This window comes from Burkholderia sp. AU16741, assembly GCF_002223345.1.
GTDB lineage: Bacteria > Pseudomonadota > Gammaproteobacteria > Burkholderiales > Burkholderiaceae > Burkholderia > Burkholderia sola.
Window position 1 is genome coordinate 680183 of the sequence record NZ_NKEZ01000005.1, and the last position, 80743, is coordinate 760925.

At 64.5% G+C, this 80743-nt stretch carries 62 protein-coding genes, 2 tRNA genes, 2 rRNA genes and 3 pseudogenes; 33 read left to right on the top strand and 36 right to left on the bottom strand.

The genetic code is table 11. The features are described from left to right. Positions 1-91 precede the first annotated feature (91 nt). The 4 genes from mreC (at position 92) to rodA (ending at position 5218) form a co-directional block, all read left to right on the top strand. The gene (gene mreC, locus CFB89_RS16365; protein WP_089468741.1) at positions 92-1168 is read left to right on the top strand and encodes a rod shape-determining protein MreC; all 1077 of its coding nucleotides are present in this window, start codon (positions 92-94) and stop codon (positions 1166-1168) included. Then, a complete protein-coding gene (gene mreD / locus CFB89_RS16370) occupies positions 1165-1677 on the top strand; it encodes a rod shape-determining protein MreD (protein WP_089468742.1) in 513 nt (170 codons plus the stop codon). The genes mreC and mreD overlap by 4 nt, the downstream gene beginning before the upstream one ends. A 101-nt stretch (positions 1678-1778) precedes the next feature. Then, entirely contained in the window at positions 1779-4058 is a 2280-nt protein-coding gene (gene mrdA / locus CFB89_RS16375; protein ID WP_089468743.1) for a penicillin-binding protein 2, read from the top strand. Positions 4059-4069: 11 nt separating this feature from the next. Beyond that, positions 4070-5218 (top strand): rod shape-determining protein RodA, encoded by a 1149-nt coding sequence (gene rodA / locus CFB89_RS16380; protein WP_089468744.1) that lies wholly within the window; start codon positions 4070-4072, stop codon positions 5216-5218. Between the two features lie 66 nt (positions 5219-5284). Here the strand turns inward: rodA and CFB89_RS16385 are convergent, their stop codons facing one another. The 14 genes from CFB89_RS16385 to def all read right to left on the bottom strand — a co-directional run bounded on the left by CFB89_RS16385 (position 5285) and on the right by def (position 18116). Then, positions 5285-6037, bottom strand: a complete 753-nt coding sequence (locus CFB89_RS16385; protein WP_089468745.1) for a tetratricopeptide repeat protein — start codon at positions 6035-6037, stop codon at positions 5285-5287. Next, positions 6034-6819: an HpcH/HpaI aldolase/citrate lyase family protein gene (locus CFB89_RS16390; RefSeq protein ID WP_089468746.1), complete on the bottom strand. Its 786-nt coding sequence runs from the start codon at positions 6817-6819 to the stop codon at positions 6034-6036. Before CFB89_RS16390 ends, CFB89_RS16385 begins: the two co-directional genes overlap by 4 nt. 332 nt (positions 6820-7151) lie before the next feature. Beyond that, positions 7152-7604, bottom strand: a complete 453-nt coding sequence (gene queD / locus CFB89_RS16395) for a 6-carboxytetrahydropterin synthase QueD (RefSeq protein ID WP_006477472.1) — start codon at positions 7602-7604, stop codon at positions 7152-7154. An 18-nt stretch (positions 7605-7622) separates the two neighbouring features. Continuing rightward, positions 7623-8255, bottom strand: coding sequence for a 7-carboxy-7-deazaguanine synthase (queE, locus tag CFB89_RS16400; protein ID WP_050011126.1), 633 nt, complete (start codon positions 8253-8255; stop codon positions 7623-7625). Between the two features lie 75 nt (positions 8256-8330). Further along, the gene (gene queC, locus CFB89_RS16405) at positions 8331-9065 is read right to left on the bottom strand and encodes a 7-cyano-7-deazaguanine synthase QueC (protein ID WP_006495384.1); all 735 of its coding nucleotides are present in this window, start codon (positions 9063-9065) and stop codon (positions 8331-8333) included. A 347-nt stretch (positions 9066-9412) separates the two neighbouring features. After that, a tRNA-Phe gene (locus CFB89_RS16410) sits at positions 9413-9488 on the bottom strand. 60 nt (positions 9489-9548) lie between these two features. Further along, the gene (esaR, locus tag CFB89_RS16415; protein WP_089468747.1) at positions 9549-10250 is read right to left on the bottom strand and encodes a response regulator transcription factor EsaR; all 702 of its coding nucleotides are present in this window, start codon (positions 10248-10250) and stop codon (positions 9549-9551) included. Next, positions 10251-12665 carry a sensor histidine kinase EsaS gene (gene esaS, locus CFB89_RS16420; RefSeq protein ID WP_089468748.1) on the bottom strand — a complete coding sequence of 805 codons (2415 nt, stop codon included), beginning with the start codon at positions 12663-12665 and terminating at the stop codon, positions 10251-10253. Next, positions 12655-13245, bottom strand: coding sequence for a DUF4390 domain-containing protein (locus tag CFB89_RS16425; RefSeq protein WP_089468749.1), 591 nt, complete (start codon positions 13243-13245; stop codon positions 12655-12657). Before CFB89_RS16425 ends, esaS begins: the two co-directional genes overlap by 11 nt. Then, the gene (gene rsmB, locus CFB89_RS16430) at positions 13242-14633 is read right to left on the bottom strand and encodes a 16S rRNA (cytosine(967)-C(5))-methyltransferase RsmB (RefSeq protein WP_089468811.1); all 1392 of its coding nucleotides are present in this window, start codon (positions 14631-14633) and stop codon (positions 13242-13244) included. Before rsmB ends, CFB89_RS16425 begins: the two co-directional genes overlap by 4 nt. Positions 14634-14865: 232 nt before the next feature. Beyond that, on the bottom strand, positions 14866-15723 hold the full coding sequence (htpX, locus tag CFB89_RS16435; protein WP_011546484.1) for a zinc metalloprotease HtpX: 858 nt from the start codon (positions 15721-15723) through the stop codon (positions 14866-14868). A gap of 100 nt (positions 15724-15823) precedes the next feature. After that, positions 15824-16465, bottom strand: coding sequence for a LysE family translocator (locus tag CFB89_RS16440; protein ID WP_089468750.1), 642 nt, complete (start codon positions 16463-16465; stop codon positions 15824-15826). Between the two features lie 120 nt (positions 16466-16585). Then, entirely contained in the window at positions 16586-17578 is a 993-nt protein-coding gene (gene fmt, locus CFB89_RS16445; protein WP_089468751.1) for a methionyl-tRNA formyltransferase, read from the bottom strand. A 34-nt stretch (positions 17579-17612) separates the two neighbouring features. Beyond that, complete coding sequence (gene def / locus CFB89_RS16450) at positions 17613-18116, bottom strand: peptide deformylase (RefSeq protein ID WP_006485794.1); 504 nt, start codon at positions 18114-18116, stop codon at positions 17613-17615. A gap of 185 nt (positions 18117-18301) precedes the next feature. Here def and dprA point away from each other — a divergent pair, with 185 nt between their 5' ends. The 3 genes from dprA (at position 18302) to CFB89_RS16465 (ending at position 22822) form a co-directional block, all read left to right on the top strand. After that, positions 18302-19615: a DNA-processing protein DprA gene (dprA, locus tag CFB89_RS16455; RefSeq protein WP_256979682.1), complete on the top strand. Its 1314-nt coding sequence runs from the start codon at positions 18302-18304 to the stop codon at positions 19613-19615. 36 nt (positions 19616-19651) lie between these two features. Beyond that, positions 19652-20032, top strand: coding sequence for a thioredoxin family protein (locus CFB89_RS16460; protein WP_050011119.1), 381 nt, complete (start codon positions 19652-19654; stop codon positions 20030-20032). Between the two features lie 192 nt (positions 20033-20224). Continuing rightward, on the top strand, positions 20225-22822 hold the full coding sequence (locus CFB89_RS16465) for a DNA topoisomerase III (protein WP_089468753.1): 2598 nt from the start codon (positions 20225-20227) through the stop codon (positions 22820-22822). 123 nt (positions 22823-22945) lie between these two features. Here the strand turns inward: CFB89_RS16465 and CFB89_RS16470 are convergent, their stop codons facing one another. Beyond that, positions 22946-23995, bottom strand: coding sequence for a LysR family transcriptional regulator (locus CFB89_RS16470; RefSeq protein ID WP_089468754.1), 1050 nt, complete (start codon positions 23993-23995; stop codon positions 22946-22948). Positions 23996-24420: 425 nt separating this feature from the next. Between CFB89_RS16470 and CFB89_RS16475 the strand changes: the two genes are divergently transcribed. After that, positions 24421-25434: a D-2-hydroxyacid dehydrogenase family protein gene (locus CFB89_RS16475; RefSeq protein WP_089468755.1), complete on the top strand. Its 1014-nt coding sequence runs from the start codon at positions 24421-24423 to the stop codon at positions 25432-25434. 51 nt (positions 25435-25485) lie between these two features. Here the strand turns inward: CFB89_RS16475 and CFB89_RS16480 are convergent, their stop codons facing one another. Both CFB89_RS16480 and CFB89_RS16485 read right to left on the bottom strand, forming a co-directional pair. Next, positions 25486-26352, bottom strand: a complete 867-nt coding sequence (locus tag CFB89_RS16480; RefSeq protein ID WP_089468756.1) for a patatin-like phospholipase family protein — start codon at positions 26350-26352, stop codon at positions 25486-25488. Between the two features lie 8 nt (positions 26353-26360). Beyond that, positions 26361-26765 (bottom strand): PaaI family thioesterase, encoded by a 405-nt coding sequence (locus CFB89_RS16485; protein WP_089468757.1) that lies wholly within the window; start codon positions 26763-26765, stop codon positions 26361-26363. A gap of 190 nt (positions 26766-26955) precedes the next feature. Here CFB89_RS16485 and CFB89_RS16490 point away from each other — a divergent pair. The 7 genes and pseudogenes from CFB89_RS16490 to CFB89_RS16515 all read left to right on the top strand — a co-directional run bounded on the left by CFB89_RS16490 (position 26956) and on the right by CFB89_RS16515 (position 34205). After that, positions 26956-27031: transfer RNA gene (locus CFB89_RS16490), tRNA-Lys, on the top strand. Positions 27032-27181: 150 nt separating this feature from the next. Next, positions 27182-27955: a TIGR04255 family protein gene (locus CFB89_RS16495; protein ID WP_089468758.1), complete on the top strand. Its 774-nt coding sequence runs from the start codon at positions 27182-27184 to the stop codon at positions 27953-27955. A 169-nt stretch (positions 27956-28124) separates the two neighbouring features. Next, positions 28125-28523: a hypothetical protein gene (locus tag CFB89_RS16500; protein WP_144030118.1), complete on the top strand. Its 399-nt coding sequence runs from the start codon at positions 28125-28127 to the stop codon at positions 28521-28523. Between the two features lie 992 nt (positions 28524-29515). Next, positions 29516-30250, top strand: coding sequence for a hypothetical protein (locus CFB89_RS16505; RefSeq protein WP_089468759.1), 735 nt, complete (start codon positions 29516-29518; stop codon positions 30248-30250). A 425-nt stretch (positions 30251-30675) separates the two neighbouring features. Beyond that, a complete protein-coding gene (locus tag CFB89_RS34290) occupies positions 30676-32367 on the top strand; it encodes a hypothetical protein (protein ID WP_144030119.1) in 1692 nt (563 codons plus the stop codon). 94 nt (positions 32368-32461) lie between these two features. Then, positions 32462-32691: pseudogene (locus tag CFB89_RS35350) on the top strand (IS5/IS1182 family transposase); the annotation flags it as partial. A gap of 614 nt (positions 32692-33305) precedes the next feature. Further along, positions 33306-34205, top strand: coding sequence for a DUF3592 domain-containing protein (locus tag CFB89_RS16515; protein ID WP_373559864.1), 900 nt, complete (start codon positions 33306-33308; stop codon positions 34203-34205). Between the two features lie 36 nt (positions 34206-34241). Here the strand turns inward: CFB89_RS16515 and CFB89_RS16520 are convergent, their stop codons facing one another. Further along, positions 34242-34856 carry a CGNR zinc finger domain-containing protein gene (locus tag CFB89_RS16520; RefSeq protein ID WP_089468762.1) on the bottom strand — a complete coding sequence of 205 codons (615 nt, stop codon included), beginning with the start codon at positions 34854-34856 and terminating at the stop codon, positions 34242-34244. Between the two features lie 82 nt (positions 34857-34938). On the opposite strand from CFB89_RS16520, the gene CFB89_RS16525 reads away from it, so the two are divergent. After that, positions 34939-35754, top strand: a complete 816-nt coding sequence (locus CFB89_RS16525) for an alpha/beta fold hydrolase (RefSeq protein ID WP_089468763.1) — start codon at positions 34939-34941, stop codon at positions 35752-35754. Between the two features lie 30 nt (positions 35755-35784). On the opposite strand, the pseudogene CFB89_RS16530 reads toward CFB89_RS16525, so the two are convergent. The 3 genes and pseudogenes from CFB89_RS16530 to phnA all read right to left on the bottom strand — a co-directional run. After that, a pseudogene (locus tag CFB89_RS16530) lies at positions 35785-36075 on the bottom strand (amino acid ABC transporter ATP-binding protein); the annotation flags it as partial. Between the two features lie 15 nt (positions 36076-36090). Then, positions 36091-37545, bottom strand: a complete 1455-nt coding sequence (gene phnY, locus CFB89_RS16535; RefSeq protein ID WP_089468764.1) for a phosphonoacetaldehyde dehydrogenase — start codon at positions 37543-37545, stop codon at positions 36091-36093. Positions 37546-37572: 27 nt separating this feature from the next. After that, positions 37573-38811, bottom strand: coding sequence for a phosphonoacetate hydrolase (gene phnA / locus CFB89_RS16540; protein WP_089468765.1), 1239 nt, complete (start codon positions 38809-38811; stop codon positions 37573-37575). A 195-nt stretch (positions 38812-39006) separates the two neighbouring features. On the opposite strand from phnA, the pseudogene CFB89_RS16545 reads away from it, so the two are divergent. Together CFB89_RS16545 and CFB89_RS16550 are read left to right on the top strand one after the other, a co-directional pair. Next, positions 39007-39189, top strand: a pseudogene (locus CFB89_RS16545) (2-aminoethylphosphonate--pyruvate transaminase); the annotation flags it as partial. Positions 39190-39326: 137 nt separating this feature from the next. Beyond that, positions 39327-40715: an FAD-dependent oxidoreductase gene (locus tag CFB89_RS16550; RefSeq protein ID WP_089468767.1), complete on the top strand. Its 1389-nt coding sequence runs from the start codon at positions 39327-39329 to the stop codon at positions 40713-40715. Positions 40716-41010: 295 nt separating this feature from the next. On the opposite strand, the gene CFB89_RS16555 is transcribed toward CFB89_RS16550, so the two are convergent. Continuing rightward, positions 41011-41736, bottom strand: a complete 726-nt coding sequence (locus CFB89_RS16555) for a phosphonate utilization associated transcriptional regulator (RefSeq protein ID WP_089468768.1) — start codon at positions 41734-41736, stop codon at positions 41011-41013. A gap of 281 nt (positions 41737-42017) precedes the next feature. Further along, positions 42018-43658, bottom strand: coding sequence for an L-lactate permease (locus CFB89_RS16560; RefSeq protein ID WP_089468769.1), 1641 nt, complete (start codon positions 43656-43658; stop codon positions 42018-42020). Positions 43659-44076: 418 nt separating this feature from the next. On the opposite strand from CFB89_RS16560, the gene CFB89_RS16565 reads away from it, so the two are divergent. Next, positions 44077-44394, top strand: a complete 318-nt coding sequence (locus tag CFB89_RS16565; protein WP_089468770.1) for a DUF4148 domain-containing protein — start codon at positions 44077-44079, stop codon at positions 44392-44394. Between the two features lie 75 nt (positions 44395-44469). On the opposite strand, the gene gshA is transcribed toward CFB89_RS16565, so the two are convergent. From gshA to ada, 3 genes are all read right to left on the bottom strand, one after another. Further along, positions 44470-46083 carry a glutamate--cysteine ligase gene (gene gshA / locus CFB89_RS16570; RefSeq protein WP_179233445.1) on the bottom strand — a complete coding sequence of 538 codons (1614 nt, stop codon included), beginning with the start codon at positions 46081-46083 and terminating at the stop codon, positions 44470-44472. 477 nt (positions 46084-46560) lie between these two features. Further along, complete coding sequence (locus CFB89_RS16580) at positions 46561-47520, bottom strand: DNA-3-methyladenine glycosylase (RefSeq protein WP_179233446.1); 960 nt, start codon at positions 47518-47520, stop codon at positions 46561-46563. Then, positions 47517-48608 carry a bifunctional DNA-binding transcriptional regulator/O6-methylguanine-DNA methyltransferase Ada gene (gene ada / locus CFB89_RS16585; RefSeq protein WP_089468772.1) on the bottom strand — a complete coding sequence of 364 codons (1092 nt, stop codon included), beginning with the start codon at positions 48606-48608 and terminating at the stop codon, positions 47517-47519. Before ada ends, CFB89_RS16580 begins: the two co-directional genes overlap by 4 nt. Positions 48609-49039: 431 nt before the next feature. Here ada and CFB89_RS16595 point away from each other — a divergent pair, with 431 nt between their 5' ends. Further along, the gene (locus CFB89_RS16595; RefSeq protein WP_089468773.1) at positions 49040-49453 is read left to right on the top strand and encodes a VOC family protein; all 414 of its coding nucleotides are present in this window, start codon (positions 49040-49042) and stop codon (positions 49451-49453) included. 31 nt (positions 49454-49484) lie between these two features. On the opposite strand, the gene CFB89_RS16600 is transcribed toward CFB89_RS16595, so the two are convergent. The 3 genes from CFB89_RS16600 to speG all read right to left on the bottom strand — a co-directional run bounded on the left by CFB89_RS16600 (position 49485) and on the right by speG (position 51622). After that, positions 49485-50039, bottom strand: coding sequence for a YaeQ family protein (locus CFB89_RS16600; RefSeq protein ID WP_089468774.1), 555 nt, complete (start codon positions 50037-50039; stop codon positions 49485-49487). A gap of 189 nt (positions 50040-50228) precedes the next feature. Then, positions 50229-50576 (bottom strand): surface attachment protein Sap1, encoded by a 348-nt coding sequence (gene sap1 / locus CFB89_RS16605; RefSeq protein WP_179233447.1) that lies wholly within the window; start codon positions 50574-50576, stop codon positions 50229-50231. A gap of 488 nt (positions 50577-51064) precedes the next feature. Then, a complete protein-coding gene (speG, locus tag CFB89_RS16610) occupies positions 51065-51622 on the bottom strand; it encodes a spermidine N1-acetyltransferase (protein ID WP_089468775.1) in 558 nt (185 codons plus the stop codon). 150 nt (positions 51623-51772) lie between these two features. Here speG and CFB89_RS34920 point away from each other — a divergent pair, with 150 nt between their 5' ends. From CFB89_RS34920 to CFB89_RS34925, 4 genes are all read left to right on the top strand, one after another. Beyond that, the gene (locus CFB89_RS34920) at positions 51773-51943 is read left to right on the top strand and encodes a hypothetical protein (RefSeq protein ID WP_006489933.1); all 171 of its coding nucleotides are present in this window, start codon (positions 51773-51775) and stop codon (positions 51941-51943) included. Between the two features lie 117 nt (positions 51944-52060). Continuing rightward, entirely contained in the window at positions 52061-52309 is a 249-nt protein-coding gene (locus tag CFB89_RS16615; protein ID WP_089468776.1) for a DUF2795 domain-containing protein, read from the top strand. Positions 52310-52418: 109 nt separating this feature from the next. Then, on the top strand, positions 52419-53777 hold the full coding sequence (locus CFB89_RS16620) for a sensor domain-containing diguanylate cyclase (protein ID WP_089468777.1): 1359 nt from the start codon (positions 52419-52421) through the stop codon (positions 53775-53777). Between the two features lie 111 nt (positions 53778-53888). After that, complete coding sequence (locus tag CFB89_RS34925; protein WP_179233428.1) at positions 53889-54053, top strand: hypothetical protein; 165 nt, start codon at positions 53889-53891, stop codon at positions 54051-54053. A 141-nt stretch (positions 54054-54194) separates the two neighbouring features. Here CFB89_RS34925 and mnmE read toward each other — a convergent pair whose 3' ends face one another. Further along, complete coding sequence (mnmE, locus tag CFB89_RS16625; RefSeq protein ID WP_089468778.1) at positions 54195-55589, bottom strand: tRNA uridine-5-carboxymethylaminomethyl(34) synthesis GTPase MnmE; 1395 nt, start codon at positions 55587-55589, stop codon at positions 54195-54197. A gap of 338 nt (positions 55590-55927) precedes the next feature. Between mnmE and CFB89_RS16630 the strand changes: the two genes are divergently transcribed. Beyond that, complete coding sequence (locus CFB89_RS16630; protein WP_050018236.1) at positions 55928-56362, top strand: transcriptional regulator; 435 nt, start codon at positions 55928-55930, stop codon at positions 56360-56362. 115 nt (positions 56363-56477) lie between these two features. Here CFB89_RS16630 and yidC read toward each other — a convergent pair whose 3' ends face one another. The 4 genes from yidC to rpmH form a co-directional block, all read right to left on the bottom strand. After that, positions 56478-58139: a membrane protein insertase YidC gene (gene yidC, locus CFB89_RS16635; RefSeq protein ID WP_089468779.1), complete on the bottom strand. Its 1662-nt coding sequence runs from the start codon at positions 58137-58139 to the stop codon at positions 56478-56480. An 8-nt stretch (positions 58140-58147) separates the two neighbouring features. Beyond that, positions 58148-58414: a membrane protein insertion efficiency factor YidD gene (yidD, locus tag CFB89_RS16640; RefSeq protein ID WP_089468780.1), complete on the bottom strand. Its 267-nt coding sequence runs from the start codon at positions 58412-58414 to the stop codon at positions 58148-58150. Positions 58415-58489: 75 nt separating this feature from the next. Beyond that, positions 58490-58951, bottom strand: a complete 462-nt coding sequence (rnpA, locus tag CFB89_RS16645; protein WP_006489941.1) for a ribonuclease P protein component — start codon at positions 58949-58951, stop codon at positions 58490-58492. A gap of 15 nt (positions 58952-58966) precedes the next feature. Continuing rightward, positions 58967-59101, bottom strand: a complete 135-nt coding sequence (rpmH, locus tag CFB89_RS16650; protein WP_004198824.1) for a 50S ribosomal protein L34 — start codon at positions 59099-59101, stop codon at positions 58967-58969. Positions 59102-59522: 421 nt separating this feature from the next. Here rpmH and dnaA point away from each other — a divergent pair, with 421 nt between their 5' ends. From dnaA to CFB89_RS16690, 8 genes are all read left to right on the top strand, one after another. Continuing rightward, positions 59523-61100 (top strand): chromosomal replication initiator protein DnaA, encoded by a 1578-nt coding sequence (gene dnaA, locus CFB89_RS16655; RefSeq protein WP_218828346.1) that lies wholly within the window; start codon positions 59523-59525, stop codon positions 61098-61100. A gap of 170 nt (positions 61101-61270) precedes the next feature. After that, positions 61271-62377: a DNA polymerase III subunit beta gene (gene dnaN / locus CFB89_RS16660; protein ID WP_006490996.1), complete on the top strand. Its 1107-nt coding sequence runs from the start codon at positions 61271-61273 to the stop codon at positions 62375-62377. 191 nt (positions 62378-62568) lie between these two features. Further along, positions 62569-65043 carry a DNA topoisomerase (ATP-hydrolyzing) subunit B gene (gyrB, locus tag CFB89_RS16665; protein ID WP_011546516.1) on the top strand — a complete coding sequence of 825 codons (2475 nt, stop codon included), beginning with the start codon at positions 62569-62571 and terminating at the stop codon, positions 65041-65043. 520 nt (positions 65044-65563) lie between these two features. Beyond that, positions 65564-69763, top strand: a complete 4200-nt coding sequence (pglW, locus tag CFB89_RS16670) for a BREX system serine/threonine kinase PglW (RefSeq protein WP_089468782.1) — start codon at positions 65564-65566, stop codon at positions 69761-69763. Beyond that, the gene (gene pglX / locus CFB89_RS16675) at positions 69760-73452 is read left to right on the top strand and encodes a BREX-2 system adenine-specific DNA-methyltransferase PglX (protein ID WP_089468783.1); all 3693 of its coding nucleotides are present in this window, start codon (positions 69760-69762) and stop codon (positions 73450-73452) included. The genes pglW and pglX overlap by 4 nt, the downstream gene beginning before the upstream one ends. 32 nt (positions 73453-73484) lie before the next feature. Beyond that, entirely contained in the window at positions 73485-77180 is a 3696-nt protein-coding gene (locus CFB89_RS16680; RefSeq protein ID WP_089468784.1) for a hypothetical protein, read from the top strand. Then, positions 77177-79372, top strand: coding sequence for a BREX-2 system phosphatase PglZ (gene pglZ / locus CFB89_RS16685; RefSeq protein ID WP_144030121.1), 2196 nt, complete (start codon positions 77177-77179; stop codon positions 79370-79372). Before CFB89_RS16680 ends, pglZ begins: the two co-directional genes overlap by 4 nt. A gap of 497 nt (positions 79373-79869) precedes the next feature. Further along, complete coding sequence (locus CFB89_RS16690) at positions 79870-80115, top strand: SymE family type I addiction module toxin (RefSeq protein WP_089468814.1); 246 nt, start codon at positions 79870-79872, stop codon at positions 80113-80115. Between the two features lie 247 nt (positions 80116-80362). On the opposite strand, the gene rrf is transcribed toward CFB89_RS16690, so the two are convergent. Further along, positions 80363-80475: ribosomal RNA gene (rrf, locus tag CFB89_RS16695) — 5S ribosomal RNA — on the bottom strand. A 153-nt stretch (positions 80476-80628) separates the two neighbouring features. Continuing rightward, positions 80629-80743: ribosomal RNA gene (locus tag CFB89_RS16700) — 23S ribosomal RNA — on the bottom strand; the annotation flags it as partial.

An 80743-nucleotide genomic window follows, 5' to 3' on the forward strand; every position in this document is an offset into this window, starting at 1 on the left:
GGCGTGGCCGGATCGCTCGTTCAGAACGAACCGCCGCGCCGTTTGCGCGTCTGAGCATTATTTAACCGATCACACGCGCCCGGCGCCGACCATGGAATACAGTCCGCCGCCCCTCTTCAAGCAAGGTCCGCCCGCGCTCGCGCGGCTCATCTTCTTCGTCGCCCTCGCCATCGCGCTCCTCGTGTCGGACGCGCGCTTCAGCACGCTCGAAATCGTGCGCGGCGTGCTCGGCACCGTGCTTTATCCGCTGCAACGCGCGGCGCTCGTGCCGCGCGACCTGTTCATGGGCGCGGCCGACATCGCCGTCACCGGCGCGTCGCTGCGCCACGAGAACGACGACCTCCGCAAACGCAACCTGCAGCTGTCCACGCAGGCCAACCAGGCCGCGGTGCTTGCGCAGGAGAACATCCATCTGCGCGCGGTGCTCGAGCTGCGCCAGCACATCGCGACGCAATCGACGCCGGTCGAGATCCAGTACGACACGAGCGATCCGTTCACGCAGAAGATCGTGATCGGGCAAGGCTCGCAGCAAGGCATCCAGGACGGCTCGCCCGTCGTCAGCGAGGACGGCGTGATCGGTCAGGTCACGCGCGTGTTCCCGCTGCAATCCGAAGTCACGCTGGTCACCGACCGCGATCTCGCGATTCCCGTGCAGGTGCTGCGCACCGGCCTGCGCAGCGTGATCTACGGCACGCCGAAGGGCGATTCGCTCGACCTGCGTTTCGTGCCGACGAGCGCGGATCTCGTCGCCGGCGACGAACTCGTCACGAGCGGCCTCGACGGCGTCTATCCGCCCGGCCTGCCGGTCGCGAAGGTCGCGCGCGTCGACAAGCTCGCCGACACCGCGTTCGCCCGCGTGACCTGCGCACCGGTCGCGGCCGTGCGCGGCGCGCGCCAGATGCTCGTGCTGCATTACCGCAACGACATCCCGCCGCGCCCGGCCGAGCCCGATCCGGCGGCCGAGAAGATCGCGAAGGGCAAGAAGGGCGCGAAAGCCGCCGCGAAGGGCGAGAAAGCGGAGAAAACCGACAAGGCCGACGCGAACGCGAAGCCGGCCGCCGCGGCCCAGCCCGGCGCGCAACCGGCGCCGGCGGCCCCCGCCGCGCCGGCCAAGCCCGCCGCCGCGCCCGCGAGGCCTGCCGCCGGGCAATCAGGAGCCCAGCGATGAACCGCCCGCAATACATCCTGCAGCCGGTCAATCCGTACTTCATCGTCTTCAGCCTCGCCGCCGCGTTCCTGCTGAACCTGATGCCGTGGGGGCGCCTCCCCGGCTTGCCCGATTTCGTCGCGCTCGTGCTGCTGTTCTGGAACATCCATCAGCCGCGCAAGGTCGGGATGGGTGTCGCGTTCGCGCTCGGCATCCTGATGGACGTGCATGACGCGGGGCTGCTCGGCGAGCACGCGCTCGCCTATACGCTGCTGTCGTACGGCGCGATCACGATCCACCGCCGCGTGCTGTGGATGCCGATCGGCGTGCAGGTGCTGTACGTCACGCCGCTGCTCGTCGCCGCGCAGCTCGTACCGTTCGTGATCCGCCTGCTGATGGGCGCCGCGTTCCCCGGCTGGCGCTATCTGGTCGACGGTTTCGTCGAAGCCGCGCTGTGGCCGATCGCGAGCCACCTGCTGCTGATGCCGCAACGCCGCCCGGTCGACCCGGACGATACGCGCCCGATCTGAGCCGGACCGACCTTGAATACCCGCCGCCCCCACGCCCGCCGCGCGCCGCGCTCCGGGGCGGCACCTCGCCCGCGCCCGCGCGCGGGGCAGATTGCCCTTAAATGACCGAATTCAACGACACCCAACAGCAGCTCTCGAGGTTCCGCCTGCGCGTCGCGGCGGCGGGCGTGTTCGTGTTCGTCTGCTTCGGGCTGCTCGCGAGCCGCTTCTTCTACCTGCAATTGATGCAGCACGGCAAATACGCGCTGCAGGCCGAGGAAAACCGCATCTCCGTCGCGCCGATCGTGCCGAACCGCGGGATCATCACCGACCGCAACGGCGTGATCCTCGCGAAGAACTATTCGGCGTACACGCTCGAGATCACGCCGTCGAAGCTCGACGACACGCTCGACAACACGATCGACAAGCTGTCCGAGATCATCCCGATCGACGCACGCGACCGCCGCCGCTTCAAGAAGCTGCAGGAAGACTCGAAGAACTTCGAGAGCCTGCCGATTCGCACGCGGCTCACCGACGCCGAAGTCGCGCGCTTCACCGCGCAGCGTTTCCGCTTCCCCGGCGTCGAGGTGCGCGCGCGGCTGTTCCGTCAGTACCCGCTCGGCATGACGGCCGCGCACGTGATCGGCTATATCGGCCGGATCTCGAAGCGCGATCAGGATCGCATCGACGCGATGAGCGACGACAACGACAGCGACCAGGAGCACTACGATCCGCGCCGCGACGCGAACAACTACAAGGGCACCGACTACATCGGCAAGATCGGCGTCGAGCAGAGCTACGAGACCGAGCTGCACGGGCTGACGGGCTTCGAGGAAGTCGAGGTGACGGCCGGCGGCCGGCCGGTGCGCACGCTGTCGCGCACGCAGGCGACGCCCGGCAACAACCTCGTGCTGTCGCTCGACATCGGGCTGCAGCAGGTTGCCGAGCAGGCGTTCGCCGGCAAGCGCGGCGCGCTCGTCGCGATCGAGCCGAAGACGGGCGACGTGCTCGCGTTCGTGTCGTCGCCGAGCTTCGACCCGAACTCGTTCGTCGACGGCATCGACCAGCAGACCTGGGACGAGCTGAACAACTCGCCCGACAAGCCGCTCCTGAATCGCCCGCTGCACGGCACCTACCCGCCCGGCTCGACGTACAAGCCGTTCATGGCGCTCGCGGGCCTGACGCTCGGCAAGCGCACGCCGGGCTGGGGCTTCCAGGATCCCGGTTATTTCACGTTCGGCGGCCACACGTTCCGCAACGACGTGCGCTCGGGCCAGGGCTGGGTCGACATGAACAAGGCGATCATGGTGTCGAACGATACCTACTTCTACATGCTCGCGCGCGACCTCGGCGTGAACGCGATCGCCAACTTCATGAAGCCGTTCGGCTTCGGCCAGATCACCGGGATCGACATCCAGGGCGAGGCACGCGGGATCCTGCCATCGACCGACTGGAAGAAGAAGGCGTTCAAGAAGGCCGCGCAGCAGAAATGGTTCGACGGCGAGACGATCAGCCTCGGAATCGGCCAGGGCTACAACTCGTTCACGATCCTGCAGCTCGCGCACGCCACGGCGACGCTCGCGAACAACGGCGTCGTGATGAAGCCGCACCTCGTGAAGGAAGTCGAGGATCCGATCACGCGCGCGCGCCACCTGACCGTGCCGAAGGAAAGCGACGTGATCCCGCTCAAGCAGGCCGACATCGACGTCGTGAAGCGCGGGATGGAGAACGTGATCGAGAACCCGTCCGGTACCGCGTACAAGGTGTTCCGCGGCGCACCGTACCTCGCGGCCGGCAAGACCGGTACCGCGCAGGTGTTCTCGCTGCAGGGCTCGAACTACAAGGGCCACCTGCTCGCCGAGCACCTGCGCGACCACGCGCTGTTCATCGCGTACGCGCCGGTCGACCATCCGCAGATCGCCATCGCGCTGGTCGTCGAGAACGGCGGCTGGGGCGCGCAGGCCGCCGGCCCGATCGCACGCCGCGTGCTCGACTATTACCTGGTCGAGCGCCAGAACCCGAAGAACGAGGCCGCGGCCGTGGCCGCCGCGGCGTCGGCCACCGAGCCGGTGAGCACGCCGGTGGTCGGCGACACGTCGAAGCCGGCCACGATCGCGGCCGGCTTCACCGCGCTGCCGCAGCCGGTCGTGCCGTCGGCGGCCAGCGCGGCCGACGCGGCATCGGCCGCGTCCGGCGCCTCGGGGGCGGCGAGCGCCAGTGCCGCCGCGCCGACCGACGCGAGCGCCGCGGCGCCGACGGCCGCGAGCCTGCCGCCGATCCGGCGCCCGCACCGGCCGCGCCGGCCCGCCAGCGACGCGCAACCGGTCGTCGGCACGCCGCGGGACGACAACCACCGTGCGACGGCCCCCGCGAAAGCGGCGGACGCCGGCACCGCTCATTAACGGAGAAAGGCATGCAATTCGACAAGCGCGCCTGGCTCGACAAGATCAAGCAGATGTTCGCGGGCTTCGACCGCCCGCTCGCCCTCATCGTGTTCCTGCTGCTGTGCGTCGGCATCGTCACGCTGTACAGCGCGTCGATCGACATGCCGGGCCGCGTCGAGGACCAGTTGCGCAACATCCTGCTGACGTTCGTGCTGATGTGGGTGATCGCCAACATCCCGCCGACCACGCTGATGCGCTTCGCGGTCCCGCTCTACACGTTCGGGGTCGCGCTGCTGATTGCCGTCGCGCTGTTCGGGATGACCAAGAAGGGCGCGAAGCGCTGGCTGAACGTCGGCGTCGTGATCCAGCCGTCGGAAATCCTCAAGATCGCGACGCCGCTGATGCTCGCGTGGTACTACCAGCGCCGCGAAGGCGGGCTGCGCTGGTACGACTTCGTCGCCGCGTTCGGGATCCTGATGGTGCCGGTCGGGCTGATCGCGAAGCAGCCCGACCTCGGCACGGGCCTGCTCGTGTTCGCGGCCGGCTTCTTCGTGATCTACCTCGCCGGCCTGTCGTTCAAGCTGATCGTGCCCGTGCTCGTCGCGGGCGTGATCGCGGTCGGCTCGATCGCCGTGTTCGAGGAACGCATCTGCCAGCCCGACGTGCAGTGGCCGCTGATGCACGACTACCAGAAGCACCGCGTATGCACGCTGCTCGACCCGACGTCCGACCCGCTCGGCAAGGGCTTCCACACGATCCAGGCCGTGATCGCGATCGGCTCGGGCGGCGTGCTCGGCAAGGGCTATCTGAAAGGCACGCAGGCGCACCTCGAATTCATTCCGGAAAAACACACCGACTTCATCTTCGCGGTGTTCTCGGAGGAATGGGGGCTCGCCGGCGGGCTCGTGCTGCTGACGCTGTACATGGCGCTGATCGCGCGCGGCCTCTACATCGCCGCGCAAGGCGCGACGCAGTTCGGCCGGCTGCTCGCGGGCTCGCTCACGCTCGCGTTCTTCGTCTACGCGTTCGTCAACATCGGGATGGTGAGCGGCGTGCTGCCGGTCGTCGGCGTGCCGCTGCCGTTCATGAGCTACGGCGGCACCGCGCTCACGACGCTCGGCATCGCGATCGGGATGATCATGAGCGTCGGGCGACAGCGGCGGCTGATGAAGAGCTGACCGCGATCTGCACCGCGACACACGAAAACGGCGCCCCGGCGCCGTTTTTCATTGGGCGAGGGCCGCCTACTGCGGCGGCGCGTGCGGCTTGCCTGGCTCCGCACCGGCGCCCGAGGCCGGCATCGGCGCCTTCAGCCGCGCGCTCAGCTCCTTGAATTTCAGCCCGGCCGTTTCGTCGCCTTGCGCGGCCGCCGCCGCGTAATACGCGCGCGCGATGTTCAGGTTCTGCGCGACGCCGTCGCCGCCGCGCTCGTAGAACGACGCGGTCACGTACTGCGCGGTGGGCTCGCCCGCGTCGGCGGCCTGCTTGTACCATACGAACGCCTGCCGGTTGTCGCGCGGCGTGCCGCGCCCGTCGAGGAACTGGTTCGCGAGCGACAGCGCGGCCTGCACGTGCCCCTGTTTCGCGGCCCGCAGGAACCAGCGATGCGCTTCAGCCGGATTGCGCGCGACGAACTCGCCGTCGTCGAACATCCGGCCGTACACGTACTGCGCGTGCGACATGTTCGCTTCCGCCGCGCGCTTCAGCCAGCGCACCCCTTCGTCGACGTTCGCCGTCACGCCTTCGCCCGTCAGCAGCATCATCGCGTAGTTGAACTGCGCGAGGCGATCGCCGCGCTCGGCCGCATCGTGGAATTGCACGAGCGCCGCGCGATAGTCGCCGGCGTTGTAGTCGGCGACCGCCGATTGCGTCTCGTGCGACGGGTCGGGCTTCACTTGCGGCGCGCCCTGCGCGGCGGCGGCCACACACACGGCCCACAGGCCGACCATCACCGCGATCCGCGCGCGCCTGCGGCACACTGCATCTGCGTCGTTCATGACCGTACCTCCTGCAACGCCTGCCGCGTCGCCCGCAACAGCCAGCTCACGTCGGCCGACACCGTAATCATCCGGTAACCGGCGTCGCGATACCGGCGCGCGGCCGCCGTATCGCCTGCGAAGATGCCGACCGCGACGCCCGCCTGCCTGCCGGCCGCGAGCACGCGCGCCATCGCGGTTTCGACGTCCGGGTGGCGGATATCGCCGAGATGCCCGAGGCTCGCCGCGAGATCGGCCGGGCCGACGAACAGGCAATCGACGCCGGGCGTCGCCGCGATCCGCTCGACCTCGTCGATGCCGCGCGCCGATTCGACTTGCACGATCACCGCGACTTGCGCATTCGCCGTCTGCAGGTAGTCGCGGCGCATGCCGAACGCCGCCGCGCGCACCATGCCCGCCACGCCGCGCAGCCCGTCGGGCGATTCCGGCGACGGGAAGCGCGTGAGCCGCACCGCGTGCGCGGCGTCGTCGGGCGTCTCGATACACGGGAACATCAGCGTGCGCGCACCGGCGTCGAGCGCGCGCTTCACCAGCCACGGCTCGCGCGCCGGCACGCGCACGACCGGCTCGCTCGGCAGATGCGCCGCGGCGATCGCGCGCAGTTGCGACGCCACGTCGCGACTGTCGTTCGGCGCATGCTCCATGTCGATGCAGAGCCAGTCGTAACCGGCATGCGCGAGCGCTTCCGCGGCCGAGTCGCTGCCGAGCGACAGCCACAGGCCGTACAGCGGCTCGTCACCATCGCGCAGGCGTTGTTTGAGGGAATTGGTGAGCGTGCTCATCGATACGGCCTCCGGAACGGAACGGCAATCGAACGGGACAAGCAACAGGCGAAGCGAAACGCGCGCCGCCCAAGCAATCGAAGCATGGCGGCGGCCGCAGACCGCGCGCCGCAGAACGTGAGTCGGACCGGGACGGCCGATCTGACAGCGCGGGCCGCGCGATCGCTCACGCGAGCGTTTTTCGGCGCCGCACGACGATCATAGCGCGGCGGGGTGCTCGATGCGGGAACAGACGGGGAAGCCGTACCGGCGCGGGACGGCGGGAGGCGACACCGCCGGGCGCGGTGACGGGCAGCCCGCGCCGGACGGCGGGGCTGCCAGGGCAGGCAGGATCAGCGGCCGGGCTGGCGCTCGACGTCGGCCCAGCAGTTCGGCGTTTCGTACAACCGCACGCGCTCGAGGCGCAGGTTCACGCCGTAGTGCGCGTCGTACACGTTCGCGAGGAGGTCGAACGCGATCGCCGCGAGGTTCTCGACGGTCGGGATCCGGTCGATCACGACGGTCTTGTGGTCGGCCATCTGCTCGAGGAACGAGCGCACGACGTCGTCGCGCGCATAGACCAGGAACGCGTGGTCCCACTTGCTGACGAGGTGCTCCATCGCGAGCGCCTTCACGTCGGCGAAATCCATCACCATGCCGCGGTCGGGCGCGCCCTCGGTATCGACGAGATCGCCGCGCAGCGTGATTTCGAGCACGTAGCGATGGCCGTGCAGGTTCCTGCACTGGCTGCGGTGATCGGGGATGCGGTGGCCCGCGTCGAATTCGAGTTTTCGGGTAATCAGCACGATGTCAAAAGCCGTGGCTCAGGGAATGTTCAGATATTTGTGGGTCTGCATCGACAGCCGCCACTGCGGATGACGCTTGCACCAGTCGATCGCGAGCTTCGTGTTGAGGTCGCGCGACGGGCCGTCCATCGGCTGCACGAGAAAATACTCGAAATCGAGCTTCGCGTAGTCGGCCAGCCGCTGGTTGTCCTGCGGCACGACGACCTTCAGTTCGTTGCCCTTCGTGACGACGAGGGGCGCATCGGCCTTCGGGCTCACGCAGATCCAGTCGATCGTGTCGAGCACCGGCAGCGACCCGTTGGTCTCGATCGCGATCTCGAAGCCGGCCGCATGCAGCGCGTCGACGAGCGGCTGGTCGAGCTGCAGCATCGGCTCGCCGCCCGTGCAGACGACGAAGCGGTGCGCTTCGCCGTCCGGCCACAGGCCGGCGATCGTCGCGACGAGCGCGGCGGCGTCCTTGAACTTGCCGCCGTTCTCGCCGTCGGTGCCGACGAAATCCGTATCGCAGAAGCGGCACACGGCCTCCGCACGATCCTCTTCGCGGCCCGACCACAGGTTGCAGCCGGCGAACCGGCAGAACACGGCCGGCCGGCCCGCATTCGCGCCCTCGCCCTGCAACGTGTAGAAAATTTCCTTGACCGCGTAAGTCATCGTGCTTCGTCCGGCTCGCGCCGCTCGTTGTCGATCAGAATCCGTTGTCCACCAAGCGCTGCCCGCGCAGCCGCGTTACAGCGGCGCTTCGGTCACTCGCTCGCCCTTCAGGTAGGCCTCGTAGCCGCGCTTGCGCAGCTTGCAGGCCGGGCATTCGCCGCAGCCGAAGCCCCAGTCGTGCAGCTCCGCGCGCTCGCCCACGTAGCACGTGTGCGTCTCGACGCGGATCAGTTCGACGAGCGCGTCGCCGCCGAGCTGTTCGGCGAGCTGCCAGGTCTGCGCCTTGTCGAGCCACATCAGCGGCGTCTCGAGCACCATGCGCGTATCCATCCCGAGATTCAGCGCGACCTGCAGCGCCTTCATCGTGTCGTCGCGGCAGTCCGGATAGCCCGAGAAATCGGTTTCGCACATCCCGCCGACCAGCACGCGCAGCCCGCGGCGATAGGCGATCGCCGCGGCGATCGTCATGAACATCAGGTTGCGGCCCGGCACGAACGTGTTCGGCAGGCCGTTGGCCGTCGTCTCGATCTCGATCGTGCGCGTCATCGCGGTATCGCTGATCGCGCCGAGCACCGACAAGTCGATCATGTGATCGTCGCCGAGCCGGTCCGACCATGCCGGAAACTTGCGCTTCAGCGCTTCGCGCACGCCTTCCCGGCACTCGAGTTCGACGCGATGACGCTGGCCGTAATCAAAGCCGAGCGTCTCGACCGTCTGGTAGCGTTCGAGGGCCCATGCCACGCACGTGGCGGAATCCTGCCCGCCGGAAAACAACACGAGCGCGCCGTCTTTAGCGTCTGTCCGAATCACCGTGATACTCCGTGAATGTATAGGCTCGCGTCGCACTGCGCCCGAGGCCGGCTGCCGCCGGGCGGCCGACGCGGCCGGCCTGCGCCGGCCCGACCAGTATAGGCAGCGCGGTGGGCCGCGAATGCGGCGGCGCGCTTATACCGCTCATCGCGGCATCGTTGCCGCGCGCCACGGCAGGCGAGCCGCGGGCAGCCTGCCATGCGCATGAAGCGATGCGCTAAGTCATTGAGCGGGCACGGATTTTATCATGCCCCGACGAATGCTGCCGGGCCTGCCGCCCACGACCCGCGATATCCACCACAAACGAAAAACCCCAAGAACCTTCCGATTCTTGGGGTTTTAAATGCTGGTGGCCTGGGACGGAATCGAACCATCGACACGCGGATTTTCAATCCGCTGCTCTACCAACTGAGCTACCGGGCCAACGAAGAATGAAAGTATATCGAGCTATCCGCCCCTGAGCAAGTGCTTTCGCGAAATATTTTACAGCGCGCCTTCCGACGGCTTCTTGCCGAGCTCGACGCCGAGCTGCTTGAGCTTGCGATACAGGTGCGTGCGCTCGAGGCCCGTCTTCTCCGCGACGCGCGTCATGCTGCCGTTCTCGCGCGCGAGGTGATATTCGAAGTACGCGCGCTCGAACGCATCGCGCGCCTCGCGCAACGGGATGTCGAACGGGATCGCGGCCGTCTGGCCCGCGACGCCGAGCGCCGACGCCATGTCGTCGCCGAGCGTCGGCAGCGCCGCCGCGGACGCCACCGCCGCCGGCCCTGCGGCCTGCGCGCCACCCGCCTTCGCCGCCGCGTTCGCGGACACCGGCGCGGCGCCGCGCGCAAGCCCGTGCTCGACCGACTTCAGCAGCTTCTGCAGCGCGATCGGTTTCTCGAGAAAATCGAGCGCGCCGATCTTGGTCGCCTCGACGGCCGTATCGATCGTCGCGTGCCCGGACATCATGATCACGGGCATCGTCAGCAGCCCCTGCGCCGCCCATTCCTTGAGCAGCGTGACGCCGTCGGTATCGGGCATCCAGATATCGAGCAGCACGAGATCGGGCGCCTGATTCAGCCGGTATTCCCGCGCAGCCTGCGCGTTCTCCGCCGCCTCGACGACATGTCCTTCATCGCTGAGGATCTCCGAGAGCAATTCCCGGATGCCCATTTCATCATCTACCACCAGGATGGTTGCCATTTACGCTGCCTTTGTCTGCTCACTTGCTTTTGTCTTGGCGGGAGTCGCCCCGTCCTGCGCACCCGGTACGGCGCCTGGCGTATAGCTCGCCATCTGCAGGAACAGGATCGACACCTGCGCACCCTCGACGGTCTCGCCGTGCATGCGATTGCGCAGATCGATCCGCGCGCCGTGCTCGTCAACGATTTTCTTGACCGTGGCCAGCCCGAGCCCCGTGCCCTTCGCCTTCGTCGTCACGTAAGGCTCGAACGCGCGGGTCAGGATGCGTGCCGGAAAACCGGGCCCGTTGTCGGACACCGTCAGACGCACCGCGACGCGCGTTTTGCCCTCGGCGTCGGGGTCGCCATATTCTACTGTCTTGGTTTCGATCAACACACGCGGATGCGCGGACTCCGCAACCGAATCCTGCGCATTCTGCAGCAGGTTGTGAATCACCTGGCGCAATTGCGTCGCGTCGCCGCGAATCACCGGCAGCGACGGCGCGAGTTCGGCGACGATCGGGCTCTTGCCTTCGCCGACGCCGTACAGCCCGAGCACCTCGCTCGCCAGTTCGTTCAACTGCAGGTTCGCGAGCACCGCCGGCGGCGTGCGCGCGTATTCGCGGAAATCGTCGACCATCCGCTTCATCGCGGCCACCTGGTTCACGATCATCGTCGCGCCGCGCTTGAGCACGTCCGCGTCGGGCGGCGCGAGCTTGTCGGACAGCTTCATCTGCAGCCGCTCGGCCGACAGCTGGATCGGCGTCAGCGGATTCTTGATCTCGTGCGCGAGCCGCCGCGCGACCTCGCCCCACGCGACCGAACGCTGCGCGGAAATCACGTCGGAGATGTCGTCGAACACGACGACGTAGCCGGACGTCTGCGGGTCGTCGGCCTGCCCCTCGACCGTCGACACGAGCCGCGTGCCGCGCACGAGCAGCGTCAGCGGATCGGTTTCGCCCGGCACCTCGATCGCGAACTGCTGCTGCCAGTGGCCGCGATCGCCGCTGCCGCCGTCGGACGCCGCCTCGCGATCGGCGAACGCCTTGCGCACCATCGCACCGAACCCGGCGGCCACGCCGATCCGGTCGAGCGTCGTGCCGATCAGCGAATTGAACGGCTGCCGGAAGATTCGCTCGGCGCCGCGATTGGCCGTCGTCAGCCGGAACTGGCGATCGAGCACGAACACGCCGGCCGTCAGGTTCGCGAGGATGCTCTCGAGATACGTCTTCGAATGCTCGAGCGCGATGCGGTTCTTCTCGACCGCGAGCCGCGCCTCGGACAACTGGCGCGTCATCGCGTTGAACGACTGCGTGAGGAAGCCGAGCTCGTCGCGCGTCTTGATCTCGCGCTTCGGCGTGTAGTCGCCTTCCGTGATCTCCTTCGTGCCCTGCGCGAGCAGGAACAGCGGCCGCGCGAGCTGCTGGCCGAGCGCGAGCGCGAGCATCATCGCGATGAAGGTCGCGAGGAACAGCGCGAGCGTCAACGTGCCGATGTACATCTTGCGCAGGCCCGTGCGGCCGAGCGACTTTTCCTGGTATTCGCGATACGCACGCTGCACGGCGTCCGCGTTGTGCGCGAGCCCGGGCGGCACCGGCTGCGTGAGCTGCAGGAACCGCTCCGCCGGCTGCAGCAGCGACGTGGTCGCATCGGGAATCGGCCGCACGACGCGCAGCCGCAGCGCGCCCTTCGCGCCGTGCGCGCGCGGGTCGCCGTCGACCTCGCCCTCGATCGCCGCGTACGCGCCGTGTTCTCGCGCCTGGCTCAGCATCAGCGGTGTCGGCAGGTCGTCCGGAATCAGCGCCGCGAAATTGCCCGACGCCTGCGCGACGATGTGCAGGTCGGGCGCCGCGCCCGAGCCGCCGCGGCTCGGCTCGACGATCGTCGCGTCCTGCACGCCGAACTGGTCGCGCAGCCGCAGCAGCGTGAGCGTCGTGCCGTTCGTGTTCGCATCGACGCTCGCGAGCTGGTCGGACATCAGCCGCGCCTTCGTCTGCAGATCGGACAGCGATGCATCGAGCATCCCGCGGCCGAGGTTCAGGCCGGCCGTCAGCGCCGTCTCGACGTTCACGTCGAACCACGACTCGATACTGCGCGACACGAACTGGTACGACACGATGTAGATGATCCCGCCCGGCACCACGCCGACGAGCGCGAAGAACACCGCGAGCTTCGCGAGCAGCCGCGTGCCGAACTTGCCTTTCCGCAGGCGCGCGACGATCATCCCGATCAGCCCGAGCACCACGAGCAGGAACACGAGCGCGACGACGATGTTCGTCGCGTACAGCCACGAGTAGTAGCGGTCGAAGAATTCGGTGTTCGCGCTCGCGGCCGCGAGCAGCACGAGCAGCAGCAGCGCGGTCAGCGCGACCGTCGACACGATCACGCGAATGAGGAGGCTCTTCCCGCTGGCCGCGCGGCGCACTTTATTTAGCACGTTCGGTCACCGTGAAGTTGAAGCGCTTCCAGTCCGACCCGAGCGTCCAGTCGCGGTTGTTCACGGCATCGACCTGGAACGGCTTCGGCATCAGCGCCGTGTCGAGCTGCATCCGCACCGACGCCGTGTAGGTTTCGCCGACGCGCACCTGGTTGCGGTCGATCACGTGCCACGACGTGATGTGCCGGACCACCGCGAGCGCATCCTTCAGCGACGGGAAGCCGAGCTGCAGGCCGCCCGTCGACACGCGGTACTCGCGCGTGAGCGGCTGGAACGACAGGCGGATCGTCTGCGTGACGGACACCGGCTGCTCGTCGAACCAGTACCAGCGCGCGCGGCTCAGCTCGAAGTCGGTCGTGAAGTAAAGCGGGATGCCCTTGTTGACGGCATCCTCGAGGTTCGGATTCAGCTCGAAGTCGAACCGTGCGTCGAGGCTCCAGCCGCTTCCGTCGGACTGGAGCGATGCGCGCTGCACGGCGATCGATTCGGCATGCGCCGGCCGGACGACGGCCAGACACAGCGTCAACGCGACCAGCAAGACGGCCGCGAGCCGAAAGGGAAAAAGGTGTTTGATCGTCACCGTTTCTGAAACCGCGCGTAGAAAAATCCGTCGTGATCGGTGTTCTGGTCGAGTGCGCCGGCGGCCGCCCGTCCCTGCACGCCGCCCGGCAGCAGTTGGCCGGGGGCGTCCAATCGTACCGCATCTTCACAGGCCGCTTCAAACCAGCGGGCCTGCCCTTCGCCTTCCTCGGGGAAGATCGAGCAGGTCACGTAAAGCAGTTCGCCGCCCGGTTTCACGAGCGGCCACAGCGCCGACAGGATGCGCCGCTGCTCCGCGACCAGCGCCGGAATGTCGGCCTCGCGGCGCAGCCAGCGGATGTCGGGGTGGCGCCGCACGATGCCGGACGCCGAGCACGGCACGTCGGCCAGGATGCGATCGAACGGACGCCCGTCGTACCACGCTTCCGGCGCGCCGGCGTCGCCGACGCACACGTTCGCGGCGAGCGACAGGCGCACGAGGTTCTCGCCGATCCGCGCGGCGCGCGTCGCGTCGCTTTCGAGCGCCACGACCTCCGCATCGGCGAGTTCGAGAATATGGCCCGTCTTGCCGCCGGGCGCCGCGCACGCGTCGAGCACGCGCATGCCGTCGCGCGCGCCGAGCCATTCGGCCGCGAGCTGCGCGCCCGCGTCCTGCACCGACACCACGCCGTCGGCGAATCCCGGAATGCGATCCACCGGCAGCGCCGACGCGAGCCGCACCGCGTGCCGGCCGATCGCGGTCGCGTCGATTCCGTTCGCGCGCAGCGTGTCGAGATACCCATCGACACTCGCGCGGCGCGCATTCACGCGCAGCGTCAGCGGCCCCTGATGCTCGCCGGCCGCGAGGATCGCCTGCCACGCGTCGGGCCATGCGCGCTTCACCGCATCGACCCACCATGCACGGTAGTTCCAGCGGGCGACCGGGTCGTCCTGCATCGCCGCGACGAGCGCGTCGCGCTCGCGCAGGAACCGGCGCAGCACCGCGTTGACCATTCCTTTCGCGAACGCGAATTCGCGCCGCGCACCGATGACGGTGACGGCCTGGTCGACCACCGTGAACGCCGGGTACGCGGCCTCGTCCGCCGGATCGAGCAGCAGCGCGAACGCGCCGGCGAGCACCGCGTGCACGTGCGCGGGCGGCGCCTTGCTGACGAACTTGCCGATCAGCCAGTCCGCGCTGCCGAGGCGGCGCATCGTCCGGTAGGCGACGTCCTGCGTCGCGCCGCGCGCGAGCGCCTGCGCACCGGACGGCATCTGCGCGAATACCGCCGACAGCGCCGCCGGCAACGCGGTGCCGCGTCGCACCGCATCGACCGCCTGCGCGGCAGCGTCGAGCGCGAAGCCGAGCGAATCGGGTGCCAGGTGCAGCGCAGCCAGGCGCGCCGGGCGGCCGGAAGTAGTCGGAGCGGAAGAACGAGGTCGTGTCATCGGTGCGGAATCGGCAAACAGGCGCGGCAATCGGTGCGGCAAACACATGCGGCAAACGGCGGGATCGCAACCGCCAGACGGCCCGCGATCCCAAACCGCGCATTGTAGCGCGCGGCCATGCCGCCCCTTTGGCCCGTTTACGGCGCGCACAAATGAAACACCCCGCAGCGCGAAGCATGCGGGGTGGCGGGGCGATCCCGCGCGGCCGTTGCCGCACGGGTCCGCCGACGGGTCACTCGAAGCGGCCGGTGCGCGCCATCTCCATCAGGCGCGCGATGCGCTCCTCGGTGGCCGGGTGTGTCGAGAACAGGTTCTGCAGACCGCCGCCGTGCAGCGGGTTCATGATCATCATCTGCGCGGTGGCCGGATGCGCCTCGGCCGCCTGGAACGGGATGCCCGCCGCATAGCGGTGGATCTTGTCGAGCGCGGTGGCGAGCGACTGCGGATCGCCGGAAATCTGCGCGCCGCCGCGGTCGGCCTCGAACTCGCGCGCCCGTGAAATGGCCATCTGGATCAAGGCGCCGGCGATCGGCGCGAGCAGCGCGACCGCGATCCCCGCGATCGGGTTGGCCGGCCGGCCGTTCTCGTCGCGCCCGCCAAAGAACATCGCGAAGTTCGCGAGCGCCGAGATTGCGCCCGCCATCGTCGCGGTGATCGTCGAGATCAGGATGTCGCGGTGCTTCACGTGCGCGAGCTCGTGCGCCATCACGCCGCGCATCTCGCGCTCCGACAGCACGCGCAGGATGCCCGTCGTCGCGGCGACCGCCGCGTGCTCGGGGTTGCGGCCCGTCGCGAACGCGTTCGGTGCGTCCTCGTTGATCAGATAGACGCGCGGCATCGGCAGGTTCGCGCGCGTGGCCAGCTCGCGCACCATCCGGTAGAACTGCGGCGCCGTGTTCTCGTCGACTTCCTGCGCGTTGTACATGCGCAGCACCATCTTGTCCGAGAACCAGTACGAGAAGAAATTCATGCCGAGCGCGAACAGCAGCGCGATCGTCATGCCGCGCGAGCCGCCGATCATCCCGCCGATCACGATGAACAGGGCCGTGATCGCGGCCATCAGCATCGCCGTTTTGACCCAATTGAACATACCCACTCCTTATCCGTCAGGGGACCCGCCGCACATCACAGCGCACGGCGGAAAATTGTAAGCGATTTGTTAGATAAGGTCTTGCCGGAAAAATTCAATCTCAGCGTTGCGAAGCTGCAAGACGAAGGCCGAGGCCGACGAAAGCGCTGCCGACCGTGCGGTCGAGCCACTTCCTGACGCCCGGCTTGCCGGAAAAGCGCTGCGTGACGCTGCCCGCCACCCACGCGACCCCGCTCGTCCAGACCGTGCTCATCGCGACGAACACCGCCCCGAGGGTCAGAAACGCCCAGGCCTTGTGCGGACTGTCGGCCGACACGAACTGCGGAAAGAACGACACGAAGAACAGCACGACCTTCGGATTCAGCACGTTGGTCCAGAAACCCTGCATGAACAACTGGCGCAGCGGCTTGGCGGCCGCTACCCGCGCGGCTTCGGCGCCCGATGGCGCGGCGGCCTGCTTCGCGACGATCATCCGCACGCCGAGATAGATCAGGTACGCGGCGCCGACCAGCTTGATCACCGTGAACGCGGTTGCCGACGCGGCCAGCAGCGCGGTCAGGCCGAACGCGCAGGCGAGCGCGTGCACGCAGCAGCCGGCCGAAATGCCGAACGCCGACATCAGCCCCGCGCCGCGCCCCTGCGCGACGCTGCGGCCGACGATGTAGGCCGTATCGGGACCAGGCGTGATGTTCAGCAGGAAAACCGCGAACACGAAGAAGCCGAAATGGGTGATGCCGAACATGAAAACCTCGAAACCGGAGAGCGCAGGGAAATTCTACGCGCGCCTGCCGCCCCACGCGACTCGGCCGTCCGGCTAGTTGCGCCGGGCCGGCGGATCGGGTCGAATGGCGCTCAGGTCCTGTCAGTCGGCGTCTGGCAGCGCGAAACGCTGGCCGGCGACGAGCGGCGAACCGGCGAGAAATTCCCGAGCGGGCAGCCGCTTGCCGCCCGGCTTCTGCAACTGGGTCACGCGCAGCGCACCGCTGCCGCACGCGACCACCACGCCTTCCGGCGCGGCTTCGACGATCGTGCCGGGCGCCGCGTCGGCACTCGGGCCGCGCGCCGCCACGGGCTCCGCCGCCCACAGCTTGATGGCCGCGCCATCGAGCGTCGCGACGCCGCCCGGGAACGGGTCGAACGCACGCACCTGGCGCGCGAGCACGTCGGCCGGCTTGCGCCAGTCGAGCGCCGCTTCGTGCTTGCCGATCTTTTCGGCGTAAGTCACGCCGTCGGCCGGCTGCGGCGTTGCCGGCAGCGTGCCGTCGCGCTCGAGCCGCACGAGCGCGTCGACGATCAGCCGCGCGCCGTCGGCGGCGAGGCGATCGTGCAGCGTCGCGGTCGTATCGTCGGGCGCGATCGCGAGGCGCGCCTCCTCGATCATCGCGCCGGTGTCGAGGCCGGCATCCATCTGCATCAGCGTGACGCCCGTCTCGGCGTCGCCGGCCTCGATCGCACGATGGATCGGCGCGGCGCCGCGCCAGCGCGGCAGCAGCGACGCATGGATGTTGATGCAGCCGGCGCGCGGGATGTCGAGCACTTCCTGCGGCAGCAGCAGGCCGTACGCGGCCACCACCATCACGTCGTGCGGCGTCGTGCGCAGCAGCTCGATCGCGTCGGCCGCCTCCGCCGGGTACTTGCCCGCGCGGCGCAGCGACGGCGGCTGCGCGACGGTCATCCCGTGCTCGACGGCGTAGCGCTTCACGGCGCTCGCCTGGAGTTTCATCCCGCGCCCGGCCGGGCGATCGGGCTGGGTGAGCACGAGCGGCACCGGGAAACCGGCCTCGTGGATCGCGGCAAGGGCAGCCGCGGCGAATTCCGGCGTGCCGGCAAAAATCACGCGCAACGTATGGGTCATGACAGCGTTCGGGGTCGGGCTGGGCGCACGCGCATCACATCGCGCGTTCGAGTTTCTTCATCTTCGTCTTGATGCGCGTCTGCTTGAGCGGCGACAGGTATTCGACGAACACGCGGCCCATCAGGTGATCCATCTCGTGCTGCACGCACACCGCGAGCAGCCCTTCGCAGTCGAGCTCGAACGTCTCGCCCTGCTCGTTGAGCGCGCGCACGCGCACGTGGTCGGGGCGCTCGACTTCGTCGTAAATGCCGGGCACCGACAGGCAGCCTTCTTCATAGGTCTGCTTCGCGTCGCTCGACCACACGATTTCCGGGTTGATGAACGCGCGCAGCTCGTTCTTCTCCTCGGAGACGTCGATCACGATCACGCGCTCGTGCACGTCGACCTGCGTGGCCGCCAGGCCGATGCCGGGCGCCGCGTACATGGTCTCGGCCATGTCGGCGACGAGCTTGCGGATCCGGTCGTCGACCTTGTCGACGGGCTTCGCGACCTTGTGCAGCCGCTTGTCGGGGTAATGAAGAATATTGAGCAAAGCCATGGTGTTCGGTATTCGGTGGAGCGGCGCGCCGCATCGGCCATCCGGCCGGCTGGCGCCGCCGCCGGGATGCAATGAAGATGAGGCGGATGCGTGGCATATCAATGCCGCGGATCGCGCCTCCTGCAATCGGCCGGGCGCCCGCGCGCACGGCCCTGTCGAGTATTTCGGATGATGAAAATTTTATCATGGCGCCACGCGCTCCGCTGGCTGCCGCATTGGAGGGCAGCCTCATGTCCCCGCAAGCGCTGATGCCCGCCGCGCTGCGCGCCTGGCTGCAGCTCGCGCATGCGCCCGGTCTCCCGCCCGCCGTGCTGCAGGTGCTGCTCGAGGTATTCGGCTCGCCGGAGGCGTTACTGTGCGCGTCCGACGAAGCCATCGCCGCCGTGAGCAGCCCCGCCGCCGCGCAGGCCGTGCGCACGAGCGAGCGCGCCGATCTCGATACGCGCACGCGCGCCGCGCTCGCATGGCTCGACGGCCCGGGCAACGTGCTCGTCACGCTGAGCGACCCGGCCTACCCGCCGCGGCTGCGCGACCTGCACGATCCGCCGCCGCTGCTATATGTAAAGGGGCGGCTCGACCTGCTGCACGCACGCGGCCTCGCCATCGTCGGCAGCCGCCATGCGACGCCGCAGGGGCTCGCCGACGCCACGCATTTCGCCCACGCGTTGTCCGACGCGGGCCTCACGATCGTCTCGGGCCTGGCGCTCGGGATCGACGGCGCCGCGCATCGTGGCGGGCTCGACGGCCGCTCGGGCACCGTCGCGGTGATCGCGACGGGCGCCGATCTCGTCTATCCGGCGCGGCACCGCGCGCTCGCCCACGAGATCGCCGCGCACGGCGCGATCGTGTCGGAATGGCCGCTCGGCACGCCGGCCCGCGCCGCGCATTTCCCGCAGCGCAACCGGCTGATCGCCGCGCTCGCGATCGGCGTGCTCGTCGTCGAGGCCGCCCCGCGCTCGGGCTCGCTGATCACCGCGCGGCTCGCGAACGAACTGGGGCGCGATGTGTTCGCGATGCCCGGTTCGATCCACGCCCCGCTCGCGCAGGGCTGCCACGCGCTGATCCGCGACGGCGCAAAACTCACCGCGGCGCCGCTCGACGTGCTAGAGGAATACGGGCTCGGCGAGCCGGCCGCGCGCGCGACGGGCGGCGCGGCGCGGGCCGGCAACCCGGGCCCGACCGTGGGCGAAATTCGCGAGCCCGAAGCTGACGGCGTCGCGCAACCGGATCGCGCCGCCGCGTCCGCCGCGCCGCCCCGCATCGAAGCCCCGCCACCGGGCAACCCGTCGGAACAGGTCGTGCTCGCCGCGCTGGGATACGGCCCCGTGACGTACGAATGGCTCGCCGAGCACAGCGGCCTGTCCGACGACGTGCTGCACGGTGCGCTGCTCGCGCTGGAACTGGCCGGCCGCGTCGCGAGCGTCGCCGGCGGACGCTTCACGCGGCTTGACCCGGCGCCCACCCCGTCCGCGCGGGGCGTGCTACATTCCCCGGCATAGGGGCGGCCCGGCCGCCGACGCAACCCAAGGAATGCCATGCCCGCGCTGAATCTCGACACCGACGCAGATCGGATCGCCGAGCGCCTCGCCGATCCCGGCACGTTGCTGGTCGCGTGCCTGTGCGCCGACTGGTGCGGCACGTGCCGCGACTACCGGACCGCCTTCGACCAGCTCGCCGATGCGCATCCGGACGCCTGCTTCGCGTGGATCGACATCGAAACCCATGCCGACCGGCTCGACGATCTCGACGTCGAGAACTTCCCGACCATCCTGATCGAGGATGCCCACACCGCGCGCTTCTTCGGCACGGTGCTGCCGCACGCGGCGATCGTCGAGCGCATGCTGTCCGACCTGAGCGCGGTGCCCGGTGCGCCGCACGCACCGAAATTGCGCGACGTCCTGAACGTCGAAGCCTGAATCCGCGGGCCGGCGCGGCGGTTTGGCGCAGGTTTGCGCGCCCCGCCGCGCCCGGCGCTTGCCGCCGTTGCGGCCCCCCTCTATGATGAGCCGCTTTTTACACGCTGAGCCGCCGTCGCTGCGGCGTGTGCTATAAAGCGGTCGTAAAAGGGACCCACACCGGCGAACCCGGTCTACCAACACACACCTGTCATGTCCAAAGCACTGATCATTGCGGAAAAGCCTTCTGTCGCGAACGACATCGCACGCGCTTTGGGCGGCTTTACCAAGCATGACGAGTATTACGAGAGCGACGATTTCGTCCTTTCGTCCGCTGTCGGCCACCTGCTGGAAATCGCCGCCCCGGAGGAGTACGAGGTCAAGCGCGGGAAATGGAGCTTCGCGCATCTGCCCGTCATCCCCCCGCATTTCGACCTGAACCCGATCGCAAAAAGCGAGTCGCGCCTCAAGGTGCTCACGAAGCTGATGAAGCGCAAGGACGTCGACCGCCTGATCAACGCATGCGACGCGGGGCGCGAAGGCGAGCTGATTTTCCGCCTGATCGCGCAGCACGCGAAGGCGAAGCAGCCGGTCCAGCGCCTGTGGCTGCAATCGATGACGCCGCAGGCGATCCGCGACGGTTTCGCGAACCTGCGCAGCGATTCGGACATGCAGCCGCTCGCCGACGCCGCGCGCTGCCGCTCGGAAGCCGACTGGCTCGTCGGGATCAACGGCACGCGCGCGATGACCGCGTTCAACAGCAAGGGCGGCGGCTTTTTCCTGACCACCGTCGGCCGCGTTCAGACGCCAACGTTGTCGATCGTCGTCGAACGGGAAGAGAAAATCCGCCGCTTCGTCCCGCGCGACTACTGGGAAGTGAAGGCCGAATTCGCGTGCGCGGGCGGCTTCTACGAAGGCAAGTGGTACGACCCGAAATTCAAGCGCGACGAATTCGATCCGGAAAAGCGCGACTCCCGTCTGTGGAGCCTGCCGGCCGCCGAAACGATCGTTGCCGCCTGCCGCGACCAGGTCGGCACGGTGTCCGAGGAATCGAAGCCGTCGACCCAACTGTCGCCGCTGCTGTTCGACCTGACGAGCCTGCAGCGCGAGGCGAACAGCCGCTTCGGCTTCTCGGCGAAGAACACGCTCGGCCTCGCGCAGGCGCTGTATGAAAAGCACAAGGTGCTGACCTACCCGCGTACCGACGCGCGCGCGCTGCCGGAAGACTACCTGTCGACGGTCCAGTCCACGCTGGAGATGCTCAAGGAAAGCAACAACTATCTGCCGCACGCGAAGCAGGTGCTCGACAAGGGCTGGGTGAAGCCGAACAAGCGGATCTTCGACAACTCGAAGATCAGCGACCACTTTGCCATCATCCCGACGCTGCAGGCGCCGAAATCGCTGTCCGAGCCGGAGCAGAAGCTGTACGACATGGTCGTGAAGCGCTTCCTCGCGGTGTTCTTCCCGGCAGCCGAATTCCGCGTGACGACGCGCATCACCGAAGTCGCCGGCCATCACTTCAAGACCGAAGGCAAGGTGCTCGTCGAACCGGGCTGGCTGCAGGTGTACGGCCGCGATGCCGAAGGCGCGGACGCGAACCTCGTGCCGGTGCAGAAGGACGAGAAGGTGAAGACGGACGAAATCGCCGCCGTCGCGCTCGTGACCAAGCCGCCCGCACGCTACTCGGAAGCGACGCTGCTGTCCGCGATGGAAGGCGCAGGCAAGCTGGTCGAGGACGACGAGCTGCGCGAGGCGATGGCCGCGAAGGGCCTCGGCACGCCGGCCACCCGGGCGGCGATCATCGAAGGTCTGCTCGGCGAGAAGTACCTGCTGCGCGAGGGCCGCGAATTGATCCCGACCGCGAAGGCGTTCCAGCTGATGACGCTGCTGCGCGGCCTCGGCGTGAAGGAACTCACCGCGCCCGAGCTCACCGGCGAATGGGAATACAAGCTGTCGCAGATGGAGCGCGGCAATCTCGGCCGCGACGCGTTCATGCAGGAAATCGCCCGCATGACGCAGCAGATCGTCAAGCGCGCGAAGGAATACGATTCCGACACGATCCCCGGCGACTACGCGACCCTTCAGACGCCGTGCCCGAATTGCGGCGGCCAGGTGAAGGAAAACTACCGCCGCTTCGCGTGCACGAAGTGCGACTTCTCGATCTCGAAGATCCCGGGCAGCCGGCAGTTCGAGATCCCGGAAGTCGAGGAGTTGCTGCAGAAGAAGGAAATCGGGCCGCTGTCCGGGTTCCGCAGCAAGATGGGCCGCCCGTTCTCGGCGATCCTCAAGCTGTCCTTCGACGACGAGACGAAGAACTACAAGCTCGAGTTCGATTTCGGCCAGGACCAGGGCGGCGAGGAAGGCGAAGCGCCCGACTTCTCCGCGCAGGAACCGGTCGGCGCGTGCCCGAAATGCAAGGGCCGCGTGTTCGAGCACGGGATGAGCTACGTGTGCGAGCACTCGGTCGCGAACCCGAAGACCTGCGACTTCCGCTCGGGCAAGGTGATCCTGCAGCAGGAAATCACGCGCGAGCAGATGGGCAAGCTGCTGGCCGACGGCCGCACGGATCTGCTGCCGGGCTTCAAGTCGTCGCGTACCGGCCGCAACTTCAAGGCGTTCCTCGTGAAGCAGCCGGACGGCAAGATCGGCTTCGAGTTCGAGAAGAAGGAACCGAAGGCGGCCGCGGCGAAGAAGACGGCCAAATCGGCGACGAAGGATGCCGAAACCGTGACCGAAGGCGTCGAAGAGAAACCGGCGCCGGCACGCAAGACCGCCGCCCGCAAGACGACGGCGCGCAAGACGGGTTCGTGACGGCCCGGCCGCCGGGCGCCGCTTCGGGCGCGCCCGGCGCCGGCACGCAGCCATAAAAAAACGCGGATCGATCGATCCGCGTTTTTTATTTGCGCCGGCGTAGCGCTGCCGGGCGCCGAGCCGTTACAGCGGCGACGGCACCGCCACGCGCGCGCGCGGCGAGCGCGCCATCCGCGGCTGCAGGTTCGGATCGGTCGATTCGGGCTGCTCGGCACGCATCTCGACGCCGATCGGCGGCACCGTCGCGCTCTGCGCGGCCCATTGTTCGCCCATCGTCGCGTCGGTGGAGTGGCTGAAATGCTCGACGAGGTGGTCGATGAACGTGCGCACCTTCGCCGGCAGATGGCGCCGGCTCGGGTAGGCGATGTTGATCTCGACCTGCGGCAGCCGGAAATCCGGCAGCAGCCGCACGAGCGCGCCGCGCGCGATGTCGCTGCCGATCAGGTAGCTCGGCAGGATCGCGACGCCCATCCCGAGCAGCGCGAACTGGCGCAGCATCGCGGTGTTGTTCGCGACGATCACGTTGGTCGGGCGCACGCGCACTTCGCCGTCCGGCCCGGTAAACACACGCTCGTCGCCCCAGTATTCGGTCGGCAGGCTCAGGGCCGGGTGCTCGGCGAGCTGTTCCGGATGAATCGGCACGCCGTGCTTCTCCAGATAGCTGGGCGTCGCGCACACGGTCATGCAACCGGTGGTCAGGCGCCGCGTGACGATGCTCGCGCTACGCATCTGGCGCGTGACCACGATGCCGACGTCGAAGCCTTCCTCGACGAGATCGACCTGCCGGTCGACCAGCGTGAGATCGGGCACCACCTTCGGGAAATTCTCCGTGTACGACTGCAGCACGGGGGCGAGGTTGTGCAGGCCGAACACGACCGGCGCGACGATGCGCAGCGTGCCGACCGGCTCGTGATTGCGTGCGACGACCATCTGCTCGACGTCCTCGAGCTCGTCGAGGATCTGGCGGGCACGCTCCAGATAGACCTGACCCGACTCCGTCAGGGAGAGGCTGCGCGTGGTGCGGTTAAGCAAACGCGTGCCGAGCCGGCCTTCCAGATCGGCGACGTGGCGCGTCGCGACCGCGTTGGAGATATCCATTGCGCTCGCGGCCCGCGCGAAACTGCCGAGATCTGCAACCTTGACGAACACGCGCATCGACTGCAAATGATCCATAACGACTCCTGCCGCTGTTACAACTTCAAAAAGATGATGCAAATGCGTAATTCTCCTACGACAGCGGAAATGATGCAGAGTTGCTCAACAAGGGGCCGGTTGACGATAAAAATAGTCAAAAATCCTCGCCTTCTGCGGATACTTGATCCAATTATTCTGCTTGAAGCAACAATTGGGTGAACCTCGTCGAGTAAGCGGCCGAATCAGGAAGGACGTGTTCGATGCGACACAACAGCGCACCCCTTTGCACGGCGCGGGAGCGGCGCCCGGGGCGGCGGAAGCCGATTGCGGCGGAGCGTAACAACCTGTTAAAAAGACACCATGAAGGCGGCCGACGTTGCATCATGTCGGCCCCGGCCGGGCGAGACGGGCGCGCAAGCTGCGCCGCCGCCCTGCCGCTTTCAACGCGCGACACCCCGTTCACCATGAAAATTGCCATCCTCGACGACTACCAGGACGCCGTCCGCAAGCTGAACTGCTTCGAGATGCTCGCCGGCCACGACGTAAAGGTCTTCAACAATACGGTGCGCGGCCTCGGACAGCTCGCCAGCCGTCTGGCGGAAGTCGAGGCGCTCGTGCTGATTCGTGAACGAACCCCGATTACGTCGCAGTTGCTCGCCAAGCTGCCGAATCTGCGCATGATCAGCCAGACCGGCCGCGTGTCGAGCCACATCGATCTCGACGCGTGTACCGACCGCGGCATCGCGGTGCTCGAAGGCACCGGTTCGCCGGTCGCGCCGGCCGAGCTGACCTGGGCGCTCGTGATGGCCGCCCAGCGCCGCATTCCGCAATACGTCGCGAACCTGAAACAGGGTGCTTGGCAGCAGTCGGGCCTGAAGACGTCGGCGCTGCCGCCGAACTTCGGCCTCGGCCAGGTGCTGCGCGGCCAGACGCTCGGCATCTGGGGCTACGGCAAGATCGGCCGGCTCGTCGCCGGTTACGGCAACGCGTTCGGGATGAACGTGCTGATCTGGGGCCGCGAGCATTCGCTCGAGGCCGCGCGCGCCGACGGCTATACGGCCGCCGAGAGCCGCGAGGCGCTGTTCGAGCAGAGCGACGTGCTGTCGCTGCACCTGCGCCTGCACGACGACACCCACGGGATCGTGAAGCAGGAAGACCTGATGCGGATGAAGCCGACGTCGCTGCTCGTCAATACGAGCCGCGCCGAGCTGCTCGAGGAAAACGCACTCGTCAACGCGCTGTCGCACAACCGGCCGGGGATGGTCGCGATCGACGTGTTCGAAAGCGAGCCGATCCTGCAGGGCTACAGCCTGCTGCGGATGGAAAACGTGATCTGCACGCCGCACATCGGCTACGTCGAACGCGAAAGCTACGAGCTGTATTTCAGTGCCGCATTCCGCAACATTCTCGCGTTCGACGACGGCGACATGTCGAGCGTCGCCAACCCGGAAGCGCTGACGCCGATCCGCAAGCGCTGATCGCCACGGGCTGCGCGCGTCGCGCGGCCCGTTCCTCCCTCCGAGCGATCGTCAGGCGGCCACGCGGCCGCCCGTCATCTCGCCGACGCGCGTGAGGAAGTGCTCGCCGTCGCGCCGCCCGAGATCGTACGCATGCCGCATCTGCGACGGGCTCGTGTAATCCCAGCTCGAAATCGGCACCTTGCTCGACGGCTGCACATACAGCCGCCGCTGGTCGCCATGCGCGACCGTGAACATCTGCGGACGCGGATACAGCCGCGTGACGAGCACCAGCACGTCGCCCGGCGACGGATCGAGCGCATCGACCGGCACGTTGTCGACCATCCCGCCGTCGAGCACCGGCCGGCCGCCGCGCCGCAGCACCGGCGTGAACGGCGGCGTGCAGGACGACTGCAGGATCAGGTCGGCGAGTTCGTCGACGTGCGCGCAGGCCTGCGCGCGCACGAATTCCGGCCGAAAGCCGAGCGTGCGCCCGAGCGTCGGGTGCAGCGTCTTGCGCACGTACTTTTCGATGTTGTATGCGACGAGGCCGGCCGCGACCGCGCTGCGCGCGCCGAGCCAGCGCGGCACGTGCGACACGCCGATGCGGATCTCCGGCGCCGCGGCGAGCTTCGCGAACGGCTCGCCGTAGATGTCGAGCAGCGCCTGGCGGTAGATCCGGTAATGCGGAAACACGGGCTCCCGCCCGAACAGGTTGCCCCAGTACGCGTTCTTCCGGTTGTGGCGCAGCGCCTCTTCGTAATAGCGCATCACCCACGCGGCGTCGCGCGTATACAGCATGCAGGCGGTGGCCGCGCCGGCCGAGATGCCGGTGATCACGCGCGGGCGCAGGCCGAGGGCCGGCTGCGCGACGTCCCAGAAGCCGGCCTGCCACCAGCAGCGATTGCCGCCGCCCGCAAAGACGATCTGGTCGAACATCGCGCCGCTCAGCTGATGAGGGCGTAGGTCGACGTCGCGTGGACGGCCATCTTGCCGTCCTCGTCGAACAGCTCGACTTCGCCGAACACGAGATTGCGGCCCATCCGCAGCACGCGCGCGGTGACCAGCACGTCGCCCTTGCGCACGGGACGCATGAAGTTCGTGTTCAGCGACACGGTCGTCATCGGACGGAATTCGCCGAGCGCGGCCGAAATCGCGACCACCATCGCGGTGTCGGCCGCCGCCGTGAACACCTGGCCGCAGATCACGCCGCCCGAATGACGGAACTCGCCGGAAAACGGCAGGCGCAGCGTGACGCTGTCGTCGCCGATCGACACGGGGACCAGACCCAGCGAGCGGACCCACGGGGCCAGCAGGCGATCCAGCAATTCGCGGACTGCGTTTTCGTCCATCTTCGAGTGTCCAGAAAGCGTTGCGCGACCGCCGCGCAACGCGTGTGGCGTCATCATACCGGGAGCGCGCGAACTGCGACCGCTCGTTACCGCGCCGACAGCCGTCGTTGCCTAGACGAAATATTTTCGGGAAATTCGCAGAAAGGGCTTGCCATGCCCTGAAAACCCCGGCATAATCTTTCTTCTGTTGGGGGCGTTAGCTCAGTTGGTAGAGCAGCGGACTCTTAATCCGTAGGTCGAGTGTTCGAGTCACTCACGCCCCACCAAGAAATTCAAAGGGTTACAAGCGATTGCTTGTAACCCTTTTTTCTTTTCTGTCAACGAAGTGTCAACGCACGTTTCGGTCGACCGAGATCGCTATACGGCAACCGCAGTTCAATGCTACATTGCCGTAAAAAGTAGCATCCTCGACCATCATGACGATCTCCTTCTCCGCACCGCCTATCAATGAGGTAATCGTCGGGAAGACTTTTGAGCCACAGACTCGCCTCCTCGTCCCCTACTACGGTCGATTTTGGGAACTGATCCAGAACGACTTCCCAGGGTGCGAGCATGCCCCACTGTTGCTTGATCCCGGCGCAGAACCTCACTTCGATCGGACAACGGGCGCAATGCTCCCGCGTGTTTGGTTTGTCAGCGCGGATAAGACACGTCTTCTTCAAGTACAAAGCGACCGCTTCCACTGCAACTGGCGCCAAACCGACGGCACTCAGCCTTATGCTCGGTTTGAATCCATCTATGCTGAGTACAAGAAGTACGCTGAGCTGTTCCAAACGTTCCTCCTAGGCCAACTCAAAGCGGAGCTTGTCACACGACGATGCGAGCTCTCGTACATCAACGTGTTCCGGCAAGGACGCGAATGGAACGACTGGAGCGATTTGCAGCGGCTGTTCAAGGATGTGCGACTGCCCCCCAAGGTCGAGGGCGGCGACATTCGTGGCGCCTATCTGCAGCTTGAATATGGGTTGCCCAAAGATGCTGGCAAGCTAACGGTCTCAATAGCGAGCGCCAAGCTGACAGCTGGCGGCGATGCTATCCGGATGGAGCTAACTGCATCATCGTCGAAACCGGAACCGCATGCCGATTGGGAACATGATTGGTTTCAGGTTGCACACAAAGCTATCGTCGAAGGCTTCTGCGATCTAACGACGGACGTCATGCAGCAGACGATCTGGAAACGAGAAACATAAACCGCCGGGGAATACTATGGACGCTGCGACTTTACCGCTCTCTACTGCTAGAGACGCGGGTATTACATACGGTACCCTGCGCCGCCCCTCGTTTCCTCGTGTGCGCGTAACGCCGGCGACAACATACAACGCTGATGCCTGGTCACCGTCCGAGGAGGTGGCTATACCTGTGAACGCCACTGACTCCAGCGAGGTCGGATCGACTCCGCTCAACGTGACGTCGGAGGTCAGCCACCGCCTCTTTGAGCTGATCCGCTACTCGACTGAGGACGATGAGCCGTTACCGACGCAAGACTCCATTTCTGGCCTCTGGGCATTCTTTGATCGGTGCCCAACAGCGAAGAACCCACTTCTAACATCTGATTCCGATGGGTCGTTGGTTGCGACGTGGAGAATCAGCACCGTTTCGATGCTGAGCATTCGTTTTTTAGACCGCGCCCGCATCGAGTTTGCGTGGGCTCGGGAAGATAAGAATGGCAAGGTGAAGCGTGAGTGGGGGGAAGACCGTTGCGAGAACTTCGTCTCGTCGTTTGCGTACGCGAAAGAATTTATCGGTGGTGGCAACTAGTACGCCTAAGGCCTATTCCCTCTGAGCACCACGTCGTTCGAATTTGCAAACCGAAGTACGTACAGAATGGGGAGATCATTCCTCAGGCATTCGAGCCAGTAAAAAATGAAGGATACCTGTCTGTTCACTGGCTCGAATACATGGACGGCACGCAAACATTGCCCACCGCCTTCGATACGCTACGCGACTTTTTGGTGAGCTCCCGATTCAACGACATCAAGCCACAAAAGAGCGGTAGATTGGCCGCTCTTTGCTCAGGGGACTTGGAGAACCGTCACGAACGCGTACGATTCGTGTGCAAACACGTTCCACGCGAAGAACCCGATTTGCCCGACGGTCACGGACGTCAATTCACGGACCCCGGCTACGATCCACACGCTGGAGTCTATACCCTGCCGTGGAGCGGGGCCGAGCAATTGGCCGTCCAACAGTACTTACTGTCAAAGGTTGTGTATCACGAAGCCGGCAAGAAGTGACTATCCCCTCAGTAATCACAATGTCTCTCAAGGGCAAAGCTCATGCCTGAGCCCCCGAAAGTTGAATATCATCGATCATGTCTGGTCTCCTTTCTTCTTGGCGTGCTAGCGACCATCAATGATGGTCGGCGTTCATCACGTGTTTAACGAAGCTTGACGGTGTCAACTGTGGTCGTCATACGCGAAAGGCGGCCTTGGGACTGGAGCTGGGCGGTCACGTAAGAAAACTTTGTGCAATTGTCGACAATGCTTGATCTGTTGTCGACTGCCCGCACCTGGCTGCGCGCGAAAGTTTGCGGAATGCGCATGGCCACCGACCCGTAAATCAGTGAGCTTCCTTCGACCTCGAACGGCAGTTGGCCCTCAGGCGCCTTCGGGGCCTCTTCCCGAGGTTTACCGGTCAGTCAGTCACAAATGACATGACGCCCCCACGGGAGTTTAAAGCCGAGCCGTTTCGAGCCGATAAAGCGGAAGTGCCAACAAATCAGATGCCTTCCAATGTCTTTTCGTAAAACCATGGACCGCCTCTTCGGTCGATTGCCTGTCCCGTTGCTGCCGCACCAGACCCGATCATTCAAACTGCCCGATCTGCCCAAACGTCAGGAAGACATTGGTGACTACCGGGAGCACTTGGCGCACGCTGCAGCGTTCACAAGACACTGCGGATTCGAGGCGCCAGAACTCGCGTGGCATGTCGGTGACGTGCTGACCCCCGACGGGGCTTTCGCATGCGAGGCTGCGCAGGCGAGTGGGGTCTCTGATTTTTCCGGATCGGCGGGGCAGTGTCTGAAGTGGTGTCACTACCTGCAGCCTTACTTCGAGCAGGTACTAGGGGTGCCCGTGTGGGTCACGATCGGTCAGCTATGGGCGTACGGAAAGTCTGTGTTCCATCCAGACTGGGATGATCTGCGACGATGGAGCCGGTCCGGCATCGATCCCCTTGAGCTCGCGATACAGGGGCGCGACGGTATCAACCTCCACGCGTGGCTTACGGTCGCCTCTGGCGAAATTATCGAGCTGAGTCTGCTCAGTTCGCTCGCGCGGGTGCGGCCGAGCGAGCGCGCGCTAAGCGGGGCAATCACGTGGGGACACAAGGACGGGGGCATCGAGCAACACCGCTATCTGCCCATGACGGTTGGCTCGGCCATCGCGGAAGCCATTGGAGGGAATCCGGCGTTTCCGCTTCTTGCTCGCAGCAAGGAGGACCTCGCGACTATACCAGCGGTCGGCGTCCTGTACCCGATCGACTGAGAGGGACCGCCGGCTCGCCGCCAGCAATATGAGGTCCCATCTGTCAGAAATGGCTGCGGACCTGTGGGGCATATCGACGGGCGTCTCTACTCGAATCGCCCGCTGTTAGAGCACCAGTGCCGGTCGGATTAGTAAGGGATGCTTTCCCGCCATTCGCAGGTCGACGGTCGCGAATGACATTTCCCACCGAAAGGGAATGCGTGTTGCGACCCCTCTCAACCATTCGACATCGATCGTCGCAGCGGCTGCTTCCGGACCCACAGGAGTCGTTTGAGGAACTGACCGAGGCGCGAGATAGCCGCCAAGCCGCTGGATGGCTGACATGTCCTATTTGATAATGCACACATGCTCCTGTCCATTACGCCTGAAGAAAAGCAGTATTTTCAGGAGAGCCCTCTCTAATATGAGCCGATACGGTTAGAAATATGTCCAAAGAAATCATTCAAGAGCTTGATCGCGCTATCGAGGAAGAGCTTTCCGCTCAAGTGGAAAAGCTGGAAAACGCCAATTGCTCACGCACGTTCTTCGGCAACTTTGTTGAACTGCTCTACGCCCAGGATTTTGCGGCGGGCGAACTGTATAGCGCTTCTCTCGAAATCGTTGGAGGCCGTCTTCCAATAAATTGCGACGGACCCGTTACAAAAAATATCTCCCGGGTTCTCCGTGAAGCCGCAGAATTCGGTGCTGCATATCACGTTTTGCGGGATTACATTTATTATTTCTACGCGAATCCAGCATCCATTGCTTGCAAAAAAACCAAAGACTGCTTTCTCGTGTCGGTAAAAGATCGCTCATTTTTAAGGCAAGTCGTTCATGAGCGACAAGTTTTCGCGATGAACTCACTTGAGCGCCTCAAAGGGAAATTAGATAAGCTTGACTCAAAAGCTTTGGCAGGCACGAAACACTGGGATATTGACAACCCGATCGTCGTCGAGCAACTTGATCTTATCCAAGCCGAGGTCGGAATCAAGGTCGACTCCTACTTTTCTTACATTCCCAACGACTCTAAGATCGAGATGGGAGGATTTTGCTATGCTGATCTACTTAAAGTTTACAAAGAATTGCTTTTCCTCAGCCTTTACGAGCGTCGCTTTGCGTCAGCAAACAAGATACCCGCAGTCATTCACTACACAATGCAGGAGATACGAGATGGCATATCACACGGGACAGGCGTGACTCCTGTCGCATGCGAGCTTGCTCTTAAATGCATCGCTGCCGCCTCGCAGGAATCGTTCATATGGGATCAAAGTCAAGGCACATTTCATTTACTGCCCAACACTTTTTCACTTCGCGATGGGCTTGGAGCCACATTGCGCATGTACGCGACCAAACACAGCAAGCGATTCTTAGCAGACTTTGCTGGACCGATCGGATCAGCTCTAGTCGAACGAATTGATGCGCACTTCCTGATTCACAAAAATTTTCGAACCAGAACCGAGATTAAGCTCCAATCTTTCAACAAGGATTTGCCCGATATCGACTGTCTAGCTGTTTCATACGAGCCATCGCTAGGATTTCACGCCTATATCTGCGAGGCCAAGAACAACCTCCCCGCAAAATGGGCCAAGGATTTCCTTAAGGGCTCAGGAGAAGGTGGATATCTGGAAAAGGCACTGAATCAAATTGAAAAACTGAAGGCTTTTCTCTCTACACAGGAAGGAGCCATTTATTTGCGCGCTTTAGCTGAGAAAATGTTCGCACACCTTGACTTAAAGAGTCTCTTTCCAACGGGATTCGTAATATTGGTCGACTATATCGTGGTCACGTCCCAAAATATTGGCGTATCCTACCCCGACGAAAAGACGACCATTGTTGATGCCGATCTACTCCAGCACATTATCGAGAATAGCGATGGGGATGTAAACTATATGCAGGCCACCCTTCGCAAATGGCACGAAACCGTAGATCAGAGTTATAGATTGTCCCGTATGTCGACCATGGCATCTGGTAAAAATATCAAATTCGACGTTGCGCAATTCAAAAAACTGATAAAACTAAGGCCAAACTCCTATCTTTCCAGTGGTTGGTTGGAACGAATCGAGACGGAGTCGTTGGAAACCGGATACCGATTCATCGATACGCTAGCCATGCCAAGCAATGACGCAAGCGAAGGCTAACGAAACGCCGCAAATTCGGTGCCGATCCGCGTAGCGTGAGCGACGGTGGCCGGGAAACGTCGTATTTACGAAGCAGCTCGGGTTGGAATTGAGCATGTCGACCAAGAGGGCGCGCAAGCGCGGGTTTTTGGGAGGGGTGTGGAGCGAGTGGTGCCGTGGAGGGCAAATCGTCGAGCTGCACTATCCAGACAGAAGGCCCCCCTGCCGTTAGCGATTGAGGCGATGCTGTCCATTCACCAACTGCAGCAATGGTTCGCGTTGAGCGATCCCGCGAAGGAAAAGGCGCGGCATACCATGCCCGTGCTTCGTGAGTTCACCAAGCTGGACGACGCGTCGGGCCGTCCGCTAGCCTAGCGTCCCATGACCGGGCGCGGCGATCGTCTCGGGCAAGCGGCCGACGCAAAAGGCATAAAGCGACTCTGACTGCAAAGCATACTGTGCCGGAATTGTGACACGCTGCGTCCGAGCACCCCATGTTTAAGGTTGGATGAGATTGGGAAGTATTGGCGGCAAGCGAAGCAAGTGTTTGATTAACAAAGAATATAAATCAACCAGTCCAGTCTCTTAATCCGTAGGTCGAGTGTTCGAGTCACTCACGCCCCACCAGGAATTCCAAAGGCCGGTCAGCGAAAGCTGACCGGCCTTTTTCCGTTCTGTCGCGCCCCACTCGCGACGCATATCTTCCGCGCCGGTACGCGAGCGCACGCCCGTTGCGCATCGTTTCCGCTAGAATCGTCCGACAAATATCACACGACCGGCGCCACGCATCGTCGTTGGCCCGCCGGCACTGAGAGAGCATGGGACGTCAGACATGGAAGCATGTGAACGACGCGCGACCATTCAGAGGGCATGGTTGCGCCAATATCGGTCCGTCCGTCGCGATGGGCCGCGCACCCGGGCACACCCGAATCCGTGCGATGCACGAACCGGATCGCGTCATGCCGGGTAAGGACGCGCTGGTCGCGCTGACGATCGGTGTCGTCCTGTTCGTGCTGGCCGGCGTACTGGCCATCACCGCCAGCCGGGAACCCGGCCATCTGGTCCGCGCGCCGGGCACGGTCGTGCGCATCGTCCAGGACAGCGATGCGATGCGCGCATATCGGCCGATCGTCGCGTACCTCGCGAACGACGGCCAGCGCCGCGAAGTCGCCGGCAATACCGCGTCGACGGTCCCCGCCTATGACATCGGCGAGAACGTCGACGTCCTGCTCGACCCCGACCACCCCGAGCGCCCCGCGCTGATCGACGATTTCACGCAACGCTGGTTTCCGGTGGCCGTGCCGGCGCTGCTCGCCGTCGCGTCGTTCGCGATCGGCGGCCTGCTGATTGCCGGCGAGCGTCGTCGCCGGCAATCGGACCCGGCGCCGCCGCGCGCCGCACGCAAGCGGGGACGACGCCGCTGGGATGTCGCGATCGTGCTGATTCCGATCGCGATCGGCACGGGCTTCCTCGCCGGCGCCGGCGCGGCCGGCCTGCATCAGTGGCAGATCGTCCACCACTATGCGCGCTCGACCGGCCACGTGGTCGAGATCGCGAAAAACGGGCGGTCACGCACGACGCTATATTCGGCCGTCGTCGCGTTCACCACCGACAGCGGGCAGCTGATCACGTTCGCCCAGGGCCCGGCGTCGTCGCACCCGGGCCTGCACGAAGGCGATGCGGTCAACGTGCTGTACGATCCCGTCACCCCCGAGCGTGCGCTCGTCGACCGCTTCTGGGATCGCTGGGGCCTCACGGCCATCCTGTTCGCGATCGGTGCGCCGTTCCTTGCAGCCGGGCTGTTCATCGCCGCGACGTTATGGCCCGACCACCACCGTCCGCACGAAGCCGCTCAATGACGCACGCGCGGCGCGGCACGCGGCACGACGTGCGCGTCAGCGCTCCCTGAACGCCTCCACCTTCGCGCGATTTCCGCACGTGCGCATGTCGCACCAGCGCCGCCCGACACCGCGGCCGCGATCGACGAAGAACCACGTACACCGGCCGCATTGCCGCACGCGCGCGAAATCGTCGCTGCGCATCAGATCCTCGAAGCCGAGCGCGACCGCATCGATCCAGCGCGACGCGGCACGCGCATCGGGCCGCCACGCGAAGCGGCCGCCGATGGCGTCGAACGCGCTGCGCCCGATCGCGTCGCGGATCGCCACCGCGAGCCGGTCCGCCGCGCGCGCGCCCGCGCTGCCGCCGCCTTCGGCCGTCAGATACGCGATCGCCGCGTACGCGTCGTCGCGAAAGCGGTGCAGCGCCGCCAGCTCGTCGGGGCCGTCCTGCCGAGGATGGCGCAGCAGCCGCGCCAGATCGTCCGGCGCCAGCAACCCCGCCTTCCCGGCCCATGCACGCACGGCTGGCCAGTCGACGAGCTTGTCTTCATCGCGTGTCTTGCCCGTGTCGGCCACCGTGTTGAGAAAGTCGAGCGCCGGATGGCCGCCGACGAAATCGGCCGCGCGCCAGTCATGCCCTTGTCGTGCCGGGTCGGATCGAGTAACCATTTATTTTCACCTATTCGGTTTCATATCCGGACAATCCGGCGTAACCTGTTAATAACCAAAACAGGTTATCACGGAGAAGCCGATGCTCGAACTCCCGAACCGCTTCACTTTCGAAGGCTACCGGATTGCATGGGGCACGCTCGGCGAAGGCCCGCCGCTCGTGCTCGTGCACGGCACGCCGTTTTCGTCGCAGGTATGGCGCCGGATCGCGCCGTGGCTCGCGGGGCGCCATCGCGTGTATTTCTACGACCTGCTCGGCTACGGGCAGTCCGACATGCCGGACGCCGACGTATCGCTGGGCCGCCAGAACGTGCTGTTCGGCGCGCTGCTGAATGAATGGAAACTGTCGCGGCCGCGCGTGCTCGCGCACGACTACGGCGGCGCCACCGTGCTGCGCGCGCACTTTCTCGACGGCATCGCGTATGCGGATCTCACGCTCGTGAATCCGGTCGCGATCGCGCCGCAAGGCTCGCCGTTCGTGCGCCACGTCGCGCAGCACGAAGCCGCGTTCACGGCCTTGCCCGCGTATGCGCACCATGCGCTCCTGTCGGCCTATATCAGCCAGGCAGTCGCGCGACCGTTGAGCGACGACGCGCTGTCGGTCTACCGTGAACCGTGGCTCCCGCCGGCCGGGCAGGCCGCGTTCTATCGCCAGATCGCGCAGATGCGCCAGCGCTACATCGAGGAAGCGGAGGGCCGCTACGCGCCGCCGGATTTTCCGGTGCGCATCGTATGGGGCGAGGACGACGTGTGGATTCCGCTCGAGCAAGGGCAGGCGCTCGCCGACCGCATCGCGAACGGCCAGTTGATACGGGTCCCGAACGCGGGCCATCTGGTTCAGGAGGATGCGCCGGAAGCGATCGTCGCCGCCGTGCTCGATGGGTACATGCCCGGCTGAGCATGACCGTATCGCGCACCGCGTGCCGCGTCAGAACCCCGGCACGCGTTGCGCGCGCGTCGCGACGAACTTCGCGGTGCGCGGGTCGCGCGGTCGGCAGAACACGTCGCGCGATGCGCCGGCCTCGACGATGCGGCCGTCGGCAAGGAACCCCGCATCGTGCGCGATCGACGCGGCCAGACGCAGGTCGTGCGTGGCCATCAGCATCGTCTTGCCCTCGCGCGCGAGCTGGCGCAGCACCTCGACCACTTCGACGGACAGATCCGGATCGAGCACCGACGTCGGCTCGTCGCTCAGCCGCACCTGCGGAGACGGCGCAAACGTCTTGCACATCGCTTACCACGGCAGCGAATACGTCTTCGTATTCGTGAAGCTCTTCATCGCTTCCTGCACGCCTTCCTTGTACCCGAGGCCCGAATCCTTCACGCCGCCGAACGGCGTCAGTTCGAGCCGATAGCCGGGCACCTCGCGCACGTTCACGCTGCCGACTTCCAGCTCGGTGATGAAGCGCGTGATGTGGTCGAAGCGGTTCGTGCACACCGACGACGACAGCGCGTAGTCGGTGCTGTTCGACATCCGGATCGCTTCGTCGATGTCGCGAAAGCGCATGATCGGCGACACCGGGCCGAAGGTTTCATGCTTCACCAGCGGCATGTCGGGCGTCACGCGATCGACGACGGTCGGCGAATACAGCGCGCCGTCGCGCACGTTGCCGACCAGCAGCCGCGCCCCGCGCGCGATCGCGTCGTTCACCTGCCGCTCGCAGAACTTCGCGGCCGCTTCGTCGATCACCGTGCCCATGTCGACCGACGGATCGGACGGATTGCCGTACGACCACGCGCGCGTCTTCTCGACGACGAGTTCCGTGAAGCGATCGGCCACCGCCTCGTGCACGAGCATCCGCTTGATCGCCGTGCAGCGCTGCCCCGAATTCCTGTACGAGCCCGACACCGCGAGCGTGCTCGCTTCGTCGAGATCGGCATCTTCCATCACGATGATCGGATCGTTGCCGCCGAGTTCGAGCACCGCGCGCCGGTAGCCCATTCGCGCGGCGATCGACTTGCCGATCGACACGCCGCCGGTGAACGTGATCATGTCGATCGCCGCGTTCGTGATCAGCTCGTCGGCAATTTCCTTCGGGTCGCCGGTGATCACCTGCAGCATCCGCGGCGGCAAGCCGGCTTCGTACAGGATGTCCGCGAACAGATAACACGACAGCGGCACCTTCTCCGACGGCTTCACGACGATCCGGTTGTTGGTCGCGACCGACGGCACGATCTTGTGCGCGACCTGGTTCATCGGGTGATTGAACGGCGTGATCGCCGAGATCACGCCGAGCAGCGGGTCGCGCTGCGTGTACACGCGGCGCTTCTTGCCGTGCGGCGTCAGATCGCACGAGAAGATCTGCCCGTCGTCCTTCAGCACTTCGCCGGCGCCGAACGTCAGCACGTCGGCCACGCGGCCGGCTTCGTACGTCGAATCCTTGACGCACAACCCGGCCTCGGCCGTGATCAACGCCGCGATCTCCGCCGTACGCGCACGCACGACGTCGGCCGCGCGGCGCAGGATCGCAGCACGGTCGTGACGCGTGAGCGTCGGCCGGTATGCACGCGCGATGGCGAAGGCGCGGCGCACGTCGTCGAGCGTCGCCTTCGGCGCGGTACCGACCAACGCGCCGTCATACGGGTTGCGTACTTCGATCACCGCGTCGCGGTAGATCTTTTCACCATCGATTCGCAGTGCTTCGCGACGAAGCTCGCGAACATCCGTCGATGCTGCCATGGCGTTCATGACTGTCTCCTGGCGGATGCGTCCGCGTCACTGCAGATGGTTGAGCGCGATGTCGAGGATGTCGAAGTTGCGCAGCCGCGCGCGGCCGGTGACGTGGGCCGCGACCGGCTTGCTGAAGATCAGCGGCACGATCTGCTCGGAGATCCCGCCGTGCGAGCGCAGCGGCACGTCGAGGCCCGACAGGTCGTGCTTGATGCGGCGCGTGCCGAGCACGACGTCCTGCTTCGAGATCACGATCAGGTCGCCCATCCGCGCGGGCGGCAGCTCGAAGCGCGCGCAGCCTTCGGCGCCCGTCAGTACGACCTCGATGCCGTCGACCGCGGCGAGCCGCGCGCGCAGCGCATCGGCATCGGGCGTCGCCGGCACGTAGACGGTCGCGAACGAACCGAGCGCGCCGTGGTGCACGACGTACGGATCGGTGATCGGCAGGATTACGCGCGCCGCATCGTGGCCGAGCCATTCGTCGAACAGCTCCTGCAGGTAGATCACGTTCGGCTCGCCGGTCGCGTCGTCGTGCTTCGCGTTCATCCCGTGATCGGCGGTGATCGCGACGATCGCGCCGAGTTCGTCGAGGCGCTGCAGGTAGGTGTCCATCATCGCGTAGAACGCGTTCGCGCCGGGCGTGCCGGGCGCGAACTTGTGCTGCACGTAGTCGGTGGTCGACAGGTACATCAGGTCGATCGGGCGCGTCTCGAGCAGGCGCACGCCGGCCGCGAACACGAATTCCGACAGATCCGCGCTGTACACGCTCGGCAGCGGCTTGCCGACCAGCTCGAGCACGTGGTCGATGCCGTTTTCGGCGACGCTCGCTTCGTCGGCCTTCTCCGACGAGAAGCAGATGCCCTTGAGCCCCTTGCCGAGCAGGCGGCGCAGCTTGTCCTTCGCGGTGACGACCGCGACGCGCGCCCCCTGTTCGGCGAAAGTCGCGAGCACGGTGGGCGCGACGAGGTACTTCGGATCGTTCATCAGCACCTCGGCGCCGGTGTCGCGATCGTAGAAGTAGTTGCCGCTGATCCCGTGGATCGCCGGCGGCACGCCGGTGACGATCGACAGGTTGTTTGGGTTCGTGAAGCTCGGCACCACGCACTCGCCCTTGAGCGCCGTGCCCGGCTTCAGCAGTGTGCGCAGGAACGGCGCGACGCCGGCCTCGGCGGCCTCCTCCAGATATTCGTATGCGCAGCCATCCACGCAGACGACCACCACGGGCCGGCTCATCCAGTTGTAGCGGCGGCCGTTCACTTCCACGGATACAGGCGTTTCGGTCATGACGTTCGTTCCTTTCCGATCGAAGGGGTGAGCCGTCGGCGCCCGCGCCGCGCCGAAGGGAAGTGTTTTCAGGCTTGACATTAAAAGGGATGATTTGTAGATTGTCAACAACATGCAAAGAACAGAAAGCAAATGGCTGACAGGTGAGGAGCATGAAGGGGGCGAGTACCCGGCCGTCTCGTGGCGCAGCGCGGTTTTTATCAGGCGGTCAAAAAGCGCGGCTACATTCGGTGTCGGCGCAAGCTCGCCGAGGTCGACGCGTTCCGCGTGGGCTGCATCGGCCACTTCGGCGAAGCCGGTATGCCGGGAGCAGGCACCGCGAGCGCCGACACACTGAACGCGATGAGCCGCCGCCTGTCTGCGGGCGCGGTGGCCTGACTCGACGAATCGGGCCCCCAGGACGGCGCGCCGGCGTGCATCGCGGTGTGGCGGTGTCGGTTTCGCGTTCGCACTGGTTTTCGTTTTTGCGCCGTGTGCGGCACGGCAACCTCCCATCCTCACTGATACCACACCCGATGCGCCCCTTCTGGATCGAACAAGCGCTGTTCAACGACGGCGATCTCGCCCCCGCGCTGCAAGGCGCGACGCAAGCCGACGTGTGTATCGTCGGCGGCGGCTTCACGGGCCTCTGGACCGCGATCCAGGCGAAGCAGCAGCACCCCGCGCTCGACATCGCGATCCTCGAGGCCGACCTGTGCGGTGCCGGCGCGAGCGGACGCAACGGCGGCTGCTTGCTCACGTGGTCCGCGAAATTCCTGACGCTGCGGCGCCTGTTCGGCGAAGCCGAGGCGATCCGGCTCGTGAAGGCATCGGAAGCGGCCGTGCAGCACATCGCCGATTTCTGCCGCGCGCACGACATCGATGCGGAGCTACGGCTCGACGGCACGCTGTACACCGCGACGTCGCGCGCGCAGGTCGGCACGCTCGCGCCGGTGCTCGATGCGCTCGCCGCGTGCGGCATCCACAGCTACGAACCGCTGCCGCCCGCCGAAGTCGCGCGCCGCTCGGGCTCCGCGCGCAATCTCGACGGCGTGTACTCACCGATCGCCGCGACCGTCCATCCCGGCAAGCTCGTGCGCGGGCTGCGCCGCGTCGCGCTTGCGATGGGCATCCGGATCTACGAGCGCACGCCGATGCTCGACTTCGCGCCCGGCCAGCCGGCCGTCGTGCGCACGCCGTCCGGCAGCGTGAGCGCGGGCAAACTCGTGTTCGCGATCAACGCATGGATGGCGAGCCGCTTCCCGCGGTTCGAACGGACGATCGCGGTCGTGTCGAGCGACATGGTCATCACGGAGAAATGTCCGGATCTGCTGGAGAAGACCGGCCTCGCGGACGGCGTGTCGGTGCTCGATTCGCGGATCTTCGTGTACTACTACCGCACGACCGTCGACGGTCGGCTGATGCTCGGCAAAGGCGGCAACACGTTCTCGTGGCGCAGCCGCATCGCGCCCGTGTTCGACCGACGCTCGCCGTACGAGGCGCAGCTCACGCGCAGCCTGCGCGAATTCTTCCCGACGCTTGCCGGCGTGCCGATCGCCGCGAGCTGGAACGGGCCGTCGGATCGCTCGGTGACGGGCTTTCCGTTCTTCGGCCGCCTCGACGATGCGCCGAACGTGTTCTACGGCTTCGGCTATTCGGGCAACGGCGTCGGGCCGACCTACATGGGCGGGCAGATCCTGTCGTCGCTCGTGCTCGGCCTGGACAACGCGTGGACACGCAGCCCGATCGTGCGCGGCCCGCTCGGCCATTTCCCGCCGGAGCCGATCCGTTATGTCGGCGCGCACGTCGTGCGCAACGCGATTCGTCGCAAGGAACGCGCGGAGGACGAGAGCCGTCAGCCGTCGGCTCTCGATACGTGGCTCGCGAAGTTTGCGAGCGCGGCGGGGAAGGCCGACAAGGCGTGACTAGATCATTCGGATCACGTATCGAATCGCCTGCCGCGCAGGCGGACCGCGTCGCATCACGGTACGATTGGCGATCTCGTCAATCCATCTGAAGAATGATGCGCTTTCTGCTGTTCGCCGCGCTCGTCGTGACGATCGGTGCGTGCTCGAAATCGAGAGATGGAAAATGGACGGCGCTTCGTGACATGCCGGCGATCACCGCATTCGGCCGGCATCATCAACGTCGAGCGAAGCGACAGCCGTGATCCGGCCGCTCCGCGGCCTTTGAACGTGCGGTGACCGGTAACGCGACAGCTTACGCGCCGGCTTTCTCCCGCGCCGCCTTGCCCGTCGCCGGCATCCCCTGCTCATGCGTGCGACGCATCCGCGCGAGACCGTGCGCGACGTGCTCGCGCACGAGCGCGACGGCCTTGTCCTCGTCGCCGGCCGCGAGCGCCTGCACGATCTTGTCGTGCTCGGCCGCCGACACCGCGATCGCCCCCTTCTCGGCCTCGATCGCCGCCTGGCGCAGCAGGCCGAGCTGGCGCACGAGCCGCCGGTAGGTATCGGTGAGATGCGTATTGCCGACGCCGACCACCATCGCGTCGTGGAACTGCACGTTCAGCTCGGTATAGCGCGTGACGTCGCGCGTCTTCGCGGCATCCTTCATCGACTGGATGATGCCTTTCAGCACTTTCAGCGTATCGGGCGAGATGCGCTTCGCGAGCGCGCGCGCGACCGACTCGTCGAGCATCGCGCGCACTTCGTAGATCTCCTCCGCCTCGCGCAGCGGCACGACGCGCACGGTCACACCGCGGTTCTTCTCGTTGCGCAGCAGGCCGGCCTGTTCGAGCGCGCGAAACGCTTCGCGCACCGGGCCGCGCGACACGTTCAGCTTCGTCGCGATATCGACTTCGTTCAGCTTTTCGCCCGGCGCGTATTCGCCGGACACGATTGCACGCTCGAGCATGTCCTGGACGATCATCGCGAGCGACTGGCTTTGCAGGAGTTCGATGGCGCTGAGCGCGTTCGGGGCAGTCATGAGTAGGCGGGAGCGGGGCTGTCGGTGAAAACGAGGGCGCCATGTCGGCGAACGCTCGTTGTATACGCCCGGCCCGACATATTGTCAACAGTATTCAGTCTCCAAAGGCCGCGCCTGCGTGCGAAGCACACCCGACATGCAACCGACACGCCGCTACGGGGTACGGCCGGTGAACGCGCTAAACCGCCGCGCGCTCACCGCTTCCCCACATGACCCGGCGCTTTTCCCGCGCCTTCCCTCGTTGTTTTCCTCGTGCCTTCCTTCTGTCGTGGCGCCGTGCGTCACTTCGGCAGCGCCGGGATCATCCAGGTCAGCACGTGCTGTTGCAGGAACACCAGCACGCCGAGCAGCAGCGTGAGGATCACGCTGTGCCAGAAGGTGCGTGCGAACACGACGCCTTCCTGCCCTTTCAGGTCCGTCGTCGACACGCCCGTCGCGATGTTCTGCGGCGAGATCATCTTGCCCATCACGCCGCCCGACGAGTTGGTCGCGGCCATCAGCACCGGATCGAGGCCGAGCTGCCGGGCAGCCACGACCTGCAGGTTGCCGAACAATGCGTTGCCCGACGTGTCGCTGCCGGACAGGAACACCGCGATCCAGCCGAGCGACGCGGACACCAGCGGGAACAACGCGCCCGTCGACGCGACGCCGGTGCCGAGCGTGTAGCTGATGCCGGAGTAGTTCAGCAGGTACGCGAGCCCGACGATCATCATCACCGTGACGATCGCGATCCACGTCTGCCGCCACGTCTTCACCACGCATTCGACGAACGCGCCGGGGCCGGTGCGCGTCAGCGCGGCCGTGATGATCGCCGACACGAGGATCGCGGTGCCCGTGCCGAGCGGCTGGAAATCCCAGATCGCCGCATACGGCTTGTGATACAGCGACACGTACACGGCGTTGTGCAGGCCCGGCCACTTGATCTTCACGTCGCCGATCGCCGCGATGTTCGCGTGCACCCACACGATCACTACCACCGACACGACGAGCCACGGCAGCCAGCCGCCGAAGCCCGCGCGCGCGGCGCCGGCGGCGGCCGGCACGCTGCGCGCGAGCGCGTATTGCGGATCGGGCTGCGGCTTCCATACCTGCAGGAAGCCGATCGTCACGATCAGCGACGTGAGCGACGACAGCACGTCGGTGAGCTGGTAGCCGAGGAAGTTCGACGTGACGAACTGCGCGATCGCGAAGCTGCCGCCGGACACGAGCAACGCCGGCCACAGCTTCGCGATCGAGCGCAGCCCGCCATACGCGCCGACCACGTAGAACGGCAGCAGCAGCGCGAAGAACGGCAACTGGCGGCCGACCATCTGCGCGAGCGTCACGGGCGGCAGCGACGTGACCGCGCCGAGCACGGTGATCGGCACGCCGAGCGCGCCGAACGCGACCGGCGCGGTGTTGAACAGCAGCGTATAGGTGAGCGCTTCGAGCGCGGGGAAGCCGAGCGCGATCAACAGCGCGCTCGTGATCGCGACCGGCGTGCCGAATCCGGAGATCCCTTCGAGCAGACAGCCGAACGAGAACGCGACGACGAGCAGCACGAGGCGGCGGTCGTCGGGCAGGTTGTCGAGCATCCACTGCCGGAACTGGTCGAAGCGGCCCGACTTCACCGCGATGTTGTACAGCAGCAGCGCGTTGAAGACGATCCACATCACCGGCACGACCGCGAGCGCCATGCCGGCGCCGACCGCGTCGAACGCGAGCCCGGCCGGCATTCCCCATGCGCCGATCGCGACCGCGAGGCCGGCGACGAGCCCGGCGAGCGACGCCTGCCACGCGGGGCGGCGCAGCACGCCGAGCGCGATCAGCGCGACCGCGATCGGGATCGCGGCGACGAGGAACGACAGGAGCAGCGAGTTCGCGACGGGCGTCAACGGTTGCGCGAAGGCGATGCCGGGCGGAAGGGCGTCGGTGGGGTTCATCGTGTCTCCAGAGTCGACCCGGGTTCGCATGTCGATGCGCCGGGTTCGGTACAAGGCGATGTCCTGCAGTCACGACCGTGCTGGGGCGCTTGCATACGCAACGACGTTGCGCGGCCAACCGATCGGTCGCTTAAAAGAGGTTAGGAGGCGCAACGCGCTTGTACAAGGGGGAGAAGCCCGATGCGGGCGAGTCGATGCGAATCGGCCGCAGCATGATGACCGGCGGATGGCGCGCCGCTGTCGCGCTCGACAGGAAACCCGTCGCGACGGCTCACCGGTGCGCGCAATGTTGCGCGACCGGAAAAGGTGACTGCCAGCCGCGACGATGTTTCGTTGGGCGTCCGAAGCCTAGACTGGCTGCATCGTTTCGGCCCGCGCCGCCAATGGCGCGGCACCGGAGCCTCACGGAGCCAACACGATGAAGACGATGAAACGCGCGGCATGCGCGTGTGTGCTGATCGGCGCGGCGTTCACCGCTCACGCGCAAGCCGCGTCGACGCTCACGCGCGCGCAAGTCCGCCAGGAACTCGTGGAACTGCAGGCCGCGGGCTACCGGGCGAGCCTCGCAAGCAGTCCTGACTTTCCGCGGAACATGCAGGCGGTCATGCAGCGTGCCGCGCAGGCGCGCGGTGAGGGCGAAGCCGCCGGTTACGGTAGCAACGGCCGGGCGAATAGGGAATCGGGCAAACCGGCGCTGCCGCACGCAATCGATCGCGGCACGTATGCGCATCACTGACCGAATCACTGACCGAACCGGATCGATCGCGCGGCAGCGGCGCGGCGCACCCCGCGCCGGCCGCATGCGCGATCGTCACACGCTGAAGCGGTTCAGCGTATAGGCGCGATAGGCGGCGACGAATGCGTCGAACGATCCGGCCTCCTTCGCTTCGAGTTCGGCCTGCTCGGCGAGCGACTTCGCGGCGAGCGCCTGTTCGGCGCGCAGCGTCACGGCCGACGGCGGATGCGCACGGAAATGCGCGGCATGCGCTTCGCTCTGCGCGAGCCCGAACGCGAGGAACGACTGGCCGTTCTCGCGCATCGTGCGCAGCACGCGCGCGGATGGCGTGCGCTCCGGATCGGCGAGCTTCTCGCGCTGCGCGGCGATCGCGCGCGCATGTTCGTCGCCGCCGCGGATTTCGTCGAGCCGGCGACCGACGATTTCGATATCGGCCATCAGCTCGTCGGCCCACTGCTGCAGCGTGACCGGCTGGCCGTCACGCGTCAGCGTGAGCCCCGGCTGGCGGCCGTCCAGCGTCACGCTGCCGAAGTTCGCGTTCGCTTCCTTGTACGCGTCGCAGTCGAGCGGCGCGCTTTCGTCGAGCGCGCACGCGAGCAGGAACGCGTCGATGAAGCGCGCGGTCTCCAGCGCGATGCCGGTCGGCTCGAACGGATCGATGTCGAGGCAGCGCACCTCGATGTACTGCACGCCGCGCGACGCGAGCGCATGCAGCGGCCGCTCGCCCGAATACGTGACGCGCTTCGGCCGGATCGTCGAGTAGAACTCGTTCTCGATCTGCAGCACGTTCGTGTTGATCTGGATCCACTCGCCGTCGCGATGCGTGCCGATCGCCTCGTACGCCGGATACGGCTCGCTCACCGCCTTCGACAGCGCGTCGAGATAGCCAGGCAGCGTGTTGTAGTCGACGTGCAGCGCGGCCTGGGCCGTCGTGTTCGAGTAACCGAGATCGCTCATCCGCAGGCTGGTCGCATACGGCCGGTACAGCGTATCGGCGTCGAACGTGTCGAGCTGGTGCGACTTGCCGCGCAGGAACTTCGTATCGAGCACCGGCGACGCGCCGAACAGGTACATCAGCAGCCAGCTGCGGCGGCGGAAGTTGCGGATCTGCGCGAGATAGCGTTCCGACTGGTAATCGACGAGCGTCGCCGTCGACTCTTCGTCCGCATGCAGGCGCCGCCACACTTCCTCGTGCAGCGAGTAGTTGTAGTGGATGCCGGCGATACACTGCATCGTGCGGCCGTAGCGATACGCGAGGCCGCGCCGGTACACCGTCTTCAGGCGGCCGATGTTCGACGTGCCGTAGTTGGCGATCGGGATCTCGTCGTCGGCCGGCAGCAGGCCCGGCATCGAGTCGTTCCACAGGATCTCGTCGCCGAGCGATGCATACACGTAGCGATGCAGATCGTCGAGGCGCTCGAGCGTGAGCGCGGCGTCGCGCTCCGCGGGCGTGATCAGTTCGATCAGCGCCTCGGAATAGTCGGTCGTCAGCGCCGGATGCGTGAGCGCGGAGCCGAGCGCGCGCGGATGCGGCGTGAACGCGATCATCCCGTCGCGCGTCACGCGCAGGCTTTCCTTCTCGATGCCGCGCAGGCCGTCGGGCAGATGCTGCCGCGTCGGGCCCGAGCTCAGCGCGTCGAGACGTTTCAGCAGCAGTTCGGACTGGCGGTGAGTCATGGTGTTCGACATGGAGACGCAAGTGCGTGACGGCCGCGTGCAGAACGCCGCGCGCGGCCGGCTGGATTGTTGGTCGCTTCGTTGGTAGCGGGCACTTTAACATCTCGCCGAAAGCCGCGCTTGAGGTGGCCGCGGGCACGGCGCGCGGGCCTGAGCGGGCGATCGGGCGGGCCGGGTGCGGCAGCTCGGGCCCGTATCACCGGTTGCGGACGAGGCCGATCGGCACGCCGGTCGGCGGAATTCGTCGGATGAAACGTGAACGGCGAACGGGTGGCGGCAGGTGCTACCGTGCCGCTGGATTGATCGCGAAACCACGCGTACGCAGGCATCGCACGCGCTACATCCGGCCGGCCCCGGCGGGGATGGGCAAGCGCCGTGACGGAGCCGCGTCACGCCCCGGCGCTTGACGCCTATCGGATGTCGGCACCGCCTGTGCAACGGGTTGGGCACAGCCCGCGTTGCGGTCGCACCGGCCATGGACCGCCGTGCTTACCCGCCGCGCGCGCCGCCCGCCCGGTCGGCTACTTCGTTCCACAAATGCAGCGCCGCATATGCGCGCCACGGCCGCCAGCCTTCGGTGCGGCGCTTCTGGCTGGTGAGCCGGTCGAGCGCCGGGTCGCGCGCGGCGATCGACTGCATCAGCACGAGATCGGAGGCCGGCCACGCGTCCGGATCGCGCCATGCGCGCATTGCGATGTATTCGACGGTCCACGGGCCGATGCCGGGCAGGTCGAGCCACGCGCTGCGCAGCGTCGCGAGATCGGCATGCGCGCGATCGACCGGCACGTCGCCGGCCGCCACCGCGCGCGCCACGCCGGTCAGCGCCGCCACGCGCTTGCCGGGCATCCCGATCCTGTCGAGATCGCACGCGGCCAGCGCGTCGGGCGTCGGGAAACGCCATGCGGGCGCGCCGTCGTCTTCCGGCATCACGCGTTCGCCGGCCCGCTCGACGAGCCGGCCGACGATCGTCGTCGCGGCCTTCACGCTGACCTGCTGGCCGACGATCGCGCGCACGGCCAGTTCGAACCCCGACCATGCGCCCGGCACGCGCAGCCCCGGCGCGGCCTCGACGAGCGGCGCGAACCACGGATCGCGCGCGAGTCCGCCGCCGATCGCGGCCGGATCGGCGCCGAGGTCGAACATCGTCGCGACGCGCGCGGCGAACGCGTCGTCGACGTGACGCGCGACCGCCCCTTCGACGGTCGCGACCAGGCAATGCTTGCGCGGATGTTTCGTCACGGTGAGCCGACCCGCCTCGCCATGCAGATCGACGATGCGGCGATACACGCCGTCCGCGACCTGCTCGACGCCCGGAATCGCGCGCCCGCTGAAGAAGCGCAGCACGCGCGCCCAGTCGTACGGCGCCTGGTAACGCAGTTCCATCTGCGCGGACGGCGGCGCCAGGCCGCCGTTCGCGACGGATGTAATCGTTATTTTCTCGATGCTCAAACCGCATTGCCCTCCGTCTCGGCTTCGGTTTCATCGTTGTGAACATGACGCGCCTCGGCCGCGAGCAGCGTCGCCTTGCGACGCACGCCCCAGCGGTACCCGGCGAGCGCGCCGCCCTTTTGCACGACGCGGTGACACGGGATCGCGAGCGCGACCGGATTCGACGCGCACGCGGACGCGACCGCCCGCACCGCGCGCGGCGAGCCGAGCGCCTCGGCGATCTCCGAATAGCTGCGCGTTTCGCCGTACGGGATATGCGTCAGCGCTTCCCACACGCGCTGCTGGAACGCGGTCGGCGCGATGTCGAGCGGGAGATCGAATGCGTGCCGCGTACCGTCCAGGTACGCGCGGATCTGCGTGACGAACGGCGCGAGCCGCGCGGCCGCTTCGACCAGTTCGGCGCGTGCGAACGTGTCCTTCAGCTCGCCGACGAGCGACGCCGCGTCGTCGCCGAACGCGATCCGGCAGATGCCCTGTTCGGTGGCGGCGACGAGCACCGTGCCGAGCGACGTCGACGCGGTCGCATAGTCGATCCGCAGGCCGGCGCCCTGACGGCGGAACGCGGACGGCGCCATCCCCAGCTCGCGCGGCACCGACGCATAGAGCCGCGACGGCGAGTTGAACCCTGCGTCGACGGCCGCCTGCGTGACCGGCTGCCCGCTTTGCAGCGCCTGCCGCAACGCGGCGCCGCGCTGGGCGGCCTGGTACTGCCGCGGCGACACGCCGACCACGCGCTTGAAGAGCCGCTGCAGATGAAACGGGCTCACGTGCACGGCGTCGCTCAACTGCTGCAGCGTGAGCCGCTCGGCCTGCGCGTCGAGCACCGCGCACGCACGGTTGACGATTTCCAGCTCGCGCGGCAGCCCTTCCGGCTGGCAGCGCTTGCAGGGCCGGAAGCCGGCCGCGCGGGCGGCCGCCGGATCGGCGAAAAAGGACACGTTCTCGCGGCGCGGCTGCCGCGACGCGCAGGTCGGGCGGCAGAACACGCCGGTCGTGCGGACGGCGTAGAAGAACGCGCCGTCCGCATGCGGATCGCGCAGGGTCACGGCGCCCCAGCGGGCATCGTCGGTCGAATAGGCGGTTTTCATCTGAACCTCGCACTCTCTAGTGTAGATGGTGCCTACTCTAGGCATCGGCACATGCCGTCGCGCCCTGAATCTTGCTCTGTGATTCGTGCCGGTGAATCGGGGCCACATCGATCGAAATAAATCCGACGAAAACGCGCGCGGCGGCCGCTCCAGCGCGGTTTTCGTCATCGTCCCGTCACCGTTTTGCTGCAGTGCGGATGCGACAAATCGCCGTCCTGACGTTTTTTTGCAATCGGAATATTGCGTCGCACCATCGCCGTGTGTATAGTTGGAACTGTCTCCTCCATGTCTCCTCCTGATATGGATTAAGCCCGTTCCGCACTGCGTGAACGGGCTTTTTTTCGTCCGTCGATTGTGCCGCGTTCCGGCCGGCAGCGCAGGCGCGATGCGTCTACACTCGATGCTCGTCGACTGCGAAGGAGTCCCCGCTCATGAAACCCACCATCCGCGGAATCGATCACATCGTGCTGCGCGTGGCCGACATGGCGGCGATGACGCGCTTTTACTGCGATGCCGTCGGTTGCCATGTGGAGAAGGAGCAGCCCGATCTGGGCCTCGTGCAACTGCGCGCCGGCGACGCGCTGATCGACCTGCTGACGGTCGGCGGCCCGATCGACCGCCCCGACAGCGGCCCGCCCGGCACCGGGCGCAATCTCGATCACCTGTGCCTGCGCGTCGAGCCGTTCGATCCCGACGCACTGATCGCCCATTTCGCCGCGCATGGCGCGCGGCCGGGCGCGCCGGCCGAACGCTACGGCGCCGACGGCTACGGGCCGTCGATCTACCTGTTCGATCCCGAAGGGAACATGGTCGAATTCAAGGGGCCGCCAGCCGCGCTCGGCTGACCGCGGCCGGCGCGCGGGCCCTTACGGACCCTTACGCGCCGTCGCGCGCCTTCAGCACCGTCCATTCGACCGCGACCGGATCGTGGTCGGCGCACGAGATCCATGCGGCGCCGTCCTGCACCGTGCACTGCAGGCGCATCGTCCGCTCAGCGAGCTGCCCGAGCGCGGCCGCGACGCCGTCGGCAAGCGACAGCACCTGCACGTTGCGCAGCCGTTCGACCTTGCCGCGCACGCCCTGCCACCAGATATCCGACGTCTTGCCGCCGTACGCGATCACCGTCACCTGCCCGGCGCGGCCGGCCGCCTTCGAGATGCGCCGTTCGTCCGGCTGACCGGCCTCGATCCACACGTCGATCGCGCCCGTCAGGTCCTTTTGCCACAGGTCGGGCTCGTCGACGTCCGACAGCCCCTTGCAGAATTCGAGCCGCTCGTGCGCGAACAACGCGAACGCGACGATGCGCACCATCATCCGGTCGTCGGTTTCCGACGGATGGCGCGCCACCGTCAGCGCGTGATCGGCGTAGTAATGCCGATCCATGTCGGCGATTTGCAGTTCGGCTTTGTAGATCGTGGATTTCAGCGCCATGCGGATGCGGCCCGGGCGGGCATTCGGTTCGGTCGGGCCGTGATGATACCGAATGCGCGCCGCCCGGCGTGCGTCATGCGCGGTTCACAGCGCAACGGCCCGGCATGCGCCGGGCCGTGTTCGGTGCGCGCCGCCCGCTCGTCGGGCCGGCGCGTTCGCGCGTCGTGCGACTGCGCGATGAGAGGACGCTTACTGCTTGACGAAGCGCGAATCGGTCCAGAGACCTTGCTGGTCGCTGTTGTCCGCGCTGACGAACTGCACGTCGCCCTGGTCGACCGTCACCACGCGGAACCGCTGGCCTTCCGGCACCGACAGGCAGCGGAAGTCGTCGAAATACTGCTGCTTCGCCTGCGACTTGCCGTCACGTTCGTGATTCAGTACGGAATCCAGATTGTCTTTCGACAGGCAGCCCCATGCGTTCTTCGTCAGCTGGATTTCCTGCTTCGGCTTGACGGCCGAATCGCCGCCGGCCTGGGCAATCGACACAGCGCAAAATGCGCCGACAAGGGCAAAAAGGACACCGGTACGCTTGATCATGTTCTGTCTCCAGGCTTGCGGGCACCAGGCTGGGTTAGCTATGTGTTTAAAGGTGATCGTGAACCCGCGTTTTTCACTTTAGAAGACCCGTAAACGATAGCAAGCACATTTGTTGTGCGACCGCAATAGCGGCGGATTGTCGCACCCCGTGCGCGGGCTGCTTTTGGCGCGACCGGCGCGTGCGGCAAGCGCCGCCAAACCGCGGATCGGCCCTTCGCCGCCGGGCGGAAACCGTTATCCGGCAAGACTTTCAGAAAATTTACATTGCGACGATTGAACGGTTTGGATAATCCATTTCGCTATCCGGATCATTTTGATGCGTTGCACATAAAGTCATCCGAAACGATTCGAATTTACCGCCGCGCGCAATCGCATTTACCTGATACAAGAAAAATGCCAGGTATAAGCGCCCCCGTATTTATCCGTAGTTCTCGGCACCATTCGGCGCTCCGCGCCCTCGTCGCCAGCACCTTTCGTCCGTGTGGTGTTTACCCTGCTTTATTCAGCCCGATTTGCTGACGTTCGAAATAATCGCGCTGGAAGATGCACATGCGATAAGCGTTGTGATACGCGCCATTCCCGAAAAATTCTTCCTTCAATTCGGCCTCGTGCTGGAATCCGCATTTCTCGTACACGTGGATCGCCGCCGCGTTCGACGTATCGACGATCAGGTAAAGCTTGCGCATGTTCAGCACCTTGAACGCGTACTCGATCGCGAGGCACGTCGCCTGGCCCGCGTAGCCGCGCCCCTGGCACTGCGGCGCGATGATGATCTGGAACTCGCCGCGGCGGTGAATGTAGTCGAGCTCGATCAGCTCCACGAGGCCGACCAGTTCGGCTTGCGCATCCACCGCGACGAAGCGGCGTTCGCGCTGGTCGTGTACGTGGCGGTCGTACAGTTGCGACAGTTCCGAGAAGGTTTCGTACGGCTCCTCGAACCAGTAGCGCATGATCTTCGCGTCGTTGTTCAGCTCGTGGACGAAGCGCAGGTCCTGGCGCTCCAGCGGCCGCAGCGCGAGCGTGTTGGTATCGTTCTGGAGTTGCATAGTCGTGTCCTTTTTGATGCCGGCGCCGCGCGGAACGCCCGGGCGTCACGGCCGCGTTCGAGCCCGTTTTGCACTGTAAGAATTTGAACGCGGGCGCTGTTCAGAGCCTAGAATGGGAGCAAGGGTTCCTGCCACCGCAAGGAGGCTATCGTGATCGAGCAAGTCATCCTCGGAATTTTCCTCGTGCTGCCGCTCGTCATCGTGGCTGCGCTGTTTTCCGACGAACTGTGGCAGGAGCATCGTCGCCAGCATCCGCGCGACGAGAACGCCCCGCACATCGACTGGAAGCATCCGTGGCGCCGTGTGCGGCGCGGGCACTGACTTAGTCACCGCCGATTCGCCGCCCGCGCCGGCCGGCCCGCCGGGGCCGGATAACATGCGACGCGGGCACAGCCCTTGCGCCCGATCCGATTCCCGCCCAACCCGCGAGACGCCGACGTGAACGACAAGCCCGCCATTCCCCCGCACGATGTCCCGAACGAAACGATCGACCTGCAGATCGCCGATGTGCTGGCGGCCGTCCGCTATCCGGCGAACAAGGATGCGATCGTCGATGCCGCGCGCGACGCCGGCGCCAGCAACGAAGTGTTGTCGATGCTCGACGGCCTGCCCGAACAGGACTATGCGGACGTCGACGCCGTCACGCGCTGGGTCGCCGGCAACTTCGGCCCGGGGCTCGGCATTTGAGCGCAGGCCAATAACGCGATAGGATCGGGCCGCACCGGTCGCGCCGCGATCGGGATGCGTGCCGCCCGGCGCAAGATCGGGCGCTTCGCACGCATGTCCGGGGGACCCCATGGAAGGCATCCTGATCCAGCACACGACGCAGCGTCAGCTGTGGTTCGGCGCGCTGACGGCGCTCGTCATCCTGCTCACGCTCGGGATCGCCGCGCCGCACGCGAACGTCGCGTTGCCGGCCGTCGAGCCGTTCATGCCGATGTGCGCGCTCACCGTGTTCACGACCGCGAGCATCGCGGCGTTCTTCCTCGGCGCGCAATTCACCGTCACGCGCCAGCCCGTGCTCGGTGCGCTCGGCGGCGCCTATGCGTTCACCGCGCTCGCCGTCGCGCTGCAACTGCTCACCTTTCCCGGCGTGTTCGCGCCGCATGGCCTGCTCGGCGCGCGCCCGCAAAGCGCCGCATGGATGTGGATCTTTTGGCATGCCGGCTTTCCGTGCTTCGTGATGGCCGCGCTGTTCGCCCGCGAGCGGCTCACGCGCGCCCCGGTCGGCGCGAAGGAGACGCGCCGCTGGACAATCGCGCTGATCGGCGGCCCGGCCGTCGCCGCGGCGCTCCTGTGCGCGATCGCGCTGAACGTGTCGCTGCCGCCCGCGTTCCATCCGCCCGGCGACGCGGCCGTGCTGCCCGTCAACGGCATCGCGCTCGTCGTATGGATCCTCAACGTGCTCGCGCTCGTGGCCGTGCTGGTCACCGGCCGGCTGCGCACGACGCTCGACCTGTGGCTCGCGATCGCGGTGCTCGCGTGCCTCACCGATACGACGCTGAACCTGCTGTCCACCCACCGCTTCACGGTCGGCTGGTATGTCGCGCGCCTGTTCAGCATGTTCACGCCCGGCGTGCTCGTATGCGTGCTCGCGTGGGAAGTGACGATGCTGTATCAGCAACTGTTCGAAGCGCACGCGACGCTGATCCGCTCTTCCGCGCGCGACGGGCTCACGGGCGCGTTCAACCGCAGCCACTTCAACGATCATTTCCACACGCTGTTCCTGCAGGCGCGGCGGCAGGGCGAACCGCTGTCGCTGCTGATGGTCGACGTCGATCACTTCAAGGCGTACAACGACGCGTTCGGTCACGTGAAGGGCGATGCGTGCCTGATCGCCGTAGCGAACGCACTGGCCGGCGCGGTGCGGCGGCCGGCCGACATCGTCGCGCGCTACGGCGGCGAGGAGTTCGCGATCGTGCTGCCGAACACCGGCGCGCGCGGTGCGCGGGTGGTGGCCGACGAAGTGCGCGACGCCGTGCTGCGGCTCGACCTCGCGATGCCTTCGTCGCCGGCGGGACGCGTGAGCGTCAGCGTCGGCTGCGCGTCCGTGTCGGCCGACGATCTGTCGATGCCCGACGCGCTGATCGAAGCTGCCGATGCCGCGCTGTATCGCGCGAAGGATACGGGGCGAAACCGGGTCGTCGTCGCCTGAAACGTCTGCTGTTTGGCCAATTGTTACGGTCATTCTGACCGGAATAATCCACCGTTACGGATTGCGGCGCGGGGAAACGATCGCTTACAGCCCGGGCCGGAGCCGCTCGCTATGCTGGGTTTCATATTGAACCCCGAGCAGGTGAACGCGATGAAGAAGGCCCTTTTGTTGATTGCAGGCGTCGCCGTGTTGTTGAGCGGCTGTATCGTGGTGCCGGATGGTGGCGGGTATTACGGTGGGGGTGGGTATTATCACCATCATCGGCATTGGGATTGAGGCCTCCCGGCCGAGCATTGCATCATCCTTCCGGATGTTCGAATTCGTTTCGGCATCCGGCAATGACGATGCATGAGCGCCCATGCCGTTCGTACTCCACGACACGCCGCTGGCCGCGGCAACGTACGGTTCAGCGTCCGCTCACTTCCCGATACAAAACCTGCTGAAAATCACCCCCAGCAGATCATCCGACGTGAACTCCCCGGTAATCGCATTGAGCTGCTCCTGCGCGAGCCGCAGTTCCTCGGCAAACAGATCGAGCGACTGCGCGCGCTGCTCCGCATGATCCGCCGCCTGCGCCAGATGCTCCTGCGCGGCCCGCAGCGCGATCAGATGCCGCTCGCGCGCCAGATACACGCCCTCGGCCCCCGCCTGCCACCCGGCAATCCGCAACAGCTCCGCGCGCAGCATGTCGATCCCGTCGCCGCGCTTCGCCGACAGATGCACCTCGGTCAAATCGCCTTCCGCCGCCGGATGCTCGACACACGCCGGCACGCCCGTCAAATCCGTCTTGTTCAACACGCGCACCACCGGCACGCCGCCCGGAAACCGCGCGGCGATCACTTCGTCGTCCGGCGTCATTCCCGTGCGCGAATCGAGCAGATGCAGCACGACGTCCGCGCGCTCGATCTCGCTCCACGTGCGCGCAATGCCGATCCGCTCGACTTCGTCTTCCGTCTCGCGCAGCCCCGCCGTATCGATGATGTGCAGCGGAATCCCTTCGACCTGAATCGTCTGCGCGACCTTGTCGCGCGTCGTGCCGGCGATCGGCGTGACGATCGCCAGCTCGGCGCCCGCCAGCGCATTCAGCAGCGACGACTTGCCGACGTTCGGCTGCCCCGCGAGCACGACAGACAACCCTTCGCGCAACAGCGCGCCCTGCCGCGCATCGCCGAGCACGTGCGCGAGCTGCGCGCGGATCTTCGCGAGCTTGCCGCGCGCGTCGGCCGCTTCCAGGAAGTCGATTTCCTCCTCCGGAAAATCGAGCGTCGCCTCGACCAGCATCCGCAGCGTGATCACGTCGTCGACGAGCGCGTGGATCTGTCGCGAGAACGCGCCGTCGAGCGAACGCCCGGCCGAGCGCGCGGCCGCCTCGGTGCTGGCCTCGATCAGATCGGCGACGGCCTCGGCCTGCGCGAGATCGAGCTTGTCGTTCAGGAACGCGCGCCGCGTGAACTCGCCCGGCTCCGCGAGCCGCAGCCCGAAGCCGCGCCCCGCATCCAGGCAGCGCTGCAGCAGCAGCTGCATCACGATCGGCCCGCCATGCCCCTGCAGCTCGAGCACGTGCTCGCCGGTGTACGAATGCGGCGCCGGGAAATACAGCGCGATCCCACGGTCGAGCGGCGCGCCATGCTCGTCGAGGAACGGCACGTAGCTCGCATGGCGCGGCACGAGCTTTTGCCCGCACAACGCGTCGATCAGCGGCAGCGCGGCCACCTCGCCGCCGCGCCCGAACGACACGCGGACGACCCCGATGCCGCCCCGGCCGGCAGCAGTGGCAATGGCGACGATCGGATCGGAATCGGTAGCGAGCATGGGAATTCGAGAAATCGGGTAATCGGCGAGTCAATGGTGCGCCCGCGCAACAATTCGGGCATCGGAACGCCGGCATTGTAGCGTGCCGGCTCACGCGCCACCGGCCGCGACGCCGGATTCGGACACGCCCGAATTTATCCCGACGGGGATAAGCCGAGTATCAGCTCAGCGTGATGAGCCGCCCACCGTTTCGGACAAGTATGTGTGCGGGATAGGCTCGGCACTACGTCCCTCAATTTCATCGATCATCCTGATCAGGGTTGGGATTCGTCTGAAAGAGATACGTTTATCCTATATGGTTGTCTGGGACGCGGCGATGGAATTGCACAATCTCCCTCATGCCGACATCCGAAGAAAAAGCCGCGTTCTCGGAACGCCTGAAATTCGCCCTGCGGCGCAGCCCGGAGAAGGTCACGGGCGCGACGGAACTGGCGAACCGATTCAATCTGCGTCACCGCGGAACGCATCCTGTTTCGCCGCAAACCGCGCACAAATGGCTGACGGGCCGCACGATTCCGACGTCGGACAAACTCGAAACGCTGGCCGAATGGTTACGCGTCGAAGTGCACTGGCTGCATTACGGGCCGTCGCCGAGCGTGGTCGAACATCCGACGCCGCAACCGCTGCCGCGCGACGAACGCTACCCGCCGACGCCCGAGACGATCGAACTCGCATCGAAGATCGAGGCGCTGTCTCCGCATCAGCGCTACCTCGTGCAGGAACTGGTCGAGCAGTTCTACGGCGATCCGAAACTCGAAGCGAAGAAGGCCTGAACGGCAGCAGCCGCACGCGCCACCGCCAGGAAAACAAAAAGCCGCATGGTCACGAACCATGCGGCTTTTTTTGCGAGCATCGCGGGCGGCTGGCCACCCGCGAATGCAGCGAACGTCAGGCCGGCTTCTTCTTCACGCCGCCGAGCTTGCGCGTGATGTAGTACTGCTGCGCGATCGACAGCACGTTGTTCACGACGTAGTACAGCACGAGACCGGCCGGGAAGAAGAAGAACATCACCGAGAACGCGATCGGCATGAACTTCATCATCTTCGCCTGGACCGGGTCCGGCGGCGTCGGGTTCAGGCTCGTCTGCACGAACATCGACACGGCCATCAGCACCGGCAGGATGAAGAACGGATCGCGCTGCGACAGGTCGTGAATCCACAGAATCCACGGCGCGCCGCGCATTTCGACCGATGCGAGCAGCACCCAGTACAGCGAGATGAACACCGGGATCTGGATCACGACCGGCAGGCAGCCGCCGAACGGATTGACCTTCTCCGTCTTGTACAGCTCCATCAGCGCGGCGTTCATCTTCTGCGGATCGCTCTTGAAGCGTTCGCGCAGCGCCTGCATGCGCGGCGTGATTTCCTTCATGCGCGCCATCGACTTGTAGCTGGCAGCCGACAGCGGGAAGAACACGGCCTTGATCAGGATCGTCAGCAGCACGATCGACCAGCCCCAGTTGCCGACGTAGCTGTGGATCTTCTCGAGCAGCCAGAACAGCGGCTTCGCGATGATCGTCACCCAGCCGTAATCCTTCACGAGCTCCAGGCCCGGCGCGATGCCTTCGAGCATGCGCTCTTCTTCCGGACCGGCGAACAGGCGCGCCTGCACGTCGGCCGACTGGCCCGGCGCGATCGCGGCGACCGGCTGCTTCACGCCGATGCGATACAGCGTCGGATCGATCTTCTCAGCGTAGATGTCGCGCTTCACGCCCTGCTGCGGGATCCACGCCGACGCGAAGTAGTGCTGCACCATCGCGACCCAGCCGTTGTCGGCGGAGTTCACGTAGTCGGCCTTGTTCTTGTCGAGGTCGCTGAAGTTGATCTTCTGGAAGTGCTTCGCGTCCGTGTAGACCGCCGGCCCGAGGAACGTGTGCGAGAACATCGGCGTTTCGACGGCCGTGTTGTCGCGCACCAGTTCCATGTAGACCGTCGGCGTGACCGGGGCCGTGCCGACGTTGTCGATCTTGGTGTCGACGCCGATCACGTAGCTGCCGCGCGTGAACGTGTAGGTCTTGATGACCTTCACGCCGCCCTTCACCGGCGATTCGAACGACAGCTTCAGCGTGTTCTGGTCGCCCGTCAGCGACGTCGAGCCGGGGTTCAGTTGCGTGTAGACGTCGTTGTGGTTCGGGAAATCGCCGCCGAGCAGGCCCGTGCGTGCGAGATACGTGTGGCCGGCCGTGTGGTCGAACAGCGTGATGTACAGGTCGGGCTGCTTGCCGTCGCCCTGCTTCTTCAGCGTCAGCTTCGCGAGCGTGCCGCCGCGCGTGTCGATTTCGCCGTCGTACACGTCGGTCGAGAACTTCACGAGCTGCGCCTGCGCGGCCGGGGCCGTCGTCGACGGTGCGGCGCCGGCTGCGGCGGCAGGCACGTCACCTGCGGTCTTCGTCGCGCCCGTGCCCGATGCGCCGCCGGCAGCGGCCGGGGCCGTCTGCGTGGCGCTCGGGAAGAACATCGACGGGCGTCCATGGTCCCGCTGCCAGTTGTCGTACAGCATGACAGCTGACATGAAGAAGATCACCCATAGGACGGTGCGTTTGATATCCATGCGTTGTCTCAGAGTCGATGGGACCGCGCGTCGGCTTCGCCGCGAGCGCGAGTGTCGGAGTTGGGCGGCGGGACGAGGTCGACGCCGCCCGCGGAAAACGGGTGGCATCGGCACACGCGCCTGACGGCGAGATACGTGCCGCGCGCGGCGCCATGATACTGGATTGCCTCGCGCGCGTAATCCGAACAGGAAGGATAAAAACGGCAACGGCTGCCGAGCATCGGGCTCACGGCAACCTTGTAGAAGCGCAGCAAGGCGATCAATACCGTTTCCATACCTTGGGCGGCGCCGTACGACGCCGCGTCAAAACCGGCCGGGCGGGCGCGAACGCCGCACCGGGCACGGATGCGTCACTCGGACGCGGGCTTCGACGCCCGGCGCGCGATTTCCCGGACTGCCCTGTCGAGCAGTTCGCGGATCTCGGCCGCGCACATCGCCGCGAGCGGGGCGGAAGCCGCGCTCGGCAGCGCTTTCTTGTCGAAGCGCGTGTGCTGCCGCAGCAGCAGGTCGTAACCGGCGAATTCGGCGCGGCGCAGGCGAAACTGATCGCGCGCCAGCCGCTTCACGAGGTTACGTGTTACTGCACGCGGCGCATACTTCTTGCCGATGACGAGCCCCAGGCGTGCGGGCTGACCGGTCGGCTTGCCGTAGATCACGAAGTGCGCGGAGCGCCGCCAGGGGCGCAAACGAAAAACGGATGAAAATTCATCCGTTTTCAGAAGTCGCGCAGCTTTCGGGAAGGCGGCTTTCGTCTGCGACGGATTCGCACCCGGCTCGACGGCACCTTCCGCAGGACTGCGGACGGCGGACACAGCGCGCAACCTGCCTTAGATGGCGAGGCGCTTGCGGCCCTTCGCGCGGCGAGCGTTGATGACCTTGCGGCCACCTGCCGTCTTCATGCGGACACGGAAGCCATGGGTGCGCTTGCGGCGCGTCACGGACGGTTGGTAAGTACGTTTCATGATGTTCTCACTTGTTCGAGAATGTCGAAATTCAGGGGACCGCGTGCCCTTAACCGGAGGCATTCGGGCGAACGCAATCGCCGGGAATACAGGATTGGTTTTCGCGGAACCCGCTATTTAAACCGTTTTTCCGTTGACGGTCAATACTTTACGAGTCGCTCGCCTGTGCCGGGCCGCGCCGATCCGGCCCCGCGACCCACAAACCCAGCCTGTGGATAAGTCCCGCTGTGGCCGCGTTTGGCGTTAGAATCTCGCCTTATCTCCAAGAATCCCGCACGCCGCTTCGGCTCGCGCCTGCCCCTCCAAGACTGTGACGCAGGCGTCCGAGGCACGCTCGCACGACCGCTTCGGGCCTTGTTGCGCGACTGCGACAAGGGCGCCGGCGAGCCGCGCTGTGCACGCAAAAAACGACAGTTACTTGATGAACGATTTCTGGCAACACTGTTCCGCACTGCTGGAGCGCGAGCTGACGCCCCAGCAGTACGTGACGTGGATCAAACCCTTGGCCCCGGTGGCCTTCGATGCGTCGGCGAACACGCTGTCCATCGCCGCGCCGAACCGCTTCAAGCTGGACTGGGTCAAGAGCCAGTTTTCGGGCCGGATCTCCGATCTGGCCCGTGAATTCTGGAACACGCCGATCGAAGTCCAGTTCGTCCTCGATCCGAAGGCCGGCATGCGCAGCGCCGCCGCAGGCACCGCACCGGCCGCCCCGCGTGCGCCGCTGACCCCGAGCGGCCCGGCCGCGACGGTCGCCGCGATCGCCGCCAACCTGACCGCGAATGCCGCCGCCGCGCCCAGCGCGCCGGCCGACGTGCCGATGACGCCGTCGGCGGCCGCCGCCCACCATCTGAACGCCGACGACGCCGACATCGACCTGCCGAGCCTGCCCGCGCACGAAGCGGCGGCCGGCCGCCGCACGTGGCGTCCGGGCCCGGGCGCCGCGCCCGCCAACGGCGGCGAAGCCGATTCGATGTACGAACGTTCGAAGCTGAACCCGGTGCTCACGTTCGACAACTTCGTGACCGGCAAGGCGAACCAGCTCGCGCGCGCCGCCGCGATCCAGGTCGCGGACAACCCGGGCATCTCGTACAACCCGCTGTTTCTGTATGGCGGCGTCGGCCTCGGCAAGACCCATCTGATCCACGCGATCGGCAACCAGCTGCTGCTCGACAAGGCCGGCGCGCGGATCCGCTACATCCACGCCGAACAATACGTGTCCGACGTGGTGAAGGCGTACCAGCGCAAGGCGTTCGACGACTTCAAGCGCTACTACCATTCGCTCGACCTGCTGCTGATCGACGATATCCAGTTCTTCTCCGGCAAGTCGCGCACGCAAGAGGAATTCTTCTACGCGTTCGAGGCGCTGGTCGCGAACAAGGCGCAGGTGATCATCACCAGCGACACGTATCCGAAGGAAATCTCGGGCATCGACGATCGCCTGATCTCGCGCTTCGACTCGGGCCTCACCGTCGCGATCGAGCCGCCCGAACTGGAAATGCGCGTCGCGATCCTGATGCGCAAGGCGCAGTCGGAATACGTGAACCTGTCGGAAGATGTCGCGTTCTTCGTCGCGAAGCATCTGCGCTCGAACGTGCGAGAACTCGAAGGCGCGCTGCGCAAGATCCTCGCGTATTCGAAGTTCCACGGCCGCGAGATCTCGATCGAGCTGACCAAGGAAGCGCTGAAGGACCTGCTGACCGTGCAGAACCGGCAGATTTCGGTCGAGAACATCCAGAAGACCGTCGCCGACTTCTACAACATCAAGGTCGCGGATATGTACTCGAAGAAGCGCCCCGCGAACATCGCGCGGCCGCGGCAGATTGCGATGTACCTGGCGAAGGAACTCACGCAGAAGAGCCTGCCGGAAATCGGCGAGCTGTTCGGCGGGCGCGATCACACCACCGTGCTGCACGCGGTGCGCAAGATCGCCGACGAGCGCAGCAAGGATGCGCAGCTCAACCACGAGCTGCACGTGCTGGAACAGACGCTGAAGGGCTGAGCGCGCGCACCGCGCTTGATAATTCGGCCTCCGCCCCAATTTAAGGGGGGCGGTTCGGTTTTGAGGCACAATACTGGTTTGACCGCCCCGGTGGTGGCGGGCCAAGAGCCCGGCCGGCGGGGCGCTGCGTGGCTGCTGCGCTGCAGGCCGTTACTCAACGAAGGAACTCTATGCAACTGGTCAAGACCGAACGAGACACCCTCCTCAGGCCGCTGCAAACGGTCAGCGGCATCGTCGAACGCCGCCATACGTTGCCGATCCTCGCCAACCTGCTGATCACCAAGAACGGCCCGGACGTTTCATTCCTGTCGACCGACCTGGAGCTGCAGATCACCACGCGCGCCGATTTCGGCGTCGGCGGCGACCAGATCGCGACCACCGTCGCGGCCCGCAAGCTGCTCGACATCCTGCGCGCGATGCCTGACGGCCAGGTCACGCTGTCGCTCGCCGACAAGCGCCTCACCGTTCAATCGGGCAAGAGCCGCTTCGCACTGCAGACGCTGGCGGCCGACGAGTTCCCGACCGTCGCGCAGGCGAAGGATTTCGGCGCCACGCTCACCGTCCCGCAGAAGTCGTTCCGCCAGTTGCTCGGCATGGTGCACTTCGCGATGGCGCAGCAGGACATCCGCTACTACCTGAACGGCATGCTGCTCGTCGTCGACGGCGACCAGCTGATGGCCGTGGCCACCGACGGCCACCGCCTCGCGTTCTCGTCGATGAAGCTCGAAGGCGGCACGTTCGGCCGCCAGGAAGTCATCGTGCCGCGCAAGACGATTCTCGAGCTGCAGCGCCTGCTCGAGGACATCGACGACACCGTCACCATCGACATCGCGCAAACCCAAGCCAAGTTCACGTTCGGCCAGGTCGAGCTCGTGTCGAAACTCGTCGAGGGCAAGTTCCCCGACTTCCAGCGCGTGATCCCGAAGGCGCACAAGAACACGTTCGAGATCGGCCGTGAAGAACTGCAGCGTTCGCTGCAGCGCGCGGCGATCCTGACCTCGGACAAGTTCAAGGGCGTGCGCTGCATCATCGCGCCGGGCCAGCTGAAGATCATGTCGACCAACGCCGATCAGGAAGAGGCGCAGGAAGAACTCGAAATCGCCTACCAGGGCGATACCGTCGACATCGGCTTCAACGTCACGTATCTGCTCGACGTGCTCGCGAACCTGAAGGTCGACACCGTGCAGGTGAGCCTCGGCGACGCCAGCTCGAGCGCGCTGATCACCGTGCCCGAGAACGACGAGTTCAAGTATGTCGTGATGCCGATGCGCATCTGACGCGCTCGACATCGCGACACACACCAGGGGGCGGCAAGCCCCTTTGGCGTTTTTATGGCGAACCGACAACCCGCCCTTTTGGTGCCTTTTCGGCACTTCGGGCGGGCCAGGAAACTGGAGCGGCCCGGCGATTTCTCGCTGAAACGCACCGCGCCGCCACGAGAGTGGCCCCGCAGAACCGGAAGATATCCATGAGTGAACAGCACAATTCGCAACCCGATAACAGCAGCTACGGCGCTTCGTCGATCCAGATCCTCGAAGGTCTGGAGGCGGTGCGCAAGCGCCCCGGGATGTACATCGGCGACACGTCTGACGGCACCGGTCTGCACCACCTCGTGTTCGAGGTGCTCGACAACTCGATCGACGAAGCGTTGGCCGGGTACTGCAACGACATCCACGTGACGATTCACGCCGACAACTCGATTTCCGTGACCGACAACGGCCGCGGGATTCCGACCGACGTGAAGATGAACGACAAGCACGAGCCGAAGCGCAGCGCCGCCGAGATCGTGATGACCGAGCTGCACGCCGGCGGCAAGTTCGACCAGAACAGCTACAAGGTGTCGGGCGGCCTGCACGGCGTGGGCGTGTCGTGCGTGAACGCGCTGTCGAGCTGGCTGCGCCTCACCGTGCGCCGCGACGGCAAGAAGCGCTTCATGGAATTCCACCGCGGCGTCGCGCAGGATCGCGTGCTCGAGGTGGTGGACGGCGTGGAAGTGTCGCCGATGCTCGTGACCGGCGACACCGAGAACCGCGGCACCGAAGTGCATTTCATGGCCGATCCGACCATTTTCGGCACGGTCGAGTATCACTACGACATCCTCGCGAAGCGGATGCGTGAACTCTCGTTCCTGAACAACGGCGTGCGGATTCGTCTGACCGACCTGCGCTCGGGCAAGGAAGACGATTTCGCGTTCGCCGGCGGTGTGAAGGGCTTCGTCGAGTACATCAACAAGACTAAGACGAACCTGCACCCGACCGTGTTCTTCGCGAACGGCGAGAAGGACGGCGTGGGCGTCGAAGTCGCGATGCAGTGGAACGACAGCTACAACGAGAACGTGCTGTGCTTCACGAACAACATTCCGCAGCGCGACGGCGGCACGCACCTGACCGGCCTGCGGGCCGCGATGACGCGCGTCATCAACAAGTACATCACCGACAACGAAATCGCGAAGAAGGCGAAGGTCGAGACGACCGGCGACGACATGCGCGAAGGGCTGTCGTGCGTGCTGTCCGTGAAGGTACCGGAGCCGAAGTTCAGCTCGCAGACGAAGGACAAGCTGGTTTCGTCCGAGGTTCGTGCGCCGGTTGAGGAAGTTGTCGCGAAGGCGCTGGAAGAATTCCTGCTGGAGACGCCGATCGACGCGAAGATCATCTGCGGGAAGATCGTTGAGGCTGCGCGGGCGCGGGATGCGGCGCGGAAGGCGCGTGAAATGACGCGTCGGAAGGGCGTGCTCGACGGCGTCGGCCTCCCGGGCAAGCTCGCGGACTGCCAGGAGAAAGACCCGGCGAAGTGCGAAATCTACATCGTCGAGGGTGACTCGGCAGGTGGGTCGGCGAAGCAAGGGCGTGACCGGAAGTTCCAGGCGATCCTGCCGCTGCGCGGCAAGGTGCTGAACGTCGAGAAGGCACGCTACGACAAGCTGCTGTCGTCGGAGCAGATCGTCACGCTCGTGACCGCGCTTGGGTGCGGGATCGGCAAGGAAGACTACAACCTCGACAAGCTGCGCTATCACCGCATCATCATCATGACTGACGCGGACGTCGACGGTGCGCACATCCGGACGCTGCTGCTCACGTTCCTGTATCGCCAGATGCCGGACATGATCGAGCGCGGGTACGTGTATATCGCGCAGCCGCCGCTTTACAAGATCAAGGCGGGCAAGGACGAGCGGTATCTGAAGGACGACGTGGAGCTCAACGCGCACATGCTGCGGTTGGCGCTGCAAGGGTCGGAGCTGGTGCCGGGTGAGAATGCGGCGGCGATTTCTGGGGATGCGCTTGGGGAGTTGGCAAGGTCGTATCTGCTGTCGCAGAGCGTGATCGATCGATTGAGCCGGTTGTATGACCCGGCTGCGCTGGAAGCCGTTATGGATGGCGTGGTGATCGATCTCTCCAATGAGGAGTCGACCGAGGCTTCGGCTAAGGCGCTGCATGCTGCGTTGCATGACGAAGCGCTGAAGAACGAAGTGCGTGTGGTGCCTTCGTATGACGCGGTTCGCGAACAGCGGGCACTGCATGTCGAGCGGACGCATCACGGCAATGTGCGGGTCTCGGTCATCGACCAGGAATTCCAGCACACGGCGGATTATCAGCAGCTCGTGACCACCGCGAATACGTTCAAGGGGCTTATTGGGGAAGGTGCGGTCATCAAGCGCGGTGAGCGCAGCATGGCCGTGGCGGACTTCAAGAGCGCGATGAAGTGGCTGCTGGCGGATGCTGAGCGGAACGTGTCGAAGCAACGCTATAAGGGGCTCGGTGAGATGAACCCCGAGCAGCTGTGGGAAACGACGATGGATCCGGCCGTGCGGCGTCTGCTGCGTGTGCAGATCGAGGATGCTATTGCTGCGGATGGGATCTTCACTACCCTCATGGGGGATGATGTCGAGCCGCGGCGGGCGTTTATTGAGTCGAATGCGTTGCGGGCGGGGAATATTGACGTTTAACTCATGCCTGTTGCAGGGAAACGCTCAATTAGCCGGACTAACACAGGGTTAGTTGAACTCGAATACACGGAATTAGTTGGATTATCATGCCGTAATTGGGGAATGGCTGTTGACAAGTCATCGGGCAACAGCTTTCCTCAAAGTTTTCGAATTGAATCTTGTTCCGCCCCCCGATCAGCCGTACCCCGATCTCTCCGAGATGCTCTACAGCGTGGAGCACGACGTCTTGACGATGAAGTTGCGTGCTGTAATAGCTGGTTACGGCCTATGCAAGTGGGGCGCGGACTGTTTCCCGCCCTACAAATTGAATGGCCCCGAGCACAGACTCTGTGCTCAGAAATCACCTGGCGCCGTGTGGTGTCCGAAGCGCCTACTGGCCCCGGGCTTTGAAAGCCCGGAATCCGTCGAGCCAGAACAAGATTGCGACTGATATGACACGTCTACCAAACAACAAAGGAAGGCTCGACACGGCACGTCCGGGTCGTCTGGCCAACGTTTCCAGCGTAGAAGGAGTTTGTCGATGAGTGGGCGCTGGAAGACGATTTCGCCGTCTCAGTTTCCGTGGGAACAAGATGCGCTCGACTTTGTCCAGCGCGCGCTGCCGAACCGCGAACCGTTCCGCGCGTACAGTAACTTCGAGTTTGTCGCCGACGACGGGAGCATCAACGAAGTTGATCTACTAATTGTCTCGCGCTACAGCATCTTTCTTGTCGAGATAAAGAGCCGCCCTGGCGAAGTCGGCGGCGACTCGCACACCTGGATCTGGCGGGACGGCGGGAGAGAGTACTTCGACGATAACCCCTTGCTGCTGACAAACCGGAAGGCGAAGAAGCTCGCGTCGCTCCTGCGCAAGCAACTGACTGTCCAGAAGCGTCGCACACCCTTTATTCAGTCCGTGGTCTTTTTGTCGGACCCTGCGCAACGCTGCAAGCTTGCCGGTCCCGCGCGTGAGAACGTGCATCTGCGGGCGGACATTACCAGTAAACTGTTCGATGAGACAGCCCCAGTCGCCAGCGCGCAGCCCATTGACCGCGATCTGGCAACGTCCATCAATCGGGCGCTGGAAGCCGTTGGCATTCGTCCGCCGCAGCAAAGCCGGCGTGTGGGTGACTACCAGCTCGAACAGGTCCTCGCAGAGACCGACTTTCACCAGGACTGGCTGGCCAAGCACGTATCGCTGAAGAACCTCCGGCGACGAGTTCGTCTTTACACCGCCAAGCGCACGCTTAATGCCGCGCAACGTACCATGCTGGCCGACGCGGCTCGCCGAGAGTTTCAATTGCTTGAAGGCATACGTCATCCAGGCATCCTGCGCGCGTCAGACTTCATTGACAGTGAACATGGACCGGCCCTGATCTTCGAGTACGACGAAGGACTTCAACGGCTCGACCACTTCATTCGGGCGCAAGGCGAACAACTCGATCTCTGGCAACGGCTGAAGCTCGTGCGTGCGATTGCCGAAGCACTGGATGCGGCGCACCGCTATCGACTCTACCACCGGGGCCTATCACCACAGACCATCATGGTCAGGACCGCCGGTGCCAATTCGTTCGACGTCACCCTCTTCGATTGGCAGATCGCTACACGTCAGTTGCAAGAGGCCGAGGGCGAAACGACGGGCACGCTCCATGTCGAAATGCTCTCAGACCGTGTGACACAAGAGATCTATCTCGCGCCCGAAGCACGCAACGCGCCCCGGCCAGATGCCATCAAGCTAGACCTGTTCTCGCTTGGTGCCATCTCGTATTTCGTCCTCGCTGGTGAGCCGCCTGCCATCAGCGGCGATGAGTTGGTCACCAAGTGCGAACAGGGCCCCGGACTCACCTTGTCGGCGATGGTCAACGGGTGCTTGGCCGAAATCGAGGAGCTGATCCAGTTTGCTACCTGGCCCTCGCCCGATGATCGGTTCAGCTCGATCAACGAATTCCTGGCTGCGCTCGACAAGGCCGAGGAGGCACTTGAAGACGCGCTAACCGCACCTGCGTCCCCCCTCGCGTCGCCGCTTGAGGCCAACACCGGCAATGAGCTCAACGGCTTTGAAGTTCTGCGTCGACTGGGCAAGGGCGGTACCAGCCTGGCTCTAGAGGTGCGGCGCAAGAGCGCGGGACAACCACGTCAGGGTGTCTTCAAGATTGCATTGGAGCCGGAGTACAACTATCGACTCAAGCAGGAAGCCGAGACGCTAGTTAGACTCCAGCCACATCAGAACATCGTCCAGTGTTTTGAGCGCTTCGAAATTGCCGGACTGGCGACCTTGTTCCTGTCCTCAGCAGGAGAGGAAACGCTGGGAGAGCGCCTGCGGCAAGAAGGGCGCTTGGGTTTGGACCTGCTGCAGCGGTTTGGCGAAGAGCTGATTTCTGTTGTGGAGTACCTGGAGCGCGAGGGCGTGCCGCACCGCGACATCAAGCCAGACAACATCGGTATTCGACCGGGGACAGGCAAACGACTCACCCTCACGCTGTTTGACTTCTCGCTGGCGGGTGTGCCCGCTACCGACCTGAACGCGGGTACACGAGTCTACATGGACCCATTCTTGCGCAAACGCGGAATGTGGGATGGCTATGCCGAGCGCTACTCCTGCGCGCTTACCTTGCACGAGATGGCCACCGGCACACTGCCCGAATGGGGCGACGGCAGCGCCGACCCGGCGACCCTGAAGTCGGAGATCGTTCTGGACTCAGAGCGCTTTGACGCCTCGATTCGCAAGCAGGCACTCGACTTCTTCAGCCGGGCGCTGGCCCGCGATCATCGCAAGCGGTTTGACAACGCCGAGCAGATGTTACGCCAATGGCGCAAGGTATTCGAGAACGTCTCGCGTCCTGTCACGTCGCACACGACGCAACCTCCGCAAAGTCAGTTGCCATTCGGCGAAGAACAGGCGGCGGGTGGCATTACGCCGGGCACCCCCCTTGAGTCGTTGGAGCTGGATTCGCGTCACCTCGAACTTCTCGACCGTGTCGGCCGCGATGAGCTGGCTACTGCGGGAGATCTGGCCGATTTGCCGCGCAATCGGCTCTACAGGCACCGTGGAATTGCGCTGGCTGTAGCACGTGAACTGCATCAAATTGCCGACCGGCTGCGGCACCAATTCAGCGGTGGCGCAGCCAAGGATGAGCAGCCCGCCGATACCACCGTAGCCAAACTATCGGTGGATGCCGCAGCTGCCTTGCTCGTGCCCAAGAAAGGCGATGCCCCACTCTCGGTACTGGAGGGATGGCTCGGCTTGAGCGCGCAGCCAGACACCTCGCCGCTGCAAGAGGACTTGTTGCAGTCGATGGCCGAGCGGATGTCGCGCCAACCAGAGATCACCCACCTGCGAGACGACGTGGCCCTTGTGCTGGCCGGTTTGGGCGGCATTGCGACCGTCGGCGAAATTGTCACCGCACTTCTGGCCCGACGTGGGAGCGTGCAAACAGGCGCGGCCCGACGCAGCGAGGCCGAAGCCCTGACACGGGCCATCATCACCGTAGAGCGCACCAAGCAAGGAGCCCGCTGGCAACTTGTGAAGCGCGCCGCCAACGTTCGCCCGTTGGTGGAAGCGCCGCAAGTTGACGATCTGGTGGTCGCAACCGTGGCCAGTAGCGGTGCGGCCGGGCTATACCCTTCGGCTCCTGAGGTTCGAGCCAGCTACGCGGTGGTTCTAGGTGAAGCAGCGGACCGGCTGGCCCAACAAGACCCCCTGCCGTCGTCACAACAGGTGGCGGACACCTTAGCCCGCATACCGCCGCCGGCTGGAGATGCTGGATTGAGCTCTGAGCGACTGATTCGTCTGGCCGCCGCTTGTGCCCGACAGGCGGCTTTGTCCTCGCGTCTGGAGTTCTACCCAGTCCAGCTGTCTGCTGCGCGCGCCGTCAAACTGGCCACCAACTCATTGCTCGGCTTGCGTCAGTTCGACCTGGAGACAATCCGGCGCCGAATCTTCGCTCGCTATCCTGAGGCTGCGCCGCTGCCCGGCCCCACTGAACTGGAGCAACTGCTCAAGGACGCTGGCCTGGAGGTGAAGTGGGACGCCGCCAAGCGCGCCTTCGTTACGCTCTATTCAGAGGGCATCGTTTCGGGCACCACGCAGATCACCCGCTTCGGCACCAACAACCGTCCGCGCACGGCGACCGCGCCGGATGTGCAGGCCGCTCTGCAGATCGACGAGCGCATCAAGCACGCCTTGAGCAGCGGCAAATTGCTCACCTTGTCCGTAGACCCCAAGGGTCTTGCGATCGCACAGCGTGAACTGGCTCGGCGCTTTGGACTGAAAGTCATCGACTTCGACGAGGTCGTGCTCACCCTACTCGAGGCGCAAGCCAAGGAGTGGGACGTGGACTGGAACATCCTGCTGGCCGCCGATGCCGCACCCGCAGGTTCGGTGGATGCGCAGAACTTCATCACCGTTCTCGGTGAGGTCTGGCCCAAGGTCGAAGCGAAACTCCTGCGGGACGATCGGCCGGGCTTGCTGGTGAATCTCGGACTGGCAGCACGCTGGCAGAAGATGCCTCTGTTCGCCAAGCTCGCCGATGCCTGCATGTTTGGCAAGCGCCCGCCGCTGATTGCCTTGCTTGCGAGTCCACTGACACCCGACAACCGCCCGGTGCTGGATGGCGAAGCCGTTCCGGTCACCATCAACACCACAGATTACGGTCGCATCCCGCGCGCCTGGCTTGAGAACGCCCACCGCACACATGGCAACGCCGCCGCGAAGACCAGCACGAAGGCAAAACCAAGATGATCAATCGCACCAAACTGCTGGCGGACCTCAAGCTCCAGGTTCGAGACCTGGAGACTGACCTCCGGCAACGTTTCGTTTCCGACAACAATGGCTACCGAAGACACCTCACCGCCGACTGGCAAGCCGCGCGTGACGCTGGGCGCACATCAGAGGATGTGGCCATTTGGGCTGAAGCCCAATTCACGCAATCAGCTGTGGCGTGGGTGCTTGCCTGCGTGTTCGTGCGCTTCTGCGAGGACAACGATCTGCTCGACGCCCCGTTGATCGCAGGCGCCGACAGCCGGGGACAAACCGCCGTGGCACGGCAGGAAGCCTTCTATCTACAAAACCCCACGGCGTCCGACAACGACTACCTCCGTGACGTGTTCGCTGTGGCCGGACGTCTGCCTGGACTTTCGGACGTCTTGAAAGTTCAGCGCAGCCTGCTGCTCGCCCCGGTGTCGGCCGACATGGGCAAGCAACTGATGCGCTTCTTTCGCGCCACCAACGCGGACAGTGGCGCCTTGGTGCACGCCTTCGCCGACCCCGACTGGAACACGCGCTTCCTGGGCGACCTATACCAGGACTTGTCCGAGGCGGCCCGCGAACGCTATGCACTGCTGCAAACGCCCGAGTTTGTCGAGTCCTTCATCCTGGACCGCACTCTGACCTCGGCGCTCGACATCTACAACTTGGAAGAAGTCGACCTGATTGACCCTACTTGCGGGTCTGGGCACTTTTTGCTCGGCGCCTTCGAACGCCTGGCCCCGCGTTGGCTGCGCAAGCGCCCGGACAACGTCAACTTGGCATTGCAGGAGGCACTCGACCGTATCGCGGGCATTGATCTCAACCCCTACGCGGTGGTGATAGCGCGGTTCCGCCTGCTCATCGCCGCATTGAAGATGGCAAGCGTCCACAAATTGAGACTCGCTCCGGACTTCCACTTGCACATCGAAACGGGTGACAGTCTGCTGCACGGCTTCGACCAGCGTGATTACACGCGCGCGCAAATTTCGCTGGGTTTGAATAACCCACAAGAAAACTTGGGAGAAGGTGCAGATCAACGTTATCGCCATGCTTTCGCAGCGGAAGACCTGAACGCCACCAACGCAATCCTCGCCCGCAAATATGCGGTGGTCGTCGGAAACCCTCCGTACATCACTGTAAAGGATCGTGCGATCTCTGCGCTATATAGGCAGCGATACCAAAGTTGTCATCGGACCTATGCCTTAGTTGCACCTTTCTGCGAACGCTTTTGGGCTTTAGCCAAGCGAACTGACTCCACACAGCGAGCCGGGTTTGTTGGTTTGATCGTTGCCAACTCGTTCATGAAGCGCGAGTTTGGAAAGAAGCTGGTAGAGGTATTTTTCCCCAAAGTGGACCTCACTCACGTCATTGACACCTCGGGGGCATACATCCCAGGCCATGGCACGCCGACAGTTATTTTGATTGGCCGTGAGCGAGCCCCTGCGAGTGAAACGGTTCGAGCTGTAATGGGGATCAAAGGTGAGCCAAAAACGCCCGAAGATCCCGCGTTGGGAGTTGTCTGGCGGGCTATCGTTGATCAGATTGATGTTCGGGATTCCATTTCCGAATGGGTAAGCGTTTCCGATGTTAGTCGCGACGCCTTCACGAGTCACCCGTGGACTATGGGGGGCGGAGGGGCCGCAGATCTCGTACAGGAGATTGCGAATAACAAAAGTACTGTCGCGAAAGAAGTCGTGGAGATTGGCTACTCCGGGCAAACAAATGCAGACGGTGTATTTCTAGCCAAGCTGGGTGACTTCAAGCGAGCGGGGGTAGAGGAGCGCTACGTAAGGCGATTTGTTGTAGGCGACGTTGTCCGCGACTGGCTTGTTGAACGTAGCAATGAATCGAGTCTTTTCCCGTACTCTGATACGGACCTTGTTGCTATTGAAGCCATGCCAGGCCTTCATCGCTGGGTTTGGCCATATCGCACAGTACTGGGGAATCGAGCGACTTTCTCTGGCGGCACCTACTTCTCAGAAAGCAGGCCATGGTGGGAGTGGCATCAGATTTCCTTGCGCCGATTTAATCCACCTAATTCGATTACTTTCGCATTTGTCGCCACACATAACCATTTTGTCGTGGACAACGGTGGGAAAGTATTCAATAGATCAGCCCAGATCATCAAGCTTGCGGCCGACTCCAGCGAGAGTCAGTATCACGGGCTAACTGGATTATTAAATTCATCGCTTGCCTGTTTCTGGTTCAAGCAGGTTTGTCATAACAAGGGCAGCACAGTCGATCAGCGAGGGGCGCGCCAACGAACAGACGCATTTGAGGACTTCTATGAGTACGCAGGAACCGTAGCTGGTCGATTCCCGACAGTGGAGGAACGACCAACCGCGGTTTCTCTTCGGATTCATCAGGTGGCACTTGAGCGCGCCAGAGTGCTTCCGGACCAACTTATTGTCGATCATGTCCCGGCCCATACGCACCTAATGAGCTCAAAAAATTCCGCCGAATTGTTTCGGCGCCAGATGATCGCTCTGCAGGAGGAGTTGGATTGGCAGGTGTACAAGTCTTACGGTTTGGCGCTTGACGAGTTGATCTTCGACGGAGAGCCTCCTCCGATCAGTTTTGGTGAACGCGCCTTCGAATTGGTACTTGCGCAAGACTGCGCTATCGGAAGCACAGCAACGACTTGGTTCGAACGCCATGGGACTGATCCCGTTGTCGAGATCCCGAGCAATTGGCCCGCGAATTACCGTGCCGTGGTCGAGAGGCGGATGGCCGCCATTCGCCAGTCGCGCGATCTAGCACTGATCGAGCGACCAGAGTACAAGCGTCGTTGGGCTACGGCCGAATGGGAGACGCTCGAGAAGGCGGCTCTCGAAGAGTGGCTGTTGAATCGCCTGGAAGCACCAGACCTGTGGCAGCGCGATGCAAATTCCGCACCGAAATTGCGTGCGGTTCGCGAGCTTGTCGATGCGTTGTCTGGTGACGAAGAGTTTCGGCGCGCCCTGGACCTGTATTCAGGCAGCGGCAGCGACGCACACGCGACCGTTGTGGCACTGGTGCAGCAGGCCAGCGTGCCATATCTGGATGCGCTGCGTTACAGCGACAGTGGCTTGCGCAAGCGCGCCGTCTGGCAAAACACCTGGCAGATGCAGAGGCGTGAAGATGCGATCGACGCGGAGGTGGCCCGTCGACTGGCTGATGAGCCAATCGACGTCATCAAGGAGGAACAGGCGCGACGTAAAGCGACGGACGTGGGTGCCATTCCCGTCCCGCCGAAGTACAAGCAGGACGACTACCGCGACGGCATGTACTGGAAGTTGCGCGGCGCTTTGGATGTTCCGAAGGAGCGCTTCGTCAGTTTCCCGGGCTTGGAGCGTAGCAACGACGCAGGAAGCCCGATGCTGCTGTGGGCCGGCTATGATGCCAAGGCCCGAGCCTTGGCCCTGACGGCCTACCTGTACGAGATGCTGCAACGTGAAGGGACTGATGCAGCGCGTTTGACGCCCGCGTTGGCCGGCTTAGACGAACTGCTGCCCTGGGTGCACCAATGGCATCCGGAGGTCGATGACGATCTGGGCATGAACACCGGCGACTACCTACAAGGCCTGCTCGATGCGCAGATGGCACAGCACGGGCTGACCCTGAGCGCCGTGCGCGCTTGGCGCCCCCCGGCACCCGTTCGTCGCACACGCGGCAGGCGAGCCAGTACTGCTGCCCAGGCCTGACCTGATTTACTGAATCCGAGGAATACAACAACATGCCAAAACTGCGCGAAATATTTGATCTGCCAGAGCAGGTGCACCAGGGTGACTTTGTTCTTCGCCTCACCGACGGCCTGAATGCCCCTGCGGAAACCGTGCGCGACTACGTCGCTACGCTTCAATTGGTGAAGTGCTTCGATCAGGCGCTCGGGGTGGTCAAAGGCGCGATCGACAGCCGGATGAGCAAGGGCGCATACCTGCACGGCAGCTTCGGTTCCGGTAAGAGCCACTTCATGGCCATCTTGTCGCTGTTGTTGCGCGGCGATGCCGTGGCCCGTAGCAAGCCTGAGTTGGCTCCGGTGGTGTCCAAGCACAACGGCTGGACGCAGGGCAAGAAGTTCTTAGTCGTGCCGTACCACATGATCAATGCCGAGACGCTGGAATCGGCGCTCTTTTCTGGCTACGCAGAACTCACCGCCCGCTTGCACCCGGAGGCGCCCAGCCCTGGTTTCTATCAGAGCGAAGGCATGCTCAACGATGCGCAAAAGCTGCGCACCCAGATGGGCGACGAGGCATTCTTCCGAACCCTGAATGGCGCAACCGGCGCGCCCACTGGCGGCGGCTGGGGGCGTGTCACGCAGACCTGGGCCGCCGCTCGCTTCGAGGCCACCCTGATGGTGCCCCCCGGAAGCCCTGAGCGATTCCAACTTGTCGGCGCCTTGACACGTGCGTTCTACGGCAGCGTGAGCCATTTGGCGGCCTCGCAGCGCGAGATGTATACCTCGCTGGACGAGGGCTTGTCGGCGATGTCGCACCACGCCAAGGATCTAGGCTACGACGGCATCATCCTGTTTCTGGACGAGTTCATCCTGTGGTTGGCCAGCCGCGCAGCGGATGTGGCCTGGATTGCCCGTGAAGGACAAAAGGTCGCGAAGCTAGTCGAGTCGAGCAACGCTGACCGCCCAACGCCCATTATCAGCTTCATGGCCCGTCAGCGCGATCTGCGCGAACTGGTAGGTGAGCACATGCCTGGTGCCGAGCAGTTGTCGTTTGCCGACACACTACAGTATTGGGAGGCCCGCTTCGACAAAGTGAACCTGGAAGATCGAAACCTTCCAGAGATTGCCAAGAAGCGACTGCTGCGCACGCGCGGGCCTGCAGAGGATGTGCAACTCAAGAGTGCGATCAATAAGCTGCTGGGCAGCCAACCCGAAGTACTGCAAACCCTGTTGACCCGCGACGGTGATGAGCAGATGCTGCAGGACCTGTACCCCTTCACGCCAGCACTGGTTCAGACCCTGATCGCTGTGTCGTCGATGCTGCAGCGCGAGCGCACGGCACTCAAACTGATGCAACAGATGCTAGTGGACAAGGCGGACACACTGGAGATTGGCGACGTCATCCCGGTTGGCGATCTGTTTGACGTGATTGCCGATGGGGATGAGCCTTTTACCCATGGCATCAAGCTCTTTTTCGAGCAGGCCAAGCAGCTCTGGCGGCGGCGGTTGTTACCGATTCTTGAGACTCAGCACGGCGTAGCTTGGGAAGACATCGAGTCGGGTAAGGCCGATCCGAAGAAGGCAGCCGCCTTGCAGAACGACGCGCGGCTGCTCAAGACTCTGGTGTTGGCGGCGCTAGTGCCCGAAGTCGAAGCCTTAAAGAACCTAACGCCAACAAAGCTGGCGGCGCTAAACCACGGCACGATTCGCACACCGGTGCCGGGCAGCGAGGGCATCACCGTGCTGACTAAGCTTAAGCGCTGGGCAGGCCAGGCTGGTGAAATCAAGATCGCGGACGATTCGCCAAATCCGATCGTGTCCGTCGAAGTGGCCAAGGTCGACACCGACGCCATCCTGGCCAATGCGATGTCGTTTGACACGCAGGGCAACCGGCAGGCGGAAGTCAGACAGTTGATCACCGATGGCTTGGGCTTGGCCGATGCAGGCTCCAGCTTGCTGCCGCCCGAGATGGAGATCAACTGGCGCGGTTCGCGGCGCGGCGCCGAGATTCTGTTTGGCAATGTCCGTGAGCAGTCCTTCGACACCCTCAAGGGGCGCGAAGGAACATGGCGCATCCTGATCGACTTCCCGTTTGATCACCAGCCCGAGCACGGCCCACAGGACGACGTGGCCAAAATTAACGGATTCCTCAACGAAGGCAGAGTCGGCCGCTCGATGGCGTGGCTGCCATCTTTCCTGTCCCCCAACACACAGGACCAGTTGGGCCGTCTGGTGGTCATCAACTTCGTCTTGCGTGGCAACAACCTGGACCAGTACGCCAGCCAGCTATCGCAGGCGGATCGCGAGCAAGCGCGTGTGCTGCTCACCAACCAGCGTGACCAACTGCGCCAATTCATTCGCAACTGCCTGTACACGGCTTACGGGCTCAACAGCGTCGCCCAGGAAGCACTGGACCCCGCGCAAACGGTCGACGAGCATTACTTCAGCCTGGACCCCTCTTTGGTCTTGCGCCCACCGGTGGCGGCCAACTTCAAAGATGCGTTCGAAAAACTCACCGAGCAAGCGCTGGACTACGAATTTCCTGCCCACCCGCACTTTGACGCCGAGCCACGCCCGATCGCTGTCAAGCGCCTCGCTGATTTGATGGTGCTGGCGGCCCAGAAGCCCGCCCATCGTGTCGAACTCGAAGCCTCGCTTCGAGACGACGCCAAGCGTATTGCGCCCAAGCTCGATTTGGCCGAGGTCGGTGAGGCCGCACTGCAGTTGCGTGACGACTGGTCGCAGCATTTTGCTAGACAGATTGCGCAGCAGGCGGGACGCGAGCCCACGGTGACCGATCTTCGCCGTTGGCTGGACTTGCCCGATCGACGCGGCCTGCGCGAGGATCTACAAGACCTTGTAATCTTGACCTGGCTGGCCAAGAGCAATCGTTCCTTATACCGCTTCGGTCAACCATTCAAAGGCGAAATCGGCAACGTGCCGAACGAATGCGAGGTGCGCGAGCAACCGTTGCCGACGGTGGCCGAATGGGACAAGGCGACCAAACTCGCAGGCGAAATGCTGGACCCGGCGATGGCCACACTCTATCGGTCAGCACCTGGACTGGTGGAGTTTTCACGCGCCGCGCGCAGGCGCGTGGCCGACACGGCAGCCCATCTGCTGAACTATCTGCGCGTTGTCGACCAGTTGATGACCTTGGTGCAGACGGATGTCGTGGCCACGGGAGAACCTGCCTTGCGCAAGACGGGCGGCACACGGCTCAGAGACTGGTTCGCTGCGCTGGAGTCGAGCAGCTCGGAGATCGACGTCGTCAATCTGGTGTCCCGACTGGATTTCAGTACCGAGGAAATTGCCGAAGCCAAGGCCGTGCTAGGTGGCGTCCAGGCGCTGGCGCGGGTTGAGGCTAAACACTATCTGGTCAACAGTCTGCGCTCGATTGCGAGCGGCAGCGGCGAGTTTGCGCCACGGGCCAACCAGATTCTGGAAAGCCTCGCGCATGCCGTGCTCCGCTACGAATACGTCGACGGACTGCATGCTGCCGTTGTGCAGTTTGAGCGCGATGCGGGAACATTGATGGCCGATGTCGCCAATCGGGCGGCACCCCCAAGCCCGCAGCCTCAATCCACTCCGGAGCAGGAACCAGAACCCGGCATGAAGGCTGCTCAGCGAATTGAGCGCGCTAGATTGGTCAAGACCGATGCCCTCAAAGCACTAGCCGATGCGCGGACGCTGCTTGAGGCGCTCGGCGAAGTCAGTGTAGACATTCAGATCGTGATCCGGGAACAGGAATGAAGGTCCCGGCACATCAGATCAGTCTTCAGGCGAAGCAGGCGCACGAGGCAGACCCGCCAGCAAGGTTCATCCTTTTGCAGCTGCCCTTGGACGCCTTCGATGGCGCTGCGGTGGATGTGAACGCTTCGAGCTGGCCAGTCTCGGCCTGCAGTTCCCCTTTAGCCGTTCGCGACGCGATGCGCCGCCATGGCGCCAGCACGACGCCGGTTGTCTTGCTGTTTTCTGGAAACGAGAGTGAGCTAGGCTCCGACGTACTGGCACGTTGCGCCAAGCGACGCGCCATCACTCATGACCTCTGGCAAACCGTGCTGACTCTCTTCCGGGCGGCGCACATTGACCCGCGCCTAGCTCGCCATCGCTGGCTGGCTGAACTGCTCGTGCGCTACATGCCAGCAGAGGGCTATGCCCCTGTTCGGTCACTCGTTTTGGACCAGGATCGGGCTTGGAAAGAGCTGTTCAAAGTTGTATTGGGCTTCGAGTCGTATCCACCGACGGAACTTGACCTATTGAAGTGGACCGGCGATGCCCAACGGCGTGAGCAATTTAAGGCCTTGGAAGATACCGCGCGTCAAGAAACGGTTCAACGCCTTCGAGAGGCACTCGGCGAGTTGGTGAGCTTCGTTTTTGCGGCCATCGATACAGGGAGCGCCGACGACTTGGTCGCAATTGCCATGCTCTGTGACGCCTTGGAAGACAAGACCACTGGTTCGGAATCCAGCAAGGCCAAGGTAGCAGCCCGGCTGGAGGTTTTGTTCAATGGATTGACGATTGCGTCACACACCAGTCATCAACTGGCCAGAGCAGCTGACGCATGGTTTGATCGCGCCCCTGATGCCGCCAAACAGCAGCAGGTTGCGCGCTATGAGGTGTTGGTAACACAACTCAAAGCAGAGCCACTGGCCGCGCACGCAAGGTATGGAAATGCTGCCCTACGCGAGAAGACCAGGGCTTTTGCTGCCGCGCTGAACAACCTCAATTTGCCGGAGGCCATCCTCCAGTTCGGGCGCATGATGGCACACCAAGGCCCAGTCCTAAGCAGTCGCTCCGAGCTAAGATGCAAAATGGCAGTCCGCCTAGTCAGTTGGCTGACGCAAACTGAGAGCAATTTCCCGTCGTCATTAAACGCGCTGTCTGAGCAGTATCGTAATGAGATCGCCTGGGTGGACTGGGCGCAAACCGTGCTGCTGGAAGGCGACGATTCTGCAGACTTGGCAAACGCCTATGGCCTGCTCCGAGAAAATACTCGGACTCGCAGAGAATTGTTCGACCAGCGTTTCGCTGAGTCGCTGGCGACTGATCAGCCCAACGGGACGTCCTTGATTTCGATCGAGAACGCCCTCGAGAAATGCGTCGCACCGGTTGCGGTAGCCGGGCGTAGCTTGCTCATTGTAGTGGACGGGATGAGTGTCCCGGTTTTTCTGGAACTGCATCACAGTCTAAAGGAGCAGGGCTGGGTCCAGTTCGAACCCGCCGACGGGGGCTGTTCGACTTTGCTTGCTATGTTACCGTCGACAACGGAAGCCTCTAGGACGTCGCTGCTTTGTGGCACCGCTTGCGCTGGATCTGCATCAACGGAACGCGCGGCGTTTAGCTCCTATCCGGCACTCGTTGCCCCGTCTGTTGCTGGCAAGCCGCCGGTGATTTTTCATAAAAGAGATCTGCTCGATACTTCTGGTGTCGCTCTTTCAGACGATCTCAGAACTGCCCTGAGCGACACCCGACAACGAGTCGTCGCCGTCGTTATCAATGCAGTCGACGATCATTTGATGAAGTCTGACCAACTGCGGCTGCGCTGGGAAATTGCGCAGTTTAAGGGTTTAGATGCGCTGCTAGCAGAAGCACGTTCCTCCGAACGTGCTGTAGTGTTCACCAGTGATCACGGCCATGTACTTGACCAAGATACGGTCATGCAGGGGGCAAGCCCCAATGCTCGATGGCGCGAACCAAGTCTGGAGTCCTACCATGGGGAGATTACCTTGAGGGGTAATCGAGTCAGAGCCGCTACTGGCATGGATGACGTGGTCCTGGCATGGAGTAGCAAGTTGCGATACGCAAGCAAACGGAACGGCTACCACGGCGGCTGCGCGCCGGCTGAAGCACTAGTTCCGATCGCCACCTACCGCTACGGAAACAAAGTTGCCGATGGTTGGAGCGTTCGAGACGAAGTGGCTCCCGATTGGTGGCAGGGGTGATCGAGGTGGATTTACGGACGAGAACATCGTCCGTGGAGTGCGATGAGTCCTCCCGCCTGGGTTTTATGAAGCGGGAGGTCTTCGCCTTTTTCTTACTGTTGTTCATAAAATTGGCAGCGTGCGAATACGTCGCATCACACAATATTCCGGACTCGGTTGCGTAAAAGCTGCTGCATCGAACGACCGCCGGCGACGCTGACAGTTGAATTCCTCGAAGAGTGAGCCGCGTCAAATGGCAACCTCACGATCCGGATCTGGCCGCTGAGGTCGCGATACTGATTCAAGAGAGGTTTGGACGGTAAAGGTCATCACCCGAAAGCGTCGTAGTGGATCACGGCGCTTCCATACCTATGCCGTTTAGCCACCCCTCGAATTTTCCATATTTCGAGATGCCCAGTTAGGTAGACTCGAATGGCGTCACCGCAAAAAGCGCGGGCCGCATGGGCTGCCACCCATACGACCCGCTGACCACAACCAACTCAAACCAGGAGTCGGAAATGGCTAACGCCAATCATAAGTCACGTGCCCCCGTAACGGAACGCTTCGTCACTGTTCAAGAGTCAGCGCGCCATCATTCCTTGTCTAGGGTTCTCCGCGCCATCAGAGCGAACCGGAAACTGAACACGACGTATTTCCCGTGGATCAAAATAGCTGGAGTATGGCTTGAGGACGCTGGATTCGAGGCTGGAGAACGCGTCCGGATTACCGTCGAGGACAAGCGACTTATCATCACGCCGATGTGATCAGCGCCTTGCCGATGGTGAGCGTCACAAGTCACTATCCGTCTGGAAGCTCGGTACCCGATGCTCCATACCGTTAGTAACTGTGACAAGCGACGATCGTTCTGAAACTGCAGTGGGCCGGTCACTCAGGTCCGCTGCCGTGTAGCTATTCGGCACGAGGTGTAATCTACGCCGAGCACACCACACATTTCCGTCGCCGAAATGCAAAAACCCCCGCCTGGTCGGGCGGGGGTTCTTGGCTTAGGGAGCCTGACGATTACCTACTTTCACACGGGAATCCGCACTATCATCGGCGTAGAGTCGTTTCACGGTCCTGTTCGGGATGGGAAGGGGTGGGACCGACTCGCTATGGTCATCAGGCAAAGGGGGTTGTTCTGCTGGCGTGGCCAACAGAACCAATCTGGGAAGAAGCAGTAATTAGGTTGTGTGTATCACACACGAGAATCCAACATGTCGCTTTGGATCGCGGCCAGTGCTTGCGCACGGCGCCGATCTACAAGGCAGACTTGTTATAGGATCAAGCCTTACGGGCAATTAGTATCAGTTAGCTGAACGCATTACTGCGCTTACACACCTGACCTATCAACGTCCTGGTCTCGAACGACCCTTCAAGGGGATCTAGTCCCCA

Excerpts from the sequence above, each read along its gene's own strand:
- mreC (WP_089468741.1), top strand. The coding sequence starts at position 92 with ATGGAATACAGTCCGCCGCCCCTCTTCAAGCAAGGTCCGCCCGCGCTC.
- mreD (WP_089468742.1), top strand. The coding sequence starts at position 1,165 with ATGAACCGCCCGCAATACATCCTGCAGCCGGTCAATCCGTACTTCATC.
- mrdA (WP_089468743.1), top strand. The coding sequence starts at position 1,779 with ATGACCGAATTCAACGACACCCAACAGCAGCTCTCGAGGTTCCGCCTG.
- rodA (WP_089468744.1), top strand. The coding sequence starts at position 4,070 with ATGCAATTCGACAAGCGCGCCTGGCTCGACAAGATCAAGCAGATGTTC.
- CFB89_RS16385 (WP_089468745.1), bottom strand. The coding sequence starts at position 6,037 with ATGAACGACGCAGATGCAGTGTGCCGCAGGCGCGCGCGGATCGCGGTG.
- CFB89_RS16390 (WP_089468746.1), bottom strand. The coding sequence starts at position 6,819 with ATGAGCACGCTCACCAATTCCCTCAAACAACGCCTGCGCGATGGTGAC.
- queE (WP_050011126.1), bottom strand. The coding sequence starts at position 8,255 with ATGACTTACGCGGTCAAGGAAATTTTCTACACGTTGCAGGGCGAGGGC.
- esaR (WP_089468747.1), bottom strand. The coding sequence starts at position 10,250 with ATGGCAACCATCCTGGTGGTAGATGATGAAATGGGCATCCGGGAATTG.
- rsmB (WP_089468811.1), bottom strand. The coding sequence starts at position 14,633 with ATGACACGACCTCGTTCTTCCGCTCCGACTACTTCCGGCCGCCCGGCG.
- htpX (WP_011546484.1), bottom strand. The coding sequence starts at position 15,723 with ATGTTCAATTGGGTCAAAACGGCGATGCTGATGGCCGCGATCACGGCC.
- CFB89_RS16440 (WP_089468750.1), bottom strand. The coding sequence starts at position 16,465 with ATGTTCGGCATCACCCATTTCGGCTTCTTCGTGTTCGCGGTTTTCCTG.
- fmt (WP_089468751.1), bottom strand. The coding sequence starts at position 17,578 with ATGACCCATACGTTGCGCGTGATTTTTGCCGGCACGCCGGAATTCGCC.
- def (WP_006485794.1), bottom strand. The coding sequence starts at position 18,116 with ATGGCTTTGCTCAATATTCTTCATTACCCCGACAAGCGGCTGCACAAG.
- dprA (WP_256979682.1), top strand. The coding sequence starts at position 18,302 with ATGGCGCCACGCGCTCCGCTGGCTGCCGCATTGGAGGGCAGCCTCATG.
- CFB89_RS16460 (WP_050011119.1), top strand. The coding sequence starts at position 19,652 with ATGCCCGCGCTGAATCTCGACACCGACGCAGATCGGATCGCCGAGCGC.
- CFB89_RS16465 (WP_089468753.1), top strand. The coding sequence starts at position 20,225 with ATGTCCAAAGCACTGATCATTGCGGAAAAGCCTTCTGTCGCGAACGAC.
- CFB89_RS16470 (WP_089468754.1), bottom strand. The coding sequence starts at position 23,995 with ATGGATCATTTGCAGTCGATGCGCGTGTTCGTCAAGGTTGCAGATCTC.
- CFB89_RS16475 (WP_089468755.1), top strand. The coding sequence starts at position 24,421 with ATGAAAATTGCCATCCTCGACGACTACCAGGACGCCGTCCGCAAGCTG.
- CFB89_RS16480 (WP_089468756.1), bottom strand. The coding sequence starts at position 26,352 with ATGTTCGACCAGATCGTCTTTGCGGGCGGCGGCAATCGCTGCTGGTGG.
- CFB89_RS16485 (WP_089468757.1), bottom strand. The coding sequence starts at position 26,765 with ATGGACGAAAACGCAGTCCGCGAATTGCTGGATCGCCTGCTGGCCCCG.
- CFB89_RS16495 (WP_089468758.1), top strand. The coding sequence starts at position 27,182 with ATGACGATCTCCTTCTCCGCACCGCCTATCAATGAGGTAATCGTCGGG.
- CFB89_RS16505 (WP_089468759.1), top strand. The coding sequence starts at position 29,516 with ATGGACCGCCTCTTCGGTCGATTGCCTGTCCCGTTGCTGCCGCACCAG.
- CFB89_RS34290 (WP_144030119.1), top strand. The coding sequence starts at position 30,676 with ATGTCCAAAGAAATCATTCAAGAGCTTGATCGCGCTATCGAGGAAGAG.
- CFB89_RS16515 (WP_373559864.1), top strand. The coding sequence starts at position 33,306 with ATGCCGGGTAAGGACGCGCTGGTCGCGCTGACGATCGGTGTCGTCCTG.
- CFB89_RS16520 (WP_089468762.1), bottom strand. The coding sequence starts at position 34,856 with ATGGTTACTCGATCCGACCCGGCACGACAAGGGCATGACTGGCGCGCG.
- CFB89_RS16525 (WP_089468763.1), top strand. The coding sequence starts at position 34,939 with ATGCTCGAACTCCCGAACCGCTTCACTTTCGAAGGCTACCGGATTGCA.
- phnY (WP_089468764.1), bottom strand. The coding sequence starts at position 37,545 with ATGAACGCCATGGCAGCATCGACGGATGTTCGCGAGCTTCGTCGCGAA.
- phnA (WP_089468765.1), bottom strand. The coding sequence starts at position 38,811 with ATGACCGAAACGCCTGTATCCGTGGAAGTGAACGGCCGCCGCTACAAC.
- CFB89_RS16550 (WP_089468767.1), top strand. The coding sequence starts at position 39,327 with ATGCGCCCCTTCTGGATCGAACAAGCGCTGTTCAACGACGGCGATCTC.
- CFB89_RS16555 (WP_089468768.1), bottom strand. The coding sequence starts at position 41,736 with ATGACTGCCCCGAACGCGCTCAGCGCCATCGAACTCCTGCAAAGCCAG.
- CFB89_RS16560 (WP_089468769.1), bottom strand. The coding sequence starts at position 43,658 with ATGAACCCCACCGACGCCCTTCCGCCCGGCATCGCCTTCGCGCAACCG.
- CFB89_RS16565 (WP_089468770.1), top strand. The coding sequence starts at position 44,077 with ATGAAGACGATGAAACGCGCGGCATGCGCGTGTGTGCTGATCGGCGCG.
- gshA (WP_179233445.1), bottom strand. The coding sequence starts at position 46,083 with ATGTCGAACACCATGACTCACCGCCAGTCCGAACTGCTGCTGAAACGT.
- ada (WP_089468772.1), bottom strand. The coding sequence starts at position 48,608 with ATGAAAACCGCCTATTCGACCGACGATGCCCGCTGGGGCGCCGTGACC.
- CFB89_RS16595 (WP_089468773.1), top strand. The coding sequence starts at position 49,040 with ATGAAACCCACCATCCGCGGAATCGATCACATCGTGCTGCGCGTGGCC.
- CFB89_RS16600 (WP_089468774.1), bottom strand. The coding sequence starts at position 50,039 with ATGGCGCTGAAATCCACGATCTACAAAGCCGAACTGCAAATCGCCGAC.
- sap1 (WP_179233447.1), bottom strand. The coding sequence starts at position 50,576 with ATGATCAAGCGTACCGGTGTCCTTTTTGCCCTTGTCGGCGCATTTTGC.
- speG (WP_089468775.1), bottom strand. The coding sequence starts at position 51,622 with ATGCAACTCCAGAACGATACCAACACGCTCGCGCTGCGGCCGCTGGAG.
- CFB89_RS16620 (WP_089468777.1), top strand. The coding sequence starts at position 52,419 with ATGGAAGGCATCCTGATCCAGCACACGACGCAGCGTCAGCTGTGGTTC.
- CFB89_RS34925 (WP_179233428.1), top strand. The coding sequence starts at position 53,889 with ATGCTGGGTTTCATATTGAACCCCGAGCAGGTGAACGCGATGAAGAAG.
- mnmE (WP_089468778.1), bottom strand. The coding sequence starts at position 55,589 with ATGCTCGCTACCGATTCCGATCCGATCGTCGCCATTGCCACTGCTGCC.
- CFB89_RS16630 (WP_050018236.1), top strand. The coding sequence starts at position 55,928 with ATGCCGACATCCGAAGAAAAAGCCGCGTTCTCGGAACGCCTGAAATTC.
- yidC (WP_089468779.1), bottom strand. The coding sequence starts at position 58,139 with ATGGATATCAAACGCACCGTCCTATGGGTGATCTTCTTCATGTCAGCT.
- yidD (WP_089468780.1), bottom strand. The coding sequence starts at position 58,414 with ATGGAAACGGTATTGATCGCCTTGCTGCGCTTCTACAAGGTTGCCGTG.
- rpmH (WP_004198824.1), bottom strand. The coding sequence starts at position 59,101 with ATGAAACGTACTTACCAACCGTCCGTGACGCGCCGCAAGCGCACCCAT.
- dnaA (WP_218828346.1), top strand. The coding sequence starts at position 59,523 with ATGAACGATTTCTGGCAACACTGTTCCGCACTGCTGGAGCGCGAGCTG.
- dnaN (WP_006490996.1), top strand. The coding sequence starts at position 61,271 with ATGCAACTGGTCAAGACCGAACGAGACACCCTCCTCAGGCCGCTGCAA.
- gyrB (WP_011546516.1), top strand. The coding sequence starts at position 62,569 with ATGAGTGAACAGCACAATTCGCAACCCGATAACAGCAGCTACGGCGCT.
- pglW (WP_089468782.1), top strand. The coding sequence starts at position 65,564 with ATGAGTGGGCGCTGGAAGACGATTTCGCCGTCTCAGTTTCCGTGGGAA.
- pglX (WP_089468783.1), top strand. The coding sequence starts at position 69,760 with ATGATCAATCGCACCAAACTGCTGGCGGACCTCAAGCTCCAGGTTCGA.
- CFB89_RS16680 (WP_089468784.1), top strand. The coding sequence starts at position 73,485 with ATGCCAAAACTGCGCGAAATATTTGATCTGCCAGAGCAGGTGCACCAG.
- pglZ (WP_144030121.1), top strand. The coding sequence starts at position 77,177 with ATGAAGGTCCCGGCACATCAGATCAGTCTTCAGGCGAAGCAGGCGCAC.
- CFB89_RS16690 (WP_089468814.1), top strand. The coding sequence starts at position 79,870 with ATGGCTAACGCCAATCATAAGTCACGTGCCCCCGTAACGGAACGCTTC.